Genomic DNA, 115,343 nt, shown 5'->3' with positions numbered 1-115,343 from the left:
CGACGGTGCGTTGAACTCGGTAGCGAAGTTGAAGTTCACATAAGTGATTGCCTGCGGCGTGATGGTTTTACCAACATTGCTCCAATCGGTATACACACCACCAACTTTAGCGCGAACACGGTACCAGTATTTGGTATTGGGTGCAAGGCCAGTGCTGGTGTAAGTGGTTGTATTACCTGGCAGGTTTACGGCAACTGCAGTAGCAAAAGCCTCATCAGTAGCGCGCTCCAGTTGGAAGCCACCAGCTGCATCTTCATTCGCACTTCTGTCAGACCAGCTGAGGATCGCAGCGTTTCTGTCTTTGGGTTCTACATACAGGTTAACCGGGTTAAGGTTGATACCAGGTGCGAACTCTTCCAGTTGAATAGCTGTGATGAACATAAAGGTAGCGCTCGCAAACTGATCGAGGTTCACCGTGATCACACCACCAACCGGTGTCAGGTTGTTCAGGTTACCGGTGAGGTTGGTATTGTAGCTGGAATTGAGTGTATCGCTGGTGCTACCGGAAGAGTAGCGGGCAGATGCGTCGAGACCTTCGTTTTGTGAACCAACGATCACCACGTTGTAGCGCTTGCTGTTATCCAGGTTGTTGAAACGGATAGTTCTGGTAGTTCTGGTATTATCCCACAGACCGCTCTTCAGTACTACGTCGGGATATACACCGGTATTGTTGCCGGTATTATGACCCAGGTAAGAGATGCCGGTCCAGCCATTCACCATCTGGATGTTGAACGGAGTAGAGGTGTTGTTCTCGTCAACCAGGTTGGGCAGGGTATAACCCGCTCCGATATAACCTACTATGTTGTTCCATGGAGCCGGAGCTTCATCACCCCAGGTTGCGAAGTTAACATACACCGAACGGGTGTTCTTATCGCTTACCGCAATGGTTACATCGCTGGTAGCTTCACCACCGTGGTCGTCTGTTACTTTCACCGTGAAGGTAACTTTACCCAGGTCGCTGGCAGTTGGCGCCGCGATCAGCCTGTAGTTGCTACCACCCAGTGATTGAAGGGTAACGTAGGTAGGCTTGTTCACGATCGTCACCGTTAAGTTATCGCCAGCATCATCAGTTACTGTAAAGTCGTCCTGGTTATTACCGTCGGTTTTCAGTACCAGTGAAGGAGTAACTCCTGCTATTACAGGTTTGTTGTTGGCAGTAGTTGCAGTTGCAGTATCGCTCGATGCACCTGTGCCATAACCGTTCACACCTGCAACGTAATAGAAATATTGAGTAAATGGAGCAACATCCTGATCGGTGTAGGTAATTGCACCACCACCGAGTGTGTTCACCAGGGTGTAAGGACCAGCCTTCACCGTTGCACGGTATACCAGGTAAGAAGCCTCATTGTATGCTTTATCGCTCCAAGTGAGTTTCACACCGGTAGGCTCTGCTACCGCTACCAGGTTGGTAGGTTTAACAGGCGTAGTGCTGTCGTCGTACAGTGCGTCGATCACGAAGGAATTGAGTGTACCACCTACGTTGCCATTAGGGTCGCCGATCATCGTGATGATCACCTCACCGCTGGCATTAGGCTGAACCTGGTAGATCGTATCAGTCTTATTAGCGTTCATATAGAAAGGCACTACAGCTGTTTGAGCGCCGATCTTATAGGTAGTGAACGAATTGGCCTCTGTACCACAGAATGTACAGTTGTTGCTACCCATGAAAGTGAAGTTATAGCTTCTGCCGGGCTCTAATCCATATACGCGCATGCGGAGCGTATCAACAGGTGTTCCACCCTGCCAGCTATAACCCCAGAAGATTCCGTCTTTCATGACAGAGTTGGGGTATACTCCACCACCTTGCACACCGGCATCGGCAGCGCCGTAGATACCGCTGATCAGGTTAACACCCACGGTGCTGGTAGCACCCTTGGTATTCTTCAGGTTGGCCAGGTTGAAGAGACCGCCGCCACCAGTTTCCACATCATTCCATCCTGCACCTCCGGCGTTATTATACTTCATATTAATCTGGAAGGTCTCATTAGGATCCTTTTCACCCACTGTTATAGAGAAGGTCTTGGTAATCCAGCCGTCATAACCGTCATCTGCTTTCACAGTCATGCTGTATGTACCGGCAGCAAACAGGTTGGGGGTAAATGTTACAGACGCACGACCATTGCCGCTGTCTACGAGCGTAGCAAAAGAAGGCTTGTCAACAACCGTCCACACCAGTGTTTGATTTCCGTCGACATCAGTAGCTACCAGCGCCACCTTACGGGTTTCGCCTTCAGATACAGTCACGTTGGCAATGGGGCTGATGACCGGCAGGTTGTTGTCATTCACCATCATATTATATATAATGGTGTCTTTTCCGCCATATACATCTGTTACATACACGGTGATCGCATATGATCCCTGATCAACCACAGAAGGTGTTGATACGATATCGATGCTGTTGGCGGTAGCGTTCTGTGCTACTGCAAAGTATGGCAGGTTCTCGGTAGTGAATGACAGCGCATCACCATCGGGATCGTTGGCCACCACTGTGAGGGTGTGCGCCGTGTTGTACCTGATGGTAAAGTCACCGATATTGGCAAAAGCAGGAATGGTGTTCGGTGTTACAACCGAAACTTCATTGCCGTATCCCGAAGGAGCAGCAAGACCAGTTGCTCTTACCTTATAGAAGTAAGTAGCATTTGCAAACAGGGTGGTATCGGAGAAGGCAGCTGTACCGGCAGGTACGGTTGATATCAGGCGATAGTTGGTATTGTTCGAAGCCGAACGATATATCTCGAATCCTGTTTCGTCGTTTGAATTATCAGACCAGGCGAGGTTTACGGTAGAGCCTGACACTGCATTGGCTGTCAGTGAACCCGGAGCAGCCGGCGCAGAAGGCGTTACAAACGTAGTATCGCTGGCAGGCAGGTAAGAGAGATTCACGAGTGAAGCAATCTCATCAATTGCCAATGCACCATTGATCACATAGATATCATCCATCTGACCACCGAAGTAATCATTAGGTGTATTTGACTGATTAAAGGCATTGTCGGCATTATTGTTACCAGAATAGCCCAAACGTGAGTTGTTGTTGGTAGAGGCAGCCACACTGGTGAAGCCCAATGCATTGTTAGCCGCTACTTCAACACCGTTCAGGTAAACTTTCAGAGAGCCTACATTATATACTACAGCAACATGATTCCAGGCACCGTTCACCCAATTTGCATTGAAGTCGGTTGCTGAAGCAGTAGCCGTTTGGCGCGTGCTGGCGCTGGCGATACCAGCTTGTAATACACCGCCGGTAAAGCGAAGCGCGAGACCATTGGCGTTGCTGCCGAAGTCGAAGATCACTTTATTATTAGAGATCACTGTAGGCTTAACCCACAGGGCTACAGTACGTTTGGTGTAAGCACCATCGCTTGGGAACTGACCCGAACTGCTATTGTTGATCGTAGCATACTGGTTGGTACCGTTCAGGTTCAGCGCATGAGTGCCTTCCTTCACGCCAGCATTGGTATAAGTAGCACCAGTCAATGTCAGGGCACGGGCTGTGTTACCATTGTTATCAGCAGTGCTGTTGTTCACTTTCCAGTTGGCTTCGGTATAAGTACCGTTGTAGTCCGACTCATTGTTCAAACCGATAGCACGCACCTTGTAGAAATACTTGGTATTGGCCAGCAGGTTTGAATCGGTATAAGAGGTACCGGCTACCGTTGCTACCTGGCTGAATGTTCCATTCGCACTGGTAGAGCGAAGTATCTCGAAGCCAGTTTCATTGTTGCTGTTATCAGCCCAGGTGAGGTTGATTTTGGTATGACCAATTGCCGTAGCCACCAGTCGCGTTGGCACCGTCATCGTAGCTGCTACCTGGCCAGTAGCAAAGAGTACCGAGCTCGGGATAGCTTGCTTGGCCAAACCGGCATTGTTTTGCCAGCTCCAGGAAATGGCATCACTTCCGGTACCATCGAAGTAAGCGAGGGCAATCGGATGCAATCCTGCAGTGAGGGTAATGGTGCCTGTTTTGCAGGTATTGCCATGGGAGCCATCATTATTAATCAATGGCGTTTTTGAGAAGCCATAAGTTTGATCTACATACAAACGGCTTCCGTCGTCGGAACAAACTTCAAATGTATAGCTGGCAGTAGTAGGAACGTTGATATAACCTTCCCACAGGAAGCCAAAGTTATCGGTACGGAGTCTGGGCGTTACCACTGCATTCGACACAGATCCGGTTTTTGCCGGGAACAGGGCGTCGAAATTGGGCAGGTTGCTCCAGGTTGGTCCTTCGTAATATTTGTAGGTTAATCCATTATAAGTTAAAGCAGTCGTAGCTGTAACCTGGTTACTGGGTGAAGACACGTTACCGGCAAGGTCGCGTGCTTTTACCACGATCGAGTAAACCTGGTTGCTGTCGAGGTTAGAGATGATCAGCGACGTTTCTGTTGTCGTGTACATCTTGTTACCATTAACATATACATCATATTTCTCAACACCTACTTCATCTGTAGAACCTGTCCATGTAATATTAACATAGTTGGTGAAAGCACCTACCAGCGTCAGGTTCGAAGGAGCGGTGGGAGGCATATTGTCAACACCGGTCTTCGCATCCGCTTCATTGCTAACCGCAGCAGCTCCTGTAGTACCGATGGCGCGTACTATATAATAATATTGCGTATTTGAAGACAGGCCAGTATTGGCATAAGAAGTTGTATTGGCTGGCGCAATGGTTACCAACTGATAAGGTCCACCTGCCGTAGTAGCGCGGTAGATCTCAAAGCCGGTTTCATTCACAGGCGCGTTCGGATTATCGCTCCAGTCAAGTTGAATGCTTGTCAGCGACAAAGTGGTCGCTGAAAGGTTCTTAGCCGATTCAGGCTTGGGGCTACCATTCGCGCTGATTACAGTGTAAACACCGGAAGGCTGGGCACCGCAACCAAATTGCTCTACCACCTTAGCCGTATAATTACCAGGCTGTGCATTGAATGTTTGCTGGTTGCCAACTACAGTAGCACCTTGGAACCATTGGTAGGAAACATAACCATCAGGCAATTTCAACGATACTGTAGCACTGCCATCAGGTGCAGGCAGCACATTACTCTTCAAACCATTGATGGTTGGCATGGGAGTTTGCGTAACAGGCTTGGAGCTGATCACAGCTGGCTTTGGCGACCAGGAAGACCATGCTCCGGACGCTGTTCTCTTGAAACGCACGCGATAAGTACCAAAAGCTTTTACGGTTAATTCATTACCGTCTGCACCATAGCTAATGATAGCACTGTTATCTATAATGGTATTGACACCGCCGCTTCTTGAAGCGATGGTAACGCCATCTTTTTGCCACTCATAAGCGACAAATCCTTTGGAGATACCCAATTTCACATTGATCGGAGAATCGGGACAGTATTGATCTCTTTGAAAGAATATGAGCGGATTGGCTTTGTGACCTGCATTCATGAAGTCAACAAAACCAGGCTCATTCCAATGGTTAGTCCATACGCTGTGGCCGAGGTCGGGATACAGCGTAAACCTGACGTTTGAACCTCTTGTTTTTAAAGCATTGTATACGCCTTCTGAAAAACCCTGGGTTGGGTTGGAGTCTTTACCACCCGAAGCAAACCAAATGGGAATATGAACGAAGTCGTTAAAATTGGATTCGCCGGTAGCGGCAGCTGAAGGAGCAGCAGCAGCGACTCGGGTAGGATAAGCAGCTGTCAGGTACCAGGCAGCTGCGCCACCGTTTGACAAGCCATCCACAAACAACCTGTCAACGTCGCCTCTGGTATGTTTCACCAGAGAGTCAACGATAGCCAGGAACATGTTATAAGAATTGGTACCAACACCCCAGTTACTGGAACAGGTGCTGTTGGTGAGAGCCTGTGGGTAGATCAGAAATCCGTCGAAAGAGCCATTGTCTACTCTGTCGCGGAACAATTTACCGCCGTGCGTAAGCTGGCGCTCATTATTATAGATGCCTCCGTTGGAAGGACATCCAGGCTCGCCGGCACCATGCAGGAACAACATCATCGGATACTTCTTGTTGATGCTGTCGGCATTGGTGTAGCTTTTGGGGAATTTCAAACGAAAGCACAATTGTGCACCGTTGAGGTTGATGAAATACGCCTTGTAAGAAGACGCATCCCAGTTGCCGCTACCCGTACTGATACCGTTGGAGGCCACACTCACCCACTTTTGCAATCCCTGAATAGCGGGATTGGGATTGGTGGAGGTGCCCAACGCTGCAGCAGAGTTGTAGCGCACGATCGGGTCGGCAGGGTTAAAGACGTTTTGTGCTTGCATGGCAACACAAAACAACACACATGTTGTGGTAAGAAGTAGTAATCGCTTCATATTACGCTATGGTTAAAAACGTTATTTCAGTTTTGTAAGAAAAAGCTGAGCAACGGCTTTAAATGAGGATATGTCCCTTTTTTGTTACAGTAAAGGAGGCATATTGGAGCTGAGTAATAGGCTGGTTTTGTCTAAGAATAATGAGGTAAACACTAAGCGAAGGCCTTCCCAATGGATATTTGACGTGAGGCTTATTGGAGGTAAGCAAAAGTAGTAATCTTTTCTAAAAAGCGAAATTATTTAAACAATAACTTAGCGACAATAACCACTTCCGGGTATTTTTGATATTTATCAGTCCATACTCATCAGCGTAATACAACACTGGCAACTACCTGCTAACAAATAGATTAATGCCTCATGTATTGAACTTCCAGCACCGGCCTCTTAACGACTGCATAACAAGTTTACCGGACCATCAAGGATTAAGTTGCCGCGAAATAGGGATGTTTTGAAAAAAACGAAATAATATTGCGGCCTGATCGCTATGATCTGCTAACGCGTGATAACAACATTCATCATCATTTTCTGGATTAGCCTCTTCCTTATATTCTATAGTTATGTAGGGTATGGCATCCTGGTTTGGATCCTTGTAAAGATCAAATCAATATTGGCTCCATCCCGGAAACAAGTGGCACCCGATGGTCCCGAAGGCGGATGGCCTGCCGTGGCCCTGGTGATAGCGGCTTATAATGAAGAAGATTTTATTGAAGAAAAGATCTGCAATACCCTGGCGCTTGATTACCCGAAAGACAAGCTGGAACTGGTTTTCATAACCGACGGATCGAGTGACAATACACCTGCGATCATTGGCCGGCACCCCGGCATTTTGTTGTTACACCAGGCCGAGCGTCGCGGCAAGGTAGCCGCCATGAACAGGGCTATCCAGCACGTGAAAGCCCCCCTGGTCATCTTTTGTGATGCCAATACCCTGCTCAATACAGCCTGCATCAAAGAGATCGTTAAGCATTACGAAAACCCCAGGGTTGGCGGTGTGGCGGGCGAAAAGAAGATCTTACAGCGGGGAAAAGATGCGGCTGCAGCTGCCGGCGAAGGCCTTTACTGGAAATACGAATCATACCTGAAAAGACTTGACTCTTCATTATATACTACAGTAGGTGCAGCAGGCGAGCTGTTTTCTGTGCGGAAGGAACTGTTCGAAAAAGCGCCTGAGGGTACCATTATCGAAGACTTTGTTCAGTCTTTAAAGCTCGTGATCAATGGTTATGTGGTACGGTACGAGCCCAATGCCTATGCAGCAGAAGCTCCATCGGCCAGCATCAAAGATGAAATGAAAAGGAAGGTGCGGATTTGTGCGGGCGCATTCCAGGCCATGATCCTTTTGAAGGCTTTATTTAACGTATTCAGGTACCCCGTCGCCTCTTTTCAATTCATATCCCATCGCATTCTTCGCTGGACAGTTTGCCCGGTAGCCCTGCTGTTGCTGCTTTTTGCAAACGCGGCGATCGTATTGGCTGGCGGCGGATTGTTTTACCAGATCGTACTCGTTTTACAGGGACTGTTCTATTTGCTGGGGATTACCGGTTGGATCTATGCGAGCAGGAACATTCGTTTGAAAGCAGTATATATTCCCTTCTATTTCCTTTTTATGAACCTCTCTGTATTCATAGGTTTCAGCCGGTTCTTACGCAACAAACAAACCGTTTTGTGGGAAAAAGCGGCCCGCCAAAAGGTCGCGTAGTATTACGCTTTTTACATAAATACCCCTTTAGTGGTATTTGGAATTCAATGGCAAATAGTGATTTTTGCCATATAATAATAAGATAATAAGCGGAGAAATTTGGTTTATTAATTTTGTTTGCTACTTTTACCGGCGAATAGTAAACCACTCCCTCTTAGTTCAACTATCCTTTTGGAAACGGCGACTTTGCCAAGATGAAAAGATAGCAGCTTATTCTCGATCCCACGAATCCTTGAAATTCCCCTGTAACCTGATTTCACCATCAGATAATCCACATACCATCCTGTAAAAGCACGTCGCGGTTATTTGCGCACTGCTTGCCAAATCTATTATTGAATTGTTCAATACCTCTGTGAGCCATGTTAGTCCAAAAGCATGCCTGTTGAAAAATTGCGGTTTTTCTAAAGCTTAACTTATTCCCTGCATGAAAAAGCAAATACTCGCAATTGATGACAGTAAGGCTATACGGTTTTTGTTGCAAACGGTACTCGGCAAAGATTACACGGTGGTAACTGCTCCGGATGGTTGCTCAGCAATGTATTACTTATCGAAACGAAATCTACCCGACCTGATCATTACGGATGCACAGCTTCCCGATATGCAGGACTGGGAGCTGATCGAACAATTAACTACCAGCGGTATTTATCGTGATATCCCGGTAATGGTTATTTCTTCGATCGAAAAAGCTCAGGTAGAAGCCAAATGCCAGGAATTTGGCGTGGCACAATATTTTACTAAGCCTTTTAATCCTGTTGACCTTATAAAAGCGGTTGATCAGGTGATTAATAATAATTCCAAACTGGCCCCAGCGTATGTAGCGCACGCCAGTTAATTCGAAGTCCCAGCGTTTTTAATTTTCATAACCTTACTTTATGGAACTAACATTTTTACACGACGAGAAGACATCGAAGAGGGTATACAAGCATTTTACCATAAACGGCCAGCCTGCGCCTGCCACTTCAACAGAGCAGCACAAGCTGGAGTTCTTCTACATTGGTAAGAAAGCCGATAACATCGGCAACCTTATCAATGCCTTTGAAAGTGGTTATGCTGCCGAGTCGGTAAGCAATGCGAAATCCATGCTGCGGCGTTTGTTGAATCACTCCAAAAGCACCAACCTTCCGGATATCATTATCGTGGAGGCGCCGACCAGCATTGAACAATTGCGCGATCTGCACTTGTTCCTGCTTATGCACCGTGCACTGCTGCCCATCCCGGTGGTGGTAGAAGCATCCAACGCCACCCAAGCCGAGATTCAGCGTTTGAAAAATTATAGCTTTATCGATGAGATCATTTTCCTGCAGGACTACAATCGCCAGCGCTTGCTGCGCAAAGTATCCTTCCTGAAAAAGCTGAAGCATAAGCTGGCTCATGAAATGAATACGACGGCCATGGAAACAGCCCTCCAGGTTACTTCCCCGGCCAGCCCCATTCTCAAAAGAGCTTTCGACATCCTGATCTCTGGTTTATTGCTGCTGGCCCTCTCGCCTATTTTCCTGCTGATCGCTTTGGCGATCCGGATCGAGTCGAAAGGTTCCATCTTCTATATCGCCAAAAGAGCTGGTCGCGGATACAAGATCTTCGACTTCTTTAAATTCCGTACCATGTTCGTTGGTGCCGATGCGAAGATCAAGGAACTGTCGCACCTCAATCAGTACAGTTCAGGTGATGCAGGTGCCATGTTCTTCAAGATCAACAATGATCCCCGCATCACCAAGGTTGGTTTGTTCCTGCGCAATACTAGCCTTGACGAACTGCCTCAGCTCGTAAACGTACTGATCGGCGATATGTCGCTCGTTGGTAACAGACCTCTGCCCTTGTATGAAGCAGCGTCCCTCACCACCGACGAATGGGCAAAACGCTTCATGGCGCCAGCCGGTATGACCGGTCTGTGGCAGATCAAGAAAAGAGGTAAAGAAGAAATGTCGATCGAAGAGCGGCTGAACCTCGATATTGATTATGCCGACAGGTTTAGCTTCATGTACGATCTCTGGATCATGGCCAACACACCGTCTGCCCTGATCCAACGCACCAATGCCTGATGTGATTTTTATATAGTTCGAGAATTTCGGCCGGAAAGGAAATAAGGCGCTCAGTAACCAAACGATGCTCACCGCCTTCTCCCCTTTCCGGCTTTTTTTGTAGCTTACCCAAAAAGAAACCAGATATGAGAAAGGAACAGCCTTTCATATCCATCATTACCCTCAATTACAACCAAACGGACGTCACCTGCGACTTCCTGGCTTCTACCCGTAACCTCAAATACCGCAACTTCGAGATCCTTGTTTGCGATATGGCTTCGGCAGTTGATCCCAGTGAAAAGATCCTCGGCGGTAACTATCCCAATACACGCCTTTTACTCAGCAAAGAAAACCTGGGTTTTGCCGGCGGCAATAACTGGGGCATGCGACAGGCCAAAGGAGATTTCATGTTCATTGTAAACAATGACACGGAAGTTACCGATAGCCTGCTCGACGAATTGCTGAAACCCTTCTACGAAGATGAGTCCATTGGTGTAACCTGTCCCAAGATCAAATATTTCGATCAGCCCAATACCATCCAGTACGCCGGCTTCAATCCCATGAGCAGTTTTACCGGGCGCACCACCAGTATTGGAACGCATGAGGTAGACAAAGGCCAGCACGATGTATCGGGCCCCACTTTTGGTGCGCATGGCTGCGCTATGCTGGTGAGTAAAGAAGTAATAGACCGCGTAGGCATGTTTCCTGAAAAGTTCTTCCTGTACTACGAAGAATGGGACTGGTCGGCCAGGATACTGAAAGCCGGGTTTAAGATCTGGTACACGGCCAGTGCCGTCATTTACCATAAGGAATCCCTCAGTGTTGGAAAGGCAAACCCCATGAAGGTCTATTACCATACCCGTAACCGTATCTTGTATATGCGCAGGAATGCAGGCTTTTTCCCGTTACTGGTATTCACGGCCTATTTCGGCTTCTTTGCCCTTCCCAAGAATACGCTGACCTTTGTGTTGAAAAGGCAGTTTACGCATTTAAAGTTCTTTTTGAAGGGGGCTGCCTGGAACCTGTATTCATCCAGTCATTCGCCTGTTTAACAGGTTTCAATGACGCCCTATGGTCAAAAGGACGGCTGCCTAGACGAATGGAGTATGAAATGAAAGCCTGTGGCATCGCACTTGCGGCTACGGGATCCGGAGAGTAGCTTTACAATAAATAATCAGTGAGATCATGATCCAACAGATTTTACATATAATCTTTTTCCTTCTCTTTTTATACCTGGCTGTCTATACGGTCTACTTTTTCATAGTAGCCGTTGCGGGCAAGCTGATCAGGCCCCGGATTTACCAACCCCATCCCGACAAAAAGAGCATCGCCGTGGTAATACCTTCCTATAAGGAGGATCATATTATTATTAATACGGCGCAAAAGGCAGCCGCCCACGACTACCCCGTCGATAAGTTCAGGGTTTATATCGCCGCCGACCGCCTGCAACCGGAAACGGTAGCTCAACTGAAGCAGATTCCCAATGTAGAAGTACTGGAAGTATTTTTTGAACTGGGCTCCAAAGCACGCTCTCTCAATAAACTCTTTAACTGGATACCGGCCGGCCGCCACGAGGTAGCGATCATCCTCGACGCCGACAATGTGATGATGCCCGGTTGCCTCGAAAAGGTCAATGCTGCCTTCCAAAATGGTTTTCGTGCCGTACAAAGCCATCGCATGGCCAAAAATCTTAATACACCAGTGGCTGTATTGGATGCGTTGGCCGAGGAAACCAATAACCACCTCTTCCGCAAAGGGCAACGGGCCCTTGGCTTCTCCTCCTCCACCATTGGATCGGGAATGGCCTTCGAATTCCTCAAGATCAAGGACATCTATGACGATCAGGATATCCTGGGTAACCCCGCCTGCGACCGCGTGGTGGATTTCGAAACGATGAAGGCGGATATCTGTATTGAATTTATCGACGATGCCTATGTGCTGGATGAGAAGGTGGGCAATAAACAGGTATTTGAAAAGCAACGTACACGCTGGATAGAGTCTCAGATCATCCACCTCCGGTTGTTCTTTGATAAAAAGAGCGGCCACCTGCCCAAAACCAAAGACTACTTCAACAAACTGTTCGCTAACCTCGCAGCCCCCCGCCTGCTCTTCCTCGGCGGTTATTTCCTGGCATTTGCCCTGGCTGTTCTTGAATACCTCACTGGTTACTCCATCCTCTTTCCCGCACCGGTATGGTGGCTGGGACCGATGGGTCTATATGGCGCTACTTATATTATAGCCATACCGGGCAAGTTCTATTCCCGGCAAACAATGAAGGCTTTCGCCCATATACCCGTACTGGTTTGGTCGATGGTGAGGTCATTATTCAAGCTGAATGTGGACCGTAAAGAGTTTGTGCATACGCCGAAAGCATTTACACAGGACAACTAACTATCTCTATCGCACAACGCATTTAATAGTGATCAGGCAGCGAAAGCTGCCTTTTTTTATTGGCTGCATTTTGCTGCAATAGCCGAAACCCGCTACGGTGGCCCGTCCCAGAGGCCTTTCTTTGAGATATGTCAATAGCCTTCCTTCATTTATTTGTTTGATATATATCAAAAAGCAGATCAGGCATCAACGCTAATCAACATGTCTTTTTTTCCGCTACAATCCATGCTCGATTTTCCACATTTTATGCATTTATGATGTTGTAACGCGCATTTGGCCTCTATTTTGCGTTGAAAAGCTGCTTACCTACCACCCGCTAACCTGTTCCCTGTAAAACTTTCCTACGAATAATATTGCCTGTCTACTCTTTAAAAATGGCGTTCGTTTATGGCTCAACAGCTCCACTACTCTTGCATCCTGGTAGGATTATTGTATATTGTTATTCGTAATCCGGAAAGAACAGATTGTCCAAGGTATCCTAAATCTGAAAAATCGACCTTATGAAAAACTTTACCCATCACCCGTGGAGCAAGTGGTATGCCTATACCATAGCGGCGCTCCTGTTTTCCTTTTTATCATTTACTGGTTCAGCGCAACTGGTGGCTAAAAATCTCAAAGCAGCCAACGGCCAATCTATTGGCTTCTATGAGTATAAGCCATACGACTACAATCCTGCCCTGAACCCGAAGTATCCATTGATCATCTTCCTGCACGGGATTGGTGAACGCGGTAATGGTACTACCGACCTGCCGAGTGTGCTCGGAAACGGTACGCCTGCCGTGATCAAGGCCGGCCATTCCATGACCTTTACCTGGAATGGTAAAACGGAGACCTTCCTGGTATTGATCCCCCAGCTGTCCAGCAGCTATGGCTGGTGGCAAACTTTCTATGTAGATGAAATGATCAATTATGCGAAGGCCAACCTGAACGTTGATCCCAACAGGATCTCGCTGGCAGGTTTAAGTCTTGGCGGAGGCGGCACCTGGACCTGGGCTGGCGCTTCACTCTCCAATGCACAAACTCTCAACTGTATTGGCGTTTGTTGTGGTACCTGCGAGAACGTCAATTATTCCAACTACACCAATGCCAACCTGCCGGTATGGGCTTTCCACGCCAAGGATGATAAAACCGTGTCTGAGGGTTGTTCGGGCGGCGCCATCCAGGGTATCGAGAAACTCAATCCCGCAGTAAAGCCTTATTACACGGTATGGCCCGATGGTGGCCACTCCGTATGGGGACGCGCCTACGATCCCGGATACAGCTTCAATAACCCGAATATCTATGAATGGTTCCTTGGACAGAACAAAAGTCTTCCGGTTAACAAGCGCCCGGTGGTCAATGCCGGCGCAACGCAAACTGTAACGGTCAATTCAACAGTTACACTGAACGCCTCAGGCTCTACCGATGCCGACGGCAAACTGTTACGTTTCATATGGACAAAGAAATCTGGTCCCAATTACGGTAGCATAGCAACACCTGTAACAACCAACGGAATTACCACTGTAACCGGCCTGGTTTCGGCCGGCACGTATGTATATGAAGTGAAAGTGGTCGATGACCGGGCCGACTGGACCTACGGTACAGTGACCATTAATGTGGTGCCCGGCTCGGGGCCCAACCAGGCGCCTACAGCCAATGCGGGCAACGACCTTGGCCTTAACCAGCCCAACAGCGTCACGACCCTTAATGGCAGTGCCTCTGTTGACCCCGAAGGCAAAATGGCTTCCTATAGCTGGACACAGTTAAGCGGTCCTACGACCGTGGCTTTTGTCAACGCCAATGCAGCAAGTACCAATATCAGCAACCTTACGGCGCTGGGTACCTACTCATTCCGCCTCGTTGTGAAAGACCAGGAAGGTCTTTCGGGCCAGGACGATGTAAACGTTACTGTTTATGGTCCTAATGCTGTAGCTATTCCGGACGCAGGTCCGGATGTGGTGATCACCCTGCCCACCAACTCAGTAACGCTCGATGGTTCGAACTCTAAAGACCCGGATGGAAAACTCAACGGCTTTAGCTGGACCAAAGTAACAGGGCCGCCCGATTTCACGATCGCAAGCCCTAATGCCGCGAAAACGGATGTCACCGGACTGGTAGAAGGTGTTTACACTTTCAAGCTGACCGTAATGGACAACCTCTGGATTCCGGCAACGGACATCGTTCAGGTAACCGTTGTGAAGGGAAGCGGCAACGCAGCTCCCGTGGCAAAAGCCGGCAACGACATTACCCTCACACTGCCCGCCAACAATACAACATTGAATGGCCTTGGCTCTACCGATCCAAATGGCAATAACACCATTGCTTCGTATAAATGGACCTGGGTAAGCGGACCATCACAGTATACCCTGGCTGATGCCAACGCAGGTTCGACGGCCCTGAGTAACCTGGTGGCCGGAACTTATGTCTTCAGCCTCACCGTTACGGATAATGGCGGCCTTTCTCATAGCGACCAGATTCAGGTGATCGTGAATCCTGCACCACCCGTCAACCAGGCACCAGTGGCCAATGCAGGAACCGATATTTTTATTACACTGCCTACCAACAACACAACGCTGAACGGTTCGGCTTCCTCCGATCCTGATGGCAATAATACTATTGCAACTTACAAGTGGGCGCAACTCAACGGCCCTGCCCAGTTCACCCTGGCCAATGCCAATGCAGCGTCGACCGGATTGTCGAACCTGGTAGAAGGCACCTATACGTTTGAATTGACGGTTACTGATAATGGCGGTCTGAGTCATAAAGACGCAGTCGTGGTTACGGTGAAACCAAAGCCCAACCAGGCACCGGTGGCCAATGCAGGAACCGATATCTCTATTACACTGCCTACCAACAACACAACGCTGAACGGCTCGGCTTCCTCCGATCCTGATGGCAATAATACTATTGCAACTTACAAGTGGGCGCAACTCAACGGCCCTACCCAGTTCACCGTGGCCAACGCCAATGCTGCGTCGACCGGATTGTCGAACCTGGTAGAAGGCACCTATACGTTTGAATTGACGGTTACTGATAATGGCGGCCTGAGTCATAAAGATGCAGTCGTGGTTACCGTGAAACCAAAGCCCAACCAGGCACCGGTGGCCAATGCCGGAACCGATATTTCTATTACACTGCCTACCAACAACACCACGTTGAATGGTTCGGCTTCCTCCGATCCTGATGGCAATAACACCATTGCGACGTACAAGTGGGCGCAACTCAACGGCCCTGCCCAGTTCACCCTGGCCAATGCCAATGCAGCGTCGACCGGATTGTCGAACCTGGTAGAAGGGACTTATACATTTGAATTGACGGTTACGGATAATGCCGGATTGAGTCATAAGGATGCAGTAGTAGTGACCGTGAAACCCAAGCCCAACCAGGCGCCTGTTGCCAATGCCGGAAAGGATGTAAACATCGTTTTGCCCAACAACAGTACAACGCTCGACGGTAGCGGATCGACCGATCCCGATGGTAACAATACCATTGCCACCTATTCCTGGACTTTATTAAATGGTCCTTCTCAGTACACCATTGCCAATCCTGCGGCAGCCACCACTGCGTTGACTAACCTGGCGCAGGGCACCTATAATTTCCAGTTGCTGGTTACCGACAATGACGGCCTTACGTCTACCGATGTAGTGGTAGTGATCGTTAGTCCTACCCCCAACCAAACGCCGGTGGCCAATGCAGGTACGGATGTTACCCTGACCCTGCCCGCCAATAGCACGACACTTACGGGAACCGGTTCAACAGATCCGGATGGTAACAATACCATTGCTTCCTATACCTGGACCAAGGTGAATGGCCCCAGCCAGTTCACGCTGGGAGATGCGAAAGCAGCTACCTCCAGCCTGGGTGGTTTAGTGGAAGGTGTATACACATTCAAATTAACCGTCATTGATAACGGCGGTCTTTCGGCAGAAGATATCGTAACTGTTACCGTTAACCCGGCACCCAACAAGGCGCCAGTGGCCAATGCCGGCAGCGATATCAGCATCACCCTGCCCCTCGCCTCTATCCAACTGGATGGAAGCACGTCCAGTGATCCCGATGGTTCGATCGTTTCTTATACCTGGGTTATGACTGCGGGTACCGGTAATTTGACAATTATCAATGCCGCATCCAGCAAACCAGTACTGACCGATCTGGTAGCCGGTGATTATGAGTTTGAGCTGACAGTGACCGATAACAAGGGCGCTACTGCAAAAGACCGTGTGAAGATCTCCATAGCCCCTGCAGCGACGCCGGCTAATAAAGCACCGATCGCCAATGCCGGCAACGACATCAGCATCACTTTACCGGCCAATTCAATTCAATTGGATGGCAGTACATCCAGTGATCCCGATGGCACCATTGTTACTTATGCGTGGGCTATGACAGCCGGCGCCGGAAATTTGACAATTATCAATGCCGCATCCAACAAGCCCATTTTGACTGACCTCGTTGCCGGTGAATATGAATTTGAGCTGACAGTGACTGATAACAAGGGCGCTACTGCAAAAGATCGCGTAAAGATCTCGATCGCACCGGTGGCGACGCCTGCCAACAAGGTTCCCGTTGCCGATGCAGGTATCGATATCAGTATCACATTACCGGCAACTACCATACAATTGGATGGTAGCGCTTCCAAAGACGCCGATGGCTCTATCGTATCCTACGCCTGGGTAATGATAGCCGGCTCCGGAAATTTGACAATTATCAATGCCACTTCGAGCAAGCCGGTACTGAGCGACCTCGTAGCGGGTGAATATGAATTTGAACTGACACTTACCGACAACAAGGGAGCGAGCGCGAAAGACCGCGTGAAAGTATCCATTGCCCCGGCGCCCAACAAACTGCCGGTAGCCAATGCAGGCAAGGATATCATGATCGCCTTACCGCAAAATTCGGTGTTGCTGAATGGGCAGCAGTCGAGCGACGAAGACGGCGTAATTGCTGCCTATACCTGGAAACAGGTAAGTGGTAAAACGGTGCCCCTGGATGCCAATGGTGCTACAGCCAAGGTAACCAAGCTCGAGCCCGGTGAATACGTATTCGAACTGAATGTAGCGGATGACAGAGGAGCGGTGTCGAAAGACAGTGTTAAGGTTTCTGTTGTCAACAACATGCGCTACACGGAGAGTATCGTTGCGTATCCGAACCCCACGCAGGGCGCCTCGACGATCAATATTCGTTGTATCACTGATACACTGGGTATGGCCACCATTACGGTGATGGACCAGTTTGGACGTCCGCTGGAAGTACACAAGCGACTGAAGACGCTTGCTTACCAGGAGTTCCCGCTGTCGATCAGTCACCTGAGAAATGGTCTCTACTACGTGGAAGTGCAGATTGAGCGGAAGAAGCGCATGGTGGTAAGGTTCACCAAGCGATAATCGAAAACTCTTACAGTTTATACATGAAGACCGGGATGATCCAAAATCATCCCGGTCTTTTTTTGGACACGCGTAAACGATGATCGAATTTCATGTGCAAGAAAAATCCGGTATCGTTTTATGAAAAACTTCTACACACATGCGCTGTGGGCCTGCACTCCACGGGCCTTGCCAATAAAAATCTCTGTAGAAAGAGATACACACGATCTCCCTGCATTGTTACTAAATTATAATCCCGTTAAAAATATCCTAAGTTTTGATGGAGATTGGTATAGTAATTGTGACTTTTCTCGCCGGTCAATCTTTCCCTATTTAAGCTCGGTAAGTCCAATAATAAGGCTCTGTATTTTCACACGGTTAACCCCTACACAGTGAAGGTGGAGTAATTATAGCTAACCGACCGCCATTTTTCCTTATTGCCTACAAGTTGGAATTGCAAGCAACGATGATGCGTGTCATCAGTGCGATTATCATAGCGGGTGCTAATGATCGCAAGGGAATTTTATTTCATAACCAATGTGCTAAATTTTGAGAGAACTCTCTATGAAAAAACTACTCCTGTGCCTGAGTGTGTTGATCACCTTAACCGTATCCGCTCAGCACGTACCCAAAGGCCTGACTGCAGCAAATGGCGAATTCATTGGATTTTATCAGTACACGCCACTTGATTACAGCACAAATGTGAACACCAAGTACCCCGTCATTATTTTCCTGCACGGAATCGGGGAAACCGGCAACGGAACCACAGAACTTAGTAAAGTAATTGGCCTCGGCGTTCCAGGCGCTATCGAAGCAGGCAGCAAAATGACCTTCACCTGGAATGGCAAAACAGAAACCTTTCTCGTATTATCTCCACAATTAAATGGTAAATGGGGCGGATGGCAAAATTTTTACATTGAAGAAATGATCAATTACGCAAAGAAGAATTTGCGTATCGACGAAAACAGAATCTTCCTCACTGGCCTCAGCCTTGGTGGCGGTGGCGTGTGGGGTTACCCAGGAGCATCCCTGGACAATGCCAAGAAGCTCGCCGGTATCGGTGTTAGCTGTGGTGTGTGTCCCTGGAATGCGAATTTTTCCAATTACACAAATGCCAATTTACCCATCTGGGCATTCCACGCGCAGGATGACGGCACAGTGGGTGTAGGTTGCACTACCGGCACCATTGCTTCCATCAATAACCTGAACCCTGCGGTAAAACCATATATGACGATCTGGCCTGATGGTGGACATTGGATATGGGGCCGTGTGTTTGACGTAGGTTACAACTCGCAAAATCCTAATATCTATGAGTGGTTCCTCGGGCAAAACAAAAGTCTGCCCGTGAATAAAAGACCGGTAGCCAATGCCGGCTCCGACATTGCCACCACTCCATCTTCTGCCACGATTACCTTGAATGGCAGCAAGTCGACCGATGCAGACGGCAAACTGGTTCGCTACATCTGGACCAAACTTTCCGGCCCCAATGCCGGTACTATTGCAACACCCGTCTCTACAAACGGTAGCTCAATCGTTACAGGCCTCACTGTTGCTGGCACTTACCAATATGAATTGAAAGTGGTGGACGAGCGTTGCGACTGGACTATGGATACAGTGAACGTGGTAGTGTCTGCGACACCTCCCGCCAACAATAAGCCTCCCGTTCCCAACGCGGGCGTTGATATTACCGTGATGCAGCCTGTAACACAGGTTACCCTGAAAGGCAGCGCCACCGATGCCGACGGCTCTATTGCCAGCTACTCCTGGATCAAAGTAAGTGGCCCCGCCAATGCACAGATCGTGAGCCCCAACGACGCCACTACACAAGTAACCGGGTTGCTGGTTGGTACTTATGTATTCAAACTTTTTGTAGCAGACGATAAGAACGGAACTGCTGCCGACGACATCACAGTTACTGTGCTGGCATCCGATGGCAGGGCACAAACAGGTGTGGATCCTGGTCCGAACGTGACCATTACCCTGCCTACCAATTCAATCACCCTCGATGGTACTGCTTCTTACGATCCATTTGGTGGTAAGATCAATGGCTGGAGATGGCTCAAACTGAGCGGTCCTGCCGGCGGTACAGTAACCAACACAGGTGTATCTGTCACTACTGCTACCGGACTGACTGAAGGTGTGTACGTATTCCAACTCACGACCTGGAACAGTCAGTGGGCACCACAGTCGGCCAATAAGATCGTTACTGTATTGCCAGGTGGATCTACACCTCCTCCTGCCAACACCAATATTGCGAAAGCAGGTGCCGATCAGGCGATCACCCTGCCCACCAACAGCGTAACGCTGAACGGATCGGGTACTGTTGACCCAACAGGTGCTTTGAAGAGTATTGCCTGGACCAAGATCGCTGGCCCCACTGCCGGTACCATTACTACCCCTGCAGCATTGACAACTACTGTTACTGCTTTGACAGAAGGAACTTACCAGTTCCGCTTAACGGTTGCCAACTCTCAGGGAGTTTATTCTTCCGATACGGTTGCCATCGTTGTGAACCCGGCGGTCACTACACCTCCGCCCACCAAACCAGCTAACAGGATCGCCGATGCTGGCTCCGACCAAACCATTCAACTGCCTACCAGCAGCGTTACTTTGAATGGCTCCGGTTCTATAGACCCGCTCGGCGCATTACAAGCTGTGGCCTGGACAAAGATCAGCGGCCCTGCTGCTGGAACGATCACCACGTCCAGCGCTCTCACCACGACCGCAACTGGTTTGACTGCTGGCACTTATCAATTCCGCCTGCTGGTATACAGCAAACAATGGGTTCCTTCTTCCGATACTGTACAGATCGTTGTAAAACCCGGTTCAACCGACAACAGCAATGGTGGCGGTAACGGCGGTGAGCCTGTTCCCGGCGATGGTACTGGTCCTTCCGGTAACGGAACGATCACCAATGCGGGTCCCGACAGAGCGATCCAATTGCCGACCAATAGTGTAATACTGGATGGAACAGCCTCTAACGATCCCAGTGGCGCGCTGAAGAGCTGGTTCTGGAATAAGATAAGCGGACCTTCTGGTGAAACGATCACCAATGCATCTACATCGAAACCAACCATCACTAACCTGGTTGCTGGTGTTTACAAGTTCCGTCTTACAACCTGGAGCAGCCAGTGGGTACCCTATAGCGATACCATGCAATTAACCGTTCTCGCATCCGGCACTGCCACCATGGCTACTGCCCGTACAGTAACGACCGTCGCTGCGGATGAAGATGTAAAGAGCGCTGCAAAAGAAGGATTGCTGATCTATCCGAATCCGGCGCAAAGCCAGATCAACATTCAAACCTCCAGCAATATCAATGGAGCTTCTTCCCTGAATGTATACGACATGACCGGCAAGCTGGCCTTGAAGGTGGTGTTCCAGAAAGCACAATCCCTGCACCAGCAAGTGCTGAACATCTCATCACTCACACCAGGCCTTTACCAGGTGGAAGTAGTGATCGACAATGGCACCCGCCTCAAATCGAAATTTGTGAAGCAATAGATATTGATCCAATATCCCCTGTAAAAAGCAAGGGCCGCCGCAACTTCGTTGTGGCGGCCCTTTTTCATTTGCAGCCAGCCCTTTATCATGCCAAACCCGCGCCCTGGCGTTGTTCTATGTCCGTTAACCCGCTGAAAACTGGCATAAATTGAAATAATATTGTATTTTACCGCGCCCTTAAACAAGCTTATGACCGGAAATAGATATGTAGGTTTCGACCTGATGAGAACGACTGCCGTGATGCTGGTATTACTGAGCCACTCCCTGGTCTTTCTGCCATTTGCCTGGCCCAAAGAATACCTGTTTGGTTTTATGGGTTTTGCCGGGGTGGAAATATTCTTCGTACTGAGTGGTTTCCTGATTGGCAATATCATGTACAAAGCTTTTCAGAAAAAGCTCGACAAGAACGGATTGAAGGTTTTCTGGATCAGGAGATGGTACCGCACCTTACCATTATATTATATTGTACTGATCCTGAATATCGTTTTATCGGTGGCCATCGAAGGGTTGCACAGTGTACCATTGTCCACCTTTATGTTTCCCTTCTTCTTACAAAACTTTCTGTGGCCGCACCCCTATTTCTTTATACCAGCCTGGAGCCTTACCATTGAAGAGTATTTCTATTTGCTGTTTCCGTTGTTGTTGTTCTTCTTCATGAATATCCGGAAGTTACCCTTCCGCAGGTCATTCCTGTTGATGATCCTTTTATTCTTTGCGGTGCCCTTTGTGTTGAGAACTGCCTCCTTCTTATTACTGGAGTCGGGATATATACAGCAATACAGGCCTGGCTTTGAGGCACACTGGGATCTGCACATCCGCAAGATCACCCTCTTCCGTCTCGATGCGATTGCGATGGGCGTATTTACCGCCTACCTGATGAACAACTACAAAGCTTTTCTGCAGCGATACAAGAACCTGCTGTTGCTGGCTTCATTGATATTGCTCACCGGATCGATTGGGTTGTTTTTCCATTTCGTGTATCCCAACCAGATCAATGTTGTCAGCGCAATACTGATATTTCCGCTTTTCAGCGTTGGCTTTGCCCTGGCCATGCCCTATTTACAGGATATGAAATCGATGGGCTTCTTTTCATCACCCATTACTTTCATCAGTAAGATCTCCTATTCTGTTTACCTGTTGCATACCCTGCTGTCGGACTTCCTGTTCAAATATATTTACCAGGAGAGCTATTCATGGCCGGTTCAGTTCATGATATGGTTTTCTTTTATCGCTGTTTCCATCATTCTTTCCTGGTTCAGTTATCGCTACATTGAGCTACCCTTTACGGAGCGTCGTGAAAAATATGGCAGCGAACCAGGCACAGGCGTAACTGCCGTACCAGCTGTTGAAGTCATTAACGAACGTAAATAAAAAATCCCCCCGCAATGCGGGGGGACCTACTATCTTAATTAACCGAAGCGGTTTTGATTATCCTTCTATCTGCGTAGCGCCTTCTACCAGTACGGTTACTTTGTTATTGAGCACTTCTACAAATCCACCCTGGATATCATAGAACAACTGGTCGTTGGTTTTGTCCTTCAGTACTTTCAAACGGCCGGCTTTGAGGGCGCTTACCAACGGCGCGTGCCTGTTGAGCACTTCAAACAAACCGGAGATACCCGGCAGCTGAACACCATAAACATCGCCGCTGAAGAGCTTACGTTCGGGAGTTAATATCTCTAAGTTCATGTTTCGCGTTTTGAATTTGGAATTCCGGACCCGGATGCGGTTTTCGTTTACCGTGGCTCACCTGGTCCGGAATACACAACAATTTATCCCTGAGCCTGAGCCAACAGTTTCTTACCTTTCTCGATAGCATCGTCGATGGTACCTACGAGGTTGAAAGCTGCTTCAGGATATTCGTCTACTTCACCGTCCATGATCATGTTGAAACCGCGGATGGTTTCTTCGATCGGAACGAGTACACCCTTCAGACCAGTGAACTGCTCAGCTACGTGGAAAGGCTGAGAAAGGAAACGCTGTACTTTACGGGCACGTGCTACTGTTTGCTTGTCTTCGTCGCTCAACTCATCGAGACCGAGGATCGCGATGATATCTTGCAATTCTTTATAGCGCTGGAGGATCAATTTAACACGGTCAGCTGTTTTGTAGTGAGCTTCCCCTACGATGGCAGGAGTAAGGATACGGCTGGTAGAATCCAACGGGTCAACCGCAGGATAGATACCAAGGTCAGCGATCTTACGGCTCAATACGGTTGTGGCATCCAGGTGAGCGAAGGTTGTAGCCGGAGCGGGGTCGGTCAAGTCATCCGCAGGTACGTAAACCGCCTGTACGGAAGTGATTGAACCGTTCTTGGTAGAAGTGATACGCTCCTGCATCACACCCATCTCGGTAGCGAGGGTGGGCTGATAACCTACCGCCGAAGGCATACGACCCAACAGGGCAGATACTTCGGAACCAGCTTGTGTGAAACGGAAGATGTTATCTACGAAGAAGAGGATATCACGTCCTTTGCCTTGTCCGTCGCCATCACGATAGTATTCGGCGATGGTAAGACCAGAGAGGGCCACACGGGCACGGGCGCCGGGAGGTTCGTTCATCTGACCGAACACGAAGGTTGCTTTTGATTCCTTCAGCTCGTTGAGGTCAACTTTGCTGAGGTCCCAGCCACCTTCTTCCATGCTGTGCTTGAATGCGTCGCCGTACTTCATGATACCGGCTTCGATCATTTCACGCATCAGGTCATTTCCTTCACGGGTTCTTTCACCTACACCAGCAAATACGGATACACCGGAATATGCTTTGGCGATGTTATTGATAAGCTCCTGGATCAATACGGTTTTACCTACACCCGCACCACCGAACAGACCGATCTTACCACCCTTTGCGTAGGGCTCGATCAGGTCAATTACTTTGATACCGGTGAACAGTACTTCGGTAGAAGTGCTGAGGTTTTCGAAAGCAGGGGGCTTGCTGTGGATAGGACGGCCACCTTGCTTAGGAACAGCTGGCAAACCATCGATGGGATCGCCGGTTACGTTGAAGAGACGGCCTTTGATGGCGTCACCTGTGGGCATTGCGATCGCAGCGCCGGTATCAATTACCTGCAGGCCGCGAACCAGACCTTCTGTACCATCCATCGCGATACAGCGTACGCTGTCTTCACCAAGGTGCTGTTGTGTTTCCAGTACCAGGGTATCGCCATTTGGTCTTTTCAGTTCCAATGCGTTATAAATTTCAGGGAGCTTTCCTTCAAACTGCACATCCACTACCGCGCCGATGATCTGTTTGATCTTACCAACGTTTGCCATATGTTTTAAGAATGTATTTGTTTTATTAACCACCTTTTAACAGGGGGTCTTTTCAGGCCGCAAAGGTAAGGGAGGAATAGAAAACTTGTATATAGAATGCAAGAAATAAAAAAGGGTGGGGATAACCGAGGCCTCCCGTGAATGGGTTGACTGCATTAATAATTGGATATTAATCACTTACACAATACCGAGCAATCCGTGGATAAAGTCAAAAAAAGCCAAAAGGGGCGAGGGACAGGTCTTGGGCGCGGTAAACACCTGCAAATGGCGGTGGTGTTGAGTGCATTAATTTGAAACAAGGTGTTTTGCCGCCTTACGCGGGGTGGTAAGGCATTCGCAGGCCCCGTGCAGGGCCAAGGGGGTCTATTTTGAGCAGGGAGGATTGGGTGGAGAGGATCTCTATTTTCTTGAAGTTAAAGAGGCCTTTGCGGCGCGGATCCCGGGCTTTTTCGTAAATTACTGAAGGGATCATTGATCCCTTCATTTCATGAACATCTCCGCACTTTTTAGATTCTTCATTTCGAGCAAACCCGCCATGGGCTTGCATCCGCCATTTCAATTTGGTAAAAACCCGCGTTCAGCCTGCATTTGAGACCTGTTGGCTCGCCATTCCCCCGGAGTTCCCTCGGACTTCCCTCGGACTTCCTTTGCCCTTCCCCGGGAACTACTCAGAGAGTACTCACGACCTGATCAGAGAGTGACCAGAGAACGATCAAACCTTCGCCAGACGACGATGAGGTCGACATCATCCAAAGACCACAACCCTCCTTTCTAGGCCAATGGGCGCCGATCCGGCAACGGGTGGCGGTTGGGGGGAAGGTGCGATCTCTATTACAGGCGCTCGCCAGGGGCTCAGCCCTATAAAGCTTCATCCGTACAATCTGACAGACTGTAAAGCTATATCCGTATCATTTTGAACGACTGTAAGCCCTCCCAGTATCAAACTACCCACCTGTAAAGCTTTTCCAGTACAAGACATAGTTATTTTAGGACGAGTCAGGTCCGCCTGGGGGACGTCCTTAGTTCACTGATAGTTCACTGGGAGTTCACTGAGAGTTCACTAAGGGTTCACTAAAAGCGCCCTGGGCCGTGTATATCTATAGGGTTCCGGCTATATACCCAGTGGCCTTTTAGTGGCCGTCGGGCGGCAGCCTGACGGCCCAAGCGTTTGTAGAGCCTGATGCCGGGCTCCATTCTGTATTGGCAAGGGGCCGCTGGCGGGAATAGGGCACTGCCTGCCAAAGAAACATCCGCAGCAATTGTGTAATTCCTCCCCTCCCTGCATCTAATAACAAACGCACCAATTATGAAGTCAAGAACACGCTGCGGCGTGGTCATGCTGGTCATCTGCATGGCATGCCATTCTATTGTCCGGGCCCAGCTGCCTCAACTCAAGATCAACGATAAAGAAGACCCCAATGTGTTCCTCAGTAAACTGTCTATCGATGTAAAAGTGGCGGGCACCATCGCCACCACCACGATGGAAATGACCTTTACCAACAAGAACAGCCGTATACTGGAAGGAGAACTGTTGTTTCCGATGCCCGAAGGCATTTCGGTAAGCCGTTATGCACTCGACATCAACGGTCGCATGCGGGAAGCCGTGCCGGTGGAAAAAGAAAGGGCCACGCAGGTCTTTGAAGAAATCGAAAGGCAACGGGTAGACCCTGGCTTACTGGAGCGTGTGGAAGGCAATAATTTCCGCACCCGCATCTACCCCATTCCGGCCCATGGCAGCCGCACCATTCTCATCGCTTATGAAGAAGAATTGATGGTCACCGGCAAACAGCAATTGCGTTATCACCTGCCAATGGATTATAAACGGCCTATCGACCTGTTCAAGCTGGATATATCTGTGGTGCAGCAGGCGCTTAAACCCGATATAGAGGAAGAACCGGGTGATGACCTGCAGTTCAAAGCCTGGAATAACAACTACAATGCTTCCCTTAAAAAAGAGCATTTCTTACCAGAGCATTCTCTCAGCTTTACCATTCCGCAACCTGCCGATCACCTGGGTGTGATGATGCAGGAATCGGGGGGCAATTATTATTTTCTCGTCAATTGCTTTCCCAAACAGGATAAACGCGACAAGCCCAAAGTCGATGAAGCTACCGTTATCTGGGACGCATCGCTCAGCGGCCTCAATCGCGAAACGAAAAAAGAACTGGACCTGCTCGATAAGTACATCGACTATAACAAGAACCTGACCATCCACCTCACCACCATCAACAATGGCTTCCGGAAAGTTGGGTCGTACCGCATTACCAATGGCGACTGGTCTACGCTCAGGAAAGCCATTGAACAATTGACCTACGACGGCGGTACCAACTTCAGCCGGATCAGTTATCCGGCCAGCGATGAATACTTATTGTTCAGCGATGGCATGTCATCATTAAGCATACAGGATATCCCTTTACCCAATAAACCTGTATATGCGATCAGCTCATCACCGAAGTCCGACTTCTCGCAACTACAATACATCGCACAAAAGACCGGCGGCGCGTTCATCAACCTGGGTGTTTTGAAGCCCGGTGAGGCTGCTCCCCTCCTCACCCAACAGTCCCTACAGTTCCTGGGCATCAAACCCAACAGGGCCATCAGCGAAACCTATCCTTCGCTGCCCAAACCCATCGTACACCAATTTTCGCTCGCTGGTATGACGACCGAACCAACGGCCACGATCACCCTGCTGTTCGGCTATGGGAAAACGGTAACCTCCGAAAAAACAATAGCGCTTAATTTTCAGCAGCAGGCTACCGACCTGGTAAACCTGGGTCGTGTATGGGCGCAAAAGAAGATCGGCGATCTGGATGTACAATACGAACAGCATAAGGATATGATCACTTTCCTGGGCAAGCAATTCTCGATCGTTACCAGGAACACTTCCCTGATCGTGCTGGAAACGGTGAACGATTATGTGCGGTACGAGATTGAACCGCCGGCAGAATTAAGAGACCAGTATGACCGTATCATGAAGCAACAAATTGCCCGCCGCGAAAGTCAGCAGCAATTAACGCTCGCCAATGCCTTGCAGCAATTGAATACCCTGGTCACCTGGTGGAAGCGGAGCTTTGTAGCCCAGGTTACGCCTAAGCCGATAAAACCTGCAGAGGCGGAGTCACGACCAACGCCACCGGCGCCCCAGCCCATTACCACGCAGGATAACGCTATCAGAAGAAAAGAGAATCGTGTTGTCGCTCAACGTAACAGCGTCGGAGTAGAGCGGGAAGCAGCCCCTGCGCGCGAATCCCTGGAGGAAGTGGTGGTAGTGGGTTATGGCATCGCTAAAAAAAGTGCCATGTTGGGTTCCGTCAGCGCGCAAACGGTCCCTGCAAACAACAACCAGGATCTGCCTACTGCGCTGGCGGGCCGTGTGCCAGGAGTACAAGTAGCCGACAACAAAACACGCGCGTTGCGGAATGATGATGCCATTGAACGCAATCTCGCAAAAGACGATAAGGTTATCAATGAGCCCGACGGCACTAAAAGAATCCTCACCAGCATCGACATCAAACAATGGACGCCCGACCGCGCCTACCTGCAGGCCATCGCCAAAGAGAAAGCTGCTAACCGGTACGCGGCCTATCTCACCTTACGAAAAGAATACCTGTATACTCCTACGTTCTACTATGATATGGCCAATTTCTTCTTCCGCTCGGAAGATACTTTGACAGGTTTACAGATCCTCACCAATATGGCCGAGATCGACCTTGAAAACCATGAGCTGTACAAACTGCTGGGCTATAAACTACGGGAGGCAGGCGCTTATGAAGAAGCAGTAGCTGTGTTCAAAAAAGTGTTGCAATGGAGACCGATGGAGCCGCATAGTTACCGTGACTACGGGTTGGCCCTGGCCGATGCCGGCCTGTACCAACAGGCAGTCGACACCCTGTACACCGCCCTGCAAAAGAATTATAGCGAAAGCTCCAATGGCATGTACATGGGCATTGAAGAGATCATTGTGACCGAGATCAACCAACTGATCAGTTTACACAAGAGCAAACTCAACCTTACCCGCATCGATCCCAAACTGATCCATAACATGCCTACCGACATCCGGGTGGTGCTTAACTGGAATAAGAACGATACCGATATGGACCTCTGGGTTACCGACCCCAACCAGGAAACCTGTTACTACAGCCACAAGGAAACACTGATCGGTGGCCGCATTTCCAAAGACTTTACACGTGGGTATGGTCCCGAGCAGTTCCTGCTAAAGAAAGCTGCCAATGGCAAATACCTGGTAAAGGTGAATTATTATGGCGACCAGCAGTTTAAGTTCAGTGGCCCTACAACCGTGATGGCAGAAATCTACACCCACTATGCCGATGGGCGCCAGGAGCGTAAACTGATCACCCTGCAAATGGAAAAAGGATCGAGACAGGAAGGGATCCTGGTGGGCGAATTCCAATTTGGCAGCAGTGGCGGCAAGCAGGCTGACGACCGGCAGGCAGCCCGGAATAAATAAGCTACAGGGGGCAAAAATTAATTTCCCCCTGGCAATCCAATTGCAGCAACACTCCGTACATACCAATAGAGTCAAGTGCTTACCTTACGGGGAGGTCTTTAAAGGGGCCTCCCTTTTTCTTTGCCGTCCATAATTATACCCATTTCCCGCCCGGTTAATTTCATTACCTTCTGTGTCTAAACTTATCTGGATATGAAAAGACACCTTCTCGTGGTGGCCGTTGCCGGCTGCCTCGCGGCTTGCAATGATGAACAGGCGGCTGATAAAGCGCCCGCAGCCCGCCAGGTTGCCCAATACTCCATCGAACAATTCTACAAAAGTACCAACGTTGGCGGCGGCTCCATTTCGACTGATGACAAGAAGCTATTGGTGAGCAGCAATGAAAGCGGCATTTACAATGCCTATGAGATCGATATCGCCACCGGCGACAAAAAGGCCCTTACTACCTCGGCCAAAGAAAGCATCTTCGGTAATGATTACGTACCCGGTAGCAACAATTTTATCTATAGCTCCGACAAAGGGGGCAATGAGAACGATCACCTCTTCCTGCAAAAGACCGATGGCAGCATAAAGGACCTTACGCCAGGCGCCAAGGAGAAAGCCGGCTTCTATGGATGGAGCCGCGATAACAAGGCCTTTTATTACAACAGCAACAAACGTGATCCGCGTTTCTTCGATCTGTATAAAATGGATACCGGCACCTGGAAGCCGCACATGATCTACAAAAATGATAACGGGTTTGATGTGGGCGCCTTATCCGACAACGAAAGATACCTGGCCCTGGTACAAACCATTACTACCTCTTCTACCAATCTTTACCTGGCCGATCAGCAAACCAAACAAACGAAACTGCTCAACAGGGATAGCATACCCAGCAGTAATTCACCGCTTCAGTTTTCGATGGATAACAATACACTTTATTACCTCACCGACGAAGGCAGTGAGTACCAGTATGTGGTGAAGTATGATATACCTACGGGCAATAAAGAAAAGCTGTACAGCACCAACTGGGATGTGATGTACATGTACCTTTCGTACAATGAAAAATACCGCGTGATCGGCGTTAATGAAGATGGCAAGAACAAACTTTACATCTTCGATCACAAAACCGGCAAAGCCGTTGATTTTCCCAAACTGGATGACGGAGATGTTCAAAGCGTGAATATCTCGCGCAGTGAAAACAAAATGCGGTTAACGGTAGGCAACTCCAAATCGCCCAACAATATTTACATCTACGACTTCGGCACCAAAGAACTGAAGAAACTCACCAATACGCTGGCACCGGATATCAAAGAAGAAGACCTCGTGCCGGCAGAAATTGTACGCTACAAATCGTTTGACGGACTCGAGATTCCCGCCATCTATTACAAGCCCCAGCAGGCCAGCGCCGATAATAAAGTGCCTGCCCTTGTATGGGTGCATGGCGGCCCCGGCGGACAGTCGAGGGCTGGTTATTTCTCGCTGATCCAATACCTCGTCAACCATGGTTACGCCATCCTCGCCGTAAACAACCGCGGCAGCAGCGGCTATGGCAAAACCTTCTTCAAGATGGATAACCGCAACCATGGAGAAAAAGACCTGCAGGATTGCGTGTGGGGTAAAAAACACCTGGCGTCCTTGCCTTATATCGACAGCACCAAGATTGGCATCATTGGCGGGTCGTACGGCGGCTATATGACCCTGGCAGCCTTGTGCTTTCAACCCGACGAGTTCAAGGCGGGTGTCGATCTCTTTGGGGTGGCCAACTGGCTGCGTACCCTTAAAGAGGTTCCTCCTTATTGGGAGTCGTTCAAGAAGGCCCTGTATGAAGAGATCGGTGACCCCAATACCGCTGATACGCTTCGCCTCAAACAATTCTCTCCCCTGCTCCATGCCGGCAATATTAAAAAGCCTTTAATGGTTTTGCAGGGCGCCAACGACCCAAGGGTGCTGAAAATTGAAAGCGATGAAGTTGTAGAAGCTGTTAAGAAGAATAATGTACCGGTGGAGTATGTGGTGTTTCCCGATGAGGGTCATGGTTTCGTAAAGAAAGAGAATGAGATCAAAGGGTATGGACAGATCCTTCAATTCCTCGACAAACACCTGAAAGGAGATACAGCGAAAACCAAGCTGAACTAAGCAGTACCCGAAGCTGGCGTCATTAACCATTAATAGAAAACGTCAACCACAGCCATGTGATTGACGTTTTCGCTTTCAGGTATACGAGCGCCTATTCTTCAACTTTTAAACGATTGCAGGAGCGGCAGCCACTTCTTTATCGATCTCAACCTTTGGCGCCAGCAATTTGTACAGCACAGGCGTAACCACCCTGGTGAGCAGGGTTGAGCTGATCAACCCACCGATGATCACCAGCGCGAGCGGGGTATACAGCGGATTGTTTTCCAGCACCAGCGGCAGCAGTCCACCTATTGCTGTAAGCGTGGTAAGGATGATGGGCACAAAGCGGGTTTCGCCGGCCTCCTGGATGGCGTCGTTCAGCGCGATTCCCTGCTTGCGCAACTGATCGGTATAATCGACCAGCAAGATGGAATTCTTTACTTCGATACCGATCAAGGCAATGAGACCAATCACCGCAACAAAAGAGAAAGTATTGCCTGTGGCCAGCAGTATCAACACGGCCCCAATGATGCCGAGTGGCACTACCGACAACACGATCAATGTTCCCCGGAAGGTCTTGAACTCCAACACCAGGATGCCCAGGATGCCAAAGATGGTGATGAGGACGATGGTGCCCAATCCACCGAAACTTTCCTGCTTGCTCTCCACTTCACCCGCCGCCACATAATGGGTATCGGCAGGAAACTTCATGGCATCAAGTTCCTTCAACACCCCTTCCGTGACCTTCGTGGTATTGAATCCACTTTGTACAAAAGCTGTTACTACGGTATAGCGGTCCTTATCGTAGTGCTTAATGCTGGTAGGCGAGGCCTGGAATTGAATATCGGCCACCTGGCTCAGGGGCACGGGCACATTGCCGGTGGTGCTTACGTACACCTTCTGCAAGGCTTCGATGGTTTGGTGATCGCCACGGGGCAAGGTTACATTGATATTGTATTCGTCTCCATTGTCTTTCCGGAAGGTGCCAATATTGAGCCCTGCAATGGCCATGCGTACGGAGCGGTCTATTTCGTTGACCGGTACGCCCAGCATGCCGGCTTTATCCTTGTTCACTTTGATCTTTACATCCGTCTTCAACGTCGTTAGTTCATTGTTTACGTACATGGTGCCCGGTGTCTTTTTTAGCAGGTCTTCCACGCGAAAGGAAAGCGCGCGCAGGGTATCGAGGTTTTCCCCAAACAACCTGATGGCGACAGGTGCTTCTACCGGCGGGCCTTGTTCAAAGTCCTTTACCTCGATCTTTGCATTGGGATAGTTTTTGAACTTGCTGCGCAACTGATCAATCAGTTTGATCTTTTCAGCAGGTGGTGTTTCCTTCAGCTGCACAAACAACTGGGCATAGTTGCTGGCTTCATTTTGAGGTATAACGTTGTAATAAATGCGCGGGTTACCATGGCCTACGTTGGTAGCATAGTTCTTAAGATCGGGAATACTTTTAATCTCCTGTTCTACATACCGGGCCACTTTATCGGTGGCGGCCAGACTGGTGCCCAACGGCGTTTCAATATTCACCATGAACATCGGCTTTTCCGAAGCAGGGAATACGCTGAACCCAACTACTGGCACCAGGGCCAGGCTGCCCACGAATATGGCGCCTGCCACCAACAAGGTGATAACAGGATGCGCAATAGCGCTGTGCAGCAGGCGGCGGTAAGAGCCACCTATAAAGCGTTTCAACCCACGCAGAAACCAGTTGCCCTCCGGATTATGATGCGGGCTTAAAATGCGGCTCGATAAGAACGGTACGATGGTGAGAGACACGAGCAACGAAGCCAGCACCGTGGTCACTACTGCAGCGGGCAAACTGCGGATGAAATCGCCCGCTCCTTCGGGCAGGAACATCAGGGGCAGGAAGGCAAAGATCAAGGTGGCTGTACAACCGAGCACCGCCAGCCCGATCTGCTTGGTGGCTTGCATGGCTGCGTCTTTTCTGCTGTATCCCATGCGCAGGTACCGCTCGATATTTTCCACTACGACAATACTGTCATCAACCAGCAAACCAAGCGCCACGATGAGGCCCACAATACTCAGTTGGTTGATGGTAATACCAAACATATCGAGCAGGAAAAGTCCGATGGCCAGCGACAGCGGAATTGAGATCATCACGACCAGCGAAGCCCTGAATCCCAGCGGCAATAAAGTCAGCAATACGAGAAAGATAGCGATGCCGAAATCGCGGGTAAAGCCCCCTAAACGTTTGCGCACACTATCCGCATTATCAAAGCTCTGTTCATAAGCAATGTTCTTAGGCAGGTCTTTCTGAAACTGTTCCAGCACCGGTTTTACCTGTTCTTCCACGGCGAAAATATTGGTGCCAGTTTTGCGGCTGGCTACTACGAACACCCCTCGTTTGCCGTTAAGCCTGGCCATATAGCTTTGTTCTTCATAATCGAACGCCACTTCGGCAATATCCCTTACGTACACCAGGTTTCCATTGGCATTGCTGACGATGGTATTCTTAATTTCTTCGATGGTCTTGTAGTCGCCGCTTGTTTTGACGTTGAATTTCTTCTCCCCCATTTCTATACTGCCGCCGGGAATGTTGACATTCTCGCTCTGTATAGCTCCTAACACTTTGTTGAGTGGTATCTTGTTTTGGGCCAACTTTTCGAGGTGCAGGGATATGCGCACCTGTTGCTGCGGAAATGCCCAGTTATCCACGTTCTTGAGGCTCTTAACTTTTTCGAGCCGCTCCTTCAATTCCTTACTCCACTCTTCGAGGTCTTTGTAGGGCACAGTTTCGCTCATGAGCGCTATCTGCATAATGTTCACATCCGAGGGAGTAAACTTCTGCACTTCCATACTCAGGATGTCTTGCGGAAGTTTGGGCCTTAAGCCATCGAGTTCGCGCACCACATCCTGGTATTTGCGTTCGGGATCGGTTTCGTATTTGAACTCGATACGGATCACGGCCAGTCCGTCATCGATGCGTGTGACCAGTTTCTTGATATCATCCAGCTCATTGAGCTTTTTCTCGATGGGGTCTACCACCAGTTCTTCCATATCGCGCGGACTGGTACCGGGATAGATTACGATGGCCGAGAACTGTGGTGCTTCCATATCAGGATCTTCACCACGGGGCATATTGAATAGAGAGTTCAATCCGATCGCGATCATCATCACGAACACGATCAGGGTGAACTGGTAGTTTTTGACGGAGAAGTCGGTTATTTTCATGATTCGTTTTTTAATAATTGATTACCTGCCTGCCCGCCGCTGCCGAAAAAGAGATATGTAGCATCCGGAGCGCGCAGTCTTGCTGCTTATTTTATCACGTTTACGACCGACTTTTCCGTGAGGTACCCTACACCATCGGTGATCACCTGCTGCACATTATCCAACCCCTTTACGATGGCCACTTTGTCTTTTTCCAGGAAAGCGATGGATACCGCATGACGTTGCACGGTTCTTTGGTCCTTACCGACTGTATACACGAACCCTGATTTACCATCGGCTTCTGCCAAGGCTTCTATGGGGATCAGGGTTACACGCTGCAAGGTGGATGGCTGCAATTGCACCACACCAAACAGGCCGGTAGCAAAGCGTACTCCGTTCGGCAGCACTTTTACTTCTATCTCATAAGTGCCATTGGCCGCATCCGCGCCTTCGGCGATCTTTGACACAATACCGGTGAACGGTTGGTGGGGATAGGCATCCAGCGAAACTTCCGCCTTATTGCCGAGGCGCAGTACTGCCCAGTCTTTGTCGGACACACCGAAGCGTATTACCCAATCGCTGCCGGCGTTGCCATTGACGAAGAAGACGGGGGCCCCCGGTGCAGCCAGTTCGCCTTCATTCATGATCTTCTTGAGGATGGTGCCGTTTTCAGTGGCCCTGATCTGAGCGTATTGCTGGTTGAAACGGGCAATGCGCAGTCCTTCAGAAGATATCTGTTGTTGAGTAGTGGCGTTCTGCAATTGTTCCAGCGTCGCTACGGTATCATTGTAAAGATTCTTCACCCGCTTAGCGTCCCGCTCGGCTTTCTCGGCACCTTGCGCTGCCTGCTGTACCTGGGCATTGATCTCCGTCATATCGAGGGTGGCGAGAATTTGACCTCTTAACACATGGTCGCCTTCTTTTACGTAGATGCGTGAAATGATACCCCCTGTTTTGAAGGATAGGGTGGCTTCGCTGTTAGAAGCGATGGCGCCGGAATATCTTAATACCGGAGCGTACGTGGTATCTGTTACCGGTTGCAGTTTGACGGTGATGGCGTTGTCGGCTACAGGTTGGGTAATGGCCTTGGTTTCTTCGTTGCAACGGGCAACAGTAAATGCTATTGCCATAATGATGAGGAAGCGGAAGGAGTGGAATATCTTTTTCATAAACAATTATTTTAGAATTTATAGGATGCTGTGGCGCGCTCTACGTCGGCGGCCCTTGTCAATACGGCCAGTTGGGCCAGTGAATACCTGATCTGTGCGTTGGTGAGTTGGCTTCGTATATCGATCAATTCCAGTTGAAGGGCCTGCCCTTCGCGGAACCGCCTTTCGGTGAGCCGGTAAGTTTCCTGCGCGCTGTACACCTCATCGGCCAGGGCCTGCATCGATTTGATGGCCGAATAGTAATTGTTGTAAGCGGTGCGCACCTGCAGCGTAAGTTGCTGCTCTACCTCCCGGTACTGGTTGGCTACCGCGTCGAGATCGAGTTGCGACTGCTGTATCTTGTATTTGTTGTCGTTGGCACGGAACAGGCTCCATTGCAATTGCAGGCCGCCTAACTGGTAGAACTGATCGCTGTTGAACCTGAACCCGAAGCCCTGGAAGCCGATGTTGTAAAAGGCATTGAGGTTGGGAATGAGGTACGACTTGTTCATCTTCAAACTGGTGTTAAGCACCCGTTGTGTGCTCTTAAGCTGGGCGAGCTCTTCGCGGGCGGCCGGCACCTCGGTTGATACGGTCAATTGGTTCGTAAATTGTTCGGCTATCGAGCTATCGGTGCCCACCGGTGTTTCGAGCGGCTGGTTGAGCAGGAAATTGAAATAGGCAGCGGCATTTTGCCGGTTGTTGGCAGCTTCTATCGCGGAAGCCTGTACCTGGCTTACCTGGGCTTTGGCGCGCAGGGTTGCTTCTTTGGTTGCAGTTCCGTTCGCTACCATCTTTTCACTAACGCGCAGATTTTCCTGCACGAGTGATAAAGCGTTGTTGTAAATAGCCACTGAGCGGTCGGCCTGCAGGTATTGATAGTACGCCTGTTTGATCGTCTTGACCAACTCGCGCTTATACACTTCTACTCCTGCCTGCCGGGTCTTGATCTGTTCTTCTTTGATCTGCTTATTGTACCGGATGTTCATGTTCACGACCGGCATGGTCACTTCCAATTTGGTGTCATGAAAATCGTTGGGCAGAAAGGTGATGTTCTGGTTCTGCACTTGGGGGAACTTACCGGATGACGTGAGCTCATTGAGGGTCGAGTACACGTTGTTGAGAAGGTCGCCGATCGGGATATCCTGCGTTCGTCCGCCATGCGCCAGGGTATACTGCGAAGCAATATTGGCTTGCGGATAAAATTGGGATTGCGCGCGCCGGAGATCGAGCCGGGCTTTCTCCAGATCGAATGACTGCTGGCGGAGGGCCAGGTTACTATCGAGCCCTCTTTTTAGATAGGTTTCCAGCGTTTGCTGGGCGGTGACGGGCAGGGCAAAAAAGAGCCCTGCCACCAGCACCTGTGTGCGGATGATTGACCAATTCATGGCTAGGTATTTATATTGTAAAGATTATTTACACTGTTAAGTATCAGGGCAAAAAAAAGGACCGTAGTCCTAGATGCCGTTTACGGTTTAAGGGTAAGGTCGATGGTTTCCAGCAACCAGTTCAGTGCCTGGGTCATCATGGGTAACACGGCATCGGGTGGCACCAGTTTGTTGAACCGGTCGCGGATCGACAATGAAACCAATCCATGCACCATACTCCAGATAGCCATGGATACGGCATCCACATCCCCCTTCACAATCAATTCTTTATCCATGCCTTCGCGAATGGTATCCTTTAAGCGCCCCAGCGCTACATCGCCGCTCTTCCATTCGCAATCCACCATCTTTTCGATCGACTGCATGGGGGCACGCTGAATGAACATCAGGTCATAGAATTCGGGATGGCTAACGCCGAATTTGATATAGTTCTCGCCCATCTTGTGCAGGCGCAGCAGGGGGTTTTTGATATCCCAGAGGCCTTCATTGTATTCGGCCATTTTTTGAAAGCCGAGTTCGTGAAGGTTGAAGAGGATATCATCTTTATCCTTGAAGTAGAGGTATACGGTGGTAGGACTATAATCGATCAGATCGGCGATCTTACGGATCGACACATTCTCAAACCCTTGTTCCACAAAGAGTTTCATGGAAGCATCCAGGATCATTCGCCGGAGTTCGGTCTTTTGCTTTTCCTTTCTTTCCGTAATACCCATATATTCTGATTAACGACACAAATATACTTAACACTGTTAAGTTTCCAAATTCTACCACTATATTTTTTGAAGGGGCTGGGGATTTGAACGGATGGAAGGTGGTGCGCTATCGCATTATTCCACAAGTTCTTCCCATCAAACCCACGACCCGCGTGGGCAGGCCTAAACCTGTTCGGAAGCCCCTGTTATTTACTTACATTTGCCGCAAGAGGTACATTCATGGATAAGTTTATTGTTTCAGCAAGAAAATACCGGCCACAGACTTTCGACACTGTTGTAGGACAGGGACATATCACTACTACCCTGAAGAACGCGATCAAGAACCAGCAGTTGGCGCATGCCTTCCTGTTTTGTGGTCCGCGGGGAGTGGGTAAAACCACCTGTGCCCGTATCCTTGCCAAGACCATCAACTGCGAGCGTGCCACGCCGGAGGGCGAGGCTTGCAACGAATGCCACTCCTGCCAGTCGTTCAACGATGGCATTTCCATGAACATCCACGAACTCGATGCGGCGAGCAACAACTCGGTCGATGACATCCGGACCCTGGTAGAGCAGGTGCGTTTTGCCCCCCAGGCCGGCCGGTACAAGGTGTATATCATCGATGAGGTGCACATGCTCAGTTCGTCGGCCTTCAACGCGTTCCTTAAAACACTGGAAGAGCCGCCGCCTTATGCCATCTTTATCCTCGCTACCACCGAAAAGCACAAGATCCTTCCCACCATATTGAGCCGATGCCAGATCTTCGATTTCAAGCGCATCACTCCCAACGATACGGTTGAACACCTGCAAGACATCTGCAAAAAAGAAGAGATCAATGCCGAGAAAGCCGCCCTGCACCTGATCGCCCAGAAGAGCGAAGGTTGTATGCGCGACGCCCTCAGTATCATGGATAAGATCGTGAGCTTTACCAACGGTGTGGTAAGCTATCATAATACGCTCGAGCACCTGAACATCCTCGACGCCGACTATTATTTCAAGTTGATGCTGTGCATGCAACAGCAGGACCTGGGAGGCGCGATGTTGTTGTACGATGACATCGACCGCAAAGGATTTGAAGGCGATATGGTGTTGAATGGTTTTGCCGAATTTCTCCGCAACCTGTTGGTCTGCAAGGACGAAAAGGTCGCCAACCTGCTACAGGTGGTGGAAAGCTTCAAAGACCGCTACATTGCCACTTCCAAACAGGTATCGGTGGCTTACCTTATCAGCGCTTTGAACATATTAAACGAAACGGAACTCAACTATAAAGGAGCCCGCAATAAACGCCTGCATGTAGAGCTGGCGCTCATCAAACTCACCTACCTGCAGCAAGCGGTAGACCTGGCTTCCGGCAGCGATGGGCTGAGTAAAAAAAAACTGATTGATGAAGCAAAACCAGTGGCTTTCCGCAATCTGAACCCCATTGTGGAGTCAAAGACCGGTAAAAGCCCTGCTGGTGCAGCCCAGAAGCCCGGTGGCGATACCGCCCCTCCTACCGCCCAGCCCAAGCCAACGGGCAACCAGGAAGCCAAACTGATCATTGAAACCAAAGAAGCGGGCAATGCCCAACGCCCGGTAGCCCAGCAGCCCGCTACAACCGGCCAGCCTTCCACCTTACCCAAAGTGCCTCCCGTTGGCGCTACCAATCAGCCCAAACCCGAAACGACGGTAGGCAAAGTGGGATCGCTCAACTCTATCAAGAAACAATTCATAGGCAAGCCCATCGAAAGTGCCGGTGCTGCCATCCCGCTTAGCGAGATGAGACTGCACGAAGCCTGGCAGCAGTTTGCCCAGCAATTGAAAGACAATAAGAACCCAGCCAACCAGTCGTTCCTGATGGCCAACCTGATCATCAAGGATCACCAAAACTTTGAGGTTCAAACCAATAACAACCTCGAGCAGAAGTTCATTGAAGGTGAACGCCGCATTCTGAGCGAGTATCTACAGCAGGTGTTCAACAACCGTCAGCTGATGTTCGTGATCACGGTGAGCGAAAGTGCCGTGTTGATCCTGGAGCCTACCGAAAAGCCGGCTACCCTGAAGGAAAAATACCAGCATATTATCGACCATTATCCGCTCGTAAAAGAGCTGCGCGACCGCCTCAAGCTGGAAGTAGACAATTAAGGAAAAGCCTCATATACAGCATGAAAGGGCAAGTTTGACAGCTTGCCCTTTTCTATTGCATATTCCTGTTTTTGCCGTAATTTCGGCCCTCAATTAGCAACCTGACGTATTAACTTTCAAATTATTAATAAAGATTATGGCTGAAGTGATCTTAATGCCCCGCCTGAGTGACACCATGACTGAAGGCGTGATTGCGGCCTGGCATAAAAAGGTAGGGGATCCCGTCAAGAAAGGCGATTTGTTAGCGGAAGTTGAGACAGACAAAGCTACCATGGAGCTGGAAAGTTATAAAGATGGCACCCTTTTACATATCGGTACAGATAAAGGTGGTAAACTCCAGGTCAATGACCTGCTGGCTATCATCGGTGCTCCCGGAGAAGACATCAGCTCTCTCATTTCCGGTGGCGGAGCAGCCGCTGCCCCCAAAGCAGAGGCTCCCAAACAAGAAGCAGCAGCACAACCAGCTGCCGCTCCTGCCCAACCTGCAGCAGCAGCCGCACCGGCTCTCGACCTGGCGAATATGCAGGAAGTGATCCTGATGCCCCGTTTGAGCGATACCATGACCGAAGGCGTTATAGCCACCTGGCATAAGAAGGTAGGAGACCAGGTTAACAAAGGCGACCTGCTCGCCGATGTGGAGACCGACAAGGCTACCATGGAACTCGAAAGCTACAAAACTGGTAAATTATTATATGTTGGCGCCAAGCAAGGCGATAAGGTGCCCGTAAATGCCCTGCTTTGCATCATTGGTGAAGAAGGAAAAGTAGATGTTGACAAGATCGTTGCTGCCTCCAAAGGTGGTGGCGCTGTTGCTGCTACCAGCAGTCAACCTGCCCAGGCACCAGCTCAGGCGGCACCTGCTGCACAACCTGCCGCTGCTGCTACCGCTCAGCCCGCTGCCGCTACTACCGAAAATGGTCGCGTAAAAGCTTCTCCGCTCGCCCGCAAACTCGCCAGCGAAAAAGGCATCGACATCAACCAGGTTGCTGGTTCCGGTGATGGTGGCCGTATCGTGAAGAAAGATGTGGACGATTTCAAACCAGGTGCTGCTACAGCTGCCCCTGCTGCTAAACAAGATGGTGCTGCTGCTCCTGCACAGCCTGCGGTTGCCGGTCAGGTAAGCTATGACGACATACCGGTTTCGCAAATGCGCAAAGTGATCGCCCGTCGCCTGGCAGATGTGAAGTTCTCTGCGCCTGAGTTCTACCTCACCATGGAGATCAACATGGACAAGGCAGTTGCCAGCCGTGCCAAGCTCAATGAAATCGCTACCAACAAAATATCCTTCAATGACATGGTGCTGAAAGCATGCGCCCTGGCGCTGAAGAAACACCCTGCCATCAACAGTAGCTGGCAAGGCGACACCATCCGCGTTAACCACCACGTAAGCATCGGCGTAGCCGTTGCAGTAGAAGAAGGATTACTGGTACCTGTAGTGCGTTTTGCAGACCTTAAGTCTCTGTCGCAGATCGCCGGTGAAGTGAAAGACTACGCTACGCGTGCCAAAGCCAAAAAATTACAACCAGCCGAATGGGAAGGCAACACCTTTACCATCTCTAACCTGGGTATGTTTGGCATTGAAGAATTCACTGCCATCATCAACCCTCCTGCGTCCTGTATCCTCGCGATCGGCGCCATCAACCAGGTGCCTGTTGTGAAGAACGGACAGATCGTGATCGGCAACGTCATGAAGGTAACACTCACCTGCGACCACCGCGTGGCAGATGGTGCTACCGGCGCCGCCTTCCTGCAAACCCTGCAAGGCTTACTGGAAGAGCCGCTCACCATGCTCGTATAACCTGTGCATTCAGCATACATGGAAATCCCACCGCAATACGGTGGGATTTTTATTTCTATCCTGCCCTAGCCCCAAAATGATTAAATTGGGGGTATGGGGCCGGGCCCCATTTTCTGATCATTAAACCTTTCATTATGAAACTGAGACATCTACTGGCAACCCTGTTGCTCCTACTTACCTTTTCATCATTTACCAGTCACCAGCAAACATCTTCCTCACAAAAGTTCATCGTTTACAGCGGATGCTTTGAAACCGGTGTTACCGTCAACGTGTCTTACAACCCCAGTACCGCCCGCATTGTAGGTGTTGGCGTGCACGACGCACTGGGTTCGTATCCTGTAACCGGGTATTCGGCCAATTCCACCATTTACAACGTGGGCAGCACCTTGTATGCAACCGGCTTTTTCGTCTACTTCACCGATCCCATTGTGGGCACACGTATAGCCTCCTGGGATGGCGAATTAGCCACCGATTGCGATTGATCCAACACTACTATCATTGCCCGGCCTGATACATTAAAAAAGCTCCCCAAACGCGTTCTGCGTTTGGGGAGCTTTTTACTTAGCATCGCTATTTTCCGGATCTTCTGCTTTTTTCCCGGATCATCAATAAGGTTCTGCTGTTGATGCATGTACAGTCCAATTACCGAACCTCCAGCAGGGCAACCTTGCCATCCATGGTGGAGGCGATGATGCGTTTACCACTCAATACTCTTACCGTATTCACCATCGAGTTATCGATCTTGTGGGCCCACACGACTTTACGGTTCTGTGGATCGATGGCATAGACCACGCCGCTGCGGGTGCCGAAGAATACCTGCCCGTCTTTCTCGATCAGCATCGAAGGCACATGCTCGTATCCAAAGCCGGCGTTCATGACCCATGCCGGACTTTGTGCCTCACTACTCGCGGCGTAAGCTACGACCGTATCCTGCATTGTTTTACCATAGATCCATTTACCGTCGCTCGAGATGCCGATCGACTCACGCACGCGGGTTTCTTTATTGCGCCATAGGGTGGCGCCACTTTGCGCGTCGATAGCGGAGATCGTTCTATCGGGAGCTACTACATATACGACACCGTTTACAGCCACCGGGATACATGATGCCGGCGAAAAATTGATAACAGAAGATCCGTTGTTCCATTTCCACAGCAACTTACCATCATTGCGGTCGAGTGCATACAGGTTCCTGTCCCACGCGCCGAAGACGATCCGGCCTTCGTACAAGAGCGGCGTGCTTACCACGGGCCCTTCCAGCTCACTGAACTTCCACCGCACCTGTCCATCGTTGAGCCCAAGGGCCATGAACGAATGATCGCTGCCGCCAATAAATACGGTATCGCCGGCAATGAGCGGGCAGCCTAGCACGGCCGCCTCGGCCGTATAGGACCACAGCTGTTTGCCATTCTTTGCATTGAGGCAATAGACCTTGCCATCGCCCGAGCCCAACACTACCCTATCGCCTTGTACAGCAGGTGAAGAGAATACCGAACCATTGGTGGAGAATGACCATTGACGTTTACCGTTCTTCAGCGAAACGGCCACTACCTCTCCGTTCTGGTTGCCAAAGATGACGGACTCATTATATACCGCCGGCGTAGAGATCACATTGGCATTGGAACTATAGGTCCAGGCGGCTTTTACCTGTGCATATTGCTTATTGACTTCATAATTGGGTCTATCGAATGTTTTGGCAGGATGGGCATAGTCGTGCGACTTAATGGCTACCCTGTTCCAGGTTCTTTCGTAGCCGGTACCTGGTCTGCGCTCGGTATAGATAATGGAATCGGTACGCACATCTACAAGGCTGTAACCTCCCACCGGATCTTTTGCCCGCAGGTTGGAGCGTCCCATGACCGCAGGGATATCTTCGAAGTTCATGGCGTGGTTGTTATGCCCATGACCGCAGATCGCCAGGATGGTGTTGTATTGCTTTAAGCGGTCGATCGCTTCGTACCAGTTATCCAATCCATTGTCGAGGGGGTAATGGTTGGCAAATATGATGGGCTGATTTTTATCGGTCTTCTTCAATACCTCATCGAGCCAAACCACGGCATTGCGGGGAATATGTCCATCGCTCATACGCACATAGGGCCCGGAAGCGCAACCGATAAATCGAACGCCGTTGTAATCGAACATGAACTTATCGTACCCGAAGGTGGTGGTAAAACTTACCCCACCGCTTTCGCTCCAGCCACTGTCGTGGTTGCCGGGAATGATGTAATACTTTACCTGAAGACTATCGAGTATCTGTTTGGCTACTTTCAACTGGCGGTTGGTACCCAGTTCGGTGATATCGCCTGTCAGTATCACAAACGCCACATCCTTCATGGCATTGATATCGCTTACGGTTCTCCGCAGGTCTTCCTCTGCACTTCCATTGGGCGAGCCGATATGGGTATCCGTAATGTGAATGAAACGAAATGGTTTGATCTGTGCTTCCAATAAAAATACGGCACACAGCAAACCACAAAGCAGGGTTATCTTTTTCATGCCGCCAATTTAGTGCTTTTTGATACCGCGACTCGGCAGTCAGTGCTTATAATACAAGCGATTAACAATTAAATTTCTTTAATTGCCGGTTTGTGCAGGAGCTTGTTTTTATACCCTCATTTTTACCGGTACCCCTATGCAGAAAACCCATTGATCAGGTATTCGTATCTTGCAGCCCATCATGATCATCAAAACAGCGAAATACCTCGTCAGCAGTCCGGACTATACCATGTGTCCCAAACCTGACCGGCCCGAATATGCTTTCATTGGCCGCAGTAATGTGGGCAAATCTTCACTCATCAATATGCTGAGTGATAATCAGAAGCTGGCTAAGACATCCGGTTCACCGGGCAAAACCCAGCTCATCAACCATTTCGAGATGGAAAGCCTGCCGGACAAATACGTACCCGGTAAAACGCCAGCCTCCCCCTGGTACCTCGTCGACTTACCCGGTTATGGATTTGCCAAGGTATCCCAAACGCAGCGTAAGCAATGGGAAACCATGATCGAAAATTACCTGCGCAAACGGGAAACCCTGGTCAATATATTTGTATTGATCGATAGCCGGCACGAGCCCCAACGCGTAGATCTCGATTTCATCAATCAGCTGGGCGAATGGGAGCTTCCTTTCTGCATTGTATTCACCAAAGCCGATAAGGAAACGCAGAAAGAAGTGAGTAAGAATGTAAAATCATTCCTCGATGCCATGCGGAAGACCTGGCAGTTTTTGCCTCAAAGCTTTGTTACAAGTGCGATAAAGAAAATGGGTAGAGACAAAATACTTCAGTTCATCGAACAGTGTAATGTGTCGGTGAAAGAAGCAGGAAAGGAATGAGGCGACAAGGCCCTGAGCTGTGAAGTAACACAACTGTACAATAAAAAACCCTCGTTGATGTCAGCGAGGGTTTTTAGTTAACTACCTTATTGGCGCAGCTACTACTGGCGAAGGCTTCCGGTTTGGCCTTAAAGGCAAAGCCCATACCGAGTATATATCCCATCGCTTCTTTCAGCGCATCATTACTCTTGAAGTGCGGGTTCGTATTGATATCTGCATGCACTTCCATATCCACATCATACTGTGTGAACAGGTTGCATAGCTCATAGGCGATTTCAATACTCTTGGCAACCTCAACCAGCATGCGTTCTTTAATAGAATATTGCTGTTTTGTTTTCTCGTTGTGTATGAACATGAAACCTCCATGTCCTTCGCGCAGGAAAACAATAACAGTAGCAAATTCAGTTTCGGAACCTTTTACCTGGGAGTCGGTACCAATGCAAACCTTGAGGTGATAGCCTTTGTTGCTTTCGCGTTTGATGGCTGCTTCAACAGCATCAAAGATGGGTAGATCGAGCGGATCGCCGTTAAACTTTCTCCATATCATATCGAAATGGGTTTTTCGAATTTACCGAAAAATCACTGCTTTTCCAAAAAGGAGCATCATTAACGATCTATTACCAATTGGGGTACACGTGGTGTTGCCCCTCGACATAAGGTTAAAGAATAGGATACGGATCATCCGCTTTCACAAGGCAGATTGGGATGGATTGGGTTGGGTTACACTACAAACGGGTTACTGCCGGCTATCCGGCTATATCGAAATACAGGGTTAGTAATCAGTAAAGTAAAATGGGAGGATGAGAAACTGGTGGTGTACAGGTTCTTCATACAGTTCGTTTAATTAACGATGGATATTGAATAGAAGGGTACGATCAACAACAGGTACCGGATGGGGGGGCAGGATGTTAAAACGGTATTAAAACGCGGATATTTTACAGCAGCATAAATATTTTGTAAAGAGTATCGCAGTCTGCACTACAACAGGCTCTCTCAGCAAGGACCTTAACAGGAGAAGCATCCCTGATCCTGCTAAAACTGACCAGTACTCAACAATACAAGTGTACAGGCCTCCATAGGCAGAATACCCTTCTCTTTAGCAAGCGAAGCCAACTCTTCGTTTTCGGCGCCGGGATTGAAAATGATGCGCCTGGGATTTAAAGACAGGATATAATCGTAATACTCCTTTTGATGGGTAGGATTCAGGTAAAGTGTAACGGTATCTACATCATCAACGGGGCTTTGTCCTGTTACCACCGGCACATCGGCCACTTGTGTCTGTTTACGGCCAATAGCCACAACAGGATGCTGATGCGCCCGGAGTTTATTGATCGCCAGAAAACTGTAACGGGCCGGATTATCTGATGCACCCAGTACGACCGTCTTTTTACCTGTTGCCATGCTGCTGAATTTATATAATAACGAATATAGCGGTTATTTGGTTGCAGCTGCAAAGCACAGACCACCTGCATCCTTGATGCTGAACAAGATAGATAACCGCGGGATGCCCTGGAGCGAACCAGCGAAAGCCATGACGTCACTAAAACAAGTGATAACGGCTGCGTGGCGTTCGGGTCACGATATCGCGGATTGCCTGTTCGGCATGGGTATATTTAAATCGAAATCCTGCTTTCAATAGCCGGCCGGGCAAAACCCACCGGCTCTTCAGGATCAGTTCTGTTTCTGTTCCTATCAGGGCAGCGCCCAGTTCCAGCATCCAGGAAAAGGCGGGTAATCCAAACCGGTGTCCCGTGGCTTTTCGCAGGGTACACATGAACGCGGAGTTCGTAACAGGATTGGGTGCGGCGCAATTGTACATCCCTGATGCTTCGGGATGTTCGGCACACCATTCCACAATACGGCAGAGATCCTCTTCATGGATCCAACTGTACATCTGCCTGCCATTGCCCTGGTATCCACCCAACCCCGCCTTCAACAAGTTGAAATAGGGAACCATTACGCCACCAGCCCCTAAAGTGATGGCAGCCCTTAATGCCACTTTGCGCGTTGCAGGGGTGTGTTCATCCATAAAAGCCTGCTCCCAGCTTCGGCAAATTTCCACCGAAAAATCTTTGTCGAGCAGCTTGTATTGTTTCGATCCCTTACCGTACCGGTATCCAGCCCAGGCCTTTGTGTACCCATAGCGCAACCTGTCAAGCAACGACCAGGGCATATTATCCTTTTTGAGATCACTGATCTCACCGTGCTCTTCTTCCTGGGGTTTATCCATCGCGTGGCGGTAGATTGTTGCTGACGCGGCATTGATCCACAGGGTTGGTGCTTTGCGGCTATGCCTGATCGCCTGCCCAATGGCCTGCGTGGCATCTATGCGGCTATCCAATACCTCTTTCCTGTTGCGTTCATTGTACCGGCAATTAACCGATCTGCCAGCCAGGTTGATAACAATATCAGCTCCGTCAACGTCATCCAGCCAATGTTTCTCGACATGCTTGCCATCCCAACGCCAGTAAGTGATGTTATAGCCATCAGGGGCTTTTAAAAGTCCCTGACCAAAACGATTGTTGTGCCCGTTTACCGATTTTCGGGTAAGGATCACTACATGGTTATTTTTTCCGAAATACCGCGCCATTGCCTGACCGATAAAACCGGTACCGCCTGCAATGACTATTCTCTTGTTTTCCATATTTTCAGAATTTTGTGAAACATATAATCCTAAAGAAGGCCGGTTTCCCGGCCTTTACATGATGCCTTATACGATTGCCTGAGGCTCAGGTACCTCCGGCAGTTTCTTTGCTTCCACGACACAGGTGATCAGGTAGTACACCGCCATCAATGGCGAGAAGAACAGCAATCCATACAATGCCCAAATGATAAAGCTGGTAATAGATGCCAGCAAAACCCCGGCAACAATCGCCAACGTAATAAGATAGATGCGGCGCATAAAGCTCTTATGTTGGGGTGTATAAAAAATCCGGTGCAGGATAACACTCAATATCTGCCAGCCCCCCACCATGAAATAGGCGCCGAAGAAGATACCATCAAAATTAGTGTTGCTAAAAGCTATTGGCACCGCCGCCAGGATCATCAGGCCCTGTATCCAGCAATCCACCAGTTTAAACGTACGCATAGTTCGCTATTTAAAAAATTTCATCAGGCTGCCAACAAACCAGTGCTCGTCGGCCTTTACCAGCACATCCAGCATCTTGTCGGCCTGGTTGCCGAAGCGTTTGATGCCCTGCATGGTTTCGATGAACTGTTTGGCTTCTTTATCCTTCTTATCACCTTCAATCGCCGATAACTGGTCCATCAGCTTCAGCATAGGATCCAACTCCCGCCTCTTACGTTCTTTAATAATGGTGGTGGCTACTTTCCAGATATCCTTCTCTGCCACGAAAAACTCCTTGCGCTCACCAGGAATACTGGTGCGCTCCACCAATCCCCAATCGATCAATTCCCGGATATTCATGTTCACATTGCCACGACTTACGCTCAATTGCTCCATAACATCATCCTGACTGATCGGATCGGGACTCACCAGCAATAACGCATGGATCTGCGCCATAGTACGATTGATGCCCCAATGGGTTCCAAATGCACCCCAGGAGTCGATAAATTTCTGCTTGGCTTCAGTCAGCTTCATAGATGATCGTTTCAGGTATAAAGATAGATACGATTTCTGAAGTTTCAAATAATATTGAAAGTTTGTTGCCCCAGGCAATGCCTGGTCGCACTATCACAAGGCTGGATAGACTATTACAGATGTGCCCTGGCTTGCTGATTTTTCAACTTTCTGGCAGACGAAAGCTTATGGGCTGCATTTTAAAAGATTTTACATTTTTGCCATCCTTCCGGGCAGGTGTCCAGTTGGGTGTTTTTTTAATGGCTTCCAGCGCTGCTGCGCGTAGTACTTCGTGACCGCTGATGGCCTGTACATCACAGACCGTTCCATCGGTACAAACGATGAATTGCAGCATCACATCACCCTGTATTTTCTGGCGGATAGCTGTATCCGGGTATCGAAGGTTCTTTATCAGAAAGCGCGTCCATCCCGGCATGCCCCCTTGAAATGTTGACTCTACTTCTACCTTCCTGAAAACCATGGTATCCTTTGCATCAACATAGACGGTATCGCCTTTGGAGGAGATCAGGTAAAATTTGCCTGCAGGGCTTTTTGCCGTAGGGGTTGTGGTTTCCTGTGCCCCGGTAATCATGGGCGCAACGAGCAAGAGAAGAAAAATGAGGCGGGTCATCGATTAGGGTTTGTACTAAAGTCGCTAAAAAATGTCTATCGCGGAAATGCAATCTACACGGGCTTTCAAGCTGGCCGGTTTTCACGGTTGCAGGCTTCCTTGCACCAGTGCGGCAAATTTAAAGGTTTTAGAGGTTGCTGCCTTGCGCTACAACTGGCTTAAACGGCAACAGAACTTCACGATGGCTGGCTAAAGCGCTAACGGCTTTAATTGGTTGGACAATCAAGCATCTTATCCCGTTTGTTTCGGCTATTGCTGCCCGGCCGCACGATAAAGGCAATGTATCCCCCACCGTTGTGCATCTTGTTTTTGGCAAACAGGGTACCCCAGTTATGAATACCCAGTAACAGCGGCCCCGCTTTGATCGCCCCGCCCACCCTGAACTGCCTTTCCGTGTTGTACATCATGGGCAGGTATACCCCCAGGCTTCGGGTTTCCCAACGGGGAGTGACGGCCAGCAGGTTCGTTTCTTTGACGTATAAGCGCTTATCACCCGCCAGCGGAGATAAATTGATAGAAATATCGGCATTCACGTAAAAGGCATCAAAGAGGTAGCGGTCGACATTGACGACCAGGCGGGTTGGATTGAGGACCATAAAATTGCCCGACAGGCGCGCCATTGAACTGACGATAGTCTGCAAGCTGTCGTTGAAGCCTTTTATTCCTTCTATATTCTTGAATTTCTCATCGAGGTCTACGTCGCGCAACTCCCCCTTCAGGCCACTGATGGTTCGGCTGTTGAGGCTATGCTTATATTGATTGAAGCCGATATCCATGAGAGAGATACCTATCTTCCAATCGTAGTCATAATATCGTTCTTCGTCGTCGTTAAAGTCGTATGGGAGGTACTCCTTTATCAGGTATTCGACACCAACATCAAACGATACCCCACCCTCGGTAGTATTGGCAAAATCACGAATATTTTGCCCTGTACTTTTCTCGTCTTTCCATCCATCGAAGTTCGCAGAATAACCATAGCGCGCTGTGGCATCCCGAAGCACAAATACATTCTTACCGTTTTCGACCAGCATCTCAACCTGCCCGGTGGCCAGTTTGGTATGCGCACCCGAAAGGCCCCTCGATAGGCGCATGGTGACACCTGCATTGAGCCTGCGGTGATCATCGTCCAGGATCGTTTGACCATACGATGCAAAGAACTCAAGCCAGCTGCTGGAAATGAGGTCAGCCTTAAACTTGGTATTGCCGCCATTCATCATCAGGAAAGCTTGCGCCGTTTTCAAGGTATCCTGAAAGGCATAGGGATTTGTATTCAGGTTGGTGTAGCTGCGAAAATTAGCGCCGAAGGCGATCGCCGCACGCCTTTTCAGTGCAATGCGGGTATTGAGCAGGTTGACATTGGCATTTGCCTGTGCAAAACGGCCAAAGTACCCGCCTTCTACTTTCCAGGCGGAATTGGCGGGCGATGACAACAGCGAATAATTGTAAACGCCAACGGCATTGGTTGCCGGCTTTCCCTGTACGCCAAATATGGTGACATCCCAGGCGAAGGGGGTATTGACAATGGACGCGGGATTATTTCCTATTCCAAGGCTACCGGCATAGGAAGATCCATTCACTGCATGATAATTCTGTGCAATAACCATCGTTTGGGCTACCAGAAGCCCCATCAGAAAAGGTAAGGTCTTGAACATGCTACTAAAAAGGTTTACCGTGTGTTTGCCCTATCAGGAAGGCTACGATCTTTGGAAATGGTTTAACAATGGTTATCAAAAAACTGGATAAAGACGAACTACCGAAAAATCGCTGTATGAAACGTCCGGCCTGTAAACGACGCCCAAACTGCCGCTCCCACTGTTGGGTATATTGCAACTCCATCTCATACCGCGAAATATGCCCTTTGAGAAACTGCACAATCTCTTCGAAAGCCAGTTTACTGCCATGCAGGGCCATGCTCATTCCATTACCACATAGCGGCGTGATCATACCTGCCGCATCACCGATCATCAGCACATGGTTTTCAACCTGGTTTTTCCGGTTAAAGGATATTCGGGAAACTGTCAGCGGTTCTGTATAGAGGAACCGTGCATTAGAGAAGATCTTTTCGAGGAAAGGATTTTTGCGAAGTATCTGAAGTTCCATCGCCTGGATATCGTTGTGGCATTTCCGCAGATTCCGGGCAGTGGTAAGGTAACAAAGACAATATTTATTATTCTCGATCCGGGAAATACCACAGTAACCGTCATCAAAATTATGCAACGCAATCAAATCTTCCGGAAAAAAGGTTTCAATATGATATTTTACGCCAACATAGTGATTGAGCCGGTTGGGCTTTACCTGGGTGAACGGCCTTTTCCACTTGGCATCAAGGTTACTTCGCTTGCCATAAGTACCGGCCACCACCGTAGCTTCCGTTTCGCCTTTGGGGGTGAAGACTACAAAAGCATTGTTCCGGTATACTACATTCACCACTTTCGTCTCTTCCATCAGCACCACCCCTTCTTTTCTGGCTATATTGGCCAGCATCTGATCGAGGGTATAGCGGCTGATACCGAACCCGCCCAGCGGCAGCGTACATTCCAGGTGCTTACCATTGGGTGCGCTCACCTGCAGCCGACTGATCACAGGCAATTGCATATCACTTAACGGAACACCCAGTTCTTCCAGGAAGTTCCAGCTCTCCAGACTAACATATTCACCACAAACCTTATGGAAAGGATATTTCTCCCGTTCGAATACGATGGTACGATAGCCGGCGCGTACACTTTGTATGGCTAAAGCCAAACCAGCCAGCCCACCGCCAATGATGGCAATATCGTATTTGTGATCGAAACTCAACCAGTGCTATTGATGACCTGTGATTATTTACGCATGACCTGCCTGCAGGGATGGGTTGGAAGCAACCACCAACCACCTGAATGCCCATTTCCAATCGACGGAAAAGGTAGTGATTCCCGCGCTATTCAGTAATTGATACCAATCATTTTTAACAAATCCTCTGGCCACGGACAAAGGAGCATCGTTTTTCACCAGGTAGCTGTTGGAGAACAATCGTGTAAGCACCCGGATGGAATGATAGGCTATTGGATGACGATGAAGGTCATTGACAAAAAATCCCCATTTTGCCTGGTTCTGCATCCACTGTAATTGCGCCAACAATTCCCGTTCCGGGAAATGATGACAAAACAAGGAGGAAAAAATAACATCCGGTTTCGAGTTGAACTGTACTTCCTTATAGTCCGATACGATCCAATCACAACGTATTTCCTCCCGCTCCTTCGCCACCCGGATACAATCTGGATTAATGTCTATACCTGTAAAAGATGCACTAATACCCTCTTTTACACACCACCGGCGAATAGCCTCGAGATTGTCTCCTCCCCCACAGCCGATCTCACATACCGAAACTTCTTTATGCTTTCCAAGGAGTCTTTTAAAGCCCTTCAACGTGATCTGGTGACCACCCAGCCAGGTATTGATGACATTTAGCTCGCGCATATTCCTTCTGATATCTTCGAATGGAATATCGTTGCCGTCCAGCAGCTCCTGTTGATATGAGCGTACGCGAAAGTTCACTATAGGAAAGGTAAACTGAATATCAATTACCGACTGAAAATATTATACAGCACGCCCCACAAACGTCTCCATCGTGAGACCGGGTCCAAAAGCTGCACCGAACACCTTGGCATTTTTGCCAACCTGTCCGGATAGCTGCATTTGTTGCATGATCTTTTTCAACACGAACAGGATCGTGGGCGACGACATGTTTCCGTATCGACGTAATATACCGGCGCTGGTTTGCAAAGCATCGGCGGGCAATTGCAAACTACCAGCAACAGCTTCGAGTATTTTCTTACCACCGGGATGTATACACCAATGGCCCACCTCTTCGAACCGGCAGCCCGTATGATCCAGCGCCCGGTTGGTCAGCGCAGCAAAATCGGCACCGATCAATTCGGGAATATAACTGCTCAGCGTCATTAAGAATCCGGTGGACGATAGCTCCCAGCTCATATCCTGCCGGCCTTTCGGTATAACTTCCCCATAAAAACCGCTCAATTCCAAACCATGGTGTGGGTGTGCGTCATGAGTGATCAGCGCAGCAGCGCTACCGTCGGCAAAGAGTAAACCCGAAGCGATATTGTCCATGGTAGCCTCGCGTTGAAAATGGAGGGTACACAGTTCAGTGCATACGATCAGCACTTTCGCACTATGGTCGCTCTTACAAATTGCGTCGGCGATCTTTAACGCATGCACAGCTGCATAGCAGCCCATAAAATTGACCGAGCTTCGCCAGGCATGCCTGGGTAAGCCCAGAAGCTCTACCAGCTGAAGGTCCAGCCCGGGCGCACTCATACCGGTGCAACTTACAGTGATCAAATGAGTAATTTCTTCCTGGTTCAGTTTTCCATCCATGCAATCCCGGATGGCATGAATAGAGAGTGGCGCAGCATACTTATTGTACCAAACCATACGCTGCTCGAGAGCGGGAAATGGTTCAAGGTTTTCGGTGGAGGGATAAAACTTCCATTCGGCCGGCCCCCTGCTATAGTCAGGGATCACGGAATACCGGGTATCAATGGCGCTTTGGCGGTACAAGTACCTCAGCTTGCGCTGTTCGTCTTCGGCAAGCGCATACACCCCCTGCATGAATTGCAGAATATCTTGCTGCCTGTGCCGGAAAGCCGGCACGGCCGTTCCGATAGAAACGATCTTACTCAAATTACCTCCAGGTTAATAAGATCAGAAAACCAATATTGGTACAAACCGATGCCAACAGGTTCATGCGCATGGTATGGGTAAAATCGGCTACGTTTTCATTTTTCCAAACCCGTGCGGCCCACCAGCAGAAATATACGAGAATAGGCAACATACAAGTTGCCAGCAGTAAGAATTTTGAAAGGGAACCCTGATTGGAAAAATAGTAAGCCAGCAAAGCCATCGCCAACGAATAGATTACAGCCGTAAAGATAAAAGTGCCCCTGTACCCAAGCGAAGAACTGATGGTGTGAACCCCGTCCTTTATGTCGGCATCATGCTGATAGATCTGCGTGAGCGGGTAAAATCCACCAATAAGTAACGAAGCGGCGATAATACCGGCAGGCGGAACTGCCATCGTTTTATCGACACTGCAGCCGTGGTAGACCAAAAAAAAAGTTACGCCCCCCTGGAACACGACGACCGTGAGATACCCCACCACCGGATACTTTTTTAGGCGGATGCCACGGTAACTATAGGCGCGGGATGCGAGGATATAGGCCACAATTCCTAGCGCAAAGAGCGGGCTGATCAACCAACTGAGCAATACCGCCAGTACATCCATCCCGATGCTGACGTAGAATAATTGCCGGGTGGGTTGCAGGGGATTTTTGATCCCCCCAATACTGCCTTCATCACGATCCATATAGGAATTGTAACCATTGCTGGAGGGATATACCAATAAATGAAGTATTCCAAAGATCAACCAGGCATGGTAAGCATTGACAACAGGCACCTGGCCCAGAGCAAACAAGTACACCGGCAACAGGAAAAAAGAAAAGGGAAAACGAAGTAATTGTATCGTGGATCGCCTCAGCAAATGGCGCTAATAGTTTATCAGACTAAATATACCGATTAAGCTCCGATCGCTGCCAATTTGATCAACCACCCGTACATAGGGTTTACGACTTAAATTGATACCGCAACCGTATGAGAGGCTTGCAAACCCAAAAGGATAAGCCGTATATAAGCTGTATATAAGCGGTAAATAACCCGTAGATAACCCGTCTTTTAACAGATACGGGTTATCTACGGATCATGTATAAGTAATCTATTACTTATCATTAACTTATCACAGATAAACCCTGAGACTCCAATACTGTTTAACAGCGCCTGGCGACCCTTTGATCCGCTCCCGTGAAAAAAGGCTACAACGTACCGCTTTGCGCCCCGTTCCACGCACTGAAAACCAGCAACTTTGCTTTACCTTTGCGCACCATGTCCAAACATTCTCACGATAGTATAGTACCCTTTCAGGGGTCCGAGCAAAGCAAGAAAGACCAGGTGGCCAGCATGTTTGACCAGATCGCCTTCCGGTACGACTTCATGAACCGGGTACTGTCCGGTGGCACTGACGTATACTGGCGCAAAAGGGCCATCCGGGAGCTGGCAGAGATAAAACCGCAGCAGGTACTGGATGTGGCTACAGGAACAGCCGATTTAGCAATCACTACTTATAAATACCTTCAGCCAGACCGAATAATTGGCATAGATATTTCTGAAGGTATGCTTCAGTTGGGACGGCAAAAGGTTGCCAGGTTATTGTTAAATAATCACATAGAGCTTCAGAAAGGCGATAGTGAAGCAATAAACTTCCCCAACAACACGTTTGATGCGATTACGGCAGGCTTTGGCGTGAGGAATTTCCAGAATCTGGAAAAGGGTTTGGGAGAGATGTACAGGGTGCTGAAGCCCGGCGGAAAGCTGGTGATACTGGAGTTTTCGAAGCCTAAAAAGATTTGGTTTAAAGGACTTTATAACCTGTACATGAAGGTTGTAGCACCGCAGGCCGGTCGTTGGCTTACCAATAACAAAGACGCGTATCAATATTTAAATAAATCAGTTAAAGCATTTCCTGAAGGCGAAACATTTCTACAAATTTTACAACAAGTTGGGTTTTCGGACACCTCACTAAAAAGGCTGAGTTTAGGAATATGTACTATTTATTGCGGCAGAAAAAGCGCCAGTTGATACGATTGGCCTACATGATTGTCTTATTGGCAGCCTCCTATCAAAGTGGGGCGCAGGAAGTGGAATTAAACCTTCCTAATCATGATGACAAGAAATACTTTCTTGGAATTGGGCTCATTTACAATACCTCCCGTTTTAATATCACGCACCATCCATCTTTCCTCGGACAAGACAGTGTTTTGACTGTCGAATCGCAGGCTGGCGGTGGCTTTGGGCTGGCAGGTTTACATACCTACCGTATCTCCAAGCGCTTTGAAGTAAGGGCAATCTTCCCTCAATTGTTGTTTTCTTATAAAAACCTGGTGTACGACCTAAAAACACCCGATGCGAGCAAGGAAGAACAGAAACAAATGACCAAGCGGGTTGAATCCATCCTGGTCGGCCTGCCGGTTCACCTCAAGTTCAGATCAGACCGTATCGGCAACTTCCGCGTATATATGTTTGGCGGTGCTAAGTTTGAATATGACCTGGCCTCCAACTCAACAGCCCGCCGGGCCGAGGGTTTGGTGAAACTTTCCAAATACGACTTTGGGGTAGAGGCAGGCATCGGCTTCAGTTTTTACTTCCCGGTATTCATCCTGTCGCCCGAGATCAAATTCAGCAACGGCCTCATGAATACGCACTCGCGCGACGAAAACCTGAAATTCTCGAATACCATCGACAAGCTTAACTCCAGAATGGTATTGTTCTCTTTAATTTTCGAAGGATAAACATTTTTCATCCGGCACACGTTATAGCACATATGCAATTACCGATTGCTTTGTGGCGAGGCATCGTGTGGCCCGGCAGGTAGAGCTTTTTTACCATCCAGGCGGGGTTTCGAGGGGTATCGCCAGGTAATGCTGATTGCATCCAAGGTCAGTAAATAAGCCCCATCATGAATAAATCCCTACTCGTCGCCGTTGTGCTGACGGTATTCGCCATCGCCTGTCAGCAAACCGATGACGTTGCCCGCCATTTCCTCAACACCTCCAGTCTTCCTTCAGAATTCTTTACAGTCGACATAACACGCGACACCATATTGGTAACCCGTCAAAAGGCGGTCATCAAGCTGCCCAAAGGAACGCTGGCGGCAAGCGGATCCTCCAAAGTTGAGTTGGAGGTGAAGGAAGCCTACACCATGCAGGATATTATTCGCGGCGGACTTACCACTACCAGCAATGGACAGCCCCTAAGCAGCGGTGGTATGATCTTCCTAAGCCCCACCAATAAGCAGGATGTGCAGATCAAAAAGCCTATTGCCATAGCCACACCAACTCCTTTTATTGATACCACCATGCAGTTATACAAAGGAGAGACCAAGCCAGATGGTTCCATCAACTGGGTTCAACCTCAACCTCTGCCACCTAACCCGCAGCAGGAAGCTTTGAATATAGGCAAGGCGATATTCGTAAACAATTGCGCCACCTGCCATAAGATTGAAACCGACTTAACCGGGCCAGCCCTTGCCCATGCCACAAAAAAGCTGTCGCCTTATGCGGGTTCAAGAGGGATTGAACTATTATACGAATTTACCCGCAACAATCAGAAAGTGTTGGCCAGTGGAGATTGCTACTACAATGATCTATATGAGAAATGGAACAAAACGGCCATGAATGCTTTTCCCGCTTTAACCGATGCCGATCTGGATCAGCTTTACGCCTATATCGACAACGAGTCTTATCGACTCAATATACCGGCACCGAAGCCCCGGGATACCATCACACTAGCTTGTATCGATAGCTGCAACGCCTATTATGCTGTCAAGAACAATCTGGATGGCCTGAAACAACAACTGGAACAAGACAGCACGAAACTGGTAGATCGCAACAATTTAATCATCGATACTGTGTATGAGGTTGGCGACTTCGATACCACAGAAATCTACATTCCACCAATCGAATTAGTAAGCCCGCTCAACAGTAACTCACTCTATTACCAATTTAACATAGAGACCTTTGGCTGGTACAACATAGATGTGCTGCTTAAATCTGAAACGAACGTTGAAAGCAAACTCACCGTAAAAATAGAGAATGGGGAAAAGAGCAGCTTCAACCTTTACCTCATTATACCATCCATTAAGTTATTTGCGGATGGCGGCAGACTATCCAACCAGGAGGCCTACGGATTTTTCAATACCGATGGCAGCATTCCTTTGCCGCAAAACACAGAAGCCTGGATCATGGCTGTGGGTGAAAAAGACAGCACCCTCCTGTTTGCCAGTCAGCCATTTAGAACCAGTACCAGTCAGTCGCTTGTGTTGCGCCTTACTTCGGTAACGAAGGAAGCCTTCAATAAGAGCATTTCGCAATTGGGGCTGCCCGATGTTAAAATGCGTGTTGATGACACTAAAACGGGCATTGAGTTAAAAAAGGTCATCAAAGAACTCAGGAATGCCGAACAGTTAAAGCCAGTGAATTGCGATTGTGATTGCGGTAGGAGACAGAAAACGTTCGCAGAACCTGCTAGCCTCAGCTCAATAGATGTCGCACCTATGTGAGCTAATTAGGCACCTAACGTTTGTTGTTTATCAAACATGTTAAAATAAGCACATATTATGCACAAAGCTTTGTTCTGGCTTAAAGATCATATACCTTTATATCATCATAGGATAAGGTTTAATGGTTAATGTATTTTGATTAGTGCACCTCCCGCATAACACGGGAGGTTTTTTGTGGCTATCCATTGATCAAAAAGGGTATTTCTAAAGTACCTTCGGTGCCGAAACCAGAACACCCTGCTCAATCAAAAAACATATTGGACAAGCATCCTAACCCCGGTGCTTTTTTCCCTCTGTCTGTCGACTGCAGCACAATCACCTGCATTCCGGCAGGATAGTTTAAGGCAAATTCTTGCAGCCATTCCCAATGATACCAATAAGGTTGCTGTACTGAATGAACTCGCCATCGATTTTATACAAACGAACCTCGATAGTTGTATTCATTATGCCAACCTGGCCAATGATCTCGCTCACCGCATAAATTACGAACCGGGAGAAGCCCATGCCTCCATGTCGCTGGCCAACGCCCGTCGTACGAAAGGAGCCTACACCGCATCGCTTTACCTGATGCACCGCGCTATTGCCATTTACGAAAAGCATGGCATGCTGGCGTCACAGGCAGACGCTTTACTCTACATTGCCCAGGTGTACAAGGATATGTCGGGCCATAACCTCACCGACGAATACCTGCTCAAAGGGATCGGGTACTCTCTGCAGGGAAAGGAGTTGTTTCAATCGATTGGCGACCCGGCAGGTGTTATCAATAGCCTGAACATGCTGGGGATTATTTATCGGGATATGGGGAAGCGGGCCGACAGGCGCCATTATTACGATACTGCCTTCCGTGCCTTCACCGAAGCACTACAACTGGTAAACTCCACCGGCAAAGGCAAAGATCAGATCGGTAAACTGTACAACAACATCAGCCAGGTTTATCTGGAGTACAAAAAGGATTATCCGCTTGCCCTCGACTACCTGTTCAAAGCCGTCGCATTCAATACTCAAAACAACAACCTCACCAGCCTCACTCATAACTACGGCAACATATCCAACGCTTACCTGAAGCTCAACGACCACCAGCAGGCCTTGCTGTATGGTCGTAAGATGCTCACAACCGCCCTCCGCGTCAATAAACCCGAACGACTGTTTAATGCTTACCGTCAGCTCCATGAATCTTTCAGGGTCGCAGGCCGCACCGATTCTGCCCTCCATTATTATGTATTGGCCGACAAACTGGAAGACTCTCTCAACAACATCACCAAGACCAACGAGGTGGTGGAATTGCAAACACGATACGAAACTGCTCAAAAGGAATCGCAGATCCAACAACTGCAAACTGAAAGCGATAACCAACACAAACGAATAGCTTTATTGGCCTCGGTTATTGTATTGTTTGCCCTCCTCACCACCAGCCTGCTTTGGTTGTACCGCCGTGTAAGGAGGCAACGCCAGCAGATCGCCGACCAGTCAAAACACCTGGAGGTGATGATGAAGGAGTTGCACCACCGCGTTAAGAACAACTTACAGATCGTAAGCAGTCTGCTCAGCTTGCAGACCTATAAGGTACAAGACGAAGGTGTAGTATTCGTATTGCGCGAAAGCCAGCAGCGGGTGCAGGCCATGAGCTTTATTCACCAACGTCTTTACAAAAAGGACGACCTCACCTCGGTGAATATGAAGGAGTACTTAACCGACCTGGCCGAATCGCTCATCACGGCTTACGGCTTTCACCGCGATCAGTTTGACCTGCAGGTAAAGATCGAGCGGGAAATGATGGATATAGACAAAGCCCTGCCGGTTGGGTTGATCATCAATGAGATGATCACCAATGCGCTTAAATACGCCTATCCCGATTGCCCCTACCCGGCATTGCACATCGTTTTTGCGGAAGAACCAGACAAGATCAACATCATTGTGAGAGACAATGGCATTGGAATCAATGAAGCAGCCTGGAAACAAAAGAACAATTCGTTTGGCAAACAACTAATCACTGCCCTCTGCAAACAAATGAGGGCGCAACAGCAACTGGTGATCGACCGGGGTACTCAATTTATCATTACGTTACCCAGGCAGGCGGCCTGACGGCCCTATTGCCCCAATCCTGAAATATGCCGACAGAAAAGATTAATATCCTGATTGTAGAAGACGAATCGATCGTGGCCCTGGATCTTGCTGCCGGATTGGAAAAAGATGGATACCAGGTCGTGGGCATAGCCGACAATTCGGAGGAAGCCAAAGAACTTTACAACAGCAACAAAGTCGACATTCTGCTGATGGACGTAAACATTATCGGCGATAAAGACGGTATCGATACCGCCATCGAACTCCTCCAATACAGAACTGTTCCTGTTATCTTCCTTACCGCCTATACTGATGCCGCCACTGTAAATCGTGTCAAGCACCTCCAGGCAGCTGCCTTCCTCACGAAACCTTATAATATCACCAACGTCCGGATAGCGATAGAACTTGCCATCAGCAATTTCGCCCTTACCGCCAGCCAGCCGTCCCCCGGAAAAGTGATCCCCATCGAACAAAGTACAGAAAGGGCCGTTCCGGAATCGACAGAGAAGGAAACCGTATTGCAGATGAACGAATACATATTCGTGAAGAACAATTATGTGTTCGTCAAGATCCGGTTAGCCGACCTGCTTTACATCGAGGCCGACAACAATTATATCAATGTGATCACGGCAGAAAAGAAGTTTGTACTACGGCTCTCCCTGAGCCAGCTGTTGGATAAAATAAACTACAAACCATTGGTTCGCATCCATCGCTCTTACGCTGTAAATATCCATGCCATCCAATCATTCAACGACCAGGAAGTACAGATCAATAAAACCGAGCTGCCCATTGGTCGCAACTACAAAGAAGAATTTCTTAGAAACTTCAATTTCCGCTAGACAAGGATCATACAAACTAATCCTTGCCAACGGATACGGTGTGCAGCGCAATTCAGCAACAACGCTCGTCCCCCCAAAGCACTCACCACCGGTGTTCTGCATTTCACATACAAAATCCTGCATTTCACATACGGATTCCCGGGCAACGACCTACTGGCGAGTATTTTAGCAGCCTCGGGATTTAGTCAGTCCTAACAGTGGTGGTTTCCTAACAGGTAGGCCCTTTACAAAGGTCGTGGGCATACCGAATACGAGAAGCAGGCAGGCAGCGATGCCCCTGCTTTTTGTTTTTTATACCGGCCTCCACGAAAACGGCCTTCACTGGTGGTGAAGGCCGCTGAATATATCTGGTCAGACACTAATAATCGTATTCCCGTCTGAACATATTCATCCTCACACCGAGCGTAAACATGGATGTATTGCGATCCGGCGTTACGGCTGAAGTAAGACGCCTGATCAAAACCGATCCCTCGATGAATAGATTTTCTTTCCATTCATAAGAAGCCAGCAACTGTGCGTTGATCCCATTCGAACGGGGCCCATTGGGCAGACTATATCCGTAATCCGATTTACGGGTCGTATTGAGCATGAAAATATTGCTGCCCACATTGCTGTCCGCAGTATCTGTGCCCTGCGTCCAAAGGATCAGGCGGGCCGACGTATTCCATTTGGGATGCGGCTGATACCGAATGATACCGATGGCTTCAATGAAATTAGCTCCCAGCGGATGCGCTAAAGGCTGATTGTAGTGGGTGTAGTTGGCCACCGAATCGTAGTGGGTATAAGAGAATGGGCGCGCGAAGTTCAGCTCTCCCTGCAAGTCGAGGTTTTTGGCACCAAAGGCATCGATGTATTTAGCGCCTGCCTGCACACCAAATTTATTGGCCCACCATCCCTTGCCGCCGCCGGCTTCGCTCAGTTTAAGTTCATCCAGCATCAATTGCCCGTAAAACTGGAAACGTTTTGCCACATTGGCCTTGAGATCTAAGCCAATAATGGCGTTGTCGCCGCTGCCTGCCTGTTGTTCCGAGGCCCGGAGAAATATGATGGGATTGAGGTACAGAAAATCAAAATGGTTCTTGCGGCCAAAAGTTACCGCCTCAAAAACCCCCACGTTCAACCAGCGGGTTACCTGCATGCTCAGGTGGTGAATGGCGGCATACTTGCGGTCAAGGATCTTATCTCCCGCACTGATGTCGATGGTTTGGGGCACCAGCTCCATGAACAGGTTCATATAATCGATCTTCCAGATACGGGTATTGATCTTGAGGAAAAGATAGCTATTGCCATAATCGCTGAGGTATAGACTTCGGTAACCATTACCGATAAAGTTCTTATCATATCCAAACTGGAAATCGAGGTATTTGGCGGCGGTGAAATTGATCGATCCGCGCGCGTCTATGTAGTCGGTGGCTGTATTCTTGAAATCTTTGTAGAAGCCAACACCCGGTACTGCATCGTATCGGATGATACGGTCCTGCACATACAGCGGACCGCGCTCCTGGTTGTCGGTAAGGTAAGCGGAAAAGCCCAACCTTTTGGCGATCATACCGCGCAAAGTAAAACCTTTGGAATTCACGAAGGGCCTGTCACCGCCATCACTCTCGGCCGAAAGCTGCCCCTGGAAAACCGGGTTAACAGCCAGGAAGAAATCCTTTTGATTGACCTCTATGAAGTTGGCCTTTGTTTTATAAAAGGTTTTCAGGATGGGCCTTCTGCTGGCAAAACCTGTTGTATCGCTGGCCCATTCGGAGCTGTTCATGTACAGGCTTTTCAGATTGTATTGATCCACTTTCGAAAGGAAGTCAGGGTTGACCATCTGTACCGAATCGGCATATTCACCCACCCTTACCGCAATGCGGCGGCTCAAGGGCTTTAGTGTAGAAACATTCAGGTCGGTATTATATTGCAGCTTGATTTCCAGTCGGTCCAGCAAAGCCTGGTGTTTGTGTCCCTGCGGCAGGTAAGTCGATTGCCCCAGGGTAACGGCCGGAAACAGGAAAACGGAAAGCCGGAGAATGGATTTTGCGATAAATTGCATGTTCGTTTGTTTAATAAAGGTGCATTCCTGGCCCGTGTTTATCAAGATAGTCACGGCTCTATAAATTAGCTAAAATCATACTATTCAGCGTTCAAGATATGCAAAATTACCTGATAAAGAATATTACCGTAGTTAACGAAGGCAAGTCTGCAGTGAATGATGTGCTTATCAAAGATGGCCGTATTGAAAAGATCGGCTCCTCCTTGCAATCCACCATTGCAGTAAAGGAAATTAACGGCGAGGGAAAACATTTATTACCCGGCGCTATCGATGATCAGGTTCATTTTCGGGAGCCCGGCCTTACGCATAAGGCCAGTATCTATACGGAGTCGAAAGCAGCCGTGGCAGGCGGTGTAACCTCATTCATGGAAATGCCCAATACCGTGCCCCCCGTCTTCACCCAGCAATTGCTGGAGGACAAATACAACATTGGTGCCAACACCTCATTGGCCAACTATTCCTTCTTCATGGGCACCAGCAATGACAATACCGATGAAGTATTAAGAACCAATGACCGCAAACGGGATATCTGTGGCGTTAAGATCTTTATGGGTTCTTCAACCGGCGGTTTGCTGGTCGACAATTATCTCACACTCGACAGAATTTTTGGCGGCAGTGAGGTACTCATAGCCACGCATTGCGAAGATGAAAAGATCATCAAAGCCAACCTGGAGAGGATCAAAAAAGAAAAGGGACAACTGGAACCATCCGATCATCCCCTGATCCGCGACGAAAACGGATGCTTCGAATCGTCGTTGACGGCCATTCAATTTGCCAAAAAACACAATAGCCGGCTGCATATCCTGCACATCAGCACCGAAAAGGAGCTACAGCTTTTCGGCAATATGGTGCCCCTGAGCCAAAAGAATATCACCGCAGAGGTCTGCGTTCACCACCTGCATTTTACCAGCGATGATTATGCTGCGCTGGGCAACCGCATCAAATGCAACCCGGCCATCAAGGCGCCGCATAACCGTAAAGCCCTATGGGAAGCCCTGCTCGACGACAGACTTGATATCATCGCCACCGATCATGCACCCCATACCCTGGCCGAAAAAGGGTACGAGCGAACAGCCAACGGTAGCCTTCGCCTACTCGATGGCAGTTACGAACACGCTCACGCCGGCCTGCCCCTGGTACAACATTCCCTGCTGCTAATGCTCCACTATGTACAACAAGGTGCCATCACCATCGAAAAAGTAGTAGAAAAGATGAGCCATGCTGTTGCCACCTGTTTTCAGATTGGCGACAGGGGATATATCCGGGAAGGATACAAGGCCGATCTGGTGATCGTCGACCTCCAAAAACCTTACACCATAGCCCCCGAAAATATCCTTTACAAATGCGGCTGGAGCCCCCTCGAAGGGTTTACATTCCCGGGCACGATCACAAATACTTTTGTAAATGGGCATATGGTTTATGGAAATGGGGTATGGGATGAATCTCAAAAGGGAGAACGTTTAACTTTTGAGCGATAATCCCTAATTTGGAAAAACTATGGAACTCGACCTTACTACCTACAATGACCTGTCCCTTTTTCAGCACGAGGAAGAATTTTCAATATTCCACCGGCTGAATTTTACTCGTACCGTCGAAGGCCGCGAATGGCTATTAAGGTTTTTTAAGAACCCTTTCAGCGACTTACGGCAGATACAGGAAACCCAACATATCATCCGGACCATCCGGGACAATATGGCCAGTTGGCCATTGACCATCACCAATGGGACCGTAATGGTCATCGAACGGTTTTATGATAGTAATGTCGATTCCATGCCGGGTGCCAATTTGCTCAACGCCATCACCTATAAGGTATTTCATGCCGCTGATTTCGCGCTCGTGCGGTATTCACTGTCGCACTTCGCCGATTTTGTACGCGGCATGCATCAACTGATCGATCTTTTTGAGAACAACCAGGCGCCGGTGCTGATCCGCACTTACCTGCAGCGGGCCAAGGACCTGCTCAACAAGCGCGAGTTACAGGACCTGCGGCATCTTGCCCCCGGACACAAGTTCAGCCTCACCCAAACCATTTACTTTGGTTCGTATGTAAAGGATCATTTCAAAAGCCCCTTATTTGAGCTCATCAGCATTTACGGCCGGTTCGATGCCTGGTATTCCATGGCCACTGCCATGCAGAAGTACAAGCTCTGTTTTCCCGAATTTGTAGTGCAGGATCAACCTCTCATCGATGCCCGGGCATTGTACCATATTCTGCTTCCAACACCGGTTCCTTACGATGTACAGATGAGTAAGGAAAGCAACTTTGTATTTCTTACCGGGGCCAATATGGCGGGCAAAAGCACTTTTATTAAGGCAGTCGGCTCTTCAGTATTCCTTGCCCACCTCGGCATGGGCGTACCTGCCGCTACGATGCGGCTTACCATATTCGACGGGCTGCTAAGCAATATCAATGTGGTCGATAATATCGTAAAGGGCGAAAGTTATTTCTTCAACGAAGTACAACGCATCCGCAATACCATCGTGAAGATCAACGATGGCCGCAAATGGCTCGTACTCATCGACGAGCTGTTCAAAGGCACCAATGTGCAGGATGCCATGAAATGTTCCTATACGGTAATCGAAGGGCTCATAAAGATCAAGTCTGCGTTGTTCATCCTCTCCACCCATTTGTACGAGATCGGCGAAGACCTGCGCAAGCATCCCAATATCTCCTTCCGTTATTTTGAGACCACGGTGAATGGCGATCAGTTACAGTTCAGTTACCAGCTCAAGGAGGGTATCAGCAATGACAGGCTCGGCTACCTGATCCTGAAAAGAGAAAAGGTGGTAGAATTGCTGGAGCGGCTATAACGCTTTTGCCATATCTTCATTGGCAAATCTTACTGCATGAAGCGGATCGCATGGCTATTCCTGGCCTTTTTGGCAGGCAACCGTATCCAGGCACAACAACCAGGCGCACGGATCGATGTACAGCACTATACATTCGGACTCACACTCAATGATGCCAACAACAGCATACAGGGAAAAGCAGGGATAGAGATACTGGCGCTGCAACCCTCCACATCAGTAGTCTTTGAACTAACCGCAAAAAAGCCGGATGGCAAAGGCATGACGGTACTGCAGGTAAAATCGGGCGAGCAGACGGTTACCTTTCGGCAATCGGCCGACTCGATACACATTGACATTCCCCTAAAAACAGGTGACAGGAAGTCCATCGAGATCACATATGAGGGCATTCCCTCCGATGGACTGATCATCGACAACAATAAATACAAGAACCGTGGCTTCTTTGCCGATAACTGGCCCAACCGTGCACACCACTGGCTGCCCTGTATCGACCATCCATCTGATAAAGCGCCGGTCGATTTCATCGTCACCGCCCCCAATCATTATCAGGTAGTAGCCAATGGCATCCAGGTTGAGGAAACCTCCCTCGCCAACAACCTGAAGTTGACCCATTATAAGGAAACTACTCCCTTGCCTATGAAGGTAATGGTGATAGGCGTGGCCGATTTTGCAGTTCAATATGCCGGTGATGTACAATGTATTCCGGTGTACAGCTGGGTATACCCGGAAAACAAGGATAAGGGATTTTACGATTACGCACAGGCCACGGAAATACTCCCCTACTTTATCAGGAACGTGGGGCCCTATGGATATAAAAAACTGGCGAACGTACAGTCAAAGACCATGTTTGGTGGTTTGGAGAATGCAGGAGCCATCTTTTATTCGGAAGGGTCAGTAACGGGCACGCGCCGGTCGGAGTCGCTGCTGACGCATGAGATCGCCCACCAGTGGTTTGGCGATATGGCCACCGAAACCGAATGGGCGCATATCTGGCTCAGTGAGGGATTTGCCACCTATATGACCATCCTTTACTTTGAAAATAAATATGGCCAGGATACAGCCCGCAAAATGTTGCTGGAAGACAGAAGTCAGGTGATAGCCTATACCAAACGTGTACAAAAATCGATTGTTGATACATCGGTAAGAAACTACATGGACCTGCTCAACCCTAATTCCTATCAAAAAGGCGGATGGGTGTTGCATATGCTGCGTGGCGAACTGGGCGATACCATCTTCTGGAAAGGCATCCGCAACTATTATGCACGGTACAGCGGTAAGAATGCATCCACCGACGACCTGCGTAAATGCATGGAAGAAGTATCGGGCAAAGATCTCCGCCAGTTCTTTAAACAATGGCTGTTGACACCCGGCCATCCCATCATTGAAATAACCTATGAGCCCAACAAGGAAAAGAAGGCAGTAGCACTTACTATACAGCAAAAACAGGATGTAGTATTCGCCTTCCCGATCGAGCTGGCCTTTTATGGACCGGGGCATCGATACCTGTTTAACAAGACGATACGTGTGAGCAAACAATTGGAGACGCTGAACATACCCGTAGAAGGTCAGGTATCTGAGATCATTGCCGATCCTGGCTGCAGGCTGCTCTTTGAAGGCTCTGTAAAAGCACGATAAAGGTGTCTTAACAAGTACTGAACCATGTGCAGGTTGACTCAATAGAAAATCAATGTAAAAAGTCTGCAGCCACTATCCAAATAATACATCTTCGCATTGATGTATTATGTTTTTTATTTATCTTCCTGTCCCAACCAGTAAGATAAATAGCCCATATTCATGCTTGTTAAAACGTTTGGCAGCGCCGTATATGGCGTTGAAGCCACCACTATTACGGTTGAGGTAAACGAAATGAGCGGCGCCGATTATCATATCGTCGGCCTCCCCGACAGTGCCGTCAAAGAAAGTCTGCAACGCGTGGAAAGCGCGCTCAAAAGCAACAACTATTTCATGCCCCGCCGAAAGCTGGTGGTCAACCTGGCACCAGCCGATATCCGCAAAACCGGCTCGGCATTCGATTTACCCATAGCAATTGGAACGCTGGCGGCTTCCGAACAAATGTCGGCGCCGGAAAAGATCAGGGACTATGTGATCATGGGTGAATTAAACCTCGATGGAACGATACAACCTATCAGGGGTGCGCTGCCTATAGCCATTACTACCCGTAAGGAGCAGTTCAGAGGATTGATACTTCCCAAACAAAATGCCCGCGAGGCGGCCATTGTCAATAACCTGCAGGTCTATGGCGTTAGCCATATTACGGAAGTAATAAGGTTTTTCGAAGATGAGTCCACGTTACAACCGGTAACGGTTAATACCAGAGATGAGTTTTTTACCGCCCAGCAACAATTCGACTTCGACTTCCTGGAAGTGAAGGGTCAGGAGAATACCAAACGTGCTATGGAGATTGCAGCTGCAGGCGGTCATAACGCCATATTGATAGGACCTCCCGGCGCCGGCAAAACCATGTTGGCCAAACGGCTGCCTACCATCCTTCCGCCTTTAACCCTGGCAGAAGCTTTGGAAACAACTAAAATACATTCAGTTGCCGGCAGGTTACCCGAGAACTCGATGCTCGTATCCCGGCGCCCCTTCCGGTCGCCCCACCATACCGTGAGCGATGTAGCGCTTGTAGGAGGCGGCAGCGTACCGCAACCGGGCGAAATTTCACTGGCTCACAACGGAGTATTGTTTCTTGATGAACTGCCCGAATTCAAACGCTCAGTATTAGAAGTGATGCGGCAACCAATTGAAGAAAGAAAAGTAAGTATTTCACGGGCAAAGCTGGTAGTAGATTTTCCGGCAAGCTTTATTCTAATTGCCGCTATGAATCCATGCGTGTGCGGATTTTACAATCATCCAACCAGGGAATGCAGTTGCCCACCCGGCCACATTCAAAAGTACCTCAGTAAAATATCCGGCCCTTTAATGGATCGCATTGACCTGCATGTAGAAGTAACACCTGTTACTTTTTCAGAACTGGAAACACAAAAACCTGGTGAACCTTCCGTACAGATCAGGCAGCGGGTGATCAATGCCCGGGAAACTCAAACTGCCCGGTTTAAAGACCATCCAGGCATCTATTGCAATGCACAAATGGGAAGCAGTCTCCTCAGGCAAGTATGTATATTAAACACAACTGGTCAGCACCTCTTGAAAAATGCCATGGAGAAACTCGATCTTTCAGCACGGGCCTATGACCGCATTTTGAAAGTAAGCCGCACGATCGCCGATCTTGCAGAGAGCATCGACATCGCACCGGAGCATGTTGCAGAAGCTATTCAATACAGAAGCCTCGACAGGGATGGGTGGGGTAAATAAAAACGGGTGGCCGAAGACCACCCGATATCAAAAAATCATTTCGAAATACTAATTGAGGCTTTTAAAAGATGCCGTCCATTTTTGCGGTGTTTCAACTTCTTCATTTGCAACTTCCGAGGCAAAAAGCTTCCCGAAAAGCATTTTAAAGGTCTGGGCTGCTGTTTTCCGAACGATTCTCATATCCAGCCAAAAATTGGCGTTTCGGATATAAAAGGCATCAAACTGATAGCGGTGAAATACGTCTTCAAAGCTTTTTGTTGGTCCGCGGTAGCCCTTTACCTGCGCTAATCCGGTGATCCCCGGTTTCACCGTATTACGGAATTTGTAATTATGAACAACAGAAGAAAACGAATTACAATCAGAATGCATATGTGGTCTTGGGCCCACAATACTCATTTGTCCCAGCAGAACGTTGAAGAATTGTGGAAACTCATCCAGGTTCGACTTGCGCAGAAAATTACCGATCCTGGTGATCCTTTTATCATTTTCGGCAGCCTGTTTAGTGTTAGCCTGATCATTCACCACCATAGTTCTGAACTTGAAACAGTTAAAACTTCTGCCCCAGCGTCCTACACGTTTTTGTATAAAAAACACCGGACCCGATGAATCAAGCCTAATCAGCAATGCTACTAATGGAACTAACCAGCTTAACAGAAAAATAATTACCAGGGAGGATAAAACGATATCAAATAATCGCTTAAAAATGAAGTATTTACGCTTCTCATTAAGATAAGTTCGTAAGGCGGCGGTGTCAACAGATACTCCAGGCTTTCTTTCAACGGACTGGATTTTGGAAAAGGTCGTCGTCATCATGCGTTAATAGTGCTTTTCCGTCCCCGGAGGGATGGCCATTCGATAATAAATTAGTTTCTACTTACGCCTTTCTAAGTGCAAAGAAAGCAAATTTTGTTAACATTCAATCTACTATACGCTTCTGAATTGTTAAAAATTCAGATTCCCTTCGAATAATCGTGAATGTTTATACCTTGACAGCACGCCGCTTTTAAACGTTGCGCTGCAAGTTTTATTTTTAAAGATTTTCATTTTAGCTATTAATTCTGACACCGTTAGTTAATCCGTATAAGGTTGATACGGTTAGATATATGTCATTCTACAAATATCAATCCACGTCTGCCCTTCAAACCGTTGAACCAATAGATTCGCTACTTTTGCGCGCATTAAACTCCAACAATCATAACCTTGAGTATGAAAAGGAAAGTCCTTATTACTGGTGGAGCAGGCTTTATTGGCTCCAATATTTGCGAAAAACTGTTGATGCACCCCGACGTAGAAGTAGTAAGGGTCATAGATAACCTTATTACAGGGTCAAAAAGGAATATTGCCGGATTCCTCTCGAACCCTAAGTTTGAATTTATTGAAGGTGATATAAGAGATTATGAAACCGTAGTAAAGGCTTCAAAAGGAATGACGGCCATCCTTCATCAGGCAGCATTGGGTTCAGTACCCAGGTCTATCCAGAGTCCCATTACCACCAACGAACATAACGTAACGGGTACCCTAAACGTTTTTTTTGCCGCTAAAGAAAACCAGGTCAAAAAGATCGCTTTTGCCTCCTCTTCTTCTACCTATGGCAATAATCCGGACCTGCCTAAGATTGAAAGCAAGATCGGCGATCCGCTTTCTCCCTATGCTGTGACTAAATTGATCAGCGAACTGTATGCCAAGGTGTTCTCTAACCTTTATGACTTTCATTATATCGGTTTCCGGTATTTTAATGTGTTTGGTCCCCGGCAAAACCCTCAGGGCCCCTATGCAGCTGTAATTCCGATATTCTTTAAGGAGATGATGGCAGGCAGGTCGCCCGTCATAAACGGCAACGGCGAGCAAAGCAGGGATTTTACATTTGTTGAAAATGTCGTAGATGTAAACATTGGTACCATCTTCAACGAAAATCCGTCAAGCTGGAATAATATCTACAACATCGCCTATGGTTCAAAGACTTCTCTCAACCAATTGTTTTACAGCATCGCGAAGTTGACAGGTTATGCCGGCGAACCGATCCATGGTCCCGATAGGGCCGGAGACATCAGAGACAGCCTCGCTGAAATCTCCAAGGCAACCGGTTTATTACAATACCAACCAGTTGTTTCGATCACTGAGGGACTTGAAAGAACCTACCAATGGTATTTGCAGAATCCTGATTTCTTCGGATAAAGATATTCCTGCCGCATGAAGGACAGATCACGAATAATAAGTCTTACAGTTAATAATCTATCCTTCCGGGAGAGCCTCGGAGAAGTGAGTAGGAAGGGCTTGGCGCACCAGCAAGGATTTGTGTGCTTTGCCAATGTGCATATGACCATCGAAGCCAGGAATGATCCGGCTTTTGGACGTCTCCTCGAAAAGGCAATGCTCATCCTGCCCGATGGCAAGCCATTGGCTATGGCCTGCAAGTGGCTGTATCATAAAAAGCAGGAACGGGTTGCAGGAATGGATTTTATGCCCGCCATTTTTGAGCAGGCCAATGCTTTCAAGGGCAAGATATTCCTCTATGGCTCTACAGATGAAGTATTGCAAAAGATTACGGAAAAAGCAAGGACGCAATATCCTAATGCCGAAATTGTTGGTAGCATCTCCCCGCCCTTCCGGCAATTAGAGGAGGCGGAATTGAAGTCACATGTTGACTTGATCAATGCTTCGGGTGCCCATTTCGTACTCGTCTCTCTAGGCTGCCCAAAACAGGAAAAATGGATGGCTGCAAATTATCACTCCATCAATGCTATACTACTGGGCCTCGGAGGAGCATTTCCGGTCATGGCAGGCGTTCAAAAACGTTCCCCAAAATGGATGCAGGATTGGTCGCTTGAATGGCTTTACAGGCTGGCACAGCAACCTGGCAGGATGTTTAAGCGTTACTTGTACACAAACACCTTGTTTATCGGTAATCTTACTAAAGAGCTTGTATCCAGAAAATTATTGGGAAAACGGTAAACTGATCTGCCAGAAAACAAGCCACCCCGCCATGTTCATGTAACCAGCTCAGGCTCCTGCATTGGTGAGCTATTCACAAAGTGGATGTGGATCAACTTGATGACCGAAACGATCAGCAGGGTAGTTTCCGCATACTCAAAAAAGTTATCTATGCAAAACAGCATTGCCAGGAATATGTATAGAAATTTCAGCAGCTTCTCATAGGCAGCAAATCCCGGTGACTGATTGTTGCGTCCCGTCCACCTGATCTGCTTATAACTCTTATAATAGTACAGCAGAAAGAAAAAGGTAAACAGGAATCCATATTCGCCCAAAAAAGACAGCAGCGAAGAAAAAGGCTGATTGCGGAAGCCATCCTGATATAATGCCTGAGAAGTATTGTGCTCATTCCAAAGAGGATAAGCATAATGTTTAAAATAATAAGGCTGATTAGGCGACTTTATGAATGAAACACTCGTAAAATAGGAAGGGCTGCCGATCATAAAGGCACTTCGGCTATTGAACGTACCAGGCCCCGACCCCAACAGAAAATCCTTCACATTCGAAGAATAGGCAACACCGTAGTTGCGAAAAGCCATTACCTTTCTTGCTCCAGTGGGCATATCATACTGAAACACTTTCTTGATATTCGAAATATTATAAGCCAGGACATTCGGCTTCACCAAAGCGAGTACATAATAAGCTGCGACAAGAGAAAACAGCGTTACAAAAAAGAATTTGATGATTGAAATAATCCTGGGCTTGAAAAAAGTAAGAATAAAAGCAATCATAAAGGCGATCAAACCACCGCCAAAAAAGCCCATGATCGAAGATATCAGGAAAAAAAGGGCAGCCCACAAATCCTTTTTGTTTTTAGCAGCCAGCCAGGAAAAAAAATAGAACCCAAACAAAACCATATTGAGTATCACAAGCCCCCCCAGAGATATAGAAAAGGTAGAGTAGATCCCTGTAAAGCTATCGTCCGAATTGGGATGCCGGATCACTTGAATAAAACCGACGAGATTATTGAGAACCGCAATTACTGCGAGGCATTTAAAAAAAGTCCGCACAATATCCTCGACGCCGCTATGCAACTTTCCCGGGTTAGCAAACAACAATACCACAAGAGGCAGCATATAATAGAGAGACATGAACTTATAGCGCAGGTACCACCCACTCCCAAAAGAAGCAACCAACGAGATAGTGATCAAAATCAGGAGCCCAATTACAACCTTGGATATCCGAAGTCTCAATTGAAAAAACAGGAGCGCCACAACCACGGGGTAAATAACCATTAGCGAGACCCTGAAGAACGTGCCCACTAAAATAGCCAGGAGCAGGAACAATACGACGACCTTGCGCACCCTAAGGTGGAAAGTCGGCGAAATAGTCCCTTCATTATTCATACTTTTATGATACTTTATTTTTCGAGGTATTGATTACCCCTGTATAAATATCTATAATCTGTTGGTAACAAACAGTGGGGTGATAGCGATCCTGATAAATTTTCCGCGCTGCTTCACCAATCGCTTGCCGCCCCGCATCGCCCAGTTTCTCGAAGCTCTCTATCGCCTGCCTTAAATGCCCGACATTTCCCGCTTCGAAAAGCAATCCGCCATCTCCCTCGGACAGCATTTCCGTCATGGCCCCAAGGGCTGATGCGATCACCGGAGTTCCGGTCGCCAAAGCTTCAATGATTGTCAAAGGCAACCCTTCATACCAGATTGAAGGAAATATGAGCGCCTTGCACGCCTTCATTAACGCAATTACTTCCCCCTTCGCCTTTCTGCCTGCAAACTTAACATGATCCAGGTGGCCAAACTCACGTTTCAAAATCTCCTCATCTGGACCATCACCCACTATAACAACCTCTCCCACGTTTAGGTCTTTGAAACTCTCCAATAACACTTTGACACCTTTTTCGGCCGAAAGCCTTCCAACAAATAAATAGAAATTCTCTCTATTGTCGAATCCACTAAAACCCGGATCATCGATAAAGTTTCTTTTCACCTTCACCTGACCTCTTTTTAACTGTAACGACGAGTCCAACAGCCTGTTACCAATGAACTGCGCAGGCACAATATACGCGTCCACTTTCTTTTTCCAGGTTCCGATCAGTTTATGGATACCGCTCATGGCACCCACCATGGCACTTGCAACAGCAGAGTGATGATAACATTTATGCCTTATACCATGCCAGGGGAACAAGTGATGCACACAAAGTTCGCAAACCTGGTTATCTCGCAACAACAGTGCGTTGGCGCAAATGAGCCGGTAATTTTGAATGGTGGCCACCACTGGTATCTTATGTTTACGGGCCGCCCAAAATACAGCAGGAGACGCTACAAAAAAGAAATTATGTACATGAATAATATCCGGAGAAAATTGCTTTACCTCGACGCTTAGTTTAGCAGCCGATGTCCTGTTATAAATAGATTGCCAACCTGCGACTAGCTTACTTTTTAACCCGTGACTAATACTATTCTCAAACAGCAACACCTTTACATTATGCCCGCGGGATATCAGTAAATCCACCTCTGCCTGCACTGTCGTATCCTCGCCACCAGCACTTTGCATGTACCTGTTATGTATGAACAATATCCTCAAAATGTGTATATTAGAGTAAAGCGTGCTGACTATCTGCTAACGAGTGCATTCCACTTTTCAATGATGACGGATTTGCTATAGTCTTTTGCCCGTCCTTTTGCCTGTTCCGAATAATGCTGAAGCATTTTAGTATCCGTTAAAAGGTCTTCGATCACCTTTGCCCAGACTGAAGTACCTTCAACTTCATTGCCTGCGGTAAAATCGTACATATTGTCTTTCGAAACAGGGGGCATCAGAAATCCGTACTTGGTGATCTCCACACTGTTAGCCTTCTCCTTCAATCCGGTTTCAGGAGCAAGTATCTCACGTGGCCCGGAATTACAGTCGGCCGCCACCACAGGCAAACCTACCGCCATAGCTTCCAGTAGCGCATTGGGAAATCCCTCATACAAGGAGGGGAACAAAAAGATAGTGCCTTTTTTAAGAAACTGATAGGGATTTTTTTGCATCCCCAGAAGGTAAACATCAAAGTTGGCGACCTCATCTGCCCCTTCCTTCAACAACTTATCTGAAGTAGCTGCCCTTAATCCTAATTCTTCACACCCTTGCAATATGGTACCCTTTAAATCTCCTTCCCCCAGGATCACCAACTTGACATCGGGATGGGTCTTTTTAACCTCTCTCAAAACGCGTAATAGAAAAGCCTGGCCTTTAGCTGGATGCAATCTCCCTACATTGATCAGGACAGGATGTCGGAAAATAACATCATACTGCGAATATGCCAATCGCTCTTCTTGCTGCGAGGCGATCTGATCCATATTGAGGTAATTCTGAATCTCAAATATCTTAGACTGTTCAACCCCAAAGTTTTGAATGAGATCTTCGGAAAGAGAACGGGAAGGTGCTACAACGCCGTCGGCGCGATTATATAACTTCTTGACAAACTTTCTGTAGATGCTTACCTGCTTATTCCTGCCTATTTCCTCCGATAGGTTGGATCTTACACTCACATACACTTTCTCCTGCTTCCTGCTCAGAATATTTACAATGTTCGATGCCTCCAGGAAACTGATGGCTACGTCGATCTTAAACTTCACCTTGATCTTCCGTAGTTGCCTGATCAATAAATAAAACCTGATAGCCCGTGCCCAGGTCGAATTGCTTTTGGCAGTTGAAGAATATGGAAGATTGATTTTGATAAGTTGGCCATGAATCGGATATCCTATATCCTCCAGGTCATTAAATATCGCTATATGAATATTGTAGAGAGGAGCAAGATCGCGACTCAAACTCGCCACCACTTTTTCAGCCCCGCCGCTGTGTAATTGATTGATAACTATTAATACATTCTTTTTCGACATAGGCCGATAATACGGTTTATTTTTTGCCAGTAAACAACTCACTTATCTTCCGCTTCATAAACTCACGGTCACGTAGTTTCTTCAACTTAAAAAGCATACGGCGAACCATTCCGGTCCTCATTTTATTCTTTCTCCGACGAAGTTCATCAGCAGTGAGCAATTGCTTTTCGCCTAGCATACTGTTAAGGCCGTCTGCATACTGACTTTGTGCCTTTTTACCGGTCAGCAGGTATTCCCACACCTCCATGTGCTTAATGGCATGATCCCTCCAGTTCCAGGTTTTCACAGCGTCCAGCAGAGCTTGCTTTTCGGCCTGGATGCGATCAAAAATTGCCCTCAATTCCTCAATTTCATTAAAGGCATGAACAATGCCTCCGGGTGCGTCCAGATGATATCCCTGTGGTGTAACCACTGTCTTTACACCCGCTGCCAGCGCATCGATGAATCCCATCGATCCTTCATCCTGGCCAGTGTAGAGGTAATAATCGAAAGTGGGCACAAGCTTCGTGTAAGTGTCATACTCAAACTCATCGTGATACACGACTTCGAAGCCCTTTCGCCTGATGCGGTCAACAATGCTATCCCAACCAGCTCCCATGATCGACAGGGAAAATACATCAGGAGATATATGATCAAATAATTGTTCTACCAAATACTCGCGCTTGCATCCATCGGGCTGTACTTTGCTGGTAATGCCAATAACGATTTTACGGGGTTTTATCACTCCATCATGGGCAGGACTAATATAAAGTATCCTATCGGCTGGCAATCCGGCTGATGCCAGCTCATTCATGATCGGCGCCGACATGCAAATGCCTGCCTTGGCTACCTTCAATTGGCTGGTTAACAAATTAAGTTTTCGGATATCATCAATATGAGTGATCATGAGCGTGTCTACGGCAGTCGCTTTCGCTTCATCATAACCCAGGTATATGATATGGTGGTTGATATCAGCCTTCGGATCAGGCTCAGAGCCGATATCAGCTTCCACGCCGAGATTCAATAGCTCCTCCCGTAAGCGCCGGGCAAATTTTCCCAGTATCCACGCATTGATATCCTCATAACTAACAATCCTTACACGCATACAACGAATTAACTCTTTTGAGCAACAATACTGATATTCCAGACAAAAGGCGTTACTGGCTGGTCGGGTTCCAGAAAGGGAGATACATGCACGAGGCTGAACCCTGCTATTTTCAGTAGGTTGAACATCTCGGAAAAATAATAGTAATGAAGGTGATGAACCTCTTCGAACTCATCCACACGCTGTGAACCCTCAAAATACTGGCAGTTGAATTTCACCGCAGCACTTTGTTTGATAAGGTCAATTTCTGTGGTTGAAACCCGGACAATTTCAGCCGATTGATCCTTCTTACGCAACACCTTAACGGGCGAATAATCACGCGTAACGGCATTTCCATTCCAAAAGTCAAAAAGTAAAATGCCCCCTTCTGCCAACAAACCATGAATATTTTTGAATGTTTTGAGTTGATCTTCAAAACTGGTTAAATAGTTAACAGCCGAAAACATAGAAATGACCACATCGTACTTTCCAGGAATATTATGCGCCTCCTGGAAGGAATAGTTGTGGAATTTGATATCTTTCCCCGATTGGCCCGATTGTTCAACGGCAACATCGATCATCGGTTTGGCAATGTCGCTTCCATGCAGGTTTTCATATCCCAATGCAGAAAGCTCAAACAGATGTTTGCCTGTTCCACAGGCAAGATCCAGCAAAGAAACAGCCGATCGGTCTTTTTGACAATGCTTGCTGATCAATTGATGAACATACTCCGCCTCTTTAGTATAGTCCTTGTCCTTATATAATAAATTATAAAACTTCGCGTAGGTATCAAACTGCTGTGTGCTCATAGTACTATTTAGATAACATTTTCTTAACAGCCGCGCTCACGGTATCGATTTGCTCGGATTTCAACGCAAGCCCACTGGGCACGTAAAAACCTCTCCTGGCCATACGCTCAGCCACCGGGTATTTTTCATTCACGAATAATCCCATTTTATGAAACACGGGTTGTTCATGCATTGGCCAAAAGAAGGGTCGGGTTCCAATCTTCTCCGCCCCCAATCGTTTCATTGCCTCCAACGCGTCAAATGGGATATCGTCATTGAGAACAATACCATATACCCAATAAATATTCTCCGCATAGGGTGTCTTTTCCAAAGGCAACTGAATACCCGTTACCCCCTGTAACAGAGAAGTATACTGCTCCCCCATTCGTCGTTTCTTCACCACGAACTCATCCAATCGCTCCAACTGAGCCAGCCCCAAAGCCGCTTGCATATTCGTCATTCGAAAATTAAAACCAAGCTCTTCATGGTAAAAGCGCTTTTCAGGGATGAAACATAGATTGCGGAGCGATCGGCATTTATTGGCCAAGGCTTCGTCATCAGTCATGATCATCCCTCCTTCGCCAGTAGTAATATGCTTATTAGGATAAAAACTAAACGTACTGATATCACCCAACGAACCTGCAGGACGTCCTTTATAGGTTTGACCATGGATCTCAGCAGCATCTTCGATGATTTTCAAACCATGCTTTTCGGCAAGCGCGAAGATTGGATCCATATCAACCGGTAGCCCGTAAATATGAACAACCATGATTGCTTTGGTCTTCGAGGTGATTTTTGCTTCTACCTGATCGATATCCATATTCCAGGTAAGGGGATCAGAATCCACCAATACAGGTTTGGCACCTGCCCTGACGACCGCAGCAGCACAGGAGATAATGGTAAATGAAGGCATGATTACCTCATCACCCTTCCCTATTCCCAGTGCAACGATAGCCGCATCGATGGCTACAGATCCATTACTTACGGCAATGCCATACTTTCTCCCTACGGCTGCCGCCATCTTCTCTTCAAATGCCTTTATAAACGGCCCCTCAGAGGAGATCCAGCCGGTATCGATGCATTCAACCAGGTATTTTTTCTCATTCCCGTCAAGCAACGGTTCATTTACAAGAATCATGTTAAAAATGGGTTTTATCGGCTTCAACACCGTTATAAGGGCCTTGTTTGATTTCCAGCATCTCGCAGTCTTCCAACATCTCAAAACCATGCCCGCCGGACGCCAGCAAAATAACGTCTCCCTGGGACAAAACTACACTTGTAATAAACTCCAGTTTATGATCAAAAAGATTAACCTGTAGCTTTCCCTTTCGGATCACCAGCACTTCTTGTGTGTAATGAACCTCGCGGGTAACTTTATTATGGTAATGTGGCTTGATCTTTCCCCCCTTGGGATACTTGATGATACCCAATTGCTGAGAATACACATCGGGAGTAAAGAATTCCGTACCTGCCGGATTATAGGCAGCCCTGATAATGTGACATAAGGGAATAGTGTTATCCTGATCAAGAATTACCTCTACTCCAGGAACTACTTCTTTTTTCATTATTATATGTTTTATCGTGTGGGCTTTCGCCGAAGCTCCACCATAACTTTTTACAAACGCTATAAATCAACAACTTAATACTCATTAAATGCAGGCACTAATATTGCCCTTACTCTTTCCCTAATACTCATTTGGCCGGGATTAAATTTTGGATCTTACTTACTATCAGAATGCGCAAACGGGCAACATCCTTCAATAACAAGGAAAGCAAAAAGAAATATCCCACTACGGCAAAGCCCCCGAAAATTAACATGATCAAAAATGTTTGCTCGTCGAACCAAATCCTATATGAATACATCAACAAAAATGACAAGAAACCGCAAAACGCTATCTTCAGCATATCACGAAACAAGGGGCCAATCTGCAAAACCTGAAACTTGACCTGTAGGATCACCCAGGAAAAAATAGTTGCACTAGCCACAGATATTATTTGCGCATAAGCGATCCCATAATATGAAAAAATCCTGCTCAGCAATATACAAAGCACTGTATAGATCACAACTTCCACGATAGCGCTGATGAGCCCCGCACGCGTTATACCCGTGATATAAAACAACCTTCCGGGAATAGTATTGATACTTAGAAAAAAATATCCTCCCATCAGCAAAGCCAGCAAACGACTCACTTCCAGCGTATCCTGCCTATTGAAGGCTCCACGCTCAAGGACAATTGCAATGATGGTCTTACTAAATACAATAGTTATCAGCATGATTGGTACACACAGGATAAAGATGACCTTCAGACTATCAGAATAGAACTTCCTGAACTTTTCCATATCTCTGGCCGACCAAGCCTCAGAAAGTAGTGGAAACATGGTCGTAGCGACCCCGTTGATCGTAACGGAACTCAGCGTCGTAACGATCGCACTCGCATAACCCAAATAGGAAATTACACCGGCAGGAAAGCTGGAAGCAACCATCTTTTCAATCACGGTACTTCCACGATATATAAAACTGCCCAAAAACAAGGGCATGGACTGCCTTAAACAAAGCTGAAAATCACGATCCTGGAATAAGGATGACATATTAGGCTTGTAACGGATACCGGCTTTGTACCGTAAATACAGGAAAGTGAATAACCAGCCAGCGGAGCTACCGGCCGCCACACTGATGATGCCCCACTGGCTCTTAAAAAGATAAGTAACAAGAATGGTAGTGACCGGAGCGATCAGGAATGAACAGGAAGGCTTCAGGAACACTTTTTTAGAATGGTAGATAGCAACCAGGATATTCGCAAGCCCTTGAAAAATCAGGGTTGGTGAAAGGACGATCAGCAATTTCGCAGTCAGGTCTATCTTTTCTGTATTAAACCCATGGAACAATAGGGAAACAATACCTTTTGAGAAGAGAACGATTGGCAAAACAATTATCAATAACAGCACCACAGAAAAAGTGATCATATTATTAATAAATACACCTGGGTCTTTCTCTTTCCTGAAGCCAATATCAATCAGTCGTGGAAGGAATACGACAACGAATGACCCGCTAATAATGACATTGATATAGGTAGGAACGGATGTAGCAGCAAAAAAAGCATCTCTTTCCTCAGAAGCCCCGAAAAAATAGGCAAGAAGTATTTGAATGATAAAGTTTATAACTATACCAAGGAGAGAAAATAACGTAACCTGGATGGTGGACTTGATCATTCTTTTCTGTTATCAATAGCTTTACCACATAAACTAACCCTGATTGGACTTCTGCTTCTTTTCGTAATATCCAGTAATGTTATAAATTTCGTAAATTAGGAAAATCACAAATAGTAAAGCAAGTGCCTGTAACGCGGTCGTTACCGCACCCTGCCTCAGGATATTCGATTTTCTCCCAACTTCACTGAAAGATGCGTAAACCTGCACAAGTACTGTATTGCTCATTTCCTGCTGCCTTGACAACTTCAGCTCATCCTTTAGTTGCATCAGCTTATCAAATAATTCCAGTTCGGGACTTGCTCTGCTAGACGATTTATCCGATAAATTGACATTAGTTGTTGCACCACCATCCTCTTTATTCAGTTTCCTGAGCTTTTCGTTATATACCGTTCGCAATGTATCCAGGCCCTGCAACGAAGCCACTATCGCGGCCTCTTCCTCAAGCTGGATCTTTTGGCTGATCGCAAGATTCTTCTTCAGATCGCCGTTTGATGTTACAGCATTAATGAAACCTTGCTGTATTTTTGGAAACACATCGATCTGTGTGCTTACAACACTAATTTCTTGCAATGGATAGTCAAACTTTGTCAACCCGGCCTTGAAATCTTTATAAGGAATGACGCGGGTCCAAAAAGTATCCGTACGAAGAAACTGTCCGCGGTTATAAGACAAAAATTGCTTTCTGTATAAGTCGCTGACCTCCTTCTCATCAACGATCGCTTCCGCTTCAAACGCCCGCAAGCTCGCAGCTTCTTCCTTTGATATAGATAATAATTGGGCAAGTTCATTGGACCTGCCAGCAGAGATCATATTGTTCAGATAGTCAATAGTGTGATATAACGCCTTCGTACTCCCCAAATGAAAGCGGGCAGTCATTGTCGAATAATATTTCACCCCATTCTTGTAATTCTGATAAGTACCCCAACCATAACCGATTAGTAAAGCTCCCAAAATCCACCACATTCGGCGTTTCAGGAAAATAAGCATGAACAGCATACCGTTGCCAAAGCCGATAAACAATTGCCGGAAGAAGCTGGTCAACTTGCTGAAACCGTTGCCAGCTAGTTGGAATAATGTACCCAGGTCTACATCATTATCACTACCCGGAACTTTCTTTTTGTCCTGATTTTCCATATACCCGCTTTAAACGAATGGATAGTTATTAAATTTTGAAAGGAATCTAAACAAAGCCTTCAAACACAGGCACATATACACCAAAAACCACATATTTCCTGCCACTACACAGGTTGCGCAAAAATATATTAAACAAATCAAACCTGCCAGTTTATATATAGGCTTTAGCAATTCTCCAACACACAACAGCCCCTGCGTTAAGTGGTAAAAATCAAGCAATAGGAAGCAACCCCGGGGCCCCCTTCTCCGAATTAGGGATAAGGGTTCTTATGAAAGTAGCGTATATAGTAAGATCAACTCTGTTTACGGTTATCGGAGGCGATACCCACCAGGTAGTCAACACCGCAGCTCTAATCAGACAACTCGGCACCGAAGTCGTCATACTACCGGCCAATCAGCGTATTGACTATAACAGATATACGCTGCTGCATTTTTTCAACCTTACCAGGCCAGCCGATATACTACCCCATATAGGCCACCTTACAATGCCCTATGTTATATCCCCTATCCTGGTCAATTACAGCCTGTTTGATAAAACATACAGAGGCGGAATAATAGGCCGGATATCGCGACACCTTCCACAAAACACCATCGAATACCTAAAGGTGGTAGCAAGGTGGCTGAATAGGACCGACCGGTCAATCTCAGCCGCTTATCTACTGAAAGGACAACAAAAAAGCATTGAGCTGATCCTGAAAAAATGCGCATTTCTGCTCCCTAACTCCATGCTTGAGCAAAATGCACTGCGGCAACAATACAAAGTCCGCAATCAGTTCGCCATCGTACCCAATGGGGTATCACCAGCTCTCTTTAAACCGGAGCAGGATGCGGTCAAAGACCCCAACCTAGTCCTTTGTGTAGCCCGTATCGAAGGCATCAAGAATCAATTGAACCTTATTAAGGCTATCAACAATTCATCGTACAGGCTCTTGCTCATAGGAGATCCGGCACCCAATCAACAGGCTTACTACAACAACTGTAAGGAAATTGCCGGCCCCAATATCACCTTTATCGATCACCTTCCACAAGCGGAATTGATCAAATACTACCAACAAGCAACCGTCCATGTCCTACCCAGCTGGTTCGAAACCTGCGGACTTTCCTCCCTCGAAGCAGCCGCCATGGGATGTAATATCGTTATAACAGATAAAGGATATACGCGGGAGTACTTTGAGGATTATGCCTTTTATTGTGATCCCAACTCGCCCGATTCAATCCGTAACGCCATCCACCTGGCCGCAACCGCTCCTGCTCCTGCAGCATTGCAGGAAAAAATAATTACCCATTATACCTGGCACAAAGCAGCCGAAAAGACATTATTCGCGTACAGGCAGGTATTGAATATCACATGAAACTACGCATTGGCATAATAGGGACCCGTGGCATCCCCAATAACTATGGCGGCTTTGAATACTTTGCAGAACACCTGTCGACCAGGCTTGCGCAAAAAGAACACGAAGTATTCGTTTATAACTCCCATAATCATAGCAACCAGCAAACCAGGTGGAAGGGCGTACACATCCTGCATTGTTACGATCCCGAACACCTGCTCGGTACAGCCGGCCAATTTATCTATGACCTCAATTGTGTCCGGGATGCAGGAAAACGAAAATTCGATGTACTGCTTTTCCTGGGATACACCAGCAGTTCAGTATGGGGCTTTCTCTATCCGTCATCGCCAATCATCATTTCCAATATGGATGGACTGGAATGGAAAAGAACTAAATACGCAGCGCCCGTTCAAAAATTCCTGCAGTACGCCGAACATTTGGCCATCAGGTACAGCGACCATTTTGTAGCCGACTCTACGTACATACAATCATACCTCAAAGAGAAATACCAGGTAGAGCCGGTTTATATAGCTTATGGCGCCACGCCCTTCAATCAGCCCGACGAAACAATTCCGGCAATCTATCAGCTCAAACTGTATGGCTACAATATGCTGATGGCTCGTATGGAACCCGAAAACAATATTGAAACAATATTGGATGGATATCATGCATCCCGGGCCATACAGGATTTCATAGTCGTGGGCAATACCGGCAACAAGTTCGGGAAATACCTAACCGGCAAGTATGCCACAGACCGGCGGATCCGCTTCGTAGGTGCCATCTTCAACCAAAGTCATGTCAATAACCTGATCTATTACTCTAACCTGTACTTCCACGGTCATTCAGTAGGCGGCACCAACCCTTCACTGCTGGAAGCCATGGGTAGCGGCGCACTGATCGTTGCCCAGGATAATGTATTCAACAAGTCCGTGCTGGAAACCGATGGGTATTATTTCGAAACCGCCGGCGACATTCGTCATTATGCGGAAAATCTGTCTAAAAACGATGGCAATCTTTCGATGCGCAACAACAACCGGCAAAAGATAGAGAACACCTACAACTGGGACCGGATAGTCAATGCCTATGAATTATTCTTTGTAAACTGCTACAACGAAAAACAATTAAAGCAATCAGCGCCCCCTCTCTTGCACCCATCCAAATAAAGCTTACCCACCAGCCCACACAGTTACACCTTTAGCAACTGCCATCTTGCCATTTTTTCCGAAATTGTATGGAATTTGAACTTTCAAGGTCCTTTGCCGGTTAATTCCTAATTCCCCAAGCATCAAATAGCTATGAAGATATTACTGACTTATTTAAAGCCACATAAATGGCTGGTATTCCTTGTTTTATTACTGGCAGCCATCAATATCGGGTTCTCCCTGATGGATCCTGTCATCTTTGGTAAGCTCGTCAACTTCGCCGATTATCACCGCAACCATCCCGGACAATTCGACTGGCATGCCTTCCTGTTCACCTTTACCGACAAGCAATGGGGTGTTGTGCCGTTGCTCCTTGGCTCCATATCGGTAGCCATGGTGAGCCGGATAGCCAAGAACTTCCAGGATTACTATATGACCGTCGTAGTCCAGAAATTCGGCGCTAAAGTCTTCACCGATGGCCTGCAACAGGCCATGCGTCTCCCCTATCAGGAATTTGAAGACCAGCGTAGCGGCGAAACCCTGTCCGTACTCACCAAAGTGCGGGGTGATACGGAAAAGTTCATCGCCTATTTCGTCAACATCCTCTTCACGGTGGTAATTGGAATCGTGGTCGTATCCGTGTTTGCCGTCAGGATCCACTGGTCATTGCCCATTGTTTATTTCGGAGGGATCGGCCTGCTCATGTTCATATCTAACCTGTTGAGCAAAAAGGTAAAAGTTATTCAAAAAAGCATTGTCAAGGAAACAACTGCTTTAGCAGGTGCCACCACCGAATCACTGCGTAATATAGAACTGGTAAAAAGCTTAGGGCTTACCGACCAGGAAGTAGGTCGGCTCAACAAGAACACCTATAAGATACTGGGCCTCGAAGTAAAAAAAGTCAAACGCATCAGAAGCGTATCCTTTGTCCAGGGCACCTTCGTAAATACCCTGAGACAGGTGATCCTCTTTATTATGATGTGGCTGGTATACCACAACAAAATGACCGGCGGCGAACTGGTTACCATGCAGATCTTCTCTTTCTTTATCTTCGGCCCATTGCAGGAAATTGGTAATATCATACTTTCTTATCGCGAAGCCGAAGTATCGCTCAACAATTTCGAAACCCTCATGAAAAAACAGCCCGAGGTAGAGCCCATCGAACCCAGGCATCTCGGCAATATGGATACCCTCGACTTCCAGTTTGTCGGGTTTAAACACCTAACGGCACAGCAAAAAGCCATCGATAACATCAACTTCTCGGTAAAAACTGGTGAAACCATAGCCTTCGTTGGGCCGTCCGGCTCCGGTAAGTCGACACTGATGAAACTGCTGGTTGGCCTGTATCGCCCTCAGGAAGGCAGAATCCTCTATAACGGGATAGATGAAACAGCCATCCGCTATGATGACCTTCGCAGCCAGATTGGTTTTGTAACACAGGAAACCCAGTTGTTTGCAGGCACTATCAAAGAAAACCTCCTCTTCGTGCGTCCCGAGGCCTCCGATGAAGACCTGGTAGATGCATTACAAAAAGCGGCCTGCACCAATCTCCTGGCGCGCGCCGAAAAAGGCATCGACACCATGATCGGCGAAGGAGGCTTGAAACTCTCCGGAGGCGAAAAACAGCGCTTGTCCATCGCCCGGGCCCTCCTGCGCAAGCCACACCTGTTGATCTTTGATGAAGCCACCTCTTCACTCGATTCACTCACCGAAGAAGAGATTACCAATACCATCAAACAGGTATCTTCCCAGCGCAACCAGATCACTGTACTCATTGCGCACAGGCTCTCCACCATCATGCACGCCGACCGCATCTATGTACTGGAAAAAGGAGAGATCGTAGAAACAGGCTCACACGAAGAATTGCTGGAAGAAAAAGGACTCTATTATGCCATGTGGAGGCAGCAGATCGGAGAACGGAAGAAAACACTGGCAGCTTAACAAGTATTCATAATATTTCGCAGCAAAAGGTTCAGGGCGGTCACACAGCCTTGAACCTTTTTGCATCATAGCATATCTTTGCACCTATGCCAGTACCGTCCAAGCCAAATTATATCTGGAGCATGCTTACCATGAAATGCCCACGATGCAGAAGGGGGCCCATGTTCAAAAACAACAACCCCTGGAACCTGAAGAAGGTATTTGACATGCCCCAAACCTGCGCCGAATGTGGCCAACCCTATGAACTGGAGCCAGGATTCTGGTATGGAACCGGATATGTCAGCTACGCCCTGTCGGTGGCACTCTCAGTAACAACCTTCGTAGCCTGGTTTGTATTGATCGGTATGTCCACCAGCGATAACCGCTTCTTCTTTTGGCTGGGCACCAATATATTCCTCCTTATATTCCTGCAGCCCTGGCTCATGCGCCTGAGCCGCGTCATCTACTTGTATTTCTTTGTCAAATACGACCCTGACTATCAGTCAAAAAAACCGGTCTCCAAAAAGGAAGCATAGCCATTAGGAGGGATCCTCCTCCCGGCTGTCGCGCGTACCAAGGATATCGGTAAAGAAATTGACACGCGTTTCCTTCTCCATATCGCTTAACTGCAGCTCCAGCGCCTTTGTGCTCAGGGAGATCTCAAGCAGCGAAAGGATCAATGAGGCCATGAAAGCAGCAATGCTGATCGCAAAGATCAGGTAGCTCGCATCCGTCCAGTTACGGAAAATACAATACATGCATACCACACAAAACATAAAACTCAACACCCCCAAAGCCTGCATCGACCTGATCAGGCGGATCCTCGTACGCAGGTTGCGGATCTGGTGTACAATATGTTTTTGATTGGGATCCTTCTGGTATTTATCGTGGAGGTTGCGGATCAGGCTTGCCAACGCCAGGAACCGGTTGGTATAAGCCAACATCAACAATGAGATAGCAGGAAACAACAAAGCAGGGGTCGTAATCGAAAGCTCCATAGCCATAATTTGATACTAAAATACAATCTTGCCTGCAAAAACGACCAGCCGGCATTCTCCATTGTACCGGACGGCCCCTAAAGCAATATCCTACCGTGTATAATACGATAATGAAGTAAATTACGCAGATATAAGCATCCTTTTGAACAAGGCCCTTTTAGTAACCATATCATTCACAGGCTTTATCCTCGACCTCGTCGCCTGCTACCCCGGCTTCCTATATATCGACTCGGTCGATCAGTATACCCAATCCATCCATTTCAGCTATACAGATTGGCATCCACCCATCATGGCTGGCGTATGGAGCCTCTTGAACTTTATTTACAAGGGTCCCCTCCTGATGCTGGTCATGCAACTCGCCCTGCTCTGGACCAGCTTCTACCTCATCGCCAGTACCTGGTGCAGAAAATCACTCCCCCTGATCGCACTGCTCCTCCTCTTTGCATTGGCGCCCTATGTGCAGAATTTTGCCGGATTGATCGTAAAAGACACCCAAATGGCCTTTTGCTGGCTTTTGGCGGTCACCATCATACTGCGGGCAAATTACCAGGCACGGACCATGTCGAAGACCGAAGTGGTCATAACCTTCCTGCTCATCACCTACGGCACCATGGTGCGCATCAATGCCCTGCCTGGTTCCATACCATTGTATTATTTGTGGGTAGAGAATATCTATACAGGCACCTTTTCGAAAAAGATAGCGTGGCTGATGCTGGCATTGACCGGCCTGCTGATCATCAATTCAACCATCACGAAGTATGTATTGAAGCCCCGCAAAACCTATCCCGAGTATAAACTGATGGCACACGACATCGCCGGCATATACGTCACAACCGGCAAATCCTATTTCCCCGCATTCGTAACCAGTTACCCGGCATTCGACACCAACCTGATCAGGCAACGCTTTACCACCGCCACCCTCGACAACCTCTGGTGGATCAATGGCGCTACCACCATGTTTGCCCCGCTGGACGAAGCATCCAGAAAAGTATTGATCAACCATTGGGAAAAAGCCATCCTCGAAAACAAGGCCACCTACCTCAGAAACAGGTTCGATGGCTTCCTGTATTACCTGCAACTCAAACAAAGGCCCGATACCACCTTCTACTATTTCTACCCTTATATACATACAAATCCTTACGGATTTAAATTGAAGGAAACACCCGTTTTCCGGGCCTATACCACGTACATCAAAGCCAACAAAGACCTGCCGTTCATGAAGCCATGGTTTTGGCTGCTATTGCCGGTAGTGCAATTGTTGCTTACACTAAAACTGCCGGCTGGCAGGTTCAGGACCGCAACCCAGTGCCTGGCGTTATCGTCCCTGCTATACCTGCTACCCCAGTTCTTCATCTACCAGGCCGATACCGAGTTCCGCTATTTCTATTGGTGCTGTGTATCAACGTCATTACATACCGTACTGCTCATCTCCTGGTATATCCACAAGAAGACAGCTGCGAGTCACCCATCAACTAACGGCAATAAAAAAGCCCTCCGGAGATCCGAAGGGCCCACAATCATATAAGAAATGGGTTAGTAACACACAATAATAACGAATCAGCCTGCATATTATTATGTGCCCTACCCTTACAGGTTGGTAAACGACAAAGGCACATTGAGCTTAACACTGAAATTCCTGCCCATATTATAAACACCCGTCCGCCCCGTTACATTGTTTACTGCAGTGTATTTCAATCTACTCAGGTGATTTTGATAAGCCACATCACCCAGATTGTTCGCCGCAATGTATAGGCTGAACAGGGTCTTACCCTTACTCACCACATCACCGCCCAGCCCCGCATTGAGCAGGGTATAGCCCGGCGTACTGGTCTCGGTATTATAGCCGGTAAAGGGATTATTCTGGGCAAAAGAATTGTCCAGTTCTGCCTTGATGAAAACATGCCTGAACAACTTTCCCTTCGAAGCGAACTCCGCTTTTACATCATTGATCAGTCGCGCCGCCGGAATAAAAGGCAGGTTCTTACTGCCATCCTGCTCCTCGCTCAACGTACCACGAACAATAGAGAAGGAGTTCTCGATATGCAGCCAATCAAGCGGATGTGGGTGAATATCAAGGTTCAGTTCAGCGCCATACAACCGGGCATTATGTTGATCAAACCGGAAAGCATACAGCTCATCCGAACCATCCAACAGGATAGAGTCGCCGCCGGCAACCGACTGCAACCTGCGATAATAGATGAAGTTCCGGACAGCGTTGTAAAACACATTCGCCGCAAGCGACACATGTTCCGTATTCAATTCCACGCCACCGTCTACCTGGAAGCTGGTTTCCGATTTCAGGTCCCGCTCCCCATACTCATAACGGTTCGTTCCTTCGTGGGCTCCGTTGCTCGCCAGTTCCGGAATACTGGGTGCTCTGAAACCACGCGCCACATTCAGCTTCAGCGTCACCGCTTTGCTCGCCTCATAGCTCAACCCGGCACTACCCGACACATTCGAAAAGTTCTTGGTAAACGGTTCGAACTTAACGTCGGCGCCATCCGCCAGCATTTTCGAATCGATCGAACGGTTATCAAAACGCAAACCGCCGCTTAAGGTCAGCTGATTGATACGTTTTTGCGTATAGACAAAACCACCCACATCAAACAAAGAATACTCCGGGATTAACGCCTCAGCCCCTTTGTTTACATTCCTTTGCTGCATGCCATTCACCCCAATGCTGATCTTCCAGTTGTTCTTTTCAGCAAAATGGTACTGAACATTATAATTGACAGTATTCAGGTCGAAATACAATTCTTTCTCTTCCGGATCAAGTACATTGCCAAACTCCTGGCGCTGGTTGCGCTGATAACCCACCAGCACAGAAAGCCGGTCGCTGCCAAGATTGAAACTGTTATCTACAGCCACCTTGAAATGTTGGATGCGCTGGCGGGGCACAAACGGATCGGTTCTGGTAAAGTCCTTACCCGCAGCAATGGCTTCTTCCTCACTGCCATTATTGTCAACCAGTTTAAGGAACTGGCCGGTAGCATCATCACGGTCACCTTCCACCAGGCCAACATGCTGATCAAAGTTGCTCACATACAGATGGCTGTATCCCCAATGCTTGTTGAGGCCAATATAACCCCCAAAGTCCTTTTCATTGAATTTGGAGTTGAACACATAACCGTCATACTTATTCTTATAATCGGCAGCGGCTTTGTAAGAACCATAAGCGCCCCAAACAAATCCATTTTGATTGCCGCCAATGTCGGCATGCAAACCACGTTGCCGGTTATTGGTCTGGTAGGTACCGAAAACATTACCCCGGATGGAGCCCTGCGGCGCCGGCAAAATGGAAATGATATTCACCACTCCGGCAAGCGCATCACTGCCGTACATCAGAGAAGCCGGCCCCTTTAGAATTTCAGCTTTCGTAACATTATATTCGTCGATCTCGATGCCATGCTCATCCCCCCATTGCTGCCCTTCCTGCCGGATACCATCGTTCACCACCACAACCCGGTTGTATCCCAGGCCCCTAATGGAGGGTTTGGAAATGGCAGGACCTGTCGACACCTGGCTCACACCGGGTGTCTTGCTCAACGCATCGATCAGGTTGGTAGAAACACCCCGCAGCAACTCTTCCTTCTTGATGATGTTCACGGGCACCGGTGTGCGTTTTACCGATGTAGCCGATGACACCCCTGTAACCGTCACCGCTTCATTTTCAGCATATGACCGTGATAAATTGAAATCTTTCTCAGTATTACCCGAAAAGCTAACAGTCTCCACCATCGAAGCATAACCGGCAAAGCTCACCTCCACCAGGTACTTTCCGGTAGGGATATTTTGTAAACGAAATACACCTTGCTGATTGGTGGTAGCACCGATCTTCAGGTCAGGGAATTGAATAGTAGCACCAGCCAGCAACTCGCCCGATTTGGCGTCTTTAACTTTACCGGTAAAGGACACATTTTCGTCAACAGAAGTAGAAGAAGAAGCAGGTAATGTAGCAGATAACGAACTCGATTGAGCATGGGCAGGTAACCCACTCCCCAAAACGAAAAGAATATAGATAGAAAGCTGTTTCATAAATTAATTTATCGATCAATAGAGAAATCGTACACATCGGCCATCGTGAAATAGCCTCAAACCATTCACGCCTAACGCATGAATGAAACGAAAACAACATCAACCGATAGCGGGCGGGCCGCGCAAGGTATAAAAGAAAACAGGGGAAGTATGCACCTCGCAATAGAAAGGGCACGTAGCAAGGAAATGCACCTGCGCAAAAGGAAGATCGATCGTTTGATGCACGGCAGCGAAAGGAGATTCCGCAACCAGGTTTTGAACAGAACAATTGAAACCTGCTTTGCTCAGTTGAGCCACGTCCGACTTAACAGTCGTAACCCCATCCGTATGGCTTACCAGAAAATCATGCAATGCCTTCCTGGGCATTATACTGAAAGCAAAGAGCACCAGTAAAACGCCAGCCAGCGAACGCCTGAATATGGGAAGATGCAGGTTCAAGTTTATTGCTACTGTGTTGCAAAATAAAGCAATTACCACAACACAAAAAGCAATTATTTCTTAAGCGGTAGTTATTGTCAGCTAAATAATTACAAAGCAGGCATTTATCAAAACCCTGCAAAAGCCGCATCTATCGCCCGCTGCGCCCTCGCTAAATACCCGGTAGTAAGTTCTTATTTCTTAAGCACGACGGTAAAAAGGGATCCCTTGCCCGGCTCGCTCTCGCAGAAGATCTTACCATTGATCTCCTGAACGATGCGCTTAACGATCGATAAACCCAGGCCGTTTGATGCCTCACCGTTGGTGGGCTGCGAAGATATCTTGCTGTATTTGGAGAAAAGGTAAGGCAGTTCGTCTTTTTCAATGCCCACACCTTCATCACGCACTTTAATGCTCACAGCATCCTGCTCTTCGCTGATGCTGATCCATACATTCTTTCCCTTGGGTGTATATTTAATGGCATTCGAAAGCAGGTTCTCACAAATGCGTGACACCAGTTGCTTATCGCTCAGCAGGTACAACTTCTTCTCTGGCATGTCAGCATGCAATTGAATACTCTTCCTGGCTGCCATCGGCTTAAAATTCTCGATCACCTCTTCAGCAAAAATGGTGAGGTCAAAATTTTCCAGCAACATGCGGTGATCGGCAATATCCTTCCGTTCCACATCGAGGATTCGGCGGATCATATCCTCCCCATTATTGCTGGCCTGCATGATCTTATTGATGGCCCGCTGCTGGTCGCCTGTTAGTTTGCCAGGCTCAGCCTGCAACACATGCCCCCACACCTGGATCGTCGTAAAGGGAGTGCTCAGGTCATGCGAAACAATGCTGATCAGCGAGTTCTTCTCATAGTTCAACTCTTCCAGCTTTTCGTTCTGCTGCACGATCAGGTCATTGATATTTTTCAACCTCCTGTTGGCATTCCGCTTGATGATAAAAGCAATCGCGATCAGTATCCCTATAATGGCCAGCGCAATGGCCAGGATGGTGGCAATCCGCGAACGCAACGACTCCTTTTCGATCTGTCCCTTCAATAACTGATTGGCCACTTCCCGCTCCTTCGCATGAAAGCGTTCCTGCAACTCGGCTACCGTTGAATAAGTATCATCATTCAGGATCGCTGTATCGAGCGTGTACCACTTTTTGAGGTAGCTATAGGCCGTCCGGTAGTCACCCTTGTACTCAGCCAGCTTCGAAAGAATACCATACGTATCGGCTTCCTTCCCCTTCGAATCCAGCTCAAGCGCCATTTTTAGGGCAAGTTCCCCGTATTTGCCAGCGGAGTCGAACTGCTTTTTCTCACTGTATACATCAGCCAGGTTCAGCACATCTACCCAAAGGTCTCCGGGATTATCGCCTGCCTGGTGCTGCTGCAGGTTACGCCTGAAATACACCAGGGCCTGATCGTAATTCTTTTCCAGGCAATACAGGTTGCCCATATTGTTGTACGTGCTGGAAAGGTCGATCTCCTTCTCAAAAGGCTTTCCAAAGCGAACGGCTTCATTGAGCAACAACCGGGCACTGTCAAATTGCTTTAGCTGGGTATAAATAACGGCGAGGTTATTATAAGTATTTACGAGATCGTATACCTCGCCCGAGCCTTTCGAAATTCGGGCCGCTTGCAGGTAGAAGTATTTAGCCTTATGCGGTTCTTTAAGATTGGCATAGGCGATGGCCAGATCACTTAAAGCGGCTTTTTCATAAGCGACATCAGTAAGTTTGCGCGAAGCATCCAGTGATTGCAGGTAGAATTGAATAGCAGCAGGATAGTTGCTGTTCATTTCTTCGTAAATGCCTTTCAGACGAAGGGAAAGCACATCGCCTTTTTCAAAACGCAGGCGGTCAGACTCTTGCTTGATAAAGCTGGCATAATACAGGAGGGAATCTTCCTTGTCTTCCGAAAAATCCAGGCAGCGGTCATACACTGCCTTCAGGCGAGTGGTGTCGACCTGGGCATAAGTATAAGGGAACACGCAGAACAGGAACAGCGCCAGTAACCAATATTTCACTGATTATCAGATTACCGCGGCAAGATAACGAATTCTGGTGTTTGGGTAGATTTAATCTATCAGCTTGTTTTTCAATGCGAACTTAACCAGCCCCACCGTATTGTTGACTCCCAGTTTAGCGATCAGGTTCTTCCGGTGGGTTTCAACGGTGCTCACGCTTAAGAAGAGTTTTTCGGCGATCTCAGAATTGCTGTACTCCTTGCAGATGAGGGTGAGAATCTCAATTTCGCGCCTGGAAAGAATTTCATCGACCTTCTTGTCCTCAATAGTGATCGTATGACGAAAATCCTGATCTGTATCGAGAATATTGATCTCTTTGCTGAAATACTTTTCACCGCCGCCTATCGCTGCCAGTGCTGTTTTCAACTCATCAATACTTGAATTCTTTAATAGGTAGCCCTGTACATCATATTTTACCAGCTTATGAATATACCGGGTGCCACGCATGATAGTGAGGTATAATATCTTTAACTGAGGCCTCAGGGAGCGGATCTTCTTAAGCAGGTCCTCTTCCTCAATATCCGGTAAATGCACATCCAGCAGCAGAATATCGATATCCAGATCAGGCAGTTGCCGCAGCAGGCTTTCTCCTGTCAACGCAGATCCTACAACTTGAATACCTTCCTGTTTATTCAGTAATAATGTCAATCCTTCCAGGTATAACTCATGGTCGTCGGTAATGAACAATTTCAGCATAGTCGGTTTCGAAACAGTTTGCTTACAGTAAAGCTATCGAATTGTGAGGATTCCCAATCACCAGCAATTTAAAACTATTTGACATATGAAAAGAAAAAAGCCCCGATAAGGGACTTTCCGCCAATCTATAATAAATTAATATTATGCAAACAACCTGCCCTCCCCCATTCACTGATCGAAATAATCCACCCGGTACTTCCTCTAACGCGTCTTCAGCATCGAACGCACCTGCTGAATGGCCCCATTCTGAAAACGGGCGTAATAAACACCACCCGGCAAACCGTAACTGTCGAAACCAAGCTTGTAAACACCCGGTGCATACACCTTGTCCGTCAACGTTTTCACCACCCGGCCCAGGCTATCCATCACCTGCACCAGCGTGTGCCCGCCCTTGGTACGGAAAGTAATATTGGTACTGTCCACAAAGGGATTGGGATAGTTGGTGATGAGCTCTTCGCCCGCTCCCCGGATAATATCGTCCAGCCCCGTGGCGCCACAGGCAGCATTCACCGCAAGCGGAACCTGCTGAAAATTACGCAGCATGATCGTCTCCAGGTCGGTAGCATTGACACAAAACCACTGTTGCAAGAGCGAGGCATAAATACTCCGGAAATCATATTGAAAGGGAATATTATCATTCACCGAAGCATTGGCCGGAATACTGGGGTTGTTACCAATAACTCCTGGCCGTACATTCTTACCAAAAACGAACATGGGCGCCGCAGAACCATGATCCGTCCCCATACTGCCGTTCGATTTGATGCGACGTCCAAACTCGGAGAACGTCAATCCGATCACCCTGTCAGCCACCCCCAATCCTTCCAGGTCATCCATAAAGGATTTGATGGCATTTGAAACACCCGACAGCAGTTTATGGTGTACACCGATGGTCGTATCCAGGCTGTTCACCTGGTCCGAATGCGTATCGAAACCACCCGTACTCACCATATAGATCCTCGTTTTCAAACCACCTTTAATGAGCCGCGCCACGATCTTCAATTGCTGTCCCAGGTAATTGTCGCCCGGGTAACTGCCCTGCTTGGTAACCTTGGCCGCCGCCGCCCTGATCACGTTGGAGTATTGTTCAGTTTGCCCGCCGATCAGCCGGATGTACTTCAACTCCTTGCCCCAGGGTGTATCCGGCACCACCTCCGTTACTCCTTCCAGGAAGTCGTAGAAATGGCTCGGATCAAAAATATTCATCGACATATTCATGACCGGCCCCTGTAACGCCAACGAAGGCACCGCACCAATTTGAATAGCAAGCGGGTCGGGCACCTGTGCATTGGGATAACCATTGGGGTAATTTGGGAACTGAGTACCCAAATAACGACCAGCCCAGCCGGTGCTTAGAATCTCGTCCGGATTCGAAGCACTCATCCAGATATCCGTAGCCCTGAAATGCGAAAAGCTGGGCGTAGGAATACCAACCGACTGCACAATGGAAAGCTTCCCTTCATTATACAAAGTCTGCATACCCGTCATGCCGGGATGCAAACCGGTCTTATTGTTGCCGCTTAAGGTAAGTATCTTGTTTTGCGGGATCGCAATATTCTTCCGTGCATTCAGGTAATTGCCATAAAACTCGATCGGGATCACCATGTTGAGGCCATCATTACCACCGTTCAGCTGCACCAGCACCAACACCTTATCCGTATCCGTCGGCGGAGCACTCATGAGCGCCTGCACCAACGGAGAAGCACCCGTATAGGCCTTCACCGAAAAGCCATTGATCAACCCCGGTAGGGTCAGCGTCGCTGGCAAAGTTTGCTTTACAAAGTCTCTGCGTTTCATAGTTATTGGGTTGGGTAGTGTCAGGATAATTGATACTCGGCCAGGTTCATCAGGTATTTATAAAAAGAGGTCAACCGCATGTTCACCGTTTGGTAGTACGTGTCATTGCCCGGATTGTTGACATGGTTGTTCCAGGCCACCGTCCAATAGTGATCCGAATCCTGGTTGGAAAGTAAGATCTGCTTCTTGATATTTTGCTTAACCGCGTCCGACAACGGCACCCGGTACAAAATGGCCAGCGAGTCATTCATCAAAGCGTTGGGATCGCCGGGGTTCGACAAAGTCTTCGCAAACGCAACCGGATCGATTTTCAACGTCACGTTATCCCGCATATATCCCATTACGATCAACAGGTCACTGAAAATATTACGTTTGGGTAAAGTATCCGAGGTGATCCACATTTCATGAAACTGTGGCAACTGGTAATAGGCAGGCCAGCCCGAAACACCCGGCGGATCGCCGATATACTGTTGCATATGCCCCGCCTGGTCCATCACAAAGGCCCACATATTATAGGCATCATTGCCGCCAGTGGGGAACACCACATTGAATTCACGGCATAATCCTACAGTCAGGTCAACCGGGCTCTTGATCAGGCATCCCTGATTAAGTGCATCAAAGAAATGCTCGCTCTTGAAAAGCCTCGCCAGTACCGGCTTGATCTCCCAATTGCCATCCCGGAATTGCTGTGCCAGCGGTTTGATCACATTCGTCTCCGTCGCCGCGTCGATGGTATAATAGCAAAACCAACGATACAGCTTACGCACGATGAACTCCGACACCTCCACCTTTTTATTGAAGATCATATTGAGCAGATCGTCCAGCTCAGCATCACCCGCCGTGGCATCACTGCGCCCCGCAATCGTAGTGCCGTAAAACGAAGAGAATGATTTACTCGTGCTGTCATGCCGTTCGGGCACAAACATCAAGGTCTCTGTCTCTACGTCGATGGTCCAGCCCGTCAGCACACGCGCAGCTGCGAGTACATCCGGTTCAGTATAATTGGGATCGTTTTCTTTACCCAGGGTAAAAAGCTCTTGCAACTCACGCGCATAGTTCTCATCCGGCGCCTGCTTGATATTGAGCCAGCCATTCAGGTAGCGGAGCATCGCCAGATCGAGTGTAACAGCCCGCACCAGTTGCTTGAAATTGCCCAGCGCCAGTTGATGCAGCAACACATAGTGGCGGTAACCCGCAATGCCATTACGGTACATATTGGCTTCGGTGGCAAAATGATGATGCCAGAAAAGGATCAGCTTTTCGGTAATGGAACGGTCCTGGTTGATCATCAAACTCGTCCACCACGACTTCCACGACAATACCCGCTTTTCGTTGGCCTCTTCATCCCTGGTCACCGTGTTAACCCAGGTAGATCCATCAGGAACTGTCAATTCAGGATCACCGCCGGCAATACCGGTATTATCATAAGTCTTAACAGGAGGAGCCGGAGCAGGAGAAATATTCAATAAAGCATCTACAGCTTGTGAAACCGGCATCGACAGGAAATGATCGATATCGCTTTTCTTCGCGCCAAACATAGTGCGCTTCAACAAGTGAGCAACCTCAGCCGAGGTCCACGCTCCGCTATAGGGAGTTAAACCGGAATTGATAAAACGCAACCCGGCATACGGACGATCGGGAGCAGCAATAGGTTTTCTAGTAAGCAGGAAGAATGATCTTCTATCCATAGGTTTGATATTAGGGTGTTCGCATAACCAGCGTAACCGTAAAACATTATGCGAAAGCAGACGCAGCCTTCAATACTCAAAAATGCTGCCATATGACCACAATTGGTATCTACAGGTAAATTTCCGTGCTAATTACGTAATAACACGATAAATAAGAAGGCCTGTAGCACGATTTCGGATGTTCCAACTTCGTACCACAGGCCACTTAAAGAATCTAAACTATATGGTTACTGACTAATTAATATTTTCAATAATGCCTGCAATCCCCTGTCCACCGCCCACACAGGCCGTAACAATGCCGTATTTCTTATTCAATCGTTTCATATCGTTGGTGATCTGAATAGTGAGTTTGGTACCGGTACAACCCAGTGGGTGGCCCAACGCAATTGCGCCCCCATTGATATTGACGATGTCAGGATTCATCTCCAGCTTACGGATAACCGCCAGCGCCTGCGAAGCAAACGCCTCGTTCAATTCAACGAGGTCGATCTGACCAAGGTTCATCCCTGCTTGCTTCAACACCTTCGGCACTGCCTCGACCGGACCAATACCCATGATCCTTGGATGAACACCGGCCGAAGCACAGTTCACCAAACGCGCAATGGGTTTCAATCCCAACTCGTTTACCAGTTTCTCACTCATCACGATCACGAAAGCTGCGCCATCCGAAGTTTGGGAAGAATTGCCTGCCGTTACCGAACCGCTGGCAGCAAAAACTGGCTTCAGTTTGCCCAGCGCTTCCAGGCTGGTATCCTGGCGCGGCCCCTCATCAGTATCCACTACATAGGTCTTCGATTTCTTCTTGCCTTTTTCATCTACATACACCTGCTCCACCGTAATAGGCAAAATGCCACTCTTGAAAAATCCCTGTTCAATGGCATTAATTGCCTTCTTATGAGAGTTATAGGAGAAAGCATCCTGGTCTTCACGGCTTACAGTATACTCCTTGGCAACCGCCTCGGCCGTAAGCCCCATGCTCAGGTAATAATCTGGTTCGTCTTTCGCAATGGAATAGGCAGGCACCGTTTTCCAACCAGCTGTAGGTACCAGGCTCATACTTTCAGTACCGCCAGCTACGATACATTCCGCCTGCCCCATACGGATCTTGGCAGTAGCAATAGCGATGGTCTCCAGCCCCGACGCACAATAACGGTTCACCGTCATGCCAGGTACCTCAAAACCAAGCGCACGGGCCGCAATAATACGGCCAACCTGCAAACCCTGCTCAGCCTCCGGAACCGCATTACCCACGATCACATCGTCAACCCGTTTGGGGTCAAGCTGCGGAACCGACGCCAGCAAACCCTTGATCACATCGATCGCAAGGTCATCGGGCCGGTAAAAACGGAAAACACCACGCTTCGATTTACCTACAGCAGTGCGAAAGCCTGCAACGATATATGCCTCTTGCATAGGAATAATTTTAGTTGTTTATGCAACCTTGTATACCAAAGATAACAAGAACATACAAGTTTTCAAAACAGGGGACAGAACCGCTGTTTCCGCTTCATTATCAGCTACCTATCCTTATAACAACACCACCAGCTTATCTGCTTGCTTACCGTGGAAATTGAAGGCACCCCTGTTGTCATAGCACCAAAATGCACCTTCATTACTACCTTATCTCTCATCGCCTCTGGCACATACTTCACTAAAATTTTGCCACATAGCGGTCGCAATGGAGGGAGAAAGAAATATCTTCGCACCCGTCTATGTATACGTTTATCCGACAAGTATTGTTCCTTTTTCCTACAGAAGGAGTGCACCATTTCTCCATGAACGCCTTGAAACTGGCCTGCAAGGTTGGTTTTGTGAAGCGCATCATCGCCCGAAGAAATACACCGGCCAGCAAAAAGCTCAGCCACCATTTATTTGGATTGCAGTTTAGGAATCCCGTAGGCCTGGCAGCCGGCTTCGACAAGAATGCCCTCTATCTCAACGAACTTGAAGCCCTGGGCTTCGGATATGTCGAGATCGGCACCGTTACCCCCAAACCACAAGCCGGCAACGATCAGCCGCGTCTCTTCCGCCTCCCCAAAGACAAAGCCCTCATCAACCGTATGGGCTTTAACAACGAAGGCGTAAAAGTAGTGGCAAAGCGTCTTAAAGACTGGAAGGCAAAACAAACCCTGGGCACCAGCAAAGCGGCATCTGCCGATGCCGGCGAACCGCGCCTCATCATTGGCGGCAACATCGGTAAGAACAAAGTGACACCCAACGAAGACGCCTGGAAAGATTACGAGATCTGCTTCCGCGAGCTCTACGATTGGGTCGATTATTTTGTCGTCAATGTAAGTTCACCCAACACACCCGGCTTGCGCGAACTCCAGGAAAAGGATGCCTTGCGCAAGATCCTTTCGCACCTGCAAACCATCAACCAAACCCTCGCAGGCACCCAACAGGATCCCAAGCCCCTCCTGCTTAAAATTGCACCCGACCTCACCCGCGAGCAGATCGATGATGTCATCGACCTCGCCATGGAAATAAAACTCGACGGATTGGTAGCCACCAACACCACCATCGATCGCACCGGACTACAATCCACCGAAGCCGAACTGGCGCAGATCGGCGCCGGCGGATTAAGCGGCAAACCCCTTACACAGAAATCGACAGGTATCGTTCAATACATCACACAAAGAACCAACGGACAAGTACCTGTAATCGCATCCGGCGGCATATTCACCGGCGCCGATGCACAGGAAAAATTGCAGGCAGGAGCCTCCCTCATACAGGTGTGGACAGGTTTTATTTATGAAGGTCCGGGAATTGTACAGAACATCTGTAAATCGCTGGCATAACCTAAGAATAAATAACTCCGCTGGCTGTAATAAATAACTGGTTATACAACTTATATATACAAATGGAACATCTTCTTACGACGGATAGCATCATCAGTTTTGTGGTCCTCGTTATACTTGAAATCGTCTTAGGTATCGACAACGTGATCTTTGTAAGCATCATCATGAACCGCCTGCACACCAAAAAGGAAATGGCAAAGGCAAGGCGCTTCTGGATGATTAGTGGAATCATCGTACGCAGCTTGTTGCTGCTCGCCCTCGGCTGGCTGCTGGAACAAAAGGGCAAATACGTGATCCCCGAAAGCTGGTTTGGTAAAGGCTTCGACCTCGCCAGCCTGGTAATGCTCGCCGGCGGATTATTCCTGATCTATAAAACAGTAATGGAGATACACCATAAACTGGAAGGGGAAGATCCCAATGCCAGCACACAGCGCAAGAAACCGCTGAGTATGGGACAGGCACTGGGGCAGATCGTAGTGATCGACGCCGTCTTCTCATTCGATAGCATCATCACCGCCGGAGGTACGGCAAAACACGTGGAGATCATGATCGCTGCGGTTATCATCGCTATGATCATCATGTTCCTGTTCAGCCCCGCCATCTCCAACTTCGTATCGGAACACCCTACGATCAAGATGCTGGCCCTGTCATTCCTCGTAATGATCGGTTTGAGCCTGGTGATCGAAGGCTGGGACTCGGAAAGAGCACACGATCTGCACCTGAAGAACTATATCTATTTCGGAATGGCATTCTCATTTGGCGTAGAGCTGCTCAACATGACCATGCGAAAGCGGCAGGCGAAACGCGTGGTGCAGCTCAATTCGCCCATACTCGACGGGGCCGGCAAAAAGAAGGAAGACGATATGGCCCACTAACACAAATACGTTTAGTAACTATACAGCCCGGCAAGTAATTGACCGGGCTTTTTTGTTTTCCTTCGCCAAACGCGCCCGCTCAACTTTACCCGCCCTCAAACGATCTTCAGTAACGAAGCCGCGACCACACCGGCGGTTTCAGTACGCAGTCGGTTATGGCCGATCACCACAGGCATAAATTGATGTTGCAGGGCCAGGGCAATTTCATCTTGTGTAAAATCGCCTTCCGGACCGATCAATATGATCTGTGAAGGCTGCACAGCCGAAACTTCCCGTTGCAGTTCACGGCGGTCACTATCGATACAATGGGCAATGAACTTTTGAGAGGTCTGCATCACATCTTCCAGGCGGAAGAGTTGTTCATAGGCCACAGGTTGATGCAGTTCGGGCAGCCAGCTCTGCTGACTTTGCAACATGGCGCTCACCAGGATGCCCTGCATACGATCGTGGCGGAAGTGTTCGCGCTCCGTACGATCGCACAGTAAAGGAATAATACTCTGCACCCCGATCTCGGTAGCCTTTTCCAGAAACCATTCAAAGCGGCTGGCATTCTTTAAGAGAGAGATCGCAACGGTGATCCGGCGCTTGGCCGGAGCCGTATATACGGCGTCGTTGATCCTTACACCACATTTCTTTTTGTGATCGTTGATGATCTCGGCAGTCAGCAGGTTGCCCACACCGTCAGTAAGCTGCACCAGCTCACCAACCTGTTTGCGTAACACCTGGATGATATGTTTGGAAGCCTCTTCGGGAAGCGTGATAATATCATTGACCGCAGCAGCAGATTCTATATAGAAGATAGGCAGGCTCATGCTGCAAGTTACCTTATCGGCACTTTCGTGCGCCAATCAATAGCCAAAAAAGAAAAAGCCCTCCCCGATGCTTAATTGGGAGGGCCAGGAATAAACAACCTCAGAAGTTTATAGTATGTTTTAGCTGTTGCTTTTTCGATCATCATAGCTCCAGGCCATTCACTCTTCTCGTCGCTGCCTCAGTTGTCCCGACGTATGTCGGGATTGCCTACGCTGCCTTTCTTAGAACGGCGCATCATCATCATCGCCAAACGGCATATCATTCATTTTACTGCCAGCTTGAATAAAGAGCTTGGCGCCACCACCGCCGTCCGCACCACCCGCATTATCGGGTTGCACAGGCTTCCAGTTACCGCCGCCGCCACCGGGTTGCAGACCGCCAAAATCATCTTCCTCAAACTCCGTGAACTTCTGGATGTGCAGCAAGGCACGCAGCTTGATCGTTTCCAGCGAACCGTTACGGTGTTTAGCGATACGGATATGCGTTTCACCCTTATTGCTTTCCCCCATTTCGTTCTGGGCAATATCGTAGTATTCCGGACGGTAAATGAACATTACCATGTCCGCATCCTGTTCGATCGCACCCGATTCCCGAAGGTCACTCAGCTGGGGCATCTTATTGCCGTCTTTACGCGTTTCCACCGCCCGGCTTAACTGCGACAGGGCGATGATCGGTACCATCAACTCCTTCGCCAGCGTTTTTAAGTTACGGGAGATGGTACTGATCTCCTGCTCACGGTTCTGGTTCTTGCCACCGCCGCCGCTCATCAGCTGCAGGTAGTCGATGATGATCAAACCGATATTGTGCTTGTTCTTCAAACGGCGCGCTTTAGCCCGCAATTCAAATACGTTCAAAGCCGCTGTATCATCGATAAAGATGGGCGCCTGTGCCAGTTTCTGGATACCCTTGGCATAGAGCTGCTTCATCTCGTGTTCTTCCATTTTACCACGGGAGATCTTTTCCAGCCAGATCTCACTTTCGGCCGAGAGGATACGCTGTACCAGCTGGGCCGAGCTCATTTCAAGGCTGAAGAAAGCCACCGGAGTGGGCTTCTGCGGGTTCAACGCCGCATTCCGTACCAGGTTAAGGGCGAAGGCCGTTTTACCTACCGCAGGACGTGCCGCGAGGATCACAAGGTCAGAAGGCTGCCAGCCATAAGTAACCGCGTCCAACGTCTTAAAACCGCTCGGTACACCCGTAATATCTTCCGTACGGCTGCGCATGTCCTCGATCCGTTGTACCGTTTTCACCAACACACTGTCGATACTGTCGAAGTTCTTACGAAGGTGATTATTGGTGATCTCGAACAGCTTGCTTTCAGCTTCATCCAGCAGGTCAAAAACATCGGTGCTGTCTTCGTACGACTCACTGATGATCTCGCCGCTGATGCGGATCAATTCACGCTGAATGAATTTCTGAAGGATGATACGGGAGTGAGCATCGATGTTGGCAGAAGAAACCACCGAATTGGTCAGCCTGGTCACATAGTACGGACCACCTACCATTTCCAGTTCGTCCTTGCTCCTCAACTCCTCCACCACGGTCAAAATATCGATGGGCTGGTTCTTTTGCTGAAGGCTCAGCATGCCCCGGTAAATACGCTGATTGGCATCCACATAAAAGCACTCCGGCTTCAAAATCTCGATCACAGTATCGAAAGCGCTCTTTTCCAACATGATAGCACCCAGTACAGCTTCCTCGAGGTCCTTCGCCTGTGGCGGAACCTTTCCATACATCATCGTACTCAGATCAACCGATCCTTTCCGCCGCTGTTTACTGCGGTCTTTATTAAAATTCGTTAGCTCCATTGGTTCAATTGGTCAGTAAGTAAATGAGAACGTTGGCAAATACAATCCACTGAACGATGGTCTCTGCTTTAGGGGGACGGATTTTCCTGGTCACTCAATTGGAGAATCCAACCAATGACGGGCGGGTCAGTATTCCAGACTTGTGTTACGAAATTGTTAATCCAGGGTTACCCGAATGTTACCGCTTTAGTCAGGACGGCGAATATATAACCACCCAACGTCCCGGAAAAAAAAATCTGGAACCTATATTTAATAACCCCCAATTCACGGTTCGGTTCACACCTATTTAGGGGTTATCCACATCAACGTGCCGGTTATACCCAATTTACAAAAGTTTGGCACCCCGGCCCAAAGGAAATTAACACACACTTGTGCGAAGAAAATATGGTGAAAAAATTTGGAAAGAAGTCCGTTCGAATGAGATACAGCAGCACTAAGGGTTTACCGGTCGCAGCTATGAAAAAACACTTAATCAGCCTCGATTTTATCACCTTCATACCGCCGAAACAGCAGTAAATACATTAACTTTAGATTGAAAAAATGAACAAAGCTTTACTGGTATTGTTTTATGAGCGATATTAGAGGAAGTATTAACTTTTAATTCACCATGCGGGTATATCAACTTAGGCATTACGAGGTGTTGCTGAACGATCAGCAGGGCGAAGAATTGGAGTTACTGATCCAGTACGAAAAATTATGCAGCCAGTTACTCACCACCAAAGCACTGGCCTATTCCAACACCCTCGAGATCGCCAGAATTCGGCAATATCGCCTGGAACGCCGGGCTCCACGTATCCACCTCATGTTGTCGAACAACCTGCAGCCATTTAATTTTCTTATCAATAAGAATTAGCTGCTAAAACCAGGCCCAGCCCCCCGCTCCCAACACGCAACCACACCCTTCTCCCGCATTTGTTGTCCCTTTTTGACCTCCCAATAACCCGACTTACCGAGACCTTGTAGAGACCTTACCGAGACCTTATCGAGACCTTATCGAGACTCGGCTCCGTGCCGAACCCGTACCGAGCAGTACCCTCACAGTACACCCCCAGGCCCCTATCCACTACTATTCCATCCTTCAGTTCTCCCTTTCCCAGCCTCCTGATACGCCAGCTACACTTCCCGCCATGCCCACCTTCTCAGGCCCCCTCATTCGTTGCATCCCGTCACCTATCCACAACCGCCACCAAACAACGCATTAGCCAGGTTACCGCTCCCGGTCAGCCGCTTTCACCAGGCCTCCCTCCCCACAGCCGGGCATCACACCCTACCCTGTTTGTGGTATTGATAATCACAAATATTCTCCCCAGCTTTGCCCTCTCCCCCAGTCACGCAGCATAATCCGGTCACCAGGGCCCGCCAGCCTGAATACAGCCCCTTGATCACACAACAGTAAGGCACCATTACTAACCTATACAAAACAGCCCGCAACATGGCGAACAACAACACGGCCGATCCGCAGATCACCAAAGGAGGCAGAATAGCCGCCGGTCTCCTCCTCGTCCTGTTCACCGTCCTGTCGATCACCGTCCTCATTGCATTCTGGCCCGATCAATTACCCGAACCCGGTAAAAAATGCGCCCTCTATCGTTATGAATGGTTCGCCATGACACTCGATACAAACGCTTGCCTGCCACCCTCCGATACCACCACTGCCACAACAACAACCCCGGCCGCAACCATCGCCACAACCGCTCCCGGCTCCATCACCGACACCCTCAGCCGCGACACCGCTGCCCTCCATGCTGCACCACCCACCACCAGCCAGGCAGCACCCGCCGCCAGCCCGGTAAAAACAGCAACCACACATTACGAATACATCCACCTCAACATCATTGTGCTCCTGCTCGTAGCCGTTGGTGGCTTCCTCGGCAATATGATCCATATAGCCACCTCCTTCACCACCTTCATCGGCGCCGGTAAATTCAGGCGCAGCTGGGTACTCTGGTACTGGGTACGCCCCTTCACCGCCGCCGCCCTTTCGCTCGCCCTCTATTTCGCGTTCGGCGCCAGCAACGATCCCGGCAATGTAGATCTCGATCGCATACTCACCGTAGCCATCCTCACCGGCCTCTTTACCGATATCGCCACCCAGAAACTGAAAGAAGTATTCGATGTCATCTTCGCGCCCAAAGACAACCGGCCCAATAAACTCACCGATCCCGCACTGAAGATAGATACCATAACACCCGATGAACTCGTTAAGGACGGCGCCAATACCATCCTCATCAAAGGAAAGAACCTGAAAGAGAAAAATTTGATCATCACCATCGACAATGAGACCATTACAGAAACACAGGTCACCAGCGAAGAGATCAGCTTCACCTACCAGTTACCCGAAGCTGCAAAAGCGAAGACCGAACTCACCATGACCTTTACCGATGAAGATAACGCCACACTGGCGCCTCCGAAGAAATTTAAGGTCATCGACAGTAATCCACCGCTACCACCCGCCGGTGGCGAACAATAACCCGTTTGAATATACTCTATTAATAATCCTAATTTTTGTTTATGACAGCACACCCAACACTACGAAAGCTCACCGGCATACTCCTGCTGAGCGTCCTGTTGTTTACCGCCTGCAAGGTCACCCTGCTATCCGCATACGATGACGTTACCGACAAGACCTTGTCCGAAATGCAACAAAGTACTACCACCTTCTTCGTCAAACACGAAGCCAATCCAGGCTCGCAGGATCTCTCCTACAACAATTCGCTGCCTTTTTATGAAGGCCTCCGCGTAAAGTCGCGCACCGTTCGCATCCGCAATAACGCCATCGAGAAGAACAAGATCATGATCAACATGCTCGACCTCCTCGATGAAAACGTCAACCTCATGGACTCCCTCCACAAAGGAAAACCCAACGGCTTGCTCAGCAAATCCGATGTCACCCTGCTCAAGGGTGCCTTCGAATCGCAGTACACCGCCATGTTCAAATTCATCATGGCACTCAAAGCCCGCGCCAAAGCACAATAATTAACCACCATTCAACATCACCACTATGTCAATAAACGTATCGGCCATCGCCAAAGAGATGCTCAATGCAGCCAAACCCATCCTGCAAAATGCCTGGAAAGAAGTAAAACCATTCGCCGAGAAAGAAAGTAAAGCCTTCGCCCAAAACCTGGCCATGATCGGCAAGCTCAAACTCGAAGGCAAGATCACCAAAGAAGAAGCACTCCTGCACATACAAATTCAAAAGAACTCATTCCGCACCGTACTGCTCGCCATACAGGGGCTCGGGTTGATCGCCGTAGAGAACGCCCTCAATGCAGCCATCGCCGTGATCGCCACCACCGTCAACAAAGCCATTGGCTGGAATTTACTGTGATCCGGCGCTCCAACTCAGTGGCCATTTCCGGGTAAGGTTCGCCCAAACCTTACCCCCCGCAATAGGCCCAGGGCCGCAATAAGCCATACCAGGCTGATGCAAAACCGCGCTCATAAGCTGCCAGCAGGCGCCACGGCATGAACCTACATCCATGCCCCGCCTTGCCTGCTAATCCTTATCTTTGCCCCTCGCCCAAAAATCGCCGGCAAATGGCAAAAGCTGATAGCGGTGAAAGAAGTGGCGCAGGCAAGAAATATCAACATCAAAAGATCAAACTAAGTAATGACGATCTCGTATAACTGGTTACATGAATATTTACCGGTAACCATCGAACCGGAGCGCTTGAGCAGGATTTTAACAGCCGTTGGCCTCGAAGTAGAAAGCCTTGAAAAATATGAAAGTCTTAAAGGTGGATTGCAGGGCCTGGTCATCGGAGAAGTATTGACCCGTGAAAAGCATCCCAATGCCGATAAATTATCGCTCACTACCGTAAACATCGGCAGTGGCGAACCCTTGCAGATCGTATGTGGTGCCCCCAACGTGGCAGCCGGTCAAAAAGTGATCGTAGCTCCTGTAGGCGCCACCATCTATCCCAAAACAGGCGATCCACTCACCATGAAAGTGGCCAAGATCCGCGGCGTTGAGAGCTATGGCATGATCTGCGCCGAAGACGAGATCGGACTCAGCGACAACCACGCCGGCATCCTCGTACTACCTGCCGAAGTAAAAGTGGGTACTCCCGCCGCCACCTATTTCAAACCCTATAACGATTGGGTATTCGAGATCGGACTTACGCCCAACCGCATGGATGCTATGAGCCATCTCGGCGTAGCCCGCGACGTAACCGCCTACCTCGTGCACCACGATAAAAAGGATTATCGGGTAAAGACTCCCTTCGCCAATAATTTCAAAACCGACAATACATCGGCCCCCATTGCCGTGGAGATCGAAAATGCCAACGCCTGCCAGCGCTACAGCGGCGTCAGCATCAACAACGTACAGGTAAAGGAAAGCCCCCAGTGGCTGCAGGACAGGCTCCGTTCCATCGGCCTGCGCCCCATCAATAATATTGTCGACATTACCAACTTCATCCTGCACGAAACCGGCCAGCCCCTGCATGCCTTCAATGCCGAAGCCATCAAGGGAAAAAAGGTACTGGTAAAGAACCTGCCCGAAGGCAGCCCCTTCGTGTCGCTCGATGAAAAGACCCGGAAGCTTAGTGCAGAAGACCTGATGATCTGCAATGGCGAGAGTGAACCTATGTGTATCGCCGGCGTATTCGGCGGCCTTCACAGCGGCGTAAAGGCAGATACCACCAATATCTTCCTCGAAAGCGCCTGGTTCAACCCCATCGAGATCCGCAAAACATCCTTCCGTCACGGCCTCCGCACCGATGCGGCCACCCGTTTCGAAAAGAACGTCGACATCAGCAACACCGTCAACGTATTGAAACGCGCCGCCATGATGATCAAGGAACTGGCCGGCGGAGAGATCGCCTCCGACATCATCGACGTATACCCCGATCCAAGAGAAAGGTCATCCGTCGTGCTGAAATACCACTACCTCCGCAAGCTCAGCGGCAAAAACTACCATCCCGATACCGTAAAGAAGATCCTCACGACCCTCGGGTTCGAAGTGATCAAAGAAGGGATGGACAATATCTGGGTCAACGCACCCTACAGCAAACCCGACATCACCCTGCCGGCCGACGTAGTGGAAGAGATCATGCGCATCGATGGCCTCGATAATGTCGAGATCCCCACCTCTATCATGATCTCGCCCTCGATCGAAACCGACAGCTATAAATATACCTATCGCGAAAAAGCAGCCAACTACCTGGTGGGGCTCGGCTTCAACGAGATCTTCACCAACTCGATCACCAATGCTGCTTATTTCGACGAGGCCGAACTGGGTACCGCTGTAAAGCTGCTCAACAACCTCAGCGCAGAACACAATATCATGCGCCCTTCGATGCTCGAAACAGGCCTCGAAGCGGTAGCACACAACCTAAACCGGAAAAACCTAAACCTCCAGTTCTTCGAATTCGGTAAAACGTATCATACCTCCGGTCCCGGCCATTACAATGAGCAAGAGCACGTTTGCCTGTATATCACCGGACAGGTAAAAGAAGACTCCTGGAAAGGCAAAGGGTATGGAGTTGATCTGTATTATCTTAAAGGAATCGTGGCAAGGATATTGCAGCTTACCGGAATTACTGCAACAAGCTGGCAGGCCGCCACTACCGCACAAAAGCTGGCCGACAGCCTGGAAGTAAAGATCAACAACGAAGTCATCGCCACCTTAGGCACCGTAGCCCCCCATGAACTCAAGCGCTTTGACATTAAACAGCCTGTATTTTTCGCCGATATCGACTGGGAACTGTTACTGAAGAAAGTCGCCAAAGGAGTACTCAAAGTAACCGAACTGCCCAGGCAGCTACCTGTACACCGCGATCTGGCCATGATCGTACCAAAGGCACTTCCCTACACAGAAGTAGAGTCGACCGTTAAAAAGGTACGCATCGAAAAACTCCAGACCGTACAGCTGTTCGATATCTTTGAAAGCGAAAAACTGGGCGCCGATAAGAAATCACTCGCCGTCAGCTTTACCTTCCTCGATGAAGAAAAGACACTCACCGACAAGGAAATCGATGGTATGATGAATAAGATCATGACCGCCCTGGAAAAAGACCTCCAGGCAGAGATCAGAAAATAAAGGGAACGCCTGGTCAGAAACGGATCGGCAAGCCCCGGGCCGCCGGCCTTTCTGACCAGGCCATCAAGGAACCGCAAGTGGTAGATGGCTGGCAGTAGCATCCGGAACCGGCTGCTATAATTAAAACCTACAGGCATGTCAGACAATCAGCAACCTTGGAAACGCATCCACGACAAGTTGCAGCAGGTGCTGCACCAATACCAGGTGCTGCAAAAAGACAATGACCGGCTAACAAAAGAGGTAAAGGAGTTAAAAGCCAGGGATGTAACGCAGGCTAAAAAGATCGATGAGCTGGAGAATAAGATCGCAGCACTGAAAACAGCTACCGGCCAACTGAACGAGGCCGACAAGAAAGATTTGGACAAACGCCTGCATCAGTACATCCGGGAAATAGACCGGTGTATTGCCATGCTGAGCCAATAAATTGAATTACACACGTTTAACTAAACGCATTTTCATTTCGTCTTCGCCCTGGGAAAGTTCTAAAGTGTAGATGCCGTATGGCAGATCATTGAGGCCCTTCCAGGTAACGGTGTTGTCACCTTTTGGAACACTGGCCTCCATACGCTGGCATTCTTCGCCTTTTTCGTCGCGTAAGATAGCTTTAAGACTGGAACGGATAGGGGCTACTAATTCGAGTGTCAGGACATCAATGAAGATGGATGACTTTACTTTTGCAAACATAGTTCGCGTGGTTTTGGTGATGTAATCATAGAATACGGGTCTTCCTAATCCTTAAACATCCAAAACGATCCATTAGAGTCCAAAGTGTATCAGATATCCAGTTGTTAATTCTGTGTGGATAAATATAGAAATCTCTTTCCAAATTTGCAAGCAATGGAAGAATTAATTCCCATAAATGTGGTTATTGGCGACCGAACCTACCGGATTCGCATCGCTCCGACCGACGAAGAAGTGGTTCGCAAGACCATAAAACTCATCAATGACAAGATCATTGAGTTCAAAACCCAGTTTGCCGGAAAGGACATGCAGGACTATGTAGCCATGGTCGTACTCTGGTATGCCACCCAACAAAAAGCGGCCGGAGACCAGCCGCTGTTGGCGAGTGAAGCAGATAAACAGCTACAGTCCATGGAAAAACTCCTCGACCGTATGCTGCAGGGATAAAATTATTTCCTGGTCACCCCCTCGTCCATGTTCAATTTCATGGTGAAAGGGATCGATTGGCCAGCCACTTCCATGGTACCGGTAGCATTCATTTCCATCAAACGCTTCCTGATAACACCCGAAGCCACTTCCAGGGTATAAGAGCCCTTGGCAGTGCCCGCCATGTTCAGGTCGATCGTCATGCCCTGGTTTTCCACCTGGCCGCTTTGCGCCACCGTGCCGTCTACACCCACCAGTGCTTCATCACCTTTTATCTCTAATACTTTATAGTTCGAAACAGTCTTGCCTTCTTTGGTCACCACCGAATCAACCCAGGTGTCGCCCACTTTAACAGCTTTCGCGGGCAGGTTGGCCACCAGGTCATACAGGGCGCCAGCCTTATTACCCATATTCACCAGGCCACCGGACATGCCCATAAAAGCAGCCTTGTCGGAATCCTTGGTGGTCGAGTCGTCGCTGCTGATGATCACACCCTTTCCATCAACCACCAGGTTATTGGTCTTACCCACCAGCTCGTCGGCCTTCTTGGTCAGTTCGCTGGGAGCCGAAGCATCCTTCTTGTCTGTATCGTAGCTCATTTCCTGGCCCATACCGGCCATGCTGGTCACCACCCGCTTTACCGTGCTGGCCAACGCAAAATCCTTCGCCGAAGCATTCTTCACCTCTACGAGCGTAGTCACCGTATTGGTGTTATTGATCTCGATCGACTGCCCCATCATATCCATACCAATGATCATCTTGATGGCAGCTACCCGCTCGAGTTGCTGACCCTTGGTAAAAACAGCTTTCCGGTTCAGCGACTGGGCGCTCACCACCAACACAGACAGGGACAAAGGGATAAATAAAAACTTCTTCATATTTACAATGATTGTTGAGAATTTGTAGAGATTGAATAGATGATATTACAAAGAGACGGAGAATAAATCGAAATGCGTTGTCCATACACACAAAAAAAGGGTGGGCCTTCCGTCAAGGAGCGGAGCGCCCACCCTTATTATTAAGTATGCCCAAGGGCATACAGGCTGTCACTAATTGAACAGTTCGGCCAGTTTCTTCTGCAGGTCTTCACCCCGCAGGTTCTTACCGATGATCTTACCCTGGGGATCCAGCAGCAGGTTCTGGGGAATGGCCTGGATACCGTATTGAACGGCCACGGCATTTTTCCAGAACTGCAGATCGGACACATGCGTCCAGGTCAGCTTGTCGTCGTGGATGGCTTTGATCCATTTTTCCTTGGCATTGGGCTGATCGAGGGAAATACCGAGCACATGGAAACCCTTTTCGCGGTACTTGTTAAAAGCGGCCACAACATTGGGATTCTCTGCACGGCAGGGACCACACCAGCTCGCCCAGAAATCGACCAGTAAATACTTACCCTTGAAAGAAGAAAGCTGTACAGGTTTGCCCAGGGTATCATTCTGGGTGAACTCCATCGCGAAACGACCGATGCCAGTTTTCTTGGCAATGTCGATCCGGTCTTTCCAGTCTTTACCAGCTTTTGATTCCTGCACCGATTTGGGCAGTTGGGCAAAAACCGGTTCTACTTTCTCAGGTTTGATGTCATAACCCGCAAATTGCCCAAAGGCAAATAAAGCCACCGGCGATTTGGGATTAGACTTTACATAGGCACCATACACCTTCTCGTTCATTTCTTCGTACAATGCGTCGATCTGAGCATCCAGTTTGGCAGCTTCATCCTTCTTGCCAGCTTTGTTGGCTTCGGAATAAGCATTGTACAGATCCTTTTGACGGTCTCTGAAAGGTTTGGTCTGATCACTCAGTTTGGCATACTCGTCATGGGCTTTCGATCCGGTAACCTTCACATTGCTGAATGAGTCAACACTGTTGACGGTCAAATCGCCGCCTTGCAGGAAAACGGTGGCGTAGTCGCGTTGCATCGGCCTTCTTTTAGCAGACTCTGAACCCGCTGCATACTTTACCCGAAGGCTTCCCATGGTAGCATTCTGGAGCTGGCCGGTGAAGCCATACGCTCCTTCCTTTACCTGGGCGCTGTCGTTTTTACGGTCGCCATCAACCGAATAGGTCAGATAGACCCATTCGATGGGGTCGCCGCCTTGAGGAACCTTTCCTTTCAGGGTAAATGGTTGTGCTTGGGCTTGAACTAAAGAATACAGGGCCATGGAGGCGCCTGCCAGTAGTAGATGTCTCATTGTAAGAAGGTTTTGAATGGTGAACACCACAATATTAAAGAAAACAAGGCTTCCTTCATTCCCGCCTGTCATACAAAATGATAAGTGGAAATCATTTATTACCCATTGCAGCACTGAAGCCCGCAAACAGAAATTATGCAAATAGGTTTGCTGGTCAAACAATGCTTGCGTAATTTCCGTACTTTCGCACATTAACGTCTCCAGTATGGCCAACGTGCTATACATAGAGAGGATACATAATATGACAGAACAATCAAAATCAATAAAACACAATGGATGCGAACGCTTTAGCCTATATACTCGGAGCAGTCGGACTGGTGGTGGGAATCGTCGCCGGCAAATTCATCTTTGCTAAGAACACCCAACGGCAGGTAGACGAAGCCGAATTGCAAGCCAAAAAATTACTGGCCGATGCACAAACTCAGGCCGAAACAGTTAAACAACAAAGACAATTAGAAGCGAAGGAAAAGTTCTTACAACTTAAAGGCGAACACGAAAAAGAGGTCGGAGAACGTAACCGAAAACTGGGAGAGTCTGAGAACAGGGTACGCCAAAAAGAGCAAACCATCAACCAGAAGGTCGATCAGCTCGACAAGCAGGTAAAGGAAAATGAGGCGATCAAAGAAAACCTCAACCGTCAGATAGAAGTAGTGAACCTGAAGCGTACGGAACTGGAAAAACACCAGGAAGAGCACATCCGCCGCCTGGAAAAGATTGCCGGTCTCACCGCCGAAGAAGCCAAAAAGCAATTGGTAGAAAGCCTCAAACAGGAAGCCACCACACAAGCCCTGGCGCTCCAGCAGGAGATCATCGACGACGCCAAGCAAAAGGCCAACAAAGAAGCCCGCAAGATCATCATACAGTCTATCCAGCGCACCGCCGCCGAACAGGCCATTGAGAACTCCATCACCGTATTCAACCTGGAAAGCGACGAGATCAAAGGACAGATCATCGGTCGTGAGGGTCGTAACATCAGGGCCATCGAAGCCGCCACCGGCGTGGACCTCATCGTTGATGATACCCCCGAAGCCATCATCCTGTCTTCCTTCGACCCCCTGCGTCGTGAGATCGCCCGCCTTAGCTTGCAGCGTCTCGTAACTGACGGTCGTATCCACCCTGCCCGTATCGAGGAGATCGTGGAAAAGACCCGTCGCCAGATCGAAGAGCAGGTCATGGAGATCGGTGAACGTACCGTGATCGAGCTCGGCATCCACGGCCTGCACAAAGAACTGGTGCGTATCGTTGGTAAAATGCGTTTCCGTTCTTCTTACGGTCAAAACCTGCTGATGCACAGCCGCGAGGTAGCCAACCTGTGTGGTATCATGGCAGCCGAACTGGGCCTCAACCCCAAACTGGCAAAACGCGCCGGCCTGCTCCACGACATTGGTAAAGTGCCCGATGAGGAGTCCGAACTGAGCCACGCCCT

The 115,343-nt window shown here is 48.4% G+C and carries 84 protein-coding genes (2 of these 84 running past the window's edge); 40 read left to right on the top strand and 44 right to left on the bottom strand.

Features of this window, described 5'->3' with window-relative positions; translation table 11 throughout:
• Positions 1-6,288, bottom strand: the 5' portion of a protein-coding gene (locus tag P2H89_RS03700) for a fibronectin type III domain-containing protein (RefSeq protein ID WP_275825154.1). Its footprint begins 873 nt before the window's first position; the window shows 6,288 of its 7,161 coding nt (coding positions 1-6,288); its start codon is at positions 6,286-6,288; the stop codon falls past the left edge of the window.
• A 499-nt stretch (positions 6,289-6,787) separates the two neighbouring features.
• Here P2H89_RS03700 and P2H89_RS03695 point away from each other — a divergent pair, with 499 nt between their 5' ends.
• From P2H89_RS03695 to P2H89_RS03660, 8 genes are all read left to right on the top strand, one after another.
• Positions 6,788-7,987, top strand: a complete 1,200-nt coding sequence (locus P2H89_RS03695) for a glycosyltransferase family 2 protein (protein WP_275825153.1) — start codon at positions 6,788-6,790, stop codon at positions 7,985-7,987.
• Between the two features lie 424 nt (positions 7,988-8,411).
• Positions 8,412-8,819: a response regulator gene (locus tag P2H89_RS03690; RefSeq protein ID WP_275825152.1), complete on the top strand. Its 408-nt coding sequence runs from the start codon at positions 8,412-8,414 to the stop codon at positions 8,817-8,819.
• A 40-nt stretch (positions 8,820-8,859) separates the two neighbouring features.
• Positions 8,860-10,029, top strand: a complete 1,170-nt coding sequence (locus P2H89_RS03685; protein WP_275825151.1) for a sugar transferase — start codon at positions 8,860-8,862, stop codon at positions 10,027-10,029.
• A 125-nt stretch (positions 10,030-10,154) separates the two neighbouring features.
• Positions 10,155-11,060 (top strand): glycosyltransferase family 2 protein, encoded by a 906-nt coding sequence (locus tag P2H89_RS03680; RefSeq protein WP_275825150.1) that lies wholly within the window; start codon positions 10,155-10,157, stop codon positions 11,058-11,060.
• A 133-nt stretch (positions 11,061-11,193) separates the two neighbouring features.
• Positions 11,194-12,399 carry a glycosyltransferase family 2 protein gene (locus tag P2H89_RS03675; RefSeq protein WP_275825149.1) on the top strand — a complete coding sequence of 402 codons (1,206 nt, stop codon included), beginning with the start codon at positions 11,194-11,196 and terminating at the stop codon, positions 12,397-12,399.
• Between the two features lie 500 nt (positions 12,400-12,899).
• Complete coding sequence (locus P2H89_RS03670; RefSeq protein WP_275825148.1) at positions 12,900-17,759, top strand: PKD domain-containing protein; 4,860 nt, start codon at positions 12,900-12,902, stop codon at positions 17,757-17,759.
• Positions 17,760-18,302: 543 nt separating this feature from the next.
• On the top strand, positions 18,303-21,242 hold the full coding sequence (locus P2H89_RS03665; RefSeq protein WP_275825147.1) for a T9SS type A sorting domain-containing protein: 2,940 nt from the start codon (positions 18,303-18,305) through the stop codon (positions 21,240-21,242).
• Between the two features lie 189 nt (positions 21,243-21,431).
• Positions 21,432-22,613, top strand: coding sequence for an acyltransferase (locus P2H89_RS03660; RefSeq protein ID WP_275825146.1), 1,182 nt, complete (start codon positions 21,432-21,434; stop codon positions 22,611-22,613).
• A 57-nt stretch (positions 22,614-22,670) separates the two neighbouring features.
• On the opposite strand, the gene atpC is transcribed toward P2H89_RS03660, so the two are convergent.
• The 3 genes from atpC to P2H89_RS03645 form a co-directional block, all read right to left on the bottom strand.
• A complete protein-coding gene (gene atpC / locus P2H89_RS03655; protein WP_275825145.1) occupies positions 22,671-22,931 on the bottom strand; it encodes an ATP synthase F1 subunit epsilon in 261 nt (86 codons plus the stop codon).
• Between the two features lie 83 nt (positions 22,932-23,014).
• A complete protein-coding gene (gene atpD / locus P2H89_RS03650; protein WP_275825144.1) occupies positions 23,015-24,514 on the bottom strand; it encodes a F0F1 ATP synthase subunit beta in 1,500 nt (499 codons plus the stop codon).
• 313 nt (positions 24,515-24,827) lie between these two features.
• Entirely contained in the window at positions 24,828-24,986 is a 159-nt protein-coding gene (locus P2H89_RS03645; protein WP_275825143.1) for a hypothetical protein, read from the bottom strand.
• A gap of 834 nt (positions 24,987-25,820) precedes the next feature.
• On the opposite strand from P2H89_RS03645, the gene P2H89_RS03640 reads away from it, so the two are divergent.
• Both P2H89_RS03640 and P2H89_RS03635 read left to right on the top strand, forming a co-directional pair.
• Entirely contained in the window at positions 25,821-28,982 is a 3,162-nt protein-coding gene (locus tag P2H89_RS03640) for a VIT domain-containing protein (protein WP_275825142.1), read from the top strand.
• A gap of 192 nt (positions 28,983-29,174) precedes the next feature.
• On the top strand, positions 29,175-31,100 hold the full coding sequence (locus P2H89_RS03635; RefSeq protein WP_275825141.1) for an alpha/beta fold hydrolase: 1,926 nt from the start codon (positions 29,175-29,177) through the stop codon (positions 31,098-31,100).
• Between the two features lie 105 nt (positions 31,101-31,205).
• On the opposite strand, the gene P2H89_RS03630 is transcribed toward P2H89_RS03635, so the two are convergent.
• The 4 genes from P2H89_RS03630 to P2H89_RS03615 all read right to left on the bottom strand — a co-directional run bounded on the left by P2H89_RS03630 (position 31,206) and on the right by P2H89_RS03615 (position 37,502).
• Positions 31,206-34,277, bottom strand: coding sequence for an efflux RND transporter permease subunit (locus P2H89_RS03630; protein ID WP_275825140.1), 3,072 nt, complete (start codon positions 34,275-34,277; stop codon positions 31,206-31,208).
• Between the two features lie 86 nt (positions 34,278-34,363).
• Positions 34,364-35,425, bottom strand: coding sequence for an efflux RND transporter periplasmic adaptor subunit (locus tag P2H89_RS03625; RefSeq protein WP_275825139.1), 1,062 nt, complete (start codon positions 35,423-35,425; stop codon positions 34,364-34,366).
• A gap of 11 nt (positions 35,426-35,436) precedes the next feature.
• The gene (locus P2H89_RS03620; RefSeq protein WP_275825138.1) at positions 35,437-36,792 is read right to left on the bottom strand and encodes a TolC family protein; all 1,356 of its coding nucleotides are present in this window, start codon (positions 36,790-36,792) and stop codon (positions 35,437-35,439) included.
• A gap of 80 nt (positions 36,793-36,872) precedes the next feature.
• Complete coding sequence (locus tag P2H89_RS03615) at positions 36,873-37,502, bottom strand: TetR/AcrR family transcriptional regulator (RefSeq protein ID WP_275825137.1); 630 nt, start codon at positions 37,500-37,502, stop codon at positions 36,873-36,875.
• A gap of 219 nt (positions 37,503-37,721) precedes the next feature.
• Between P2H89_RS03615 and P2H89_RS03610 the strand changes: the two genes are divergently transcribed.
• From P2H89_RS03610 to P2H89_RS03600, 3 genes are all read left to right on the top strand, one after another.
• The gene (locus P2H89_RS03610; RefSeq protein ID WP_275825136.1) at positions 37,722-39,605 is read left to right on the top strand and encodes a DNA polymerase III subunit gamma/tau; all 1,884 of its coding nucleotides are present in this window, start codon (positions 37,722-37,724) and stop codon (positions 39,603-39,605) included.
• 136 nt (positions 39,606-39,741) lie between these two features.
• The gene (locus tag P2H89_RS03605; protein ID WP_275825135.1) at positions 39,742-41,403 is read left to right on the top strand and encodes a pyruvate dehydrogenase complex dihydrolipoamide acetyltransferase; all 1,662 of its coding nucleotides are present in this window, start codon (positions 39,742-39,744) and stop codon (positions 41,401-41,403) included.
• Between the two features lie 134 nt (positions 41,404-41,537).
• Positions 41,538-41,885, top strand: coding sequence for a hypothetical protein (locus P2H89_RS03600; protein ID WP_275825134.1), 348 nt, complete (start codon positions 41,538-41,540; stop codon positions 41,883-41,885).
• 160 nt (positions 41,886-42,045) lie between these two features.
• On the opposite strand, the gene P2H89_RS03595 is transcribed toward P2H89_RS03600, so the two are convergent.
• The gene (locus P2H89_RS03595) at positions 42,046-43,896 is read right to left on the bottom strand and encodes a PQQ-binding-like beta-propeller repeat protein (RefSeq protein WP_275825133.1); all 1,851 of its coding nucleotides are present in this window, start codon (positions 43,894-43,896) and stop codon (positions 42,046-42,048) included.
• Positions 43,897-44,077: 181 nt separating this feature from the next.
• Between P2H89_RS03595 and yihA the strand changes: the two genes are divergently transcribed.
• Positions 44,078-44,731 (top strand): ribosome biogenesis GTP-binding protein YihA/YsxC, encoded by a 654-nt coding sequence (gene yihA / locus P2H89_RS03590; RefSeq protein WP_275825132.1) that lies wholly within the window; start codon positions 44,078-44,080, stop codon positions 44,729-44,731.
• Between the two features lie 73 nt (positions 44,732-44,804).
• Here the strand turns inward: yihA and P2H89_RS03585 are convergent, their stop codons facing one another.
• The 11 genes from P2H89_RS03585 to P2H89_RS03535 all read right to left on the bottom strand — a co-directional run bounded on the left by P2H89_RS03585 (position 44,805) and on the right by P2H89_RS03535 (position 54,478).
• On the bottom strand, positions 44,805-45,278 hold the full coding sequence (locus tag P2H89_RS03585) for a ribonuclease H-like YkuK family protein (RefSeq protein ID WP_275825131.1): 474 nt from the start codon (positions 45,276-45,278) through the stop codon (positions 44,805-44,807).
• 485 nt (positions 45,279-45,763) lie between these two features.
• Positions 45,764-46,132: a CoA-binding protein gene (locus P2H89_RS03580; RefSeq protein WP_275825130.1), complete on the bottom strand. Its 369-nt coding sequence runs from the start codon at positions 46,130-46,132 to the stop codon at positions 45,764-45,766.
• A 139-nt stretch (positions 46,133-46,271) separates the two neighbouring features.
• Positions 46,272-47,375 carry a DUF1731 domain-containing protein gene (locus P2H89_RS03575; RefSeq protein WP_275825129.1) on the bottom strand — a complete coding sequence of 368 codons (1,104 nt, stop codon included), beginning with the start codon at positions 47,373-47,375 and terminating at the stop codon, positions 46,272-46,274.
• Between the two features lie 66 nt (positions 47,376-47,441).
• Positions 47,442-47,819, bottom strand: coding sequence for a hypothetical protein (locus tag P2H89_RS03570; RefSeq protein WP_275825128.1), 378 nt, complete (start codon positions 47,817-47,819; stop codon positions 47,442-47,444).
• A 6-nt stretch (positions 47,820-47,825) separates the two neighbouring features.
• On the bottom strand, positions 47,826-48,332 hold the full coding sequence (locus tag P2H89_RS03565) for a MarR family transcriptional regulator (RefSeq protein ID WP_275825127.1): 507 nt from the start codon (positions 48,330-48,332) through the stop codon (positions 47,826-47,828).
• Positions 48,333-48,474: 142 nt separating this feature from the next.
• Positions 48,475-48,942 (bottom strand): energy transducer TonB, encoded by a 468-nt coding sequence (locus P2H89_RS03560; protein ID WP_275825126.1) that lies wholly within the window; start codon positions 48,940-48,942, stop codon positions 48,475-48,477.
• Between the two features lie 206 nt (positions 48,943-49,148).
• Positions 49,149-50,594, bottom strand: a complete 1,446-nt coding sequence (locus P2H89_RS03555) for a hypothetical protein (protein WP_275825125.1) — start codon at positions 50,592-50,594, stop codon at positions 49,149-49,151.
• 4 nt (positions 50,595-50,598) lie between these two features.
• A complete protein-coding gene (locus P2H89_RS03550) occupies positions 50,599-51,738 on the bottom strand; it encodes a lycopene cyclase family protein (RefSeq protein ID WP_275825124.1) in 1,140 nt (379 codons plus the stop codon).
• A 27-nt stretch (positions 51,739-51,765) separates the two neighbouring features.
• The gene (locus tag P2H89_RS03545) at positions 51,766-52,476 is read right to left on the bottom strand and encodes a methyltransferase domain-containing protein (RefSeq protein WP_275825123.1); all 711 of its coding nucleotides are present in this window, start codon (positions 52,474-52,476) and stop codon (positions 51,766-51,768) included.
• A 42-nt stretch (positions 52,477-52,518) separates the two neighbouring features.
• On the bottom strand, positions 52,519-53,622 hold the full coding sequence (locus P2H89_RS03540; RefSeq protein ID WP_275825122.1) for a type III polyketide synthase: 1,104 nt from the start codon (positions 53,620-53,622) through the stop codon (positions 52,519-52,521).
• Position 53,623: 1 nt separating this feature from the next.
• Positions 53,624-54,478: a UbiA family prenyltransferase gene (locus P2H89_RS03535; protein WP_275825121.1), complete on the bottom strand. Its 855-nt coding sequence runs from the start codon at positions 54,476-54,478 to the stop codon at positions 53,624-53,626.
• Positions 54,479-54,876: 398 nt separating this feature from the next.
• Here P2H89_RS03535 and ubiE point away from each other — a divergent pair, with 398 nt between their 5' ends.
• From ubiE to P2H89_RS03510, 5 genes are all read left to right on the top strand, one after another.
• Positions 54,877-55,629 (top strand): bifunctional demethylmenaquinone methyltransferase/2-methoxy-6-polyprenyl-1,4-benzoquinol methylase UbiE, encoded by a 753-nt coding sequence (gene ubiE / locus P2H89_RS03530; RefSeq protein WP_275825120.1) that lies wholly within the window; start codon positions 54,877-54,879, stop codon positions 55,627-55,629.
• Positions 55,593-56,339 (top strand): outer membrane beta-barrel protein, encoded by a 747-nt coding sequence (locus tag P2H89_RS03525; RefSeq protein WP_275825119.1) that lies wholly within the window; start codon positions 55,593-55,595, stop codon positions 56,337-56,339. Before ubiE ends, P2H89_RS03525 begins: the two co-directional genes overlap by 37 nt.
• Positions 56,340-56,506: 167 nt before the next feature.
• The gene (locus P2H89_RS03520; protein ID WP_275825118.1) at positions 56,507-58,108 is read left to right on the top strand and encodes a c-type cytochrome; all 1,602 of its coding nucleotides are present in this window, start codon (positions 56,507-56,509) and stop codon (positions 58,106-58,108) included.
• Between the two features lie 279 nt (positions 58,109-58,387).
• Complete coding sequence (locus P2H89_RS03515) at positions 58,388-60,190, top strand: sensor histidine kinase (protein ID WP_275825117.1); 1,803 nt, start codon at positions 58,388-58,390, stop codon at positions 60,188-60,190.
• A 26-nt stretch (positions 60,191-60,216) separates the two neighbouring features.
• The gene (locus P2H89_RS03510) at positions 60,217-61,008 is read left to right on the top strand and encodes a response regulator (RefSeq protein ID WP_275825116.1); all 792 of its coding nucleotides are present in this window, start codon (positions 60,217-60,219) and stop codon (positions 61,006-61,008) included.
• Positions 61,009-61,366: 358 nt separating this feature from the next.
• On the opposite strand, the gene P2H89_RS03505 is transcribed toward P2H89_RS03510, so the two are convergent.
• A complete protein-coding gene (locus P2H89_RS03505) occupies positions 61,367-63,049 on the bottom strand; it encodes a hypothetical protein (RefSeq protein WP_275825115.1) in 1,683 nt (560 codons plus the stop codon).
• Between the two features lie 98 nt (positions 63,050-63,147).
• Between P2H89_RS03505 and P2H89_RS03500 the strand changes: the two genes are divergently transcribed.
• The 4 genes from P2H89_RS03500 to P2H89_RS03485 all read left to right on the top strand — a co-directional run bounded on the left by P2H89_RS03500 (position 63,148) and on the right by P2H89_RS03485 (position 69,193).
• Complete coding sequence (locus P2H89_RS03500) at positions 63,148-64,527, top strand: dihydroorotase (protein ID WP_275825113.1); 1,380 nt, start codon at positions 63,148-63,150, stop codon at positions 64,525-64,527.
• A gap of 19 nt (positions 64,528-64,546) precedes the next feature.
• Complete coding sequence (locus tag P2H89_RS03495; protein WP_275825112.1) at positions 64,547-65,860, top strand: DNA mismatch repair protein MutS; 1,314 nt, start codon at positions 64,547-64,549, stop codon at positions 65,858-65,860.
• Positions 65,861-65,896: 36 nt separating this feature from the next.
• The gene (locus tag P2H89_RS03490; protein WP_275825110.1) at positions 65,897-67,492 is read left to right on the top strand and encodes a M1 family metallopeptidase; all 1,596 of its coding nucleotides are present in this window, start codon (positions 65,897-65,899) and stop codon (positions 67,490-67,492) included.
• Between the two features lie 159 nt (positions 67,493-67,651).
• Positions 67,652-69,193: a YifB family Mg chelatase-like AAA ATPase gene (locus P2H89_RS03485; RefSeq protein WP_275825109.1), complete on the top strand. Its 1,542-nt coding sequence runs from the start codon at positions 67,652-67,654 to the stop codon at positions 69,191-69,193.
• A 48-nt stretch (positions 69,194-69,241) separates the two neighbouring features.
• On the opposite strand, the gene P2H89_RS03480 is transcribed toward P2H89_RS03485, so the two are convergent.
• Complete coding sequence (locus P2H89_RS03480) at positions 69,242-70,006, bottom strand: sugar transferase (protein WP_275825108.1); 765 nt, start codon at positions 70,004-70,006, stop codon at positions 69,242-69,244.
• Between the two features lie 393 nt (positions 70,007-70,399).
• On the opposite strand from P2H89_RS03480, the gene P2H89_RS03475 reads away from it, so the two are divergent.
• Complete coding sequence (locus P2H89_RS03475) at positions 70,400-71,368, top strand: SDR family oxidoreductase (protein WP_275825107.1); 969 nt, start codon at positions 70,400-70,402, stop codon at positions 71,366-71,368.
• 15 nt (positions 71,369-71,383) lie between these two features.
• The gene (locus tag P2H89_RS03470; RefSeq protein WP_275825106.1) at positions 71,384-72,145 is read left to right on the top strand and encodes a WecB/TagA/CpsF family glycosyltransferase; all 762 of its coding nucleotides are present in this window, start codon (positions 71,384-71,386) and stop codon (positions 72,143-72,145) included.
• Positions 72,146-72,180: 35 nt separating this feature from the next.
• On the opposite strand, the gene P2H89_RS03465 is transcribed toward P2H89_RS03470, so the two are convergent.
• From P2H89_RS03465 to P2H89_RS03425, 9 genes are all read right to left on the bottom strand, one after another.
• Positions 72,181-72,984, bottom strand: a complete 804-nt coding sequence (locus P2H89_RS03465; RefSeq protein ID WP_275825105.1) for a hypothetical protein — start codon at positions 72,982-72,984, stop codon at positions 72,181-72,183.
• 550 nt (positions 72,985-73,534) lie between these two features.
• Positions 73,535-74,701: a glycosyltransferase family 4 protein gene (locus tag P2H89_RS03460; RefSeq protein WP_275825104.1), complete on the bottom strand. Its 1,167-nt coding sequence runs from the start codon at positions 74,699-74,701 to the stop codon at positions 73,535-73,537.
• A 59-nt stretch (positions 74,702-74,760) separates the two neighbouring features.
• Entirely contained in the window at positions 74,761-76,074 is a 1,314-nt protein-coding gene (locus P2H89_RS03455) for a glycosyltransferase (protein WP_275825103.1), read from the bottom strand.
• Positions 76,049-77,116: a hypothetical protein gene (locus tag P2H89_RS03450; protein WP_275825102.1), complete on the bottom strand. Its 1,068-nt coding sequence runs from the start codon at positions 77,114-77,116 to the stop codon at positions 76,049-76,051. Before P2H89_RS03450 ends, P2H89_RS03455 begins: the two co-directional genes overlap by 26 nt.
• Positions 77,117-77,124: 8 nt before the next feature.
• Complete coding sequence (locus P2H89_RS03445) at positions 77,125-77,904, bottom strand: class I SAM-dependent methyltransferase (RefSeq protein WP_275825101.1); 780 nt, start codon at positions 77,902-77,904, stop codon at positions 77,125-77,127.
• A gap of 4 nt (positions 77,905-77,908) precedes the next feature.
• The gene (locus P2H89_RS03440; RefSeq protein ID WP_275825100.1) at positions 77,909-79,021 is read right to left on the bottom strand and encodes a DegT/DnrJ/EryC1/StrS family aminotransferase; all 1,113 of its coding nucleotides are present in this window, start codon (positions 79,019-79,021) and stop codon (positions 77,909-77,911) included.
• Between the two features lies 1 nt (position 79,022).
• Entirely contained in the window at positions 79,023-79,448 is a 426-nt protein-coding gene (locus tag P2H89_RS03435) for a hypothetical protein (RefSeq protein ID WP_275825099.1), read from the bottom strand.
• Between the two features lie 127 nt (positions 79,449-79,575).
• The gene (locus P2H89_RS03430; protein WP_275825098.1) at positions 79,576-81,093 is read right to left on the bottom strand and encodes a lipid II flippase MurJ; all 1,518 of its coding nucleotides are present in this window, start codon (positions 81,091-81,093) and stop codon (positions 79,576-79,578) included.
• Positions 81,094-81,126: 33 nt separating this feature from the next.
• Positions 81,127-82,227, bottom strand: coding sequence for a hypothetical protein (locus P2H89_RS03425; RefSeq protein WP_275825097.1), 1,101 nt, complete (start codon positions 82,225-82,227; stop codon positions 81,127-81,129).
• A gap of 269 nt (positions 82,228-82,496) precedes the next feature.
• Here P2H89_RS03425 and P2H89_RS03420 point away from each other — a divergent pair, with 269 nt between their 5' ends.
• From P2H89_RS03420 to P2H89_RS03405, 4 genes are all read left to right on the top strand, one after another.
• On the top strand, positions 82,497-83,579 hold the full coding sequence (locus tag P2H89_RS03420) for a glycosyltransferase family 4 protein (protein ID WP_275825096.1): 1,083 nt from the start codon (positions 82,497-82,499) through the stop codon (positions 83,577-83,579).
• Positions 83,576-84,721: a DUF1972 domain-containing protein gene (locus P2H89_RS03415; RefSeq protein WP_275825095.1), complete on the top strand. Its 1,146-nt coding sequence runs from the start codon at positions 83,576-83,578 to the stop codon at positions 84,719-84,721. Before P2H89_RS03420 ends, P2H89_RS03415 begins: the two co-directional genes overlap by 4 nt.
• 132 nt (positions 84,722-84,853) lie before the next feature.
• Positions 84,854-86,641 (top strand): ABC transporter ATP-binding protein, encoded by a 1,788-nt coding sequence (locus P2H89_RS03410; protein ID WP_275825094.1) that lies wholly within the window; start codon positions 84,854-84,856, stop codon positions 86,639-86,641.
• Positions 86,642-86,802: 161 nt separating this feature from the next.
• Positions 86,803-87,156 carry a DUF983 domain-containing protein gene (locus P2H89_RS03405; protein ID WP_345799358.1) on the top strand — a complete coding sequence of 118 codons (354 nt, stop codon included), beginning with the start codon at positions 86,803-86,805 and terminating at the stop codon, positions 87,154-87,156.
• Positions 87,157-87,159: 3 nt separating this feature from the next.
• Here the strand turns inward: P2H89_RS03405 and P2H89_RS03400 are convergent, their stop codons facing one another.
• Positions 87,160-87,618: a DUF2721 domain-containing protein gene (locus tag P2H89_RS03400; protein ID WP_275825092.1), complete on the bottom strand. Its 459-nt coding sequence runs from the start codon at positions 87,616-87,618 to the stop codon at positions 87,160-87,162.
• 142 nt (positions 87,619-87,760) lie between these two features.
• Here P2H89_RS03400 and P2H89_RS03395 point away from each other — a divergent pair, with 142 nt between their 5' ends.
• The gene (locus P2H89_RS03395; RefSeq protein ID WP_275825091.1) at positions 87,761-89,143 is read left to right on the top strand and encodes a hypothetical protein; all 1,383 of its coding nucleotides are present in this window, start codon (positions 87,761-87,763) and stop codon (positions 89,141-89,143) included.
• Positions 89,144-89,205: 62 nt separating this feature from the next.
• Here P2H89_RS03395 and P2H89_RS03390 read toward each other — a convergent pair whose 3' ends face one another.
• From P2H89_RS03390 to P2H89_RS03360, 7 genes are all read right to left on the bottom strand, one after another.
• Positions 89,206-91,653 carry a TonB-dependent receptor gene (locus P2H89_RS03390; protein WP_275825090.1) on the bottom strand — a complete coding sequence of 816 codons (2,448 nt, stop codon included), beginning with the start codon at positions 91,651-91,653 and terminating at the stop codon, positions 89,206-89,208.
• A gap of 99 nt (positions 91,654-91,752) precedes the next feature.
• Positions 91,753-92,091, bottom strand: a complete 339-nt coding sequence (locus P2H89_RS03385; protein ID WP_275825089.1) for a hypothetical protein — start codon at positions 92,089-92,091, stop codon at positions 91,753-91,755.
• 173 nt (positions 92,092-92,264) lie between these two features.
• Positions 92,265-94,100, bottom strand: coding sequence for a tetratricopeptide repeat-containing sensor histidine kinase (locus P2H89_RS03380; protein WP_275825088.1), 1,836 nt, complete (start codon positions 94,098-94,100; stop codon positions 92,265-92,267).
• A gap of 51 nt (positions 94,101-94,151) precedes the next feature.
• The gene (locus tag P2H89_RS03375) at positions 94,152-94,796 is read right to left on the bottom strand and encodes a response regulator transcription factor (protein WP_275825087.1); all 645 of its coding nucleotides are present in this window, start codon (positions 94,794-94,796) and stop codon (positions 94,152-94,154) included.
• A gap of 201 nt (positions 94,797-94,997) precedes the next feature.
• Positions 94,998-96,590 carry a DUF1501 domain-containing protein gene (locus P2H89_RS03370; RefSeq protein WP_275825086.1) on the bottom strand — a complete coding sequence of 531 codons (1,593 nt, stop codon included), beginning with the start codon at positions 96,588-96,590 and terminating at the stop codon, positions 94,998-95,000.
• Positions 96,591-96,610: 20 nt separating this feature from the next.
• The gene (locus tag P2H89_RS03365; protein WP_275825085.1) at positions 96,611-98,278 is read right to left on the bottom strand and encodes a DUF1800 domain-containing protein; all 1,668 of its coding nucleotides are present in this window, start codon (positions 98,276-98,278) and stop codon (positions 96,611-96,613) included.
• 234 nt (positions 98,279-98,512) lie between these two features.
• Positions 98,513-99,691, bottom strand: a complete 1,179-nt coding sequence (locus P2H89_RS03360) for an acetyl-CoA C-acyltransferase (RefSeq protein ID WP_275825084.1) — start codon at positions 99,689-99,691, stop codon at positions 98,513-98,515.
• Between the two features lie 299 nt (positions 99,692-99,990).
• Here P2H89_RS03360 and P2H89_RS03355 point away from each other — a divergent pair, with 299 nt between their 5' ends.
• Together P2H89_RS03355 and P2H89_RS03350 are read left to right on the top strand one after the other, a co-directional pair.
• On the top strand, positions 99,991-101,076 hold the full coding sequence (locus P2H89_RS03355) for a quinone-dependent dihydroorotate dehydrogenase (RefSeq protein ID WP_275825083.1): 1,086 nt from the start codon (positions 99,991-99,993) through the stop codon (positions 101,074-101,076).
• A 62-nt stretch (positions 101,077-101,138) separates the two neighbouring features.
• Positions 101,139-101,951: a TerC family protein gene (locus tag P2H89_RS03350; protein ID WP_275825082.1), complete on the top strand. Its 813-nt coding sequence runs from the start codon at positions 101,139-101,141 to the stop codon at positions 101,949-101,951.
• A gap of 95 nt (positions 101,952-102,046) precedes the next feature.
• Here the strand turns inward: P2H89_RS03350 and P2H89_RS03345 are convergent, their stop codons facing one another.
• Positions 102,047-102,763 carry an RsmE family RNA methyltransferase gene (locus P2H89_RS03345; protein WP_275825080.1) on the bottom strand — a complete coding sequence of 239 codons (717 nt, stop codon included), beginning with the start codon at positions 102,761-102,763 and terminating at the stop codon, positions 102,047-102,049.
• 222 nt (positions 102,764-102,985) lie between these two features.
• Positions 102,986-104,572 (bottom strand): replicative DNA helicase, encoded by a 1,587-nt coding sequence (dnaB, locus tag P2H89_RS03340; RefSeq protein WP_275825079.1) that lies wholly within the window; start codon positions 104,570-104,572, stop codon positions 102,986-102,988.
• A gap of 607 nt (positions 104,573-105,179) precedes the next feature.
• Here dnaB and P2H89_RS03335 point away from each other — a divergent pair.
• From P2H89_RS03335 to P2H89_RS03310, 6 genes are all read left to right on the top strand, one after another.
• The gene (locus tag P2H89_RS03335) at positions 105,180-105,425 is read left to right on the top strand and encodes a hypothetical protein (protein WP_275825078.1); all 246 of its coding nucleotides are present in this window, start codon (positions 105,180-105,182) and stop codon (positions 105,423-105,425) included.
• Between the two features lie 579 nt (positions 105,426-106,004).
• Positions 106,005-107,042 (top strand): IPT/TIG domain-containing protein, encoded by a 1,038-nt coding sequence (locus tag P2H89_RS03330; RefSeq protein WP_275825077.1) that lies wholly within the window; start codon positions 106,005-106,007, stop codon positions 107,040-107,042.
• Positions 107,043-107,083: 41 nt separating this feature from the next.
• Positions 107,084-107,548 (top strand): hypothetical protein, encoded by a 465-nt coding sequence (locus P2H89_RS03325; RefSeq protein WP_275825076.1) that lies wholly within the window; start codon positions 107,084-107,086, stop codon positions 107,546-107,548.
• A 25-nt stretch (positions 107,549-107,573) separates the two neighbouring features.
• Complete coding sequence (locus P2H89_RS03320) at positions 107,574-107,903, top strand: hypothetical protein (protein ID WP_275825075.1); 330 nt, start codon at positions 107,574-107,576, stop codon at positions 107,901-107,903.
• A gap of 282 nt (positions 107,904-108,185) precedes the next feature.
• Complete coding sequence (pheT, locus tag P2H89_RS03315) at positions 108,186-110,618, top strand: phenylalanine--tRNA ligase subunit beta (RefSeq protein WP_275825074.1); 2,433 nt, start codon at positions 108,186-108,188, stop codon at positions 110,616-110,618.
• Between the two features lie 135 nt (positions 110,619-110,753).
• Complete coding sequence (locus P2H89_RS03310; RefSeq protein ID WP_275825073.1) at positions 110,754-111,041, top strand: hypothetical protein; 288 nt, start codon at positions 110,754-110,756, stop codon at positions 111,039-111,041.
• Between the two features lie 6 nt (positions 111,042-111,047).
• Here P2H89_RS03310 and P2H89_RS03305 read toward each other — a convergent pair whose 3' ends face one another.
• Entirely contained in the window at positions 111,048-111,302 is a 255-nt protein-coding gene (locus P2H89_RS03305; RefSeq protein WP_275825072.1) for a hypothetical protein, read from the bottom strand.
• Positions 111,303-111,455: 153 nt separating this feature from the next.
• On the opposite strand from P2H89_RS03305, the gene P2H89_RS03300 reads away from it, so the two are divergent.
• Positions 111,456-111,746 (top strand): cell division protein ZapA, encoded by a 291-nt coding sequence (locus P2H89_RS03300; RefSeq protein ID WP_275825071.1) that lies wholly within the window; start codon positions 111,456-111,458, stop codon positions 111,744-111,746.
• 2 nt (positions 111,747-111,748) lie between these two features.
• Here P2H89_RS03300 and P2H89_RS03295 read toward each other — a convergent pair whose 3' ends face one another.
• Both P2H89_RS03295 and P2H89_RS03290 read right to left on the bottom strand, forming a co-directional pair.
• Positions 111,749-112,603: a DUF6263 family protein gene (locus P2H89_RS03295; RefSeq protein WP_275825070.1), complete on the bottom strand. Its 855-nt coding sequence runs from the start codon at positions 112,601-112,603 to the stop codon at positions 111,749-111,751.
• A gap of 171 nt (positions 112,604-112,774) precedes the next feature.
• Positions 112,775-113,917 (bottom strand): TlpA disulfide reductase family protein, encoded by a 1,143-nt coding sequence (locus P2H89_RS03290; RefSeq protein WP_275825069.1) that lies wholly within the window; start codon positions 113,915-113,917, stop codon positions 112,775-112,777.
• Between the two features lie 272 nt (positions 113,918-114,189).
• Between P2H89_RS03290 and rny the strand changes: the two genes are divergently transcribed.
• Positions 114,190-115,343 carry the 5' portion of a ribonuclease Y gene (rny, locus tag P2H89_RS03285; protein WP_275825068.1) on the top strand. 412 nt of this gene lie beyond the right edge of the window, so only the first 1,154 of its 1,566 coding nucleotides appear in the window; its start codon is at positions 114,190-114,192; its stop codon lies off the right edge, out of view.

It is taken from the genome of Paraflavitalea sp. CAU 1676, from assembly GCF_029223285.1.
Classification (GTDB): domain Bacteria; phylum Bacteroidota; class Bacteroidia; order Chitinophagales; family Chitinophagaceae; genus Paraflavitalea.
The sequence above is the reverse complement of the archived record's forward strand: the minus strand, read 5'-3'. Positions and strand labels throughout refer to the sequence as shown.

Bases quoted from the DNA above. Each gene is read 5' to 3' on its own strand.
- P2H89_RS03485 (WP_275825109.1), top strand. From the start codon at position 67,652: ATGCTTGTTAAAACGTTTGGCAGCGCCGTATATGGCGTTGAAGCCACC.
- P2H89_RS03640 (WP_275825142.1), top strand. From the start codon at position 25,821: ATGAAGTCAAGAACACGCTGCGGCGTGGTCATGCTGGTCATCTGCATG.
- P2H89_RS03360 (WP_275825084.1), bottom strand. From the start codon at position 99,691: ATGCAAGAGGCATATATCGTTGCAGGCTTTCGCACTGCTGTAGGTAAA.
- P2H89_RS03680 (WP_275825150.1), top strand. From the start codon at position 10,155: ATGAGAAAGGAACAGCCTTTCATATCCATCATTACCCTCAATTACAAC.
- P2H89_RS03620 (WP_275825138.1), bottom strand. From the start codon at position 36,792: ATGAATTGGTCAATCATCCGCACACAGGTGCTGGTGGCAGGGCTCTTT.
- P2H89_RS03345 (WP_275825080.1), bottom strand. From the start codon at position 102,763: ATGAGCCTGCCTATCTTCTATATAGAATCTGCTGCTGCGGTCAATGAT.
- P2H89_RS03400 (WP_275825092.1), bottom strand. From the start codon at position 87,618: ATGGAGCTTTCGATTACGACCCCTGCTTTGTTGTTTCCTGCTATCTCA.
- P2H89_RS03570 (WP_275825128.1), bottom strand. From the start codon at position 47,819: ATGCGTACGTTTAAACTGGTGGATTGCTGGATACAGGGCCTGATGATC.
- P2H89_RS03365 (WP_275825085.1), bottom strand. From the start codon at position 98,278: ATGGATAGAAGATCATTCTTCCTGCTTACTAGAAAACCTATTGCTGCT.
- P2H89_RS03520 (WP_275825118.1), top strand. From the start codon at position 56,507: ATGAATAAATCCCTACTCGTCGCCGTTGTGCTGACGGTATTCGCCATC.
- P2H89_RS03495 (WP_275825112.1), top strand. From the start codon at position 64,547: ATGGAACTCGACCTTACTACCTACAATGACCTGTCCCTTTTTCAGCAC.
- P2H89_RS03660 (WP_275825146.1), top strand. From the start codon at position 21,432: ATGACCGGAAATAGATATGTAGGTTTCGACCTGATGAGAACGACTGCC.
- P2H89_RS03435 (WP_275825099.1), bottom strand. From the start codon at position 79,448: ATGAAAAAAGAAGTAGTTCCTGGAGTAGAGGTAATTCTTGATCAGGAT.
- P2H89_RS03445 (WP_275825101.1), bottom strand. From the start codon at position 77,904: ATGAGCACACAGCAGTTTGATACCTACGCGAAGTTTTATAATTTATTA.
- P2H89_RS03510 (WP_275825116.1), top strand. From the start codon at position 60,217: ATGCCGACAGAAAAGATTAATATCCTGATTGTAGAAGACGAATCGATC.
- dnaB (WP_275825079.1), bottom strand. From the start codon at position 104,572: ATGGAGCTAACGAATTTTAATAAAGACCGCAGTAAACAGCGGCGGAAA.
- P2H89_RS03630 (WP_275825140.1), bottom strand. From the start codon at position 34,277: ATGAAAATAACCGACTTCTCCGTCAAAAACTACCAGTTCACCCTGATC.
- P2H89_RS03475 (WP_275825107.1), top strand. From the start codon at position 70,400: ATGAAAAGGAAAGTCCTTATTACTGGTGGAGCAGGCTTTATTGGCTCC.
- P2H89_RS03615 (WP_275825137.1), bottom strand. From the start codon at position 37,502: ATGGGTATTACGGAAAGAAAGGAAAAGCAAAAGACCGAACTCCGGCGA.
- ubiE (WP_275825120.1), top strand. From the start codon at position 54,877: ATGTCCAAACATTCTCACGATAGTATAGTACCCTTTCAGGGGTCCGAG.
- P2H89_RS03645 (WP_275825143.1), bottom strand. From the start codon at position 24,986: ATGATCCCTTCAGTAATTTACGAAAAAGCCCGGGATCCGCGCCGCAAA.
- P2H89_RS03690 (WP_275825152.1), top strand. From the start codon at position 8,412: ATGAAAAAGCAAATACTCGCAATTGATGACAGTAAGGCTATACGGTTT.
- P2H89_RS03305 (WP_275825072.1), bottom strand. From the start codon at position 111,302: ATGTTTGCAAAAGTAAAGTCATCCATCTTCATTGATGTCCTGACACTC.
- P2H89_RS03325 (WP_275825076.1), top strand. From the start codon at position 107,084: ATGACAGCACACCCAACACTACGAAAGCTCACCGGCATACTCCTGCTG.
- P2H89_RS03635 (WP_275825141.1), top strand. From the start codon at position 29,175: ATGAAAAGACACCTTCTCGTGGTGGCCGTTGCCGGCTGCCTCGCGGCT.
- P2H89_RS03430 (WP_275825098.1), bottom strand. From the start codon at position 81,093: ATGATCAAGTCCACCATCCAGGTTACGTTATTTTCTCTCCTTGGTATA.
- P2H89_RS03525 (WP_275825119.1), top strand. From the start codon at position 55,593: ATGTACTATTTATTGCGGCAGAAAAAGCGCCAGTTGATACGATTGGCC.
- P2H89_RS03480 (WP_275825108.1), bottom strand. From the start codon at position 70,006: ATGATGACGACGACCTTTTCCAAAATCCAGTCCGTTGAAAGAAAGCCT.
- pheT (WP_275825074.1), top strand. From the start codon at position 108,186: ATGACGATCTCGTATAACTGGTTACATGAATATTTACCGGTAACCATC.
- P2H89_RS03390 (WP_275825090.1), bottom strand. From the start codon at position 91,653: ATGAAACAGCTTTCTATCTATATTCTTTTCGTTTTGGGGAGTGGGTTA.
- atpD (WP_275825144.1), bottom strand. From the start codon at position 24,514: ATGGCAAACGTTGGTAAGATCAAACAGATCATCGGCGCGGTAGTGGAT.
- P2H89_RS03505 (WP_275825115.1), bottom strand. From the start codon at position 63,049: ATGCAATTTATCGCAAAATCCATTCTCCGGCTTTCCGTTTTCCTGTTT.
- P2H89_RS03610 (WP_275825136.1), top strand. From the start codon at position 37,722: ATGGATAAGTTTATTGTTTCAGCAAGAAAATACCGGCCACAGACTTTC.
- P2H89_RS03460 (WP_275825104.1), bottom strand. From the start codon at position 74,701: ATGCAAAGTGCTGGTGGCGAGGATACGACAGTGCAGGCAGAGGTGGAT.
- P2H89_RS03665 (WP_275825147.1), top strand. From the start codon at position 18,303: ATGAAAAAACTACTCCTGTGCCTGAGTGTGTTGATCACCTTAACCGTA.
- P2H89_RS03290 (WP_275825069.1), bottom strand. From the start codon at position 113,917: ATGAGACATCTACTACTGGCAGGCGCCTCCATGGCCCTGTATTCTTTA.
- P2H89_RS03600 (WP_275825134.1), top strand. From the start codon at position 41,538: ATGAAACTGAGACATCTACTGGCAACCCTGTTGCTCCTACTTACCTTT.
- P2H89_RS03420 (WP_275825096.1), top strand. From the start codon at position 82,497: ATGAAAGTAGCGTATATAGTAAGATCAACTCTGTTTACGGTTATCGGA.
- P2H89_RS03685 (WP_275825151.1), top strand. From the start codon at position 8,860: ATGGAACTAACATTTTTACACGACGAGAAGACATCGAAGAGGGTATAC.
- P2H89_RS03320 (WP_275825075.1), top strand. From the start codon at position 107,574: ATGTCAATAAACGTATCGGCCATCGCCAAAGAGATGCTCAATGCAGCC.
- P2H89_RS03335 (WP_275825078.1), top strand. From the start codon at position 105,180: ATGCGGGTATATCAACTTAGGCATTACGAGGTGTTGCTGAACGATCAG.
- P2H89_RS03585 (WP_275825131.1), bottom strand. From the start codon at position 45,278: ATGATATGGAGAAAGTTTAACGGCGATCCGCTCGATCTACCCATCTTT.
- P2H89_RS03490 (WP_275825110.1), top strand. From the start codon at position 65,897: ATGAAGCGGATCGCATGGCTATTCCTGGCCTTTTTGGCAGGCAACCGT.
- P2H89_RS03415 (WP_275825095.1), top strand. From the start codon at position 83,576: ATGAAACTACGCATTGGCATAATAGGGACCCGTGGCATCCCCAATAAC.
- P2H89_RS03425 (WP_275825097.1), bottom strand. From the start codon at position 82,227: ATGGAAAATCAGGACAAAAAGAAAGTTCCGGGTAGTGATAATGATGTA.
- P2H89_RS03310 (WP_275825073.1), top strand. From the start codon at position 110,754: ATGTCAGACAATCAGCAACCTTGGAAACGCATCCACGACAAGTTGCAG.
- P2H89_RS03330 (WP_275825077.1), top strand. From the start codon at position 106,005: ATGGCGAACAACAACACGGCCGATCCGCAGATCACCAAAGGAGGCAGA.
- P2H89_RS03670 (WP_275825148.1), top strand. From the start codon at position 12,900: ATGAAAAACTTTACCCATCACCCGTGGAGCAAGTGGTATGCCTATACC.
- P2H89_RS03375 (WP_275825087.1), bottom strand. From the start codon at position 94,796: ATGCTGAAATTGTTCATTACCGACGACCATGAGTTATACCTGGAAGGA.
- P2H89_RS03355 (WP_275825083.1), top strand. From the start codon at position 99,991: ATGTATACGTTTATCCGACAAGTATTGTTCCTTTTTCCTACAGAAGGA.
- P2H89_RS03595 (WP_275825133.1), bottom strand. From the start codon at position 43,896: ATGAAAAAGATAACCCTGCTTTGTGGTTTGCTGTGTGCCGTATTTTTA.
- atpC (WP_275825145.1), bottom strand. From the start codon at position 22,931: ATGAACTTAGAGATATTAACTCCCGAACGTAAGCTCTTCAGCGGCGAT.
- P2H89_RS03470 (WP_275825106.1), top strand. From the start codon at position 71,384: ATGAAGGACAGATCACGAATAATAAGTCTTACAGTTAATAATCTATCC.
- P2H89_RS03350 (WP_275825082.1), top strand. From the start codon at position 101,139: ATGGAACATCTTCTTACGACGGATAGCATCATCAGTTTTGTGGTCCTC.
- P2H89_RS03405 (WP_345799358.1), top strand. From the start codon at position 86,803: ATGTTCAAAAACAACAACCCCTGGAACCTGAAGAAGGTATTTGACATG.
- P2H89_RS03370 (WP_275825086.1), bottom strand. From the start codon at position 96,590: ATGAAACGCAGAGACTTTGTAAAGCAAACTTTGCCAGCGACGCTGACC.
- yihA (WP_275825132.1), top strand. From the start codon at position 44,078: ATGATCATCAAAACAGCGAAATACCTCGTCAGCAGTCCGGACTATACC.
- P2H89_RS03605 (WP_275825135.1), top strand. From the start codon at position 39,742: ATGGCTGAAGTGATCTTAATGCCCCGCCTGAGTGACACCATGACTGAA.
- P2H89_RS03625 (WP_275825139.1), bottom strand. From the start codon at position 35,425: ATGAAAAAGATATTCCACTCCTTCCGCTTCCTCATCATTATGGCAATA.
- P2H89_RS03580 (WP_275825130.1), bottom strand. From the start codon at position 46,132: ATGGCAACAGGTAAAAAGACGGTCGTACTGGGTGCATCAGATAATCCG.
- P2H89_RS03575 (WP_275825129.1), bottom strand. From the start codon at position 47,375: ATGGAAAACAAGAGAATAGTCATTGCAGGCGGTACCGGTTTTATCGGT.
- P2H89_RS03500 (WP_275825113.1), top strand. From the start codon at position 63,148: ATGCAAAATTACCTGATAAAGAATATTACCGTAGTTAACGAAGGCAAG.
- P2H89_RS03565 (WP_275825127.1), bottom strand. From the start codon at position 48,332: ATGAAGCTGACTGAAGCCAAGCAGAAATTTATCGACTCCTGGGGTGCA.
- P2H89_RS03295 (WP_275825070.1), bottom strand. From the start codon at position 112,603: ATGAAGAAGTTTTTATTTATCCCTTTGTCCCTGTCTGTGTTGGTGGTG.
- P2H89_RS03555 (WP_275825125.1), bottom strand. From the start codon at position 50,594: ATGTTCAAGACCTTACCTTTTCTGATGGGGCTTCTGGTAGCCCAAACG.
- P2H89_RS03300 (WP_275825071.1), top strand. From the start codon at position 111,456: ATGGAAGAATTAATTCCCATAAATGTGGTTATTGGCGACCGAACCTAC.
- P2H89_RS03560 (WP_275825126.1), bottom strand. From the start codon at position 48,942: ATGACCCGCCTCATTTTTCTTCTCTTGCTCGTTGCGCCCATGATTACC.
- P2H89_RS03410 (WP_275825094.1), top strand. From the start codon at position 84,854: ATGAAGATATTACTGACTTATTTAAAGCCACATAAATGGCTGGTATTC.
- P2H89_RS03675 (WP_275825149.1), top strand. From the start codon at position 11,194: ATGATCCAACAGATTTTACATATAATCTTTTTCCTTCTCTTTTTATAC.
- P2H89_RS03440 (WP_275825100.1), bottom strand. From the start codon at position 79,021: ATGATTCTTGTAAATGAACCGTTGCTTGACGGGAATGAGAAAAAATAC.
- P2H89_RS03450 (WP_275825102.1), bottom strand. From the start codon at position 77,116: ATGCGTGTAAGGATTGTTAGTTATGAGGATATCAATGCGTGGATACTG.